Below are 84,823 nucleotides of genomic sequence, written 5' to 3' on the forward strand. Positions count from 1 at the left end.
CCTGAGCCGTCTACTCATCAGAGTAGGCGGTGAATGCGTACTGTGCCGGCTGATTTTGTGTGTTTCCTCTTACTGCTGCTTAGCGCAGCGGCAGTATCCAGACAGATCTATGCTTCCGTCTGCCCCCGTCTTCTCCCACGTCAGGCGTCCCTCCGCAATCCCCTAAAGAAATACGTCAGCCACCTTATCGTTTTGACAGACTTTGTTCATTTTTTTGAAAGCGAGTTTGGTTTTTATATTTCCAATATAGCGTGCCTTCTGTTTGCATATACGAATGCACTTGTGGCAGGTAATGCATTTCTTTTTGTTTATCTTTTTGGGGTTCTCTGTTGATATTGCGCCGGCTGGACATGATCTGGCGCATGCGCCGCATTCTGTACAGCGGTTGACATCTACTTTGGGACAGAGCGGTGCGCGGCTGTACTTTCTGTACGGAGTATTGCCGGGAACCTGAATGTTGAATTTCTCAAATGATTCTTCCTGTTTCAGGCGGCGGTTCAGCTGGATGCCATAATCGGCAATGACTTTCATATCGGCTTTGTTCGGACGTCCAAGGCCTGCAGAACGGACAATGGAATGCTCTGTAGGGAAGGCGGCGGCACCGATTACTTTGAACCCGCGCTTTTCAACTTCTGTTTTGAGCTCCAGAAGCGCATCCTCATATTCACGGCATCCATATGTAGCGACCAGAGCGGCAGGAGTGTTGTCTCCTTTCAGACCATCAAAGTATTCCAAAAATGTTTTCGGTACACGACCGCTGTATACAGGTATACCAAATAAAACAAAATCATCTTTTTTAAACTGAAGAGGTGCTCTTTTTTCTTTGTGGATTGTAAGGTCAAAGGAGACGGACTTTAAATCAATATTCCTTGCAACTTCCATGATGACCTTCCGTGTAGTGCCTGTCGGACTGAAATAGACAAGCTTTAACTCATTCATTTTCATAAACTAAGACTCCTTTATCGAAATAAGTATAGCCGCGGGCACCCCGTAATTCATGCCCTGCGGTCGGACATACAGCAAAGCTGCATGCTAAGGTATAGGAATAACTATATCATATAACAGAGGAAAATGCACGAATTCGAAACAAGAAATCATCAAAAAAAAGGAAGGAAAAAAGGAAATAAAAATACAATTCATTAGCAGTTGTAAATTTAAGATAAATGGGGTATAATACTTTTAAAGAAAAACCTGAGATGTTCGATAATCCTGCTATTTTGAACCTACATTACTTTAAACGGGATTCTTATATTTCTGTAATATGTCAAGCCTCCGATTAGCAGTGGAAGACAGAAAAGCAGATGCGGTTGCCCACCTAGCTGCGGCTAGGAGTCAAAATACAGGACCGGCATTTTGGGGAAACTTACTAAAGATAAAGACAGCTGTCAGCGTGCAGCTGTCTTTTTCTTTGCCAGATTTTCATATATGGAAAGACAATCGGTTATACTTAATATATAAGAAAAAAATACAGGGAACAGCTGCTGATAATACGCCTGCAGAGCTCCTGTGCTTGAATAAATTGCTTCTTTATGGTATGATTTGAAAAGTTTAGAAATAGGATAGGCAGGAGAGCAACAATGAAGGGGAAAGTGAAGACGATTACAGGAAAAATCAATAGGCTGGCTTCTATTTTGGGCTCACACCATACAGGGGCATATGCGGCACAGGCAGCATATTTTTTTGTACTGTCCCTGATTCCTATTATACTGCTGCTTCTTACAATGGTGCAGTTTACCCCGGTTACACGTCAGGATGTGATGGCAGCGGTGACCCAGGTTTTCCCAACGACTGTGGAAGGGCTAATTTCCTCCATTGTGGATCAGGTATATCAGCAATCCAGTACAATTATTCCGGTGACCATTATCGTAGCACTGTGGTCTGCTGGAAAGGGTGTACTTTCCATGACATCCGGGATGAATCTGATTTATGAAAATACAGAGACAAGAAATTATTTTTATCTGAGGCTTCGTGCGTCTTTTTATACAGTGATATTCATACTGGCGATTGTATTGTCCCTGTCACTTTCTGTGTTTGGCAACAGCATCAGTATGTTTGTATATAAGCATGCTCCGGTACTGACGACCATTATGGATTTTCTGATCCGTATCAGAACACTGCTGACGCTGGTTGTGCTGACTTTATTCTGGGATCTGGTTTATAAATACCTGCCTAACCGGACCAACCGATCCAAGACAACGATGAAGCAGCAGCTGCCGGGTGCTGTTTTTACTTCCTGCGGATGGCTGCTGATTTCCTTTATATTTTCTATTTATCTGGATATCTTCACCGGATTTTCCAGCATGTACGGCAGTCTTACAACAATCATTCTGATTATGCTGTGGCTGTACGTCTGCATGTATGTTATTCTGCTGGGTGGGGAACTGAACGCCCTGCTGGAAGGAATGGGCGGCAGAAGGGGGAAATAAGAAAATCCTTGACATTAAAAAACCTTATGTTACAATAATAAAGTAAATCCGATATATTTAAAATATCAGAATATAAAAAAAGCGATAACCGTGTATAGTAGAGAACCATTTTCTATCAGAGAGAGAAAATCACTGGCTGCAAGTTTTCTTTAGTTCAGATGGCAATCGAAATTCCCACGATAGCTGCGTTCTTGAAACAATAGTAGAGAATGCCGTATGTTGTACGTTACACAAAGCTAAGAGCCTGCAGGATCACTGTGGGAATTAGGGTGGTACCGCGAATGTTGAACTTCGTCCCTTTCCAGGGATGGAGTTTTTTTAATGAAAGGAGAAGTTTAAATGAAAGAGAGATTGGATCGAATCAAAGAGGAAGCGATTGCGCAGATTCAGGCGTCGGATGTTCCTGAGAAGCTGAATGATGCGCGCGTTAAATTCCTTGGAAAGAAGGGGGAGCTGACGGCTGTTCTGAAAGGTATGAAAGATGTGGCGCCTGAAGACAGACCGAAGGTGGGGCAGCTTGTGAATGAGACCAGAGCGGCAATTGAAGCGGTTCTGGAGGAATCCAAAATGAAGATGGAGCGTATTCTCAGAGAAGAGAAGCTGAAAGCAGAGGTCATTGATGTGACACTGCCATCTAAGAAAAATATGGTTGGACACAGGCACCCGAATACAATTGCCCTGGAAGAAGTGGAAAACATTTTCGTGGGTATGGGATATGAAGTTGTGGAAGGCCCGGAAGTAGAATATGACCTGTATAATTTCGAAAAGCTGAATATTCCTGCGGACCATCCGGCAAAAGATGAGCAGGATACCTTCTATATCAATAAGGACATCGTACTGCGTACCCAGACCTCACCGGTACAGGCGCGTGTGATGGAGCAGGGGAAGCTGCCGATCCGTATGATCGCACCGGGCAGAGTATTCCGGTCTGATGAAGTAGATGCTACACACTCCCCGTCCTTCCACCAGGTTGAAGGGCTTGTCATTGATAAAAATATTTCATTTGCCGATTTAAAAGGGACACTGGAAGTATTTGCAAAAGAGCTGTTCGGACCGGAGACAAAGACAAAATTCCGTCCGCACCATTTCCCATTCACAGAGCCGAGTGCCGAGGTGGATGTAAGCTGTTTCAAATGCGGCGGCAAGGGATGCCGTTTCTGTAAAGGGTCCGGCTGGATTGAGATTCTAGGCTGCGGTGCGGTACATCCACACGTCCTGGAAATGTGCGGCATTGATCCGGAGGAGTATTCCGGATTTGCATTCGGCATGGGACTGGAGCGTATTGCCCTGTTAAAATATGAAATCGACGATATGAGACTGCTGTATGAAAACGATATCCGCTTCCTGAAGCAGTTCTAGAACAGGACAGGGGAAAAATTGACTGGTACAGACGGCGGGTACGCGTAAAATGTACCCGATAATAAGAAGCAGAAAGTGAGGAAATAAGATTGAATACTTCATTATCATGGATTAAAGCGTATGTTCCTGATTTGGATGTAACTGCGCAGGAGTATACAGATGCAATGACATTGTCCGGAACAAAAGTAGAAGGGTACGAGGTGATGGATGCAGACCTGGATAAGATCGTGATTGCTCAGATTGACAAGATCGAAAGACATCCGGATGCAGATAAACTGATTGTATGCCAGGTGAATGTCGGAACCGAAACCGTACAGATTGTAACCGGTGCAAACAACGTTCACGAGGGAGACAAGGTTCCGGTTGTGCTGGACGGCGGACGCGTTGCCGGAGGACATGACGGTTCGAAGACTCCGGGAGGAGTTAAGATAAAAAAAGGAAAACTGCGCGGCGTGGAGAGCTGCGGAATGATGTGCTCCATCGAAGAGCTGGGATCCACAAAGGAAATGTATCCGAATGCACCCGAAGAAGGAATCTATATCCTGCCGGAGGATGCAGAGATCGGGGCCAGTGCAGTGGAGGCTCTGGGCCTCAATGATGTGGTTTTCGAGTATGAGGTGACATCAAACAGAGTGGACTGTTACAGCGTGATCGGGATTGCCAGAGAAGCGGCTGCCACATTCCGTAAGGAATTCCATCCGCCTGTTGTAAAAGAAACGGGCAATGCAGAGGATGTAAATGATTATGTACAGGTAAAAGTAGAAAACACAGACCTCTGTCCGCGTTACTGTGCAAGAGTTGTAAAAAATATTAAGATCGGCCCGTCCCCGGAATGGATGCAGAGAAGACTGGCTTCAGTCGGCATTCGCCCGATCAATAATCTGGTTGATATCACCAACTATGTGATGGAAGAATACGGACAGCCGATGCACGCCTATGACCTGGATACAATTGCTGGCCATCAGATTGTGGTAAAGACGGCCAGGGACGGTGATAAGTTCACAACACTGGACGGACAGGAAAGAACGATGGACAAAGATGTGCTGATGATCTGCGATGGCGAGAAAGAGATCGGTATCGCCGGCATCATGGGCGGAGAAAATTCCATGATTACAGACGATGTACAGACGATGCTGTTTGAGGCTGCCTGCTTTGATGGGGTAAATATCAGGAAATCCAGTAAAAGAGTCGGGCTTCGTACGGATGCATCCGGTAAGTTCGAAAAGGGGCTGGATCCAAACAATGCGAAAGCTGCGATCGACCGTGCCTGCCAGCTGGTAGAAGAAATGGGAGCCGGTGAAGTAGTCGGCGGAACCGTAGATGTATACGGCAAAGTAAAAGAACCGGTCAGAGTGCCGTTTGACGCTGCAAAGATCAACGCTGTTCTGGGAACAGAGATTCCGGAGGCAGAAATGCTTGGTTATTTTGAAAAAATAGGCCTGGAATACGATTCTGCTGCAAAAGAAGTGATTGCACCGACCTTCCGGCACGACTTATTCCGTCTGGCTGATCTGGCAGAAGAAGTTGCCAGATTTTACGGATATGACAACATTCCAACCACCCTGCCCAGCGGAGAATCGACGGCCGGTAAGATCTCCTTCAAGCTCAGGGTGGAAGAAGTGGCGAGAAATATCGCGGAATTCTGCGGTTTCAGCCAGGGAATGAGCTATTCTTTTGAAAGCCCGAAGGTATTTGATAAATTGTTGATTCCGGCAGAGTCAGCGCTTAGAAATACGGTTGAGATCATGAATCCGCTCGGGGAAGACTACAGCATCATGCGTACAACCTCTCTGAATGGAATGCTGAGCTCACTGGCAACAAACTATAACCGCAGAAATAAAGATGTACGTCTTTACGAACTGGGAAATATTTATCTTCCGAAACAGCTTCCGCTGACGGAACTGCCGGAGGAACGTATGCAGTTTACTCTGGGAATGTACGGAAATGGTGACTTTTTCAGCATGAAGGGCGTTGTGGAAGAGTTCTTTGAGAAAATTGGAATGAAGCAGAAAGAAACCTACGACCCGAATTCCGGAAAACCGTATCTGCATCCGGGACGTCAGGCAAATATCATCTATGCGGGTAAAACAGTTGGTTATCTTGGGGAGGTACATCCGGAGGTGGCCGATAATTATGGGATCGGAGAGCGCGCATATATTGCTGTAATTGATATGCCCGAGATTCTGGAGTATGCTACATTTGACAGAAAATACAACGGAATCGCTAAATATCCTGCGGTTACCCGTGATATCAGTATGGTGGTGCCGAAAAACATCCTGGCGGGACAGATCGAAGAAGTGATAGAAAAGAAAGGCGGTTCATACCTGGAGAGCTATGCGCTGTTTGACTTATATGAGGGAGCCCAGATTAAAGCGGGTTACAAATCAATCGCATATTCTATCGTATTCCGTGCAAAAGACAAGACACTGGAAGAGGCAGATGTGGCAGCGGCTATGAAGAAGATTCTGGAAGCGCTGGAAGATATGGGAATCGAACTGAGACAGTAGAGTGTGTTGAATTAATCATATGCCCGGTTGAGTGTCCTGACAAGCGGGAGACTCAACCGGGCGCAGTGAATTATGAAACACATTTTGCGCTTTCTATATATCATTAAGAAAGGCATATTACATGAAAAAGAAAAATCATGTTGCAGAGATTATTGTAGCAGTTGTAGTGGCGGTTATTCTGATCGTGGCAGTCTTTGCCAGGATCGTGGTGAAAACTTTATTTAACACGGCTGGTTCTTCCTCGAAAGAGTCGGCAGAGTGGGTTCTGACAGGGGGAAATATGTCTATCACACTTCCCACAGAGCCTTATGTAGGAATCGTCAGTGTGTACGGCACGATCGAACCGCAGACCAGGACAGGGACATTCGACCAGCCGCAGAGCTATCAGCACCTGGCTTTGATGGATTATATCGACGCCATGATGTATGACCCGAATAACAGTGGAATTCTGCTGGATGTGGATTCACCGGGCGGAACGACCTATGAAGGTGTGGAACTCTATGACAAGATTGTAGAGTACCGGGACGCGACGGGCCGGCCCGTATGGACATATATGAACCATTATGGTGCATCGGCCGCCTACTATATTGCTGCCCCGTCAGACCGGATTGGCGCGAATAAAAGTACCATGACAGGCTCCATTGGAGTGATCATGTCAGGGTATGATCTGTCCGGACTCTATGAGAAGCTGGGGATCAAGTACTACAGCGTAACCACCGGGGATAACAAGGATATGAGCAGCCCCAATGAAGAACAGCTGGAGATCTACCAGGACATTATAGCGGAAGAATATGACCGGTTTGTAGGCGCTGTGGCCGAAGGAAGGGGGATGCCGGACAAAGCAGTCAGAGAACTGGCGGACGGACGGCCCTATTCTGCACAGCAGGCAGTGGACAATGGGCTGATCGACGAGATCACCACATTTGAAGATCTGGCCGTGGAGATGCAGTATGAGGTTGGGAATACCACCTTTTATCAGCCGGATATCATAGAGCCCCCACTGGCATCTCTGTTCGGCAAAGCAGAAGAGATTCTGCCCAAGTCAGATATGCAGGTATTAAGCGAACTGACAGAAAAATACGGGAGCGGAGTTCTGATGTCCTGTGCAGGGCAGACAGTTCCCGATTAGCAGAAAGAAGGATTAAGGTTGAAAACAAGCGATTTTTATTATGAACTGCCGCAGGAGCTGATCGCCCAGGATCCGCTGGAGGACAGATCCGGCTCCAGGCTTCTCGTTCTGAATAAAGAAACCGGGGAGACTATGCACCGGCATTTCAGAGATATCATAGAATATCTGAACCCGGGGGACTGCCTGGTTATCAATGACACGAAAGTTATACCTGCCAGATTAATTGGTTCTAAAATAGGCACGGATGCTAAGATAGAAGTACTTCTGTTGAAGCGGAAAGAAAATGATGTGTGGGAGACCCTGGTGAAGCCGGGCAAAAAGGCGAAACCGGGGACCAGAATCAGTTTCGGGGACGGCATTCTCATCGGAGAAGTAATGGATGTAGTGGACGAGGGAAACCGCCTTATACATTTTGAATACGAAGGTATTTTTTGAGGAAATACTGGACCGGCTGGGACAGATGCCTCTTCCGCCGTATATTACTCATCAGCTCCAGGATAAGGACCGGTATAATACGGTATATGCGGTGCATGAGGGCTCCGCTGCTGCGCCTACCGCCGGTCTGCATTTTACCCCGCAGCTGCTGGAGGAGATTCAGCTAAAAGGCGTGGAGATCGCCCGGGTAACCCTGCATGTGGGGCTTGGGACGTTCCGGCCTGTAAAAGTGGAAGAAGTAACGGATCATCATATGCATTCCGAGTTCTATCTTATAGATGAGGACGCGGCGGAGAAGATTAACCGTGCAAAGGAACAGAAAAAACGCGTGATCTGCGTCGGGACGACCAGCTGCAGAACCATAGAATCTGCGGCGGGAGAAGACGGCAGGATGAAGGCCTGCAGCGGCTGGACGGAAATCTTTATCTATCCGGGGTACGAGTTTAAAGTGCTGGACGGACTGATTACGAATTTCCATCTGCCGGAATCTACGCTGATTATGCTGGTATCTGCCCTGGCGGGGCGGGACCATGTGCTGGAGGCTTATGAGGAGGCAGTGAGAGAACGGTACAGATTTTTTAGCTTTGGAGACGCAATGTACGTGGTATAAATGAAAAAATGCCGGTATAAGAAGAGTGACCTGGGGAGATTGACGGCGTTTCCCCAACAGAGCAATACGAGATTCTGTGTCAGGCTAATTAGTAAGGAGAGGATTATGTCAAATACAACTAAATATGCCCTGGAAACATCGTTAAAAAAGCTGCTTCTTCAAAAGCCAATGGACAAGATTACAATCAGCGACTTAACAAATGATTGTGGAATCAGCCGTATGGCGTTCTACTACCACTTTAAGGATATCTATGATTTGGTAGAATGGGTATGCCTGGAGGATGCAGCCAGGGCACTGCAGGGGAAGAAAACATATGATACATGGCAGGAGGGGCTGCAGCAGATATTTGAAGCGGTCATTGAGAACAAGCCCTTTATCATGAATGTGTACCGCACGCTCAGCCGCGAACAGATTGAGAATTATCTGTTCAAACTGACTCATGATCTGCTGATTGGTGTTGTGGAAGAAAAATCTGTCGGGATGGAAATCACAGAGGATGAAAAGGCGTTCATTGCAGATTTTTACAAATATGGGTTTGTGGGAATCATGCTGGACTGGATAAAAGATGGAATGAAGGAGGATTATGAGGATATCACAGATAAGCTTAAGACCACTTTGAAAGGGAATATTACTCATTCTATTTATAATTTTACAAAACAGGGGATTTGATAAATTTTTTATCAAATCCCCTGTTTTGTAAATTGCGGTAAAAAAACGGCAGAGTTATGATATAGCCGAAGCAAGAGATCATGTGAATTTATATATGTTGGAAAGGTGGTAACAGCGATGGCAAAAAAAGGAACGAAATTAGGCGTTGCTTCTGCAATTGCAGTTGGCGCAGGTGCAGCTGTATTATATGCAAAGAAAGCAAAAGAGAGTAAAGAGGAAGACGTTAAAGAAAAAACAACAGCATCCGTGGAAAATGAATACAGAAATACGGAGCGCGGTAAGCACGGGAAAAACAGCAAAGGAATCTATTACACAAATGGAAATTATGAAGCATTTGCACGTCCTGAAAAGCCGGAAGGCGTGGACGAAAAACATGCATACATTGTTGGAAGCGGCCTGGCATCTCTGGCAGCGGCATGTTTCTTAGTAAGGGACGGCCAGATGGAGGGTTCTCACATCCATATTCTGGAAGCTATGGATATAGCAGGAGGGGCCTGCGATGGTATTTACGACTCCACCCGCGGTTATATCATGCGCGGCGGGCGTGAGATGGAAAACCACTTTGAGTGTCTGTGGGATTTGTTCCGGAGTATCCCATCCATTGAAAGGCCGGATGCTTCCGTATTAGATGAGTTCTACTGGCTGAACAAACATGACCCGAACTATTCACTGTGCAGGGCAACCGTGAACAGGGGGGAGGATGCCCATACAGACGGGAAATTCAACCTGAGCCAGAAAGGCTGTATGGAAATTATGAAGCTCTTCATGACAAAAGATGAGGACCTGTATGACAAAACCATAGAGGATGTGTTTGACGAAGAAGTCTTTGATTCCACATTCTGGTTATACTGGAGAACGATGTTTGCTTTTGAAAACTGGCACAGTGCACTGGAAATGAAACTGTATTTTCAGAGATTTATCCATCATATTGCGGGACTCCCGGATTTCAGCGCGCTAAAATTCACAAAGTATAACCAGTATGAGTCTCTCATTCTTCCAATGCAAAGATATTTAGAGGCAGCAGGAGTAGACTTCCAGTTCAATACAGAAGTGACAAATGTAATTTTTGACTGCAAGGGCAGTAAAAAAACTGCAACAGCGATTGAGTGTAAAGTAAAAGGTGTGGAAAAGGGAATCCTGCTCACGGATAATGATCTTGTATTTGTAACGAATGGAAGCTGTACAGAAGGAACCATCTACGGAGACCAGGATCATGCACCTAATGGTGATGCAGAAGTCAGGACCAGCGGATGCTGGAGTCTCTGGAAGAATATCGCAAAACAGGATCCTGCATTTGGACGTCCGGAGAAGTTCTGTTCCGATATTCCCAAAACCAATTGGGAATCAGCTACGATTACAACGCAGGATGATAAAATCATTCCTTACATTACCAATATCTGTAAGCGTGACCCAAGAAGCGGTAAGGTCGTAACAGGCGGAATCGTCAGCTGCAGAGATTCTAAATGGCTGATGAGCTGGACAATTAACAGACAGGGACAGTTTAAAGGACAGGATCCGGAAAAGGTCTGCGTGTGGGTATATGGATTATTTACAGACGTACCCGGGGACTATGTGAAGAAACCTATGAAAGACTGCACCGGAAAAGAAATCACGGAAGAATGGCTGTTCCACATCGGCGTTCCGGTTGAGAAGATTTCGGAACTGGCAGAAAAGAGTGCGGTCTGCGTTCCTACGATGATGCCGTACATTACAGCATTTTTCATGCCAAGAACAAAGGGAGACCGCCCGGATGTTATTCCGGATGGCTGTGTGAACTTTGCTTTTCTCGGACAATTCGCCCAGACACCAAGGGACACAGTCTTTACAACAGAATACTCGGTAAGGACTGCAATGGAAGCTGTATATGGACTGCTCGGGGTGGACAGAGGCGTCCCGGAAGTATGGGGTAGCGTCTATGATGTACGTGAGCTTCTGGACAGCTCTGTTAAATTGATGGATGGAAAATCACCGCTTGAAATGAACCTTCCGGGGCCGCTGAATGTATTGAAAAAGCCTGTCATTGGTCTGGTGAAAGGAACGGTTGTGGAAAAGCTGCTGAGGGATCATAATGTGTTAAAAGAAGGGATGTAGTATTGAACTATTCGTGGCTCTTAGCAGAAAAATATGGAACAGTCTCCTGTGAATTACAGCAGGAGACTGTTTTTTTCTGGTATATCATTAACATCCGTCCGCTGTCTGAGGCATATGGCACCTGATCCATGATGATGTGCGCTGATTCCTTCCTCATAAAATATAATAATATTGATGAGAAAGCCGTAGGAGAAAGATTGTCTTTTCACAAACGCTATGGTAAAATTAGTTAAGATATAAGGCGTTTATTGTGCATCAGATGAATAACTTTTAAACAGAAGGATGGAAATTATGTTTTCGAAGAAAAAAATTTTGGTCGTGGAAGATAATGAATTAAACAGAGAGCTGCTTTGCCAGATCCTTTCCTCAGAATATAATGTTCTGGAGGCCGAGAACGGGCAGGCAGCTTTAGATATATTAAAGCAGTATGGAGAGGGGATTTCACTCATTCTTCTGGATATTGTTATGCCGGTTATGGACGGCTATACATTCCTCTCTGTGATGAAAGCGGAACCGGCATTTTCTTCCATTCCTGTTATTGTAGCAACGCAGAACGACGGCGAATCGGATGAGGTGGCTGCTCTGTCGCACGGCGCTGCGGATTTTGTGGCCAAGCCCTATAAACCTCAGATCATTCTCCACAGGGCGGCCAACATAATCAACCTGCGGGAGACGGCGGCTATGATCAATCTGATTCAGTATGACAGGCTGACCGGGCTGTACAGCAAAGAGTTTTTCTATCAGATGGTGAAGGATATTCTTTTGAGAAATCCGGATAGAGAGTATGACATTATCTGTTCAGATATTGAGAACTTTAAATTAATTAACGATGTGTTCGGTGTTCCGACGGGGGACCGTCTTCTTTGTGCTGTCGGTGATATGTACAGACAGAGAGCGGAGGGGAGAGGCATCTGCGGCCGCCTGAATTCAGACCGTTTTGCATGTCTTATTGAAAGATGCGGGGATTATACGGATGAGATGTTTATCGAAGCAAGTGAACAGGTAAACGAAGAGGCGAATATCAAGAATATTGCGATGAAATGGGGCGTTTATACGATTGTAGACAGTTCGATTTCTGTGGAGCAGATGTGTGACAGGGCGCTGCTGGCTGCATGCAGTATAAAGGGACAGTATGGAAAGTACTTTGCGGAATATGACGATATGCTGCGCAATATGATGCTGAAGAAGCAGGCGATTACAGACTGTATGGAGTCTGCGCTGGATCAGAAGCAGTTCCAGGTTTACTACCAGCCCAAGTACCGGATCTCGGACGAGAAGATGGCGGGAGCCGAGGCTCTGGTGAGGTGGAAACATCCCGAATGGGGGATGCAGTCTCCGGCAGAGTTCATCCCTCTGTTTGAAGAGAATGGATTTATTACGAAGCTGGATCAGTTTGTCTGGGATAAGGTGTGCAGCGACATGAAAGAATGGGATGCGAAGGGATTTCCCCAGATTGCAGTTTCTGTGAATGTTTCCCGGGCGGATATTTACAATGCGGATCTGGCCGGGATTCTGAAAGAAACCGTTAAAAAGTACGGCCTGCCGGCTGCCAGGCTGCATCTGGAGATTACGGAGAGCGCCTATACTGAGAATCCGAAACAGATTATAGATATGGTAAGCCTTCTTAGAGACATTGGCTTTGTAATTGAGATGGATGATTTTGGGAGCGGGTATTCCTCTTTGAATATGCTGAATGAGATGCCGATCGATATCCTGAAGCTGGACATGAAGTTTATCCGGAGTGAGACGGCAAAGCCGAACAGCCAGGGTATTCTGCAGTTTATTATTGATCTGGCACGCTGGATGCATCTGGACGTGGTTGCAGAAGGTGTTGAGACTGCGGAACAGCTGGAACGTCTCCGCCAGATTGGCTGCGACTATGTGCAGGGGTATTATTTTGCAAGGCCAATGCCCTGCGAAGAATTTAAAGCTCTTTTAGAAGAGTACAGCAGCACTGCAGGTAGTGGAAGGAAAGAGGAAAAGTATGACGGTACGAATAGATGAGCGGCAGACAGTGCAGTTTTTCTGCAGGGCCTGGTTTCAGGAACGAAATCTGGAAAAGACAGTTTCTTATCTGACAGATGATATAAAATTTGTCGGCACTGGACTTGGCGAAACTGCCAAGGGAAAAGAAATGATGACAAGGTATGTCAGTCAGGACATTTGTGAGATTCCAGAACCCTTTAACATGGATTTTTCAGTAATCTATGAGCAGCGCCTGGCTGAGGATATTTATACACAGGCTGTGGATCTGACACTGATCAATTCAATGTACATGTGGCACCTTCGTTTTTTCTTCACTTTAAAAAGTAGAGAGGGTAAGTGGCTGATCTGCTGTTTTCATGCGGCAGAACCGGGAAGCAGCCAGCAGGGCGGAGAACATTATCCGAAGACACTGGTTTTTGAAAATGTGATGAAGCAGCGGAATGAACTCCTGAACGAGTCAATTGCCGGCGGTATGATGGGAGGTTACATAGAATCTGGTTTCCCTTTTTACTTTATAAACCGCAGGATGCTGGATTATCTGGGCTATGAGAACGAAGCAGAATTCGTGGAAGATATCGAAGGTTTGATTACGAACTGTATGCATCCGGATGACCGAAAGAGAGTGGATGAGGAAGTAGAGCGGCAGTTACAATGTAAAGATGAGTATGTCGTGGAATACAGGATGAAGCGGAAAGACGGATTATACATATGGGTACACGATATGGGGCGGCGGATGGCAGACGAAAACGGCAGGCCTGCCATTACTTCTGTATGTATAGATATAACCACACAGAAAAAGGCACAGAATGAAGTGCTGCACATTTATAATAATGTGCCCGGTGCTGTATTTCGCTGCAGATTTGATGAATATTTTTCTATTATAGATGCAAACGATGGTTTTTTCGAATTTCTGGACTATACAAGAGAAGAGTTTGAAACAATGGGAAACAGGCTTTCCTCCGTGATATACCCGGAAGATCTGACTGTGATGAAAAAGAAGCTGGAAACTCAGCAGGCGGATGGAAATACCGTCAACAATGAGAACCGGCTTATATGTAAAAACGGAGAAGTAAAGTGGATATCCCTGAAAGCCCAGCTGCTTATGGAGGAAAACCGGGAACAGTATTTTTACTGTGTTTTTGTGGATATTACGGAGGAAAAGCTGCTGGAGAGCCGCATGCGGGATCTATATGAGAAAGAATTGGAGTATTTTGCCGAATTGTCTTCCTCAGGGGGGAGTACACAGGGAAGGTTTAATATCACAAGGAATCAGCTGGAAAATTACCTGACTGATCCGGAATCGGCAATATCACATGTTGGGGCAACATACCAGGAGAGCATTATTAATCTGGCGGCATCCGCTGTTGAAGCAGCAGACCGTGAGCAGATATTAAGTGTGCTTGACCGGGAAAAAGTTCTGGAAGATTATGCGGCGGGCAATGTAGATTACTGCTTTGAATATCTGCGCCGGCGCAGTGATAAAAGTCTGTTCTGGGCGCGCACCAATTTTCGCTCATTTTTGAATCCTGAGACTGGAGATGTCATTGTCTTCTTCTATACATTTGACATTACGGAACAAAAACTCAAAGAACAGCTGATTAATAAGATTGCAGCTCTGGATTATGAGGCGATTACAGAGATTGATATCCGAAACGATAAGTTCCGCGGAATTAACTTTGAAAGCGGCGGAAGAGGGCCTGACTGGCTGGAAAAGAATTTTGGCGAAGCGATTCGGGAGATTGCTGAGCGGTCTATGGACACTCCGGCTGCACAGGAATATCTGAGAAGGCTGGATTATGGATATATGCAGGAGCTGCTTGAACACCAGGAAGCCTATACATTCAGCCTGGAGATGCATGATGAGTGCGGCGATGTCAGGATGAAACGGTTTCAGGTTTTTTATATTAATAAGGAACTCGGGCGGGTATGCCTTGCCCGTACAGATGTGACCGATGTGGTACGCAAGGAACAGCAGCAGAAAGAGGAACTTGCGGCAGCGCTGGTGGCGGCAGAACAGGCAAATGCAGCCAAATCAGATTTTCTGTCCAGGATGAGCCATGAGATCCGGACGCCGATGAATGCAATCATCGGCATGAGCGCAATTGCTGCTCAGTCAATCGGAGACGATGAACAAGTGCAGGATTGTATATCAAAGATTGGTATTTCTTCCAGATTTTTATTGTCACTGATCAATGACATCCTGGATATGAGCAGAATTGAGAGCGGCAAGATGCTGCTGAAGAATGAAAAGATTCCTACCGAGGAATTTATCAATGGAATCAATTCCATCTGTTATGCCCAGGCGGCATCCAGGAATGTGGAATACGAATGCATCGTTGACCCGGTTCTGGATGATTTTTACATTGGAGACGCAATGAAACTTCAGCAGGTGCTGATCAATATATTGAGTAATGCCATTAAGTTCACCAGTGAAGGCGGCAGAGTCACCTTTTCTGTGGAACAGCGGCAGAGAACTAAGAATGATGTTTTAATGAGATTTATCGTAAATGATACGGGTGTGGGAATGAGCGAAGAGTTTATCCCTCACATATTTGAACCGTTTTCACAGGAATCAACCGGAACCACAGCGCTTTATGGTGGAACAGGGCTGGGTCTCGCAATTTCAAAGAATATAGTAGACATGATGGACGGCAGAATTACGGTGAGGTCTATTAAGGGAATTGGCACGGAGTTTATGGTAGATGTGAAGCTGGGAATCAGTGAGGAGGAGAAGCTGAGACATAATCAAAGAAAGCAGAATTATAATTTTTCTCATCTGAAAACGCTGGTGGTGGATGATGACGTGGCTGTCTGCGAGGGGGCTGTTGTGACACTCAAAGAGATGGGAATAAAAGCAGAGTGGGTAGACAGCGGACGGAAAGCTGTGGACAGAGTTGAGATGCTTTGGGCAACGGGCAGATATTATGATATGATCCTGATAGACTGGAAGATGCCGGGAATGGACGGGATCGAGACGGCACGTGAGATACGCCGCAGAGTGGGGCCGGAAGTGACCATTATAATCATGACTGCCTATGACTGGATTGCTATTGAGCACGAAGCCAAATTGGCCGGTGTCAATCTTCTGATGAGCAAACCAATGTTTAAGTCTTCCCTGGTTTCTGCGTTTACCAGGGCTCTGGGGAGGAAGGAAGAAGAGGCAAAGCAGGCGGAAGTCATTGATTATGATTTTACCGGCAGGCGTGTTTTACTGGTGGAAGACAATGCAATCAATACGGAAGTTGCAGTAATGCTGCTGGAAAGCCGCAATTTTACAGTCGATACGGCAGAGAATGGACTGCGTGCGCTGGAAAAGTTCAGCAAGTCAGAAGAAGGGGATTACGATGCGATCCTTATGGACATCCGTATGCCGCTGATGGACGGCCTGACCGCGGCTGCCAACATCAGGCATCTCAGTAACAGTGATGCCAGGAGTGTGCCGATTATTGCGATGACAGCCAATGCTTTTGACGATGATATTGAAAAGAGTAAAGTTGCAGGAATGAATGCCCATCTGGCAAAGCCGATTGAACCGAAACGGCTGTATCAGGTTTTATATGATTTTATTCTGGAGGGAGATAAGACACCGGATTCTCCAGATCGTGATCAGACAGCTATTTTACAGTAAGACGTACTAAGATCGGGAAAGGAGGTTGTGATGTTATGAGTGGATTCAAAGAGGTATTTGAGGCTTATGGCGGGGATTACGATACAACCATGGCGCGTTTTATCAATAATGAGAGAATGTACATGAAGTTTCTGGACAAGTTTTTTGAAGATGAAAGTATGAATAAATTAGGCTCTGCCCTGGGGGATAATGACCTGAAGGGTGCTTTTGAGGCGGCGCATACGCTAAAAGGTGTCGCAGGGAATATGGGGCTTACTCCGCTTTTTGATAAAGTGTGTGCAATCGTGGAGCCGCTGAGGAGCTGTGATGAACAGGCGGGTTATACTGATTTATATCAGGAGATTAAATGTGAATTTGTAAGGGCAGATGAGCTGCGGGCAGCTTTGAAAAGGGAGGAGCAGCTATGACGAGCGAGACTCCTCTTGCTTTAAGGCGGGAGGATATTATCAATGCCATACCTGGCGGTGTTGCGATCTATAAGGTATCAGATATATTCGAGACGGTTTATTTTTCGGACGGCGTACCTGCATTGTCGGGATATACGGTAGAAGAGTATCGTGAACTGATTGCAGGCGATGCAGCAGAACTGACCTACTGGGAAGACGCCGACATGGTTGTTTCAATGGCAAGACAGGTAATCAGGACTCATGAAGTGACAGAATTTGAATTCCGCAAACAACATCGGGAAGGGTACATTGTGTGGGTTCGCGTCCAGATGAAATGGTGCGGGGAGGAGGATGGCTGCCCTCTGCTGCTCTGTATATTTCATAATATTTCAGAACTGAAAGAGGCTCAGCTGGAGATGGAGCATCTTGTCAATTCCATTCCCGGAGGAATCGCAAGCTACAGGGTGGTAGGACAACATTTTATACCAACGTTTTATTCTGACGGCGTTATGGCCCTGTCAGGTCACTCAAGAGAAGAGTATAAAGACTTGATTCGGGACGATGCCCTGAATATTATATATGAGCAGGACCGGGAACGTGTGACGGCAGCAGCACAGGCTGCTCTGTTGAGCGGCGAGGTACTGGATGTATCTTATCGGATGCGGCATAAGGACGGCGGACTGATCTGGATCCATCTCAATGGCAGACGAATGGGGCCTCTCTCAGAGAGCACCAGGTTCTACGCGGTATTTACAGGAATGTCCTCGGAAACCCGTCTGTTTCAGAGCATTGCAAACGAAATGGCAGACAATATTTATATTATTGACAAGGATAATTATGACCTCTTATATGTGAATGAGCCGCAGAAGGGAAGTCCGTGCAACAGGGAAAGTGTCGGTAAAAAATGCTATGACGCGCTGTATGGCAAAGAAGGTCCCTGTGAATTCTGCTGTCTGAACAAATATGAGCCGGACGGACAGGAACACGAGATGAAGATCAGCGGGCTGGACCGCTATTTCAGTACCCGTTTCCGGGAGACCGACTGGAATGGCATTCCGGCATATGTAAAGTATGTCCGTGAGACTACGGAGGAAGTAAAAACACGCAGAGAAAAAGAACGTCTGGAACAGTATTTTCAGACGGTTGTAAAAAATCTGCCTGGTGGAATTGCAGTTGTGAAGTTTGGTGAGGACGGCAGTATGGTGCCGGAATTCATATCAGAAGGCTTTGCGGAACTGACGAGTATGTCCCTCGATGAGACCTGGGATCTGTACCGTACGGATGCTTTGGCCGGTGTACACGATGAAGACAGAGAGCGGATACATGCCAGTCTGACCGAATACATTCATAGTGGTGACAGCCAGTATGAAATTGTGTATCGCCTGAAACGGGGAGATGGCGGCTATGTCTGGGTGAAAAATACACTTTCTTTAATAGAAGCGGAGAGCGGTGAAAAAAAGTTCTATGCTGTTTATCATGATGTCAGCGGAGAAATTGCAGAGAAAGAGCAGCTTCGCCAGCAGTATAAAGAAATGATCCTTCAGCATTACCGGACACCGGATCCGAATGCACTGATTATCGGACACTGCAATATTACACAGAATAAGATTCTGGAGATTATTGACAATACAGATTCAGATCTGCTTCGCACATTCAGTACGGACAGGGAAAGTTTTTTCATTGGTGTTTCCAGCCTCATTGTTGACGGGACAGAACAGAACACATTCCTGGACATGTATTTAAACGAGCCGGCGCTTGCGGCCTTTCGCAGAAATGATACAGAGCAGATACTCAATTGTTATATAAAACTGCCCAAAGAGGAAAAGGGGCGTTATGTGCAGTTTAAAGTAATTCTGGTAGAAACTCCGGATACTGGTGATGTGACCGGCATTCTGACAGTGACAGATATTACGGAGCAGACGATTACAAACCGGATTCTGCATCAGCTCTCTGTGACCAGCTATGACTTTGTAATTGATCTGGATCTTGACAGCGACAATTATACGGTTCTGACAAATAATAAGAATTCTGACAGACTGCCGGAAACTTCCGGCAGCCATTCGGGCAGAATCAGAGAGATGTTAGACAAGATCATAGTTCCGAAAGACAGAGCGCAGTACGCAGAGTCTCTGGAGGCCGGGGAAATACGCAGGAGGCTGAAAGAAAAAGGTTCCTATACTTTTGCATATTCCCTTACGGATGAAAAAGGCGACATACGTACTAAGAATATGACAGTCTCTTCCATTGACCTGCGGCTTGGAAGAGTCTGTCTGGTCCGTACGGACATTACGGAATCCCTGCGTGAGCAGCAGGGGCTGCTCAATATGATCGCGTACACATTTGATCTGGCCTGCTTTATAAATATCAGCCTGGGAACACTGACGATGTATACCCGTGAGACCGTGCTGAAGAACCTTTCTCCATATTTTTTTGAGAGATATGATGATACGGTGGAAGGGTTCGCCGCTAATTACGGAACAGAGGAAGAGCGGGATGAGGCTGTCAGACAGTTCAGGGTGTCAACGATGCTGGAACGGCTGAAAGAAAAACCTTCCGGATATGATTTTGTGTTTCCTTACAACGGCAGTGCTAAGCTGCGGTATAAACAGATCAACGTTTTGTGGGGAGATGAAAACCACCGGACAATCTGTCTGGTTCGGGCGGATGTAACAGACATGCTTGCGGCGGAACGTCAGACGAAGCGATCACTTGAGAAAGCACTTGAACTTGCCGAGGAGGCGAACCGTGCCAAAAGCGAATTCCTGTCTGCCATGAGCCATGATATCCGTACGCCGATGAATGCGATTATGGGGATGACGGCACTGGCCTGTGCACATATCGATGACCAGGATAAAGTATCAGACTGTCTGAAAAAAATATCAATTTCTTCCAAACATTTATTGAGCCTGATCAATGATGTGCTGGATATGAGCAAGATCGAAAGATCCCAGATCACATTGGGAAGAATGAAAATTCTGCTGTCCAGGCTAATGCACGACCTTGCAGCCATTATCGAACCGCAGGCGAGAGCAGCGGGGATTCACTTTTATGTCCGTACAGACGATATCTGCAATGAGAAGTTTTACGGCGATGTACTGCGTCTTAATCAGATTTTTATTAATATTCTGAGCAATGCCATCAAGTTCACGCCGGAAGGCGGGACCGTGGATTTTATGGTAGAAGAGCTGCCCGCTGTCCGGTGTGAAGATCATGTACGATATCGTTTTACGATCCGGGATACGGGCGTAGGAATAAAGGCAGAATTTCTGGAACATATTTTTGAACCGTTTACCCGCAGCAGCAATACTTCACGCGTGGAAGGAACCGGACTGGGGCTCAGTATTACCAAGGGCCTGGTGGATCTGATGGGCGGCGTTATTACAGTTGAGAGCAAAGAACTTCAGGGGACTGTATTCCGGGTTGAACTGGAATGCGAACGGGCAGAGGATCTGGATGTCTGGGCAGAAGATATTGCCACTGGAGCCGGAGTCAAAGAAAAAGCCACATTACTTGAAGGCCGTTGTTTTTTGATTGCGGAAGATAATGTGATCAATGCTGAAATACTCTGTGAGCTTCTGGAGATGTACGGGGCGGAATCTTATGTGAAAACGGACGGCTTACAGACCGTTAAGGCGTTTTCGGATGCGGAGGCAGGTACTTACGATGCAATCCTCATGGATATTCAGATGCCGGAGATGAATGGATACGAGGCAACCCGAGTGATACGGAAACTGAGCAGGCCGGACGCTGCCGAAATACCGATAATAGCTATGACTGCCAACGCTTTTGCGGAAGACGTACAGGCTTCAATGGATGCAGGTATGACAGCTCATGTGGCAAAACCCATAGATGTACATGTGCTCCGGTCAACGCTTTGCAGAGTGCTGGGAATTGAAGAATAAATAAATGATCACCCTCATATGTTATTACATAGGGGGTGATTTTGTGATTTATGTTGTAAAACAGGGGGACACATTGTTCTCCATTTCTGCACAGACGGGGGTGCCTGTCTGGAAGATGGTATATGACAATCAGCTGGCCGGTGAGGACCAGCTTGTGATCGGGCAGGCGCTCCTTATATTGCAGCCGGAAGAATCTGCGAGTATGCGGGATGATATGCTTGTCACGGGATATGCATATCCTTTTGTGGAGCCGTACATTTTGGAGCAGGCTTTCCCGGCGTTGAATGAACTGTTGGTATTTTCTTATGGATTTACGTTTACCGGAGAACTCGTGCCGCCTCCCCAGGATGACCTGTGGATGATCGAGGCTGCTTGGGAGGCAGGAATTGAGCCGCTTCTGGTGCTGACGCCATTTTCAGAAGGGGCATTTAATAACCAGCTGGTGAAAGTACTTGTTGAAAATGAAGAAATCCAGCAAAGGGTCATCGATAATCTTCTGTATACCGTACAGGACAGGGGGTATTCGGGAGTTGATATTGATTTTGAATATATACTGCCGGAGAACCGGGTTGCCTATGCGGAGTTTGTGGGCAGAGTGCGGGAAGCTATGAATGCAGAAGGGTATAAGGTATCCGTCGCACTGGCCCCCAAAACCTCGGCCGACCAGCCGGGGCTTTTATACGAGGGCATGGATTACGCACTGCTGGGGGCGAATGCGGACAATGTTTTCCTGATGACGTATGAGTGGGGCTATACATACGGGCCGCCCATGGCAGTGGCACCTTTAAATAAGGTGCGGGAAGTAGTAGAGTATGCTCTGACAGAGATACCGAAGGAAAAGATTCTGATGGGAATACCAAATTATGCGTATGACTGGCCTCTGCCTTACGAGAGAGGGATTACAAAAGCGAGGCTGATCGGCAATGTGGAGGCCGTGCAAATTGCCTCGGAAAATGGGGTCTCTATAGAATTTGATGATCTTGCCCAAAGCCCGCATTTCAATTATACAAGAGACGGAATCGTTCATGAAGTCTGGTTTGAGGATGTAAGGAGCATAGAGGCAAAGCTGAATCTGGCGCGGGAATATGAACTGCTGGGGGTAGGGTACTGGAATCTGATGAGGCCGTTTCGGGCGAATTGGCTGCTGTTGGAAAAGTAGGAAAACAAGGTAAAGGCGTAATTAAAACTGTTAAATAGGAAGAAAATGAGGTATAATATAATGCAAATGCTGAATATGTTTATAGATTACTTAGTAAATATATCAATGGTTTGTAGCAGAAAAAGCATCAAAGAAGTGCGGCAAATGGCTGGTACAGATATGATTCCCGCTTTGCTTTGCCAGTCTATGATGACAGGGGCGAAGTTGAACGGTATAATGTGTTCCATGCATCTATGTTGATCCGCCATGCGAATGATGGGAAAATGTATCTGTATGATATTTTAGACATAAAAAAAGAAACGAGCAACCCGTTCAAATCGTAAGATTCTACTTGACAAAAAACCCATTTCTTAATTCTAAGTATAAAATACGCTTACTAGGTTGTCAAGAGAAAAAATTTGCAAGTTTCAGACGAAAATAGAATAAGTTTACATAGGCACTTGTCGGAAATGGCAGGTGTCTTTTTCTATACATTCAGGGAGTCAATAAAGGCTCTTTTTTCGTGTCGGAAAGGTGGTGGGGAGGTGGCATCCCGGATTCAGGGTATTACAGTTGAAATTGGCGGGGACACTACGAAACCGTCCACTGCTTTGTCAAAAGTGAATAAGGAAATCCGGGATACGCAGTCTCAGCTTAAGGATGTGAACAAGCTCCTGAAGCCGGATCCCGGCAATACGGATTTGATGGCGCAGAAACAGAAACTGCTGACGCAGGCCATTAGCGAGACGAAGGAAAAGCTGAATTCTTTGAAACTGGCAGGCCAGCAGGCAAATGATGCAATGGCGGGGGGAGATAAGTAACTTTGTCTTAGTTTCAGGAGATATTTCCCAACCATTTCATGAGCAGGAATGCTCTCCATTTTTAATATTCACTATTACTGTATAGCCTATATGGGGCTATACATACGGGCCGCCCATGGCAGTGGCACCTCTGAATAAGGTGCGCACATTCCTCGCATCTCTAACCGAACGTGCGGCACCCTTTTTCACCTCCAAATGTGTTCCGCAATATGCTCTAAATGTGTTTTTTGCCATTCATACATTGCAGCCAGCTTTTCCTTTGAAGATTTTTTCAGATTTCTCAGCGCTTCAATGCTGTCCAGCGCCTCGCCTGTGACTGTGAGCAGCTCATCAGAGAGACGCTTCTGGCTTAGGTATTCTTTGTTGGCATACTTTTCTTTTACAATCTTATAGCGATCTGAAGCTCTTGCCACGCTGTCTTCCCAGGAAAGATACAGCATGTCCATGGCAGACTGTCCTGTCTGCCATGTGACTTCCGGATTGTCCTGTGTTTTTTTGAGCAAAGCATACATGCTCTGTGCATTCTCGTCACATAAAAATCCATTTGTCCCATCTGTGATACCTTCAGCAGCACAGCTTCCTTTGATTAGTACGCTGGCAAGACTGCATGCTGCCGCTTCACGAACGACCAGCCCATTAGTATCATAACTGGATGGAAATAAGAACAGATCTCCCCTGCAGTACCATGCCCGCAGAATGTCTCTGTCATAGATGGCACCGGTAAAAATACACTCATCGCTAATTCCGATCTCCTTCGTGTAAGACTCCATTTCTTCTTTATCACTTCCTTTACCGATCATAATTAATCGGAATTGTTTGTGATCATTTTTTAGTTTTCGTAGAGCATCAAAAACGATTTTTAAGCCTTTATACCACATCATCCGTCCCACGAACAGATAAACAGGTACATTTTCAGGCAAATCGATTCCTTCCGTAGCCTTTCGCACGGCCTCTTTGGAAACCCGTCCTTTCGGTAAATCCACACCATTTGGCATGACGAGGTAATCTCCTTGATATCCCAACGAACGTAAATTTTCACCAGCACCTTCACTCACGGTCCACACTTCATCGCAGGCATTGATGTTATCCACAATCAGGTTGATCGCTTGCTTTTGCAAAAGCTTGGGCTGAATTGTTTTGGCGATGTCTATATCGAATTTGGTGTGGTAAGTAAATACAAGTGGCACATCCGCATGTCTGCGCAAAATACGTGCTAAAACTGTGGACATAAAGGGGCAGTGACTGTGAATCAGGTTGCAGTTCACATCCTTTAAATCGCTCATTGCACTCACTGAAAAGGGATATCCTGCTCTATAATTCAATAGTTCAGTCGTGTCAAAGCTTCGGTAACGAATGACTGGAAATGGAAAATTTTCATCGGCGGCATTGGGATGATATGGTACTGCTACATAGGCTTTTCCAAAGTTTTTTTGATAATATGTTGCGTAGTTTGTCACAGCATTAGCAACTCCGTCGATGAGAGGCGGGAACGAATCATTCATGAGGCATATTGTGTTTTCGATTGACATAGAAATCCCCCTTCTATAAAATCTTATCTTTGTCTGAATTGAATTTTGATATTATTATATCTTGTTTTTTATATGACGTAAAGTGAAACAGCAAACTCTTATACAGACAGGGGAAAACCAGCGGGCCCATTTGCTAAAACATAAGGTTTGGTTGAGCTTGCATCGGCGGCTGGAAGTTTTTGGTTGAAAAATCTTCAGGAGGGATATACAATAAGGTAAAGGCAGCCCGATAAAGAAGTTATTTCTGGAATTACGGTTGCCTTTTTGAATATTGAAACTATGTGTGGTAAATACTAATATGAAATCTTTGCGGTATAAATGTTCTGGAATTTTAGGGGAGAAAATGAAACAGCTTATAAAATGTTCTTTTAATGTTGCACTAAAAAACTGGTCAACGCTATTATTGTTTGATGTAGTTTATAAAACATTTAATTACTCAATCCTTTTTGGAATAACAGAGAGCTTGATGGGACTGATCTTGAATTCGGCCGGTGTATCCTATATTTCCACTGATAATCTGAAATTAGTTTTGCTAAATCCAATCGCGGTCATCGGGTGTATCTGTTTGATTTTGCTGACCGCTTTTACGGTATTTTTCGAGGTGGTGGCACTATATATCTATTGTGAATCAGGATGGCAGAGAAATCAGATTTCTATTATCAGGCTATTGAAGGAAACCTTGCGTCAATGCAAAAAGATGCTACATATACAGAATATCCTGTTGTTTTTAGGATTCATTATTACAACGATACTGGCATTTCTGCCATTTGCGCCGTATATGCTGCAGTGGCTGCGTATTCCAGAGTTTATCATGGACTTCATCAAGCAGGATTCAAAGTTGTTCTTTGCATATGTAATTGTTGTCCTGATTGCAAATCTTATTTGCTTTTTGTTTCTATTTTTTCTGCCATATACTTTGTTTGATGATTTCTCAATTAAAGAGGCCTGGAAAAAGGGGAATTGTCTCTTAAAGAAGAAAAAAACAGTGACAATTTTTCGCGTCTTAGGTTTGCTTATCTTATTTAGTTTTATTGTGGTGATCATTCTTAGTATTGCTGTGTTGGGATTAGTTGTCTTTACAAAGCTGAATGAAGCTCCGGCAGATGTTGTGAAGTCATTCACCCTTTATTTTAACAGGGGCGTGCCGGCAGCGATATTCCTGATGGGGGCGTTTGGGACTATTTTCTTCTTTTCGGCGTTGGTCTCGCTGTTCCATCAATACAAAGGAGATATCAGACCATGCGAGAAGGCGGTCACAGGCAGGAAACGATTCAGAGTTTTAAAGTATATTGTAATGGTGGTATGTGCTGCGATTGGGATACTCATGTTCAGCGAGAGCGAGCTGGGCGGAAGTCTGCTCAATCAGACGTATACCACTCCACAGATTGTTGCTCATCGCGCAGATGTTATATCCACACCTGAAAATACAATGGCTGCATTAAATCATGCGATTGCTAATGGAGTCGATATGGTTGAAATTGATGTGCAGCAGTTGAAAGATGGCAGCTTGATTTTGCTGCACGATGACAACTTCCTCCGTACGACTGGACACAAGAAAAAAGTATGGGAGGTAGAATATTCCGAAGTCGGGAAGTATGATGCAGGCAGCTGGTTTTCATCAGAATTCATCGGTGAACCTGTCCCCACGCTAGAGTCAATTTTGCAGCGGGCAAAGGAGAATATCCAGGTCATGATTGAACTGAAGTCGACAGGACATGAGGAAAATCTGGTAGGACAGGTAATTGAGTTAATTGAAAAGTATGAAATGATTGACCAATGCCATATCGGCTCGATGAATCTTGACATTTTGAGAGAAACAAAAGCCGTAAATCCTAAAATCAAAACAGTGTATATTACGCCGCTCATCTACTCTGGCAAATATGATATGGATTTTGTTGATGCATTTAGTGTGGAGACGACTGTTATGACAAGAGAGATGGTTGTTGCCATGCAGGGACAGGGGAAAAAGGTATATGGATGGACAGCTAACTCAGAAGATACAATCAAGAAAAATTTACTGTGCAGGGTTGATGGAATCGTAACAGACGTACCCATAATGGTAAAACATTATGAAATGATGACAAAGGAAAACCTGATATTGAATTTTGTGCTTGAGTTATTTTTTGAAAATCGTTACTTTTAGATAAGTGTCGATTTTTTGATCTTGCCCAAAGCCTGCATTTCAATTACACAAGGGACGGAATTAAATAAGAGGTATAAAGTGGGAGGTAGTGGGTGAAAGGCAGTATGTTTTTAAAAGCGTATTATTAAACATCCTAAAAAAATTACAAATTAGCTGTAAAAATTGCAAGCAATAAAAGAAAAGAAATCATACTATGAATTCAGAACAGATGGGAGGCATAGTGATGATTTCTTTTTCTAATAGTAAAGAAGGACTTGAAAAGATTTTCAAAAAAGTAGATGAAAATCAGGATCTGACAAAAGAAGATGCAGTAGAACTTCTCCGGACAGACAGTCACTCTTCAGCATTTTATGCGTTATTGGCAAAGGCAAATGAACTTTCCAGAAGAGAATATGGAAGAAGAGGGTATGTTTTTGCACAGATTGGCCTTAACAGTGCGCCATGTACCGGAAACTGTAAGTTCTGTTCTCTTGCAAAGGACAGTTTTGTAGTAGAAGAAAAGACGGAAAAGCCGCTGGAAGACATACTGGCAGAAGCCGCCAGGGCAGTGGAAGAGAAGGCTGACGCCCTGTTCCTTATGACGACGGCGGACTACAGCATTGAGAGATTCCTGGAAGTTTCCAGGGAAGTAAAAAAGCTTCTCACACCAGAGATGATGTTCATCGCCAACATCGGAGATTTTGACCTGGAAACGGCTAAGCTGCTCAAAGAAGCGGGATACACAGGTGTCTACCATATTGTGAGAATGAATGAAGGACAGGATACGGATCTTCCAAAGGAACAGAGGATTGCTACTCTGGATGCCATCAAGGCAGCCGGGCTGGAGCTGATCTATTGTGTAGAACCTATCGGGCCGGAGCATACATACGAACAGATCGCGGATGAAATGCTGCGTGCCAGAGAATACGGCGTAAACGTAATGGCCTGTATGAAACGGGTAGGCGTGCCGGGTACCCCTCTCTTTGATAAGGGGGAGATCACAGATCTGGAGCTAACCAAAATTGTCGCCGCTGCAAGGCTGGTGACCAGGCCAAAACAATCCATGAATGTCCATGAACCAAAACAGATGGCTCTGCTGGCCGGAGTAAATCAGCTGTATGCAGAGATCGGTGTCAATCCAAGGGACTTAAGCGTTGAGACCGGGACAAACCGGGGATGTTCCATACCGGAAGTCAGGGCAATGCTTGCACAGGCAGACTATGATATATGTGGATAATTAAATATTGATACAACAAATTATAGCAAAAAAGAAAGTGAGGAAACAAAATGAATCAGAAAGAAATTCTTATCAAAACACTGCATCACGAGGAGACAGAACAGGTGGCATGGGTGCCATTCGCAGGGGTGCATGCAGGCAGCCTTCTGGGCTATACTGCTACAGAAGTACTTCAGGACGGGGACAAGCTGTTTGAAGCGCTGATGGAAGTAAATAAACTTTATAAACCGGCAGGACAGCCAGTCATCTTTGACCTTCAGGTTGAGGCTGAATGTCTTGGATGTAAACTTGTATGGGCAGATGATGCTCCGCCGTCAGTTGCGAATCATCCAATGGAAGGCGAAGAAGAGCTGGAAACACCCTGTTACTGCACGATTCCGACAAAAGAATCCGGACGTATTCCTATGATTATGGATGTCATGAGACGCATGAAAGAGGCGGTCGGCGATACAACAGCATTATACGGCCTGATCTGCGGACCTTTTACACTGGCAACACATCTGCGCGGCAATGACATTTTCATGGATATGTACGACGATGAAGATGCAGTAATTGAGTTCCTGGAGTACTGCGATGCAATTGCTATGAAGATGGCTGAATATTATATTGAAGCAGGCATGGATGTGATCGCGGTGGTAGACCCGCTGATTTCCCAGATCTCTTCCGATCATTTTGAAATGTTCATGAGCGCACCGTTTAAGAAACTGTTTGACCACATCAGAGAGCTGGGCGCACTGTCTTCCTTCTTTGTATGCGGTGATGCAACAAGAAATATCGAGGTTATGTGCCAGACAGGCCCGGATTCCATCTCTATTGATGAGAACGTTGACCTGCTTGCAGCAAAAGCAATCACGGATAAGTATAATGTAGCACTTGGCGGAAATATCCCACTGACAACGATTATGCTGCACGGAACACAGCAGGATAACATGAAGTTTGTGATTGATCTTCTGGACAATATGCCGAACAAGAAGAACTTTATCCTTGCACCTGGCTGTGATATGCCATACGCTGTTCCTGTTGAGAACACCATCGGTGTAGTACAGGCAATTCACGAACCGGATTCCGTAAGAGAGATCCTGAAAAACTATGTGGCTGAGGACGAAGACATTGAAGTAGAACTGCCGGATTACGAGCATCTTGAGAAACCGCTCGTGGAAGTATTTACACTGGATTCAGCAACATGTGCGGCATGTACATACATGATGGGTGCTGCCAACGAAGCAAAAGAAACCTTCGGTGATGCAATTGATATGATCGAGTATAAGTTTACGATCAAGGAGAACATTGCCCGCTGTAAGAAAATGGGAGTTCCGAACCTTCCGTCAATGTATATCAACGGCGAACTGAAATTCCGTTCTCTTGTACCAGCAAAGGAAGAATTGGAGGCAGCGATCAAGGCTGTTATGAAATAATGAGTAAACTGTATTTAATTACCGGCTTCTTAGGAGCCGGTAAAACTACTTTTCTTAAAAATTTTATAAATGAACTGTCAGACTTCAGGCTTCATCTGATTATCAATGAGTTTGGAAAGGAAGGTGTCGACGGGGAGATTCTGAGAGAACTGGGGACTGTACTGGATGAGATCAACAATGGTTCTATCTTCTGTTCCTGCAGGCTGGACAAATTCGAGGAAGTGCTGGGCAAAGCTTTGTCCGGAAAGCCGGACATTATTATCGTAGAGGCCTCCGGCCTGTCCAATCCCATGAATGTCAGAAAGATCCTGAACCAGAAGGACAAGTTCTCTGATGTAGAATATATGGGAAGTATCTGTCTGATTGATGCAAGGCAGTTTTTGAAGGTATATGAGACTGCAGTTGTAATAAAGAAGCAGCTGGCCGTCAGCGATCTTGTGCTTATTAATAAAACCGATCTTGCATCCAAAGAACAGATTGAAGAAATAAAGGGGATCGTCAAGATGCACCGTCCGGGTGCCGGGGTCCATACGACTACTTATGGCAGGATCGAAAGCAGCTGGCTGAATCCCGCTGTGCCGGCAGACAGACAGCCGGAAGAACCGATCTTACAGAGCGCGGACATCACCCTGAAAAAATATCTGCTCCGTTTGAAACCGGGGCAGGCACCGGGAAAGCTTCAGAAATTCGTTGAAATGTTTCTGGATGATACTTACCGTGTAAAAGGATTTGTGGAGGCAGACGGAGAAATCTATCTGGTGGACTGCGTAGGCAGCATTTATAAAGCCGAGAAGTTTGAAGGAAAGCCGGAACATATCAATGATCTGGTGGTCTTATCCGGAAATGGCCTGCCCGTCAGAAAATCCCTGAGAAAAGCAATGGAGTGGTACCCGGAAATTGTAGAAGAAATAAAAAAATAAACAAAAAATGAGATATTAATACAAAGAGTTCCAAAAAAATTACTAAAAACATAATTGCAAATAAGGTAGAATAATAATCAAAGCAGACACGCTTAAAGAATGATGGAGGTATGTAAAATGTCAAAGATTCAGGAAATTTCAGAATTCCTTCAAAAAGGAAGGGCAAAAAATGTAAAGGCACTGGTACAGGAGGCTCTGGACGAGGGGCAGGATCCAAAAGAGATTTTAAATGAAGGTCTTTTATCAGGAATGATGATCATCGGTGCAAAGTTTAAAAACAACGAGGTATTCGTACCGGAAGTTCTGGTAGCAGCAAGAGCTATGAATGCAGGACTTACAGTTCTGGAGCCAAAACTGGTTGAAGTAGGAAATGAGCCGGTTGGTAAGGCAGTTATCGGTACAGTACAGGGTGACCTGCATGATATCGGAAAGAACCTTGTAGTAATGATGCTGAAAGGCGCAGGCTTTGAGATCCACGATATCGGCGTAGATGTTGAGCCGGCTGTATTTATTGACAAAGCAGAAGAAGTAGGCGCAGATGTAATCTGTATGTCAGCACTTCTTACAACAACAATGCCGAAGATGCAGGATTGTATCGATCAGCTGAACGAAAAAGGACTTCGCGACAAGTACATCGTTATGGTCGGCGGCGCTCCGGTTAATGACAGTTTTGCAGAGCAGATTGGTGCTGACTACTATACACCAGATGCAGCAACAGCAGCAGAAGTTGCAAAGAAAGCAGTTACAGAGAAATAAAGTGCCCTTTGGGAAATAAGTGCGGATGGTAACAACAAAGAGCATTTAGAGAAGGAAACCGGTGTGAATCCGGTGCAGGCTTACCCCTACTGTAAACGTGGACGAAGAATAAAAGCCATTGTCCGTCAGGATGAGAAGGCATTCCAAGGATGAAACGTGAGCCAGGATACTTACATATCCCTATGGACCTGTTTTGGGTGGGAAACAGGATTCCGTTTTAATTTTATATAGTGTGTCAGCATCGAACTCTTTTTACAAGGAGTTTTTCTTTTTATACAGGAAAAATAATTGAACAGGGTTATTGAAACTGCAGGGACGGGGATGGCTTTTCCGGCAGTTGAGAGAGGACAAGAAGATGAAAATAACGGAATTTAATATAGAAATATGCAGAGAGAATGTGTTCGCTCTGATAGACTGCTTCGAAGGCAGCGCGACATATGATGATGTGGCAGAAGAGTATGAGGCGATGCTTCCGGAGGCATATAAGAAAATAGAGCCGATTGCTCTGCTGGAGTTCGGGGATGTGGACGGATTTGATCTCAGCCGGTATGGGGAAGGGATTCATCAGGCACTGTACTGCGTTACTTCCGTAGGCGGACAGCTGAGCCGATGGTCTACACAACTGTTTGCAGAAGGAGATTATCTGGGCGGAATGCTGGCGGATGCCATTGCGGATGATTATCTTTTTCAGATGGATCATCAGCTTCAGCCTCAGATTATCGCAATGTGCAGAGCGAAAAAGTGCGGAGTGTCCCATCGGCTGGAGGCGCCGCAGGATATTCCGATGGAGGCCCAGAAGAAAGCTCTGGCAGTGACCGGCAGAGAAAACAGCGCGGGCATCCGTGTGCTGGACAGCTGTATGTATGATCCGGTCAAGACGACGTGCCAGGTCTACCTGACGGCAGATCATTCAGACATGTTCCGCATTCATCATAACTGCGCGAGCTGCCCGAATGTTAACTGCAGCCTCAGAAATGTTTCGGATTATACAATTATGCTTCATGATGGAGATGAACTCAGAGTTTTAAAAGGCAAAAAGGGACATTCTCTGATGGAGATACTTCAGGAGCAGGGTATATTCCTGCCGGCAGTCTGTGCAGGAAGAGGAACCTGCGGAAAGTGCGGTATTCAGGTTCTGGAGGGGGATATCGCTCCGTCAGAGCAGGATGGAAAATTCTTCAGCGGGGAGCAGCTGCAGGATGGATTCCGTCTGGCATGCAAGGCTTATCCTGAGGATGACTGTGTGATCTCAGTTGGGCTCCATAAAGAAGAGGAGTTCGCTGTTCTGGCGGATGATGAACAAACGGCAGGGAGAGCGGCAAGAAGCAGCGCAAAAGCGGGCGTGCGTTATGGAATTGCCGTGGATATCGGCACGACAACAATCGCGATGCAGTTGATCAATATGGAGACAAAGGAAGCCGAGGATGTTTTTACAACGATCAACCGACAGAGGGCATATGGTGCTGATGTAATCAGCAGAATAGAAGCTTCCAACGGAGGCAAAAAGGAAGCGCTGAGAAAGAGCATTCAGACAGATCTGCTTCAGGGAATCGGGAGTCTGACAGAGAACGGAAAAATAAAGATCGAAAAAATGGTAATCGGGGCCAATACAACCATGGTGCACCTTCTGATGGGCTACTCCTGTGAAACATTGGGCGTATTCCCTTTTACACCGGTCAATATTGATACGATATATACTAATTATGCAGAACTTTTCGGCCAGAATGACATGGCGTTTGAAATTGTGATTTTCCCCGGCATATCCACTTACGTGGGAGGAGATATTACGGCAGGATTGTATGCCCTGGATTTTGACAGGAGGGAGAAGGTATCCGTACTGATTGACCTTGGAACAAACGGCGAGATGGCAATTGGCAATAAGGACCGCATTCTGACGACATCGACGGCAGCCGGGCCCGCGTTTGAGGGCGGAAATATAACATTCGGGACAGGAAGCGTGCCGGGAGCAATCTGCAAGGTGGAGCTGAAGGACGGGCATGCGGTGACGGGAACGATCCAGGACGCCAAACCGGTCGGAATCTGCGGTACCGGGGTTATTGACGCCGTTTACGAACTGGTTAAGGCCGAGCTTGTGGACGAAACAGGTCTTATGGACGAGGATTATTTTGACGATGGTTTTCCGCTCGCAGAAAGCGGGGATGGGACAGAGATTGCTTTCTTTCAGAAAGATGTGAGGGAGATTCAGCTTGCCAAGTCTGCAGTGCGCGCTGGGCTTGAGACTCTGATCCTGAATTTCGGGGCATCTTATGATGATATTGATGCAATTTACATAGCAGGCGGTTTTGGCTATAAGATGGATATTGTAAAAGCAGTTGGAATCGGACTTCTGCCAGAAGAGTGTCAGGCAAAGATAGAAGCGGTTGGAAACAGCTGCCTGAAAGGAACCAGGACATATCTGCTCAGTGAGGATTCTGCAGAGCGTGTGAAATATATTCTGGACTGCTCATCAGAGGTACAGCTTTCCAATGACAAGCATTTTAATGAATTCTATATGGACTATATGTATTTTGAATAGGAGCGTTACTTTTTCTGGCCGTAAAGCATGAACATCCGCCCGATTGCTGCATATACTGAGCAGAGGAGGATGATGTTATGGTTGAAAAATTAAACGGAATGCCGGAAGCATTTGCAGAGATAAAAGGTTCGGATAAATACCCGGAAATCCATGGAATAGTTTATTTTTATGAAGTGTACGGAGGAACTATCGTAATGGCGGAAGTATACGGACTGCCGGACGAGGACGCGCCGGATATGAGTAAATTTTTCGGCTTCCACGTTCATGAAGGTAAGGAGTGTGCGGGGAATGCGGAAAATCCGTTTGCCGATGCCGGTATGCATTACAATCCGGAACATACAGAACATCCGGAACATGCGGGAGATATGCCGCCTCTGCTGTCTACACACGGTGCAGCCTGCAGTGCAGTCTATACCGGCAGATTTTACCCGGACGATGTCACGGGCAGAACAGTAATAATCCATATTAACCCGGATGATTTCAAGACCCAGCCATCCGGGAACAGCGGCGAGATGATAGCCTGCGGTGAGATCAAAGCGTGGATGGTTGAGCCGGAGGAGTAGGGGGCGGGGGGACGCCTGCCGCGGAACGGGACGGGGTGCAGACGGAAGCATATATCTGTTTGGAACACGTCCGCTGCGCTAAGCAGCAGTATGAGGAAACACACAAAATCAGCCGGCACCGTACGCATTCACTGCCCAATCTGATGATTGGGCAGTGAATGCGTACTGAAAAGTTGCTTCGGAAGCAACTTTTCGCCGGCTGATTTTATGTGTTTCCTCTTACTGCTGCTAAGCTCGCTTTATGCATTCCAAACAGATATATGCTTCCGTCTGTACCCCGTCCCTTACAGCCCGTCCGGCGTCCCCCCGCCATCCGTTCCGTCCCCGGCAAGCGTTCGCACAACACATTTATTTTTTCCGGATGCTTTTGCCTCGTACAGGCATTTATCGGCAAGAGCGTATGCGGTGTGAAAATTCAGGGACTGGCCTGCAGCCAGAATGGCTCCTATACTGCATGAGGTCTGTATGCCGTAATTTTGCATGATCTGCTGCAGTGCGCGCTGCAGAGCCGTGCATTTTCTTTTGAGGGCATCCTCTGTGTCGTGGTAATCTGTGATCAGTATCATGAATTCGTCTCCGCCGACCCGACCGATTAGATCCGAGGCACGGAATGACTTGAAGAGTAATTTCCCGGTTTCTTCCAGGAGACGGTCCCCGGCGGAATGGCCGATGGAATCATTGATTTTTTTGAAATCATCCAGGTCCAGGAAAAGAAGGGCACTGTATGACGGGCTGTTCTTTTCCAGATAATGCGCTATGGCATTTTCACAGGCTTTTTTATTGGGAATACCGGTCAGTGAATCCAGCATGCTCAGGCGTTTGTATCGACTGCGTGTATTATGGTCTTCTGCACGGAGCTTTAGGATTACATGAGCAACTGTCATGGAAAAGATAAAAGCAACGACAGAGTTGAAAATGTCGTTTTCGGCCATCAGCTTGTTTTTGACCTGCATTACTGATGAAACGTAGATGACTTCGACCAGAAACATGACTGTAAACATTTGACGAAAACGCAGTATGAACAGTGCGGGAAAGGCAATAAACAAAAGCGGCAGAAAAGAACTGGGGGCATCAGGATAGGGGAACACATCTATAGATATTACAAAAGCAAAAAGTACGACTTCGAAGGCAAGGCAGGCTCTGGTAATAACCTTTTTATCTCTGCGGCCGGTTTTGGCATAGGCCGTGGAGATTCCAAAAAACAGCAGTGCTGCAGGGAGAAAGAGGATATGCTGTAAAGTGATCGTCCAGCCTTTAATGATAAATGGAGTTATTATGTAGAATAAAACAAGGAGGATGGAATTGAGCAGACTGGAGAGCTGAAGCAGTACCAGATTTTTTTCTGCAATTTCATTTTCTGCACTTTTTAAATAAGTCTTTTTAATCTCCAGGTCTTTCCGGATATATTCATAGAAGTTAAAAAGCATATAATATCCCCCTCCTACATAAGATACTAAATTGTTATGTGTTATATTATACTGTGAAAAAGTTTTAAACACAACCGGAATATTAGCCATAATCAGCCAGATACGGCCGGGTTATTTTCATATTCCGCTGCTTATGTATTCTGGCTCAAGCCTAATTGCATCGTTCAAAAGTGTCCTGGCGGCTTTTTCACTTGACTATCCGGGGATTAGTACTTAAAATAACATCTGTGTATAAGGAATGGATCGGGGTCATAAGAGGGAAGAGGAGAAGAAGTATGGAAAACGGGAAAATGCGCATCCTGCTGTTTGCCGGGACATCAGAAGGCAGAATGCTGGCGGAATTTTTAGGGAATTTGTCTATAGTAAGCTTTGTCAGTACAGCTACAGAATACGGCACGGAATGCGTGGAGGAGATTCCAAATATCAGGATTATTACAGGCAGGATGGACGAAGAGGCAATCTGCGGATTCATCCGGAAGCACCAGATAGAGCTTGTCATAGATGCTACTCATCCCTTTGCCCGTCTGGTTACGGAGAACATAAAAAATGCCTGCAGCAGAAGTGAGGCCGGGTATATCCGTTGTCTGCGCGATGAGAGCAGTACCGGCGGCGCTCATTCATATGAGAATATGGTACTGGTGGATTCCGTAGCAGAGGCAGTGGAATATCTGAAAACACGGGAAGGCAGGATTTTCATTTCCACAGGAAGCAAAGAATTAAAGCTGTATACAGAAATAGAGAATTATAAAGAGCGGTGTTTTGCCAGGGTTCTGTCTACGAAAGAGTCCGTGGAAGAGAGTGTGGAGCTTGGGTTTAAGGGGGCTCACCTCATTGCCATGCAGGGGCCCTTTTCGAAGGAACTGAATATCGCCATGCTTAAGGATACGGATGCAGATTATTTTGTGACAAAAGAATCCGGCAAAGCTGGGGGATTTGAGGAAAAACTGGAGGCGGCAAAAGAGACAGGAGTAACGCTGGTAGTGATCGGAAGGCCTGCAGAGACGGGGCACAGCGTAGAAGAAACAAAAAAATATCTTCAGAATATTCTGAATACGGAGGGCAAAGGGGTCTGACCCCTTCTTAAAAAATTACACAAACTAGGAAAAAAAGTACAAACAGCAACATTGAAAATCGGATACAATGCTAAGTAGTGAAAATTGCATATTATGACAAATTATGATAAAATAAATAAGGTTATGAATGAGGTGTATGAATGAAAAACGGACTGATACATATCTACTGTGGAGATGGAAAAGGGAAGACGACCGCTGCAACAGGACTTGCAGTCAGGGCCGCAGGGAGTGGAATGAAAGTTCTGTTCGCGCGCTTTTTGAAGAATGAAGTTTCCGGTGAGCTGAAGATACTGGATGCGGTGGATGGGATTACAGTTCTTCATGTGGACAAAGCGTTTGGATTTTTTAATACGCTGTGTGATAGAGAAAAGGCGGAGGCAGAGGAGACTTATGCCCGGCTTTGGGATACAGTCTGTGACAAAGCGGTATCCGGGCACTTTGATTTGCTAGTGATCGATGAGTTTATGGCCGCCTATAATTATGGCCTCATTGAGCACAATAAGGCACTGGCCTTTTTGGAAAGTAAACCAGAGGAACTGGAGGTCGTCCTGACCGGACGGAATCCGGATGAGAAGCTTATTAAGCTTGCGGACTATGTTTCCGAGATCAAGAAGATCAAACATCCCTTTGACCGGGAGATCCGGGCAAGACGGGGAATCGAGTTTTAGGAGGAGATACCTCTGTATAAAAAATGACCCAAAGGGCAGCGTGCTCTTTAGGTATATAGTTCAGGTCTGGCATACAATTTAGAAGTAAGCTGTCCCGATGCAGTATCCGAATCTGCTGAGGGCGGCCTAAGGGGAAGCAGGTGTGAATCCTGCACAATACCCGTTGCTGTATAGGTGGAATGGTATCCATTATGTCACTGTGAGAGTTCTCATGGGAAGGCGGAATACCGTGCAGATGCCTTAGTCAGAAAACCCGCTTTTAAATGGATCTGAATGGTTACGGGAATATGACCGGGTGTTATGCTGCAGATCTCGTACGATTTTGTGGTATACCTGGGAGGTATTTCGAAACAACAATATCACAAAAAAGGAGAGAGAGACATGTCAAAAAAAGAAAAAATCTTACTCAAGGCAGCCATCGCATTCGCGCTGATGTTTGCCGTCACACCGGCTGTTAATGCAATGCATATCATGGAGGGTTACCTTCCGGTAAAATACTGCATTGCCTGGGGCGTAATCTGTGTCCCGTTTCTGGTTGCCGGCCTGATATCCCTGAAAAAAAGAGTGAAAGAAAATAGAAAATCGATCATGCTGATTGCTATGGCAGGGGCGTTTATTTTTGTAATATCATCCCTGAAAATACCGTCAGTGACAGGAAGCTGTTCCCATATGACCGGAACCGGACTGGGAGCAATCCTGTTCGGACCTGCGGCAGTCAGTGTGCTGGGAATTATCGTACTTTTATTTCAGGCGATTCTGCTCGCTCACGGCGGACTGACAACACTGGGAGCCAATACGTTCTCCATGGCGATTGCAGGACCGCTTCTGTCATTTGGAATATACCAGCTCTGTAAAAAAATGAATGTTAACCGTAAAATATCAGTATTCCTGGCCGCTTTTCTGGGAGATATCTTTACATACTGTGTGACCAGTATCCAGCTGGCACTTGCATACCCATCCGAGGCGGGCGGCGTAGCGGCATCCGCTGTCAAATTCCTGGGAGTATTTGCACCGACACAGCTGCCGCTGGCAGTCATCGAGGGTATTCTCACAGTCATCATCGTAATCGGACTGGAAGCTTATGCAAAACCGGAACTGAAAGCAATCGGATTTTTAAAGGAGGCAAAATAAGATGAGTAAAAATACGAAAACAGTTATCATTCTTCTGATCGTAGCTGTATTGATTGCAATTGTGCCCCTGTTCGCAAAAAAAGGCGCTGAGTTCGGCGGTTCAGATGATGCAGGGAGCGTCATGATCGAAGAAATACAGGGAGAATATACTCCATGGTTTACACCGGTGCTTGAGACTGCGCTAGGGGGAGAACTGCCGGGTGAAGTGGAAAGCCTGATCTTCTGTCTTCAGACAGGAATCGGAGTCGGTATTATCGCTTTTGTAATGGGACGATTCGTAGAAAGAAAAAAATGGCAGAACAAGACGGAATAAAGTTCTGGGAAGGAAGGCAGCATGATTGTAGTAGATAAGCTCTGTTATCGCTCCGGTTTAAGATATGTAAATGCAGGTGAAAAGTTTGCATTTTCCATGATAACTCTGCTGTTCTGCGTTATCAGCCGTTCACTGGTCATTGCCGGTATTGTTTTTGCAGTCAATGCATACCTTACCGTGAAAAAAGGACATATAGCGGCCAAACAGTATGTAAAGCTGCTGGCTGTGCCTTTTACATTCCTTATATTGAGTACACTGGCGATCATAGTCAATATCTCAAAAGTCCCACTGGATGCCTATGCAATTCCAGTGGGCAGCTTTTTTATCACGGGTAGTTTTCAGTCCCTGCTTTTCGGGATACAGCTGATTGCAACAGCCATGGCAAGCGTGACCTGCCTGTACTTTTTATCACTCAATACAACAATGACTGATATCCTGGGTGTTCTTACAAAACTGCACTGTCCGGAGATATTGACGGAACTTATGCTTTTGATTTACCGGTTCATTTTCGTGCTGATGGACACGGCATCCGCCATCATGGTGTCTCAGAAGTCAAGACTGGGCAACCGAGATTTCAGAACCTCGGTCAATTCCTTCGGAAAGATGGCGGCGGGCCTGCTGCTCCGCGCATTTAAGCGGTCCAATGCATTGTATGATGCTATGGAATCGAGGTGCTATGACGGTAAGATCAGAGTGCTCGAAGAAAATCATCCGGCCAGGAAAAAAGAAATTGCGGCAATCACAGTCTTTGAGCTGATCCTGCTTGTACTTACAATATGGAGGAGTTTCTTATGAATACAGAAGAACAGGATGTAATAATAGAGGCAAGAGATGTCCATTATGCATATGAGGAAGGTGGGCCACATTCCCTGAATGGTGTGAGCCTGAAAATAAAAAAAGGCAGAAAAGTAGCATTTATGGGCGCTAACGGCTGCGGAAAGTCCACCTTTTTTCTGTGCTGCAATGGGATATATAAGCCGGAGCAGGGGACGATTTTGTTCAAGGGCAAGCCGATCGATTACTCCAAAAAGGGGCTGCTGGATCTCAGAAGCCGGGTTGGCATCGTATTCCAGGATCCTGACAATCAGCTTTTTTCAGCAAGCGTGTACCAGGAGATCTCCTTCGGAATCCTGAATATGGGAGTGCCAAAAGAGAAAGCCAGGGAAGAAGTAGACCAGGTGATCGGCCATCTTGAGATCACCCCTTTCCGTGAACGTCCGGCCCATGCACTGAGCGGCGGACAGAAAAAGCAGGTCTCCATTGCCGATATACTGGTCATGCATCCTGAAGTTATTATATTGGACGAGCCGGCCGCGGCGCTGGACGCAAAACATACAAAGATAGTCAATCAGATTGTGGACGGGCTGGCTGAGGCGGGAATAACGATTCTAATGGCTACCCATGACATTGATTACGCACTGTCCTGGGCAGATGAAATTGTGCTTATGCAGGAGGGCAGGGTGCTGCGCCACGCTGATCCTGTGACGGTGTGTACAGACCAGGAGGCGCTGGCTATGACCAATCAGGAAGAGCCCGCCGTATTGAAGCTCTTTGAAAGGCTTCAGAAAAAAGGGATTCTGAAAGAGGGACTGAAGCCGCCCGTGAATATAAGCGAACTGGAACATTATATTGAAGCATCCTCCAATGCATAATGGCGGAGATACCCGATAGCAGCGGATCACAGGAAGGAGACACAACAGAAGATGGAGAATAAGACAGGAAAAAAGGCGATTCTGGTCGTCAGCTTTGGTACCAGTTATCTGGATACTCTGGAGAAAAACATAACGGCAATTGAGAATCAGATCGGGGAGTCATTCCCGGAATACAGAATCTACCGTGCATTTACCAGCAAGATGATTAAGAATAAGCTGCAGAAAAAGGAAAATATATTTGTGGCTAATGTAAAAGAGGCCATGGAACAGATGGCGGAGGACGGCATTGAGCAGGTGGTTGTACAGCCCACCCATATAATCAATGGGATAGAGAATGACCGGATGCTCCGAGACCTGATGGAGTACACGGACAGATTCCGCAGGATACGCGTAGGGAATCCGCTGCTCACAAGCGTAGATGATTATAAAAAATCCATTCACGCGATTATGGCGGAAGTTACTCTGGAGGAGGGCGAGGCTCTGGTCCTGATGGGACACGGCACAGACCACCATGCAAATTCAGCCTATCCGACTCTGGAATATACCTTCCACTCCCTGGGTTACAATCAGGTGCTTGTAGGTACAGTAGAGGGCTTCCCTGACCTGAGAAATGTCATGACAAAGCTGGAGATCTCCGGGATCCGAAAGGTAACGCTGATGCCGTTTATGGTGGTGGCCGGTGACCATGCAAAAAATGATATGGCGGGGGAAGACGATTCCTGGAAAGCGGATCTGGAAGTTGCCGGCTACGAAGTGAAGGCGCTGGTCCGTGGGCTGGGCGAGATGAAAGGAATCCGTAATATTTTTATAGAACATATCGAAGCAGCTATGTAACTGCCTGTAACAGTTCAGACAGGTCTGCGCATTTACTGCGCAGACCGTACGAAAACGTGATGGCCGCAGGCATCCAGCCCATCGCAAAGCGATTTTATTGGCTGGATGCGTAACAGTTCAGACTTGTCTGAACTGTTACAACTGCCTGATACAGTTATAAGCAGATGCAGGGAAAGGAGAGAGGGCATGGAAAAACAGCTGGAGAAGAGCAGGGCACAGGGCGGGACCGTATGGAAGAATCAAAAACAGCTGCGCTCGGGATATACTACCGGCAGCTGTGCGGCGGCAGCAGCAAAGGCCGCCGCATATATGCTTCTTTCCGATCAGGTGGTTACGCAGGTATCCCTGCTGACGCCGAAAGGCATTACACTGTATCTGGATATCGAGCAGATAGAAAAAGGTCCGGAACGGATCTGCTGTGCCGTTCAGAAGGACAGCGGGGACGATCCGGATATTACGGATGGAATCTATGTCTTTGCCGAGGTCAGAAAAACGGAGTGCAGCTCCCTTGTTCTGGATGGAGGAGAGGGAGTCGGCAGAGTTACGAAAAAAGGACTCCAGCAGGAGATCGGCGAGGCCGCAATCAACAGGGTCCCCAGGAAGATGATTCTGGAGGCGGTTGAGGAGCAGCGGGAACAGTTCGGGTACAGCGGGGGGCTGGAGATACTGATTTCCATTCCAGAGGGCAGAAAACTGGCCTCCAGGACCTTCAATCCCAGGCTGGGAATCGAAGGAGGTATCTCCGTACTCGGTACAAGCGGTATTGTAGAGCCGATGAGCGAAAAAGCACTTACGGATACCATTTATCTGGAAATGAAGGTACTGAAGGAAAACGGACACGACTGGTGCTATGTGGTACCCGGCAACTATGGGAGCGATTTTCTGACAGAGACCTTAAAATACGACGGTAGCCTGGCTGTAAAGTGCAGCAACTATATCGGGGAGACAATTGATGACGCGGTCAGCCTGGGAATGAAAGGCATTCTGCTGATTGGTCATGTGGGCAAACTGATCAAACTGGCGGCGGGGGTCATGAATACCCATTCCCGCCAGGCGGACTGCCGGATGGAAGTGCTTGCATCCCATGCGGCAATGGCAGGCGCCTCTGCCGCGGATGTAAAGAAAATTATGGGATGCATCACTACAACAGAGGCTCTGGATTTTCTAAAAGAAAGAAAGCTTCTGAGCCCTGTGATGGAGACTGTGATACAGCGGATCGAATATCATCTGAAGCAGCGCGCAGGAGATTCCCTGAAAATCGGGGCGGTTGTATTTTCCAAAGAGGATGGAATTCTCGGGAAAACAAAAGAAACACCAGAATTACTGGAACAGATCAGAAGGGAGAAGGTATGAACGAGGGAATATTTTATGCAGTAGGTGTGGGGCCGGGGGAACCGGAACTGATGACATATAAGGCAGTGAGCACAATCAAAGAGTGTGAGGTGCTGGCGATCGCAGTGTCCAGTCCCGAACTGAAGGAAGCGGTATATGAGGAGGCAGATGCCGTCTGCACAATGCCCTCATATCTGGAAAAATGCGTTGCTTATCAGATAGCTCTTCCCATGGTTCCGGAGATCGCACAAAAAGCAAAATTATTCCTTCCCATGCCTATGATGAAGGAAAAATCACAGCTGAAAGAGATTCATGACAAATGCGCGGACAAAACAGAGGAAGTCCTGCGCCAGGGCAAAAATGTGGCATTTATTACCCTGGGAGATCCCAGCGTATATTCCACCTGCCTTTATGTTCACAAACGTTTGAAAGAACGGGGATGCCGGACCGGTCTGGTGCCCGGAATCACTTCTTTCTGCGCGGCAGCGGCGAGAATGGATACAGGCCTCGTTGAAAACCGGGATGAATTACATATTATACCGGCATCCTATGGAATTGAAGAAAGCCTGGAGATGCCGGGAACGAAGGTTCTTATGAAGGCCGGGAAGAAGATGCCTTATGTGAAACAGGCAGTGAAAGAGAAAAAGCTTCAAGTCCAGATGGTTGAAAACTGCGGGATGCCGGGAGAAAAGATTTACCGTCAGGTGGAGGACATTCCGGATGAGGCGAGTTATTATTCACTTATGATATTAAAGGAGGAAAAGTAAATGATTGCATTTGTTGGGGCAGGAGCCGGGGCGGCAGATCTGATTACCGTGCGCGGACAGAAGTATCTGGAGGAAGCTGACATCATTGTATATGCGGGATCTCTTGTGAATCCTGCATTGCTGGATGTGAAGAAGGAAGGCTGTGAAGTATATAACAGCGCGCTGATGACACTGGAGGAAGTGCTGGATGTGATGATCCGGGGAGAGCGAAGCCAGAAGAAAGTCGTACGACTCCATACCGGAGATCCGTGTTTGTATGGCGCGATTAAAGAACAAATGGATGCATTAAAAAAAGAAGACATTGACTATGAGGTATGTCCGGGAGTCAGTTCATTCTGCGGGGCGGCGGCTGCACTTGAGGCCGAGTATACGCTTCCCGGCATCTCACAGTCCGTGGTAATAACAAGAATGGCGGGCAGAACACCGGTGCCGGAGAGAGAGTCCATCCGGAGTTTTGCCTCACATCATGCTACCATGGTTATATTCCTGAGCACAGGGATGCTTGCGGAGCTGGAAAAAGAACTGATAGCAGGCGGATATGAGAAGGATACACCGGCAGCGATTGTATATAAGGCTACGTGGCCGGAGCAGAAGGTCTGCCGCTGTACGGTGGAAACCCTGGCGAAGACCGCTGAGGGGGAGGGCATTACAAAGACGGCACTGATCGTAGTCGGGGATGTGCTGGACAGTGGCTATGACCGTTCTGAGCTGTATAATCCGGCTTTTACTACGGAGTTCCGAAAAGCAAGCAGAGAGGGGAATACAAATGAGTAAAGTATATGTTGTGGGGCTGGGGCCCGGGGCGGACCTGCAGATGACACTGGAAGCAAAGGCGGCGCTGGATACATGTCAGGTCATCGTGGGTTACACGGTATATGTGGATCTGGTTAAGAAGGAATACCCGGAGAAAACATATCTGACAACTCCCATGACCCAGGAAGTAAAACGCTGCCAGATGGCGCTGGAAGAAGCGGCGGGCGGCAAAGACGTAGCGATGGTGTGCAGTGGAGACGCCGGAATCTACGGCATGGCCGGGCTGATGTATGAGACGGGCGCAGAGTATCCTGACGTGGAGATCGAGATTGTGCCCGGGATTACTGCGGCAAATGGAGGAGCTGCCGTATTGGGAGCGCCTTTGATGCACGACTTTGCAGTGATCAGCCTCAGTGATCTCCTGACACCATGGGAGAAAATTGAGAAAAGGCTGAAGGCGGCTGCCATGGCGGACTTTGTAATCTGTCTGTATAACCCGTCCAGCCGAAAACGGAAGGACTATCTGCAGAAAGCATGTGATTACATGATGGAGTATAAAAGTCCGGACACGGTCTGCGGTACCGTGCGTAATATTGGCAGGGAAGAGGAAGCCTGCAGGATACTGACCCTTGGAGAACTGAGGGATACAGAGGTAGATATGTTTACCACTGTATTTATTGGAAATGAGCAGACGAAAGAACTAAATGGCAAGATGGTGACTCCCAGAGGATATCGGAATGTGTAGAGAAAAGCAAATTGTTTATCTGACCGGAATAGGGATGGGAAACAGAAGCTCCCTTACGGTGCAGGCGGAACAGGTTTTCAGGGAATGTGACTGTATCATCGGCGCACAGCGGATGACAGGTACGCTGGAGCCTTTTGGAAAGCCCGTTTTTAACTCCTACAAACCACAGGAAATCCATGATTTTCTAAAAGCTCATGGGGAATATAAAAGGCTTGCGGTAGCCCTTTCCGGAGATCCCGGATTCTACAGCGGCGCCAAAAAGCTGGAAGAGGAGCTTTCAGATTACCAGGTTTATACGATACCTGGGATTTCTTCCGCGGTGTACCTTGCTGCAAAGCTTGGCATCTCCTGGGAAGATGCGGCTCTTGTGAGCATACACGGGAGAAGACAGAATTTCATCCATGCCATTGCAAAACACGAGAAGACCTTTTTGCTGTTCGGCGGAGGCGAATGCGCCCGGGAGATCTGCGAAAAGATACACCGTTACGGACTGGATGAGACAGAGTTTTACATAGGAAGACATCTCTCCTACGAAGAGGAGGAGATCCTTCATAAAAAGGGAAAAGAGCTGGCACCGGAGGACCTTGAGGGGCTTGCCGCTGCTTATGTACTGAACCCGGGACCGGATAAGCGGGTCTGCCGGCATATTGAAGATGAAGAATATATCCGCGGTAAAGTACCCATGACAAAATCAGAGGTTCGTGCAGTCAGCCTGGCAAAACTTGCGCTGACAGAGGATGCCGTGCTCTACGATGTAGGGGCGGGAACTGGTTCTGTCAGCATAGAAGCAGCCTGCCAGTCGGGAAGCATCCAGGTGTACGCGATTGAAAAGAATCCGGAAGGCGCGAAACTCATCGGCCAGAATCAGAGGAAGTTCTGTTGTGACCAGGTACAGATTGTGGAGGGAACGGCACCGGAGGCATTGGAGAAACTGGAGCCGCCGACCCACGTATTTATCGGAGGCAGTTCCGGGAATCTGAAAGACATTCTGAGACTGGTGCTGGAGAAGAACCCGGATGTCCGGATTGTACTGAATGCCATTTCCCTGGAGACAGTAAAGGAAGCAATGGAAGCGCTTGAGGAGGGACTCCTTCCTGATGCGGAGATCCTGCAGCTGACCGCAGCCAAATCCAGAAAACTGGGAGCTTACCATATGATGACAGGACAGAATCCTGTATATATTATTTCTGCCGGAAAACAGCAGTACAGACAGAATGAGGCAGAGTAAAAAGGAGAAGAGCAGCTATGCAGATTCCAAGTTTTATGATAGCCGCCGCGTCAAGCGGAAGCGGTAAGACCGTGATTTCCTGCGGACTTATGTCAGCCCTAAAACAAAAAGGGATGAAAGTGGCCGCATGTAAATGCGGTCCGGATTATATCGACCCCATGTTCCACAGGGAGGTTCTGGGGATTGAGTCCGAGAATCTGGATCTATTTTTCTGTGAGCCGCAGGTTATGCGCTCACTGTTCCATGAACACGCAGAACAGGCCGGGATTACTGTCATAGAAGGGGTTATGGGATATTATGACGGGATGGCGCTGGACAGTGAAAAGGGCAGTTCCTATGATGTGGCCCGGACCCTGAAAGCACCGGTGATTCTCGTTGTTTCCTGCAAAGGTATGGCACTCTCCGTTCTTCCTGTTATTCTGGGAATTCTGGGATTTCGGAAGGACAGTAATATCAGCGGCATCCTGTTGAACCGTGTATCAGGGATGCTTTATCCCAAGATGAAACAGATGATTGAAACAGGACTGGCACAGGCAGGATATCCGATTCCCGTGATTGGTTATGTACCCGAGAATCCCGTGTTCGGTCTGGAGAGCAGGCATTTGGGCCTGGTGACCCCAAAGGAGATCGGGGAGATCAGAGAACGTCTGGACGAGGCGGGCAGAATTCTGTCTGAGACCGTGGAACTGGACAGGCTGCTTAGGATCGCTGCACAGTTTTCGGGCGGGATGCCGGAGGTATGGTACAGCGATAAGACGGCCTTTCAACCATCGGGCGAAAAAGCTGTCCGGGGGAAGAAAACAGAAGAAAAAGAACCGGTAATAGAAGAACTTCCTGTAAAAATCGCGGTTGCCAGAGATGAGGCCTTCTGCTTTTACTATAAGGACAACCTGGAATTTCTGGAAAAGGCGGGCTGTGAACTGGTTGAGTTCAGTCCCCTGAGAGACAGCGCTCTTCCGGATGACATCCAGGGCCTGATCCTGGGCGGGGGCTATCCGGAACTTTATACAGAACTGCTGGAAAACAATGCCCTCATGCGAGGTTCCGTGAAGAATGCACTTGCAGGCGGTCTGCCATGCCTTGCAGAGTGCGGCGGTTTTATGTATCTGCATGAAGAGATGGAGGATGACAAGGGGAATACCCGTAAGATGGCAGGTGTGATTTCTGGAAAAGCTTTTCGGGGGGATCGCCTGGTACGGTTTGGATACATTGAACTGGAGGCCATGAAAGACGGCGTTTACCTGGAAAGAGGAGAAAAGATAAAGGGACATGAGTTTCACTATTGGGACAGCACCGACAATGGAAAAGACTGCCTTGCTGTCAAAACCGACAAAAAAAGAAAGTGGGAATGCATTCATATGGAAGGCAGTCTGTTTGCAGGCTTTCCCCATATCCACTTTTATTCGAATCAGGCATTTGCCGGCCGTTTTGTAGAAGAATGTAAGAAGAGGAGACATTGAGAAATGACAGCAAAAACAAGCGATGAAATGACACTGGAAATGGTGAGAGCGCAGATTGAGCCGGCTGATGAAGCCAGCACAGAGGCGGCGCGAAAGCGGTGGATGTCTGTTGCAAAGCCTTTGTTCAGTCTGGGAAAGCTGGAGGATGCTGTGATCCGGATTGCCGGGATGAAAAGAAGCACCCAGTACGATCTGAAAAAAAGAGGTCTGGTTATCATGTGTGCGGACAATGGTGTTGTGGCAGAGGGCGTTACACAGACAGGACAGGAAGTCACAGCCATTGTGGCGGATAATTTTACCAAAAAGGCGGCAAGCGTTGCAATCATGAGTGAAGTCGCAGGGACAGACCTGTTTCCGGTAGATATCGGGATGGCGACAGACGTGCCTTCTGTCACAAGGGCGGACAGGAAAGTGGCTTACGGTACAAAGAATCTGGCACAGGAGCCGGCTATGAGCAGTGAGGAGGCATGGCAGGCCATACGGACAGGAATCCAGATAGTGGGTGAATTGAAGGAGCAGGGGTATGATATCCTTGCAACCGGAGAAATGGGGATCGGCAACACGACCACAAGCAGCGCCGTGGCGGCAGTGCTTCTGGAACGGCCGGTGGAAGAGGTGACCGGGAAAGGCGCCGGACTGACAAGCGAAGGCCTGGAAAGAAAAATCAGTGTGATCAAAGAAGCCATCCGCAAACACCAGCCGGACAAAGAAGATGCTCTGGATGTGCTGGCAAAGGTAGGAGGCCTGGATATTGCCGGACTTGCCGGCGTATACCTGGGTGGTGCACTGTACCATATTCCGGTTGTCATTGACGGCTTTATCTCGGCGGTTGCGGCTCTGTGTGCGGCAAGGCTTGTGCCGGCATCACTGGATTATATGATGCCCTCCCACGTATCCAAAGAACCTGCCGGGCAGATGCTCCTGGATGCACTCGGAGTGTCACCGTTTTTGACCTGTGACATGTGCCTGGGTGAGGGAAGCGGCGCCGTGGCGGTATTTCCACTTTTGGAGATGGGGCTGCAGGTATACCTGCAGATGAGCACATTTGAAGAAACAAAAATCGAAAAATACGAAGTACTGAAATGAGGAACCTTATGTATCTGTTGAAATCCTGCGCTATTGCATTTGCTATGTATTCTAAAATTCCCATGCCGCGGGTGGACTGGAATGAAAAAAATATGAAATACGCCATGTGCTTTTTCCCGGTGGTGGGGGCTGTGCTTGGTCTCCTGGAGGTGATCCTGGGCGGCCTGCTTCTGGACTTTGAGACGGGCACAATCCTGTTTGCGGCGGTCATGACGCTTCTGCCGGTCCTCGTGACCGGGGGAATCCATATGGACGGCTTTATGGATACCATGGATGCGCTCAGCTCCTATGGTGACCGGGAGAAGAAGCTGGCTATTCTGAAAGACTCCAATTCGGGGGCATTTGCTATTCTCGGCATGTGCTGTTACTTCATCTGGAATATGGCAGTATGGAGCGAAGTAACAAAAGAGATGCTGCCGGTTATCGCATGCGGATACGTGCTTTCACGTTCCATGAGCGGGTTCTCCATAGTGACATTTACAGCAGCGCGCAACAGCGGGCTTGCAAGGACTTTCCAGGACGGCGCCCAGAAAAAGACCGTGCGTGTTACAACGATCCTGTGTTTTATCGCGTCAGGCACTGTGATGCTGATACTGAATCCGGTGCTGGGGGCGGTGGCTCTGGCAGCTGCAGTACTTGTCTTTTTATACTATAAACATATTTGTAAAAAACAATTCGGGGGGATTACCGGAGACCTGGCAGGATACTTCCTGCAGCTCTGTGAACTGGCAATGCTGACCGGGATTGTTCTGGCAGGAGGGATTGTATGGAGATCGTAATGATCCGGCATTTCCGGACCCCGGGAAATGGCGAAAAGAGGTATATTGGAAGGACAGACGAACCTCTGGCAGAGATACCGGGGCTGGAATTGATCATCCGGGAAAGGCAGCATTCCTGCCAGGACGTGGAACAGGTAATCGCCAGTCCCATGAAAAGATGTATACAGACAGCAGCTCATATATTTCCGGGTAAGACACCCGTTCTCTGTGAAAAACTGAAGGAATGTGATTTTGGCCTTTTTGAAGGAAAAAACTATGATGAGCTGAAAGCAGATCCTGCATATCTGAAATGGCTGGATTCCCGGGGGACACTTCCTTTTCCCGAGGGAGAGGACCATGAGCTGTTTAAGAAGCGCTGCGTGGAGGGTTTTTGCGAGACTGTGGACAGACTGCTCACGGAAAATGTAAAAAAGGCGGCCATGGTGGTACACGGTGGTACGATTATGGCGGTGCTGTCTGGCATCGACGAACAGAACAGGGAATTCTATCACTGGCAGCCGGAAAATGGCGGCGGATACCGGGTAATTCTGGATGAAGAAGCGTGGCGCCGGGGCAGCAGAGTAAGCGGGGAGATTGAGAAGTTATGATGTCATTGATCGCCTGCGGGACAGGATTTATATTAGATTTTATATTCGGTGATCCGGTGTGGCTTTACCACCCGGTGAGACTGATCGGAGCCTTGATCACCTGGCTGGAAAAAAAAGCGCGCGCACTGTGCGGGAAAAATGAAAAAAAACTGCTCACAGCAGGAACCATCATCTGCGTTCTTGTGATCGCGGTGTCAGTCGCAGTACCCTGTATCCTTCTGTACTGTGCGGGCCGGATCCATCCGGCGCTGCGGTTTGTACTGGAAAGCTTCTGGTGTTATCAGCTTCTGGCAGCAAAGTCTTTAAAACAGGAGAGCCATAAGGTATACGATGAAATAAAAAGAGGAGATCTTCCCGGAGCACGAAAGGCGGTGTCCATGATCGTGGGAAGGGATACGGCTCAGCTGGATGAGGCGGGGGTAATCAGGGCCGCCGTAGAGACAGTAGCCGAGAATACTTCTGACGGAGTGACCGCTCCTCTGATCTTTATGATGATTGGCGGCGCCCCTCTCGGATTTTTCTATAAGGCCGTCAATACGATGGATTCCATGATCGGCTATAAAGATGAGAAATATCTGTACCTGGGCAGGACAGCGGCGAAACTGGATGATGTGCTGAACTATATTCCGGCAAGACTGTCGGCGTACCTGATGACCGCAGCCGCGTATCTGCTGCGAATGGATGGAAAGAATGCCTGGCGCATCTACCGGCGTGACAGGATGAACCATGCCAGCCCGAATTCCGCCCAGACGGAGGCGGTGTGTGCTGGCGCCCTTCAGGTGCAGCTGGCAGGTGATGCCTGCTATTTCGGAAAGCTATACAAGAAAAAATATATTGGGGATGATTTAAGGCCTGTGGAGGCAGAGGATATTGTGAGAGCGGGCAGCCTGCTCTACGGGACGGCGGTCCTCACATTTCTGCTGACGGGAGCAGTAAAGATTATAGTGCTCCTGTGCTTAATATAAAACCGGTGAGATAAGGAGGTTTCCATGGATTACGTACACGGCGGAGATATTTACACATACAGAGGAATGACAGACTTTTCCGCAAATATCAATCCTTTCGGGCCCAGCCCGGCGGTGAAAGAGGCGGCATGCCGGGCAATGGACTCGATCGGAGCCTATCCCGACAGCAGGTGCAGGGAGCTCAGGGAAGTTCTTGCAAAGCAGCTTGGGGCGGCTCAGGAGATGCTTGTATTTGGGAATGGGGCAGCGGACCTTATCTTTTCCATTGTATCCGCCGAACATCCGAAACAGGCCGTGCTGACGGCACCTTCCTTTGCGGAATACGGTCAGGCGCTCCAGGCGTCGGGATGTGAGGTCAGATATCATTATCTAAAGGAGGAGGAAAATTTCCGTATTGGAGAGGATTATCTGACTATGCTGACAGAGGATGTGGATATGATTTTTCTCTGTTCCCCGGACAATCCGACCGGAAATGTCATAGATCCCGGCCTGCTGGAGGCGATTGCAGAAAAATGTGAAAGACTGGGAATCCGGATGGTTCTGGATGAATGTTTCCATGAATTTCTGGAAAATCAGGAGATGGTTTTTGCACCGGAAAAAGTGGGGAAGTTTACAAAACTTTTCCTGCTCCGTGCATTTACAAAAATGCATGCCATGCCGGGCCTGCGGCTGGGATATGGAATCTGTTCAGATGAGGAACTGCTGGAAAAACTGGAACGGGTGAGACAGCCGTGGAGTGTATCGTCTCCGGCCCAGGCAGCGGGGCTTGCAGCTTTGAAGGAAATAGACAGAGTAGAACGAACGAGGGCGTTTGTCAGTGAGGAACGGAAAATGATGGAAAAAGATTTTGAAAGAATAGGAGTCAGGTATTTTCCGTCCTCAGCGAATTATATGCTTCTCAAAAGCAGTTATGACTTATTTGTGCTGCTGAAAGAGAAAAAGATACTGATCAGAGACTGCAGCAATTACGAAGGGCTGGAAAAGGGCTTTTACAGGGTGGCCGTGAAAGGCAGGGAGGAAAACCGCCTGCTGATCCGTGCTCTGGAAGAGATCTGCCGGCAGGAAAAAATACAGGAAGCAGAAAGGATGGGAGAACAGTGGCAAAGGTAATTATGATCCAGGGAACAATGTCTAATGCGGGAAAAAGTATACTGGTGGGAGGTCTCTGCAGAGTCTTTCGTCAGGACGGCTACAAAACGGCTCCTTTTAAATCTCAGAACATGGCGCTGAACTCCTACATAACAAAAGAAGGCCTTGAGATGGGCAGAGCCCAGGTTATGCAGGCGGAAGCTGCGGGGATTGAACCCTGTGTGGAGATGAACCCCATCCTTCTGAAACCGACCAATGACACGGGCTCTCAGGTGATAGTGAACGGAGAAGTAACGGGCGTGATGTCTGCGGCAGAGTACTACCGCCATAAAAGAGAATATATTCCGGCGATTCTGGATGCATATCACAAGCTGGAGGAAGAATATGATATCATTGTGATTGAAGGCGCCGGAAGCCCGGCAGAGATCAACCTGAAGGACGATGATATCGTAAATATGGGAATGGCAAGGCTTGTGGATGCTCCCGTTCTTCTCGTAGGCGATATTGACAGGGGCGGTGTGTTTGCACAGATCGTGGGAACTCTGGAGCTTCTGGACCAGGAGGAACGGGACCGGATCAAAGGCACCGTGATCAATAAATTCCGCGGAGACAAGGAGATTCTGCGTCCGGGCCTGGATATGCTGGAAGATAAGACAAAGGTACCGGTGCAGGGAGTGATCCCCTATTTTTACCTTGATATTGACGACGAGGACAGCCTGACAGAACGGTTCGATAAAAAGGGAACCGTGGGAGTTCTGGATATTGCAGTTATCCGTACTCCCCGTATTTCTAATTTTACGGATTTCATGGCACTGGAGTGCATGGAGGGCGTTTCCGTGAGGTATGTATCCACTGCAGGAGAATTCGGCAGTCCGGATGCAGTGATCGTGCCGGGCAGCAAGAATACCATTGAGGATCTGCTGTGGATGCGCCAGAATGGTCTGGAGGCAAAAGTTATCCGCCACGGGACATCGGGAAAGCTGGTATTTGGTATCTGCGGCGGCTATCAGATGCTCGGCGAAGAAATCCTGGACCCACATGGCATGGAGCACAAAGGAGCTGTGAAGGGGATGGGGCTGCTTCCCGTGAAGACTGTGTTCGAACCGCAGAAGACAAGAACCCGGGTCAGCGGACATTTCCAAAACCTGGGCGGTGCCCTGGAGGAACTGAACGGGGTGGAGATTGAAGGCTATGAAATCCATATGGGAACCACAAGTTTTACGGGGGATTATCAGCCGATCCTCACTCTGGAAGATGACGTACAGGGAAAAGCGGCAAAGCAAGACGGTGCGGCATTTGGCTGTGTCTGCGGCTGCTATGTGCATGGGGTCTTTGACCGCCCGGAAGCGGCAGGGGCGGTTGCGGCTGTACTGCTGAAGCAGAAAGGCCTGGACGCCGGTGCTGTAAAAGCGGTGGATCTGGCGGTGTACAAGGAAGAGCAGTATGATAAACTGGCAGACATTATCCGGGAAAATATGGATATGAAAGCGATTTATGAAATCTTGGAGAAAGGAAACCATATATCATGAGTTCAGTCATTCGGATAGGAAGCCGGGAGAGCCGGCTGGCCGTCATTCAGGCGGAAATAGTGAAAGAACTGATACAGAAGAATCATCCTGACATACAGGTCGAACTGGTTACGATGAAGACCACGGGGGATAAAATCCTGGATAAAAGCCTGGAGCTGATCGGCGGCAAGGGATTATTCGTCAAAGAGCTGGATAAAGCACTTTTGGAGGGCAGCATCGATATCTCCGTGCACAGCCTGAAGGATATGCCTATGGAGATCCCAAAAGAACTGCCTATTGCTGCGTACAGCAAAAGGGAAGATCCCAGGGATGCCCTGATCTGCAGGCCGGGCTGCTGTGAGATTCCCGTAGACGGTGTCATCGGGACTTCCAGCAGAAGGCGGTCACTGCAGCTGAAAAAACTGTATCCGGAGTGCACCTTCCGTCAAATACGGGGAAATGTCCAGACACGCCTTCGAAAGCTGGAGGAAGAGGGGTATGACGGAACGATCCTGGCAGCGGCCGGGCTGAGCCGCCTGAACATGGAACATGTGATCGGACGGATCTTCAGTACAGAAGAGATGATCCCCGCGGCGGGCCAGGGGATCCTGGCGGTCCAGGGCAGAAAAGGGGAAGACCATTTCTTCCTGGATTGTGTGGAGAACAAAAAGAGCAGGGCCGAGGCTCTGGCAGAGCGGGAGTTTGTGGCTGTACTGGACGGGGGCTGTACTTCTCCCGTAGCAGCGCACGCGGAAGTAAATGGAAACGAACTGAAGCTGACCGGTTTGTATTACCGCGAGGAGGATGATACTTACTGGACAGAGACAAGAATCGGAAATACGGCGGATGCCAGACAGCTCGGTGCTGCGCTGGCTGAAGAGATGAGACGGAGGGATTGAGATGGAAAAGAGCGGGAAGGTCTGGCTGGCTGGCGCTGGTCCGGGTGATGCAGGGCTTTTGACTGTAAAGACAAAGCAGCTGATGGAAGAGGCGGATGTGATCGTATATGATGCGCTGATCAGCGCAGAGATCCTGAGCCAGATACCGGACGAAAAGGAATTGATACATGTAGGAAAACGCTCCGGACATCATCTGGTTCCTCAGGAGGGCATCAATCAGATACTGCTTGAGGAGGCACAGAAAGGTAAAAAAGTGCTGAGGCTGAAAGGCGGAGACCCGTTTATATTCGGGCGCGGCGGTGAAGAACTGGAGCTTCTGAAAGAAAACGGGATTCCCTTTGAGGTGGTTCCGGGCGTGACCTCTGCGGCAGCAGTGCCTGCCTATGCGGGAATTCCGATTACACACAGAGACTATACTTCTTCCTTTCATGTCATTACGGGACATCCGCGAAAAGACGGAACCAGCAGAATCGATTATCCTTCTCTGGTAGGACTTGGAGGAACACTCGTATTTCTGATGGGAATTGCCTCTATGGAAACCATACTGAAAGGGCTTCGGGATGCAGGAATGGATGATAATACACCTGCGGCGGTATTGGAAAAAGGAACCCTCGCTGCACAGCGGCGGGTAATCTCTACCGTGTCGATGCTACCAGCAGCGGCAAAAGAAGCAGGAATCGGCACACCGGCCATTATTCTGGTGGGAGAGGTCTGCGGGCTGGCAGATACGTTCCACTGGGCGGAGGACCGGTGGCTTGGCGGACGTCAGATCCTCATAACAAGGCCAAAACAGAACAGCTCCAGACTGGCGGCAAAGCTGCGCGGACTGGGGGCACAGGTGATAGAACTTCCGTCCATTGTGACGGAAACGGTCTCTCCCAATCCGGTTCTGAAGGAGGCTCTGGAGAAGTTCGGAACCCGTGCCAAAGAAGAATGGCTTGTATTTACAAGTCCCATCGGTGCAGAAGTCTTTTTCGGACAGCTGGCGGAAATGAAAACAGATGTGCGGCACCTGTTTAAGAGACCTGCAGACATCCGGATTGCCGCCATTGGAAGCGCCACAGAAAAGGCACTCCAGGGTTACGGCCTGTTCCCGGATCTGGTGCCGGAGGTCTATTGTGCGGGCAGTCTGGGAAAAGCACTGGCAGAGGCGGCAGAACCGGGTAGTTTTGTGACGGTTGTCCGTGCTAAGGTTGGTTCAGAGGAACTGCTTCCGCCGTTAAAAGAGGCGGGGCTTGAGGTGGAAGACATAGCGCTTTATGAGACGCTTTATAAGACACACAGCCATATACGGGAGAAAATCACCGGCCTTTTTGAGGATGGAGAGATTGATGCGGTGACATTTACAAGCGCTTCCACGGTCCGTGGTTTTGTGAATGCCATGGAGCTTAAGGACTACAGTCATATACTGGCTGTCTGTATCGGAGAACAGACGGCGGCCGAGGCGGCAAAATACAACATGCAGATCCGGATCGCAGAAAAAGCCTCCATCGACAGCCTGACCGATCTGATCATTGAGGAATTGGGCAAAAAAGAATAATAAGAACAGAGCTGCAGTACGAAAGGAGGAAGTTCAGATGCTGAAATATACAGGTAAGCGGATATTAATTGGGATCCTTTCTCTTTTCGTGCTTGTGACTGCCGCGTTTTTCCTGACCCGTCTAATGCCGGGAAGTCCGTTTCAAAGCGGTAATGTGTCCGAGGATGTCCTGAAATCTATGGAAGAGGAATACGGGCTGGACAGGCCTATGACAGAGCAATACAGGTTGTATCTGGGCAATCTTTTAAAGGGTGATCTGGGTGTTTCGTTTAAGAAGCCGGGAGTGACCGTGGTGGAAGTGATCCGCCGCGCCTGGCCCATGACAGCGGCCCTTGGCGGGCTTGCGATACTGACGGCCGCGGTGTTCGGTACACTGCTTGGCATCTGGCAGGCATCCTCCGGCAAAAAGGCCGTGAGGGGCGGCATCTTTCTGGGTACTATACTGGGAACAGGGATCCCCAATTTCGTCATTGCCCTGCTCTTGATGTTTTTCTTTGGAGTGAAGCTGAAGCTCCTCCCCATTGCAGGCCTGGCAGGTCCGCAGAATTATATCCTGCCTGTGATCTCACTGGCAGTCTATCCGACGGCGGTCATCGCACGGCTGATGCAGAACACTTTCCGGGAGGAAATGCAGAAGGACTATGTCGTGCTGGCAAAGGCTAAGGGGCTGAAACCGGGCAGGACGGCCCTGACCCATATTCTGAAAAATGCCTGGATTCCGGTGCTGAATTACATCGGGCCTGCGGCGGCATTTCTGCTGACCGGAAGTTTTGTGGTTGAGAGCATATTTACCATACCGGGACTGGGACGGGAATTCGTGAATTCCATAGGAAACCGGGATTATACGCTGATCATGGGACTGACTGTATTTATGGGAATTGTAGTGATCGGTATCAATCTTCTAACGGATCTTATGTGTGCATGGCTGGATCCCCGTGTAAGGAGGGCCTGCCGATGAAAAAAGCGATTTACCAGAGAAGATCCCGCGGCGTCTGTCCCACGGATGTTTCTGCGGGAGGATACCAGCGGAAGAGAAATCCTTATGTGTTGACCGGCGGTATTCTGTTGGCAGTACTGATTCTGCTGGCCATCCTTGTGCCGGTATTGTCACCCTATTCATATGAAACACAGAATGTGGAGATTCAAAACGCCGGTTCCTCCCTGCAGCATCTGTTCGGGACGGACAAATTTGGCAGGGATATTTTCGTCAGAGTGTGGTACGGCACAAGAATCAGCCTCCTTGTGGGTGCTGGAAGCGCCCTGTTCTGCGGAGTGATCGGTATCCTGTATGGAAGTATTGCGGGATATGCGGGCCAGAAAACGGACATGCTGATGATGAGGCTTGCGGATGTGATTGATGCAATTCCCTCCCTTTTGTATGTCATTCTTATTATGCTTGTGCTGGGCGCGAATGTGGGCAGTATTTTGCTTGGCATCTGCATATCCGGCTGGATTGACCTGGCAAGGATCGTCCGGGGAGAGATCATGCGGCTGAAAGAGCGGGAGTTTTGTGTTGCGGCCAGGATGGCAGGAGCGGGCACTGTAAGAATCCTGAGAAAACATCTGCTTCCGAACGCGGCAGGACCGGTGATCGTAAACATCACCTTCCAGATACCAAAGGCGATCTTTACAGAGGCGTTCCTGAGCTTTGTGGGCGTAGGCATCGCCGCGCCAGTGGCGAGTCTGGGGACATTGATACAGGATGCGAGGAGCCAGATGCAGGTCTATCCGTCCCAGATGTTTTATCCCATCGTAGTGCTGTGTATTTTGATATTATCTGTAAATCTGATTGGGGCAGGGCTTGAGCGGGCGTCCCGTCTGGAAGAGGAAGGTTAATGGGAAAATGAATGTATTGAGTGTACAGGATTTAAGCGTACAATTTCATGACAGACATGCAAAAGGCGAGGCTGTGAGCGGACTTAGCCTTGAGATCGCCCCTGGAGAGATCGTGGGAATCGTGGGGGAGTCAGGCTCAGGGAAGAGTACTGCCATGCAGGCGGTCCTGGGACTGCTTCCCGAACGTGCGGAGGTGATGAGCGGGAAAATGCTTCTGAACGGAGACTCGATTGCGCCTCCCCCTTACAGAGACGGCAGGCCCCAGAAGCAGGAACAGAAGGCCTACGAGAAAAAGATGCAGCAAATCCGCGGCAGTCAGATTGCCATGGTGTTTCAGGATCCGCTGTCTTATCTGAACCCGACGGTAAAGATCGGCAGGCAGATCACGGAAGCGGTGCGTGTCCACAATAAAAACTGCAGCCGGGCACAGGCAAAGGTAAGAGCTGCGGAACTGCTGGATATGGCAGGGCTGCGGCGTCCAAAAGAGAGCCTGGACAAGTATCCTTTTGAAATGTCAGGCGGGATGCGCCAGCGCGCGGCAATCGCAATCGCACTGGCGTGTGAACCGAAGCTGCTGATTGCCGATGAGCCAACTACGGCGCTGGACGTGACGGTCCAGGGCCAGATCCTTAAGCTGCTGGCCAGGATTGCCGAGGAGACGGCGACGGCGATTCTGCTTGTGAGCCATGATCTTGGGGTAATCGCATCGGTCTGCCAGCGGGTTCTTGTCATGCAGAACGGAAAGATGGTAGAGGAAGGCACGGTGGAGGAGATTTTTTATGATCCCCGCCAGGAATATACACGGCTTCTGATCGAGCGGGCATCGGGCCTGTGTGCTCTGACAGAAAAAAAGGTATCAGGTGAGGCGCTTCTCACCCTTAAGAATGTAACAAAGAGTTACCACAGCGGAAGAAGAAACTTGGATCAGAAGAAATATGAAGCAGTGAGAGATGTCTCCTTTGAGTTATATAAGGGGGAGACATACGGGCTGGTCGGAGAGAGCGGATGCGGAAAAACGACAGTCGCCAAAATGATAACCGGAGTCCATGCTCCTTCCGGGGGCGCTGTGCTTTACCACGGAGAAGAGCTGGTGGGGATGCAGCGCCAGATTCAGATGGTATTCCAGGACCCCTATGCGTCGCTGAATCCGAGAATGACAATCCGGGAGACACTGGAAGAGCCTCTGATTCTGAATACATCGGATTCTCCGGAAATCCGAAAAGAAAAGGTGACGGAGATTATGAAAATGGCCGGACTTCCCCAGGAAGATGCCGGTAAATATCCACGGGCTTTTTCAGGGGGCCAGCGCCAGCGTATCGGGATTGCAAGGGCTTTGATGCTGAGGCCGGAGCTGATCGTATGTGACGAGCCGGTTTCTGCGCTGGATGTTTCGATCCAGGAGCAGATACTGGAGCTGCTGGAGCAGATTCAGAGGGAAACAAAAGTGTCCTACCTGTTTATTTCTCATGATTTAAATGTGGTAAAAAGAATCAGCCAGAGACTCGGGGTTATGTACGCCGGAAGCATTGTAGAATCCGGGGCTACAGAGTCCGTCTATGAAGATCCCTGGCATCCCTATACGAAAGCACTGCTGTCGGCAATACTGACACCGGATCCGCGGACGGCGAGAAGGCGGCGGAAAATGGCGGCCGGCGGAGAACAGGAAAAAGAGGTACAATACGATACGGGCTGCCCCTTTGTCTCCAGATGCGGATATGCCATGGAGTGCTGCCATGCAGACAGGCCAAAGACCTACTGTTTTGGTGACAGAAAGGTTGCCTGTTTCCTGTATTCTGAAGAATACACCGGCAGAAGAAGCAATGATTATAAGATGACATCACAGATTTAAGGAGAAAAGCATGAAAAAAATACTGAGTGTTCTATTGACCGTGTCCCTGATCGGCACATTTGTACTGGGCGGATGCGGCAGCAAGGGAAAAGAGGAGAAAACAAAAGAGAGTAAGGAGATCGTTGTGGCCACGAACAGCGAAACAGGGGGGCTTGATCCGGCGGGAATGATCGCTTTGACCTATCTTGCATATTCGGTTTCCGCACTGGACGAGCTGCTGACTTACAATGAAGACGGTGAGATCGAGTACCGGGCGGCTGAATCCTATGAAGTCAATGACGATTCCACGGTCTGGACCTTCCATCTGCGCAAAGAAGCTGCCTGGTCAGACGGAACTCCTGTAACAAGTGCGGATTTTCTAAACACGATGGTCAGGTCTCTGGATCCAAAAAGTGGCAATGGATATGCCAATTACCTGTTCCCTATTAAAAATGCGGAAGCTATTTACAATGGGGAAGCGGATGCGGACAGTCTGGGCGTGGAAACGCCGGATGACGATACGCTCATATTTACACTGGAAAAACCCTGTGTATATTTTCTGGATCTGCTGCGGCTTCCGGTCTACACACCGTCCTGTACAAAATATGCGGACTCTGTGGACAGCGGATGGGACAAGGATCCGGCAACCAGCGTATCCAATGGCCCGTTTCATTTAACTGAATATGTGGCAGAGCAATATTTTGTCCTGGAAAAGAATCCGGAATACTGGAATGCCGACCAGGTGAAACTGGACAAAATTACCTACCGTTTCTTTGATGACACGCAGTCTATGGCAAATGCGTATGAGACAGGTGAGGTAGATGTTGCTCCGTCTCTCCAGTCCTCTGTGATGGAACTGTACGAAGGAAAGGATGATCTGGTGATCACGGATACAATTGCTACCAGATATATCTATCCGAACCTGAATGTAGAACCGCTGGACGATGTGAGGGTGAGGAAGGCAATCAACCTTGCAATCAACCGGGAGGAGCTCTGCCAGATCGTGGGAGAGGATACAGAACCTACCGTGAATTTTATTGCAAAGTATATGAAGGATAAAACCACCGGTGAATATTTCGTGGACGGAGCAGAACCGCCCTTTGAGGAAAATCTGGAAGAAGCCAGGAAACTGCTTGCGGAAGCAGGATATCCAAATGGAGAGGGCTTCCCGAAGCTGACTTATAATTATCCTTCACTTGAAATGGACTCTGATACGGCTCAGGTTTTCAAGGAACAGCTGAAAAAGAACCTGAACATTGACATCGAACTCAATGCCCAGGAACTGCAGGTGAATTACACGGAACGCCGGGCAGGCAATTTTGACCTGTGCAGAATGAACTGGACTGCAGACTTTGCGGATCCTTATACGTACCTGTCCATGCTGCTTTCTAACGGAACCTATAACTGCAGCGGTGTTCAGAATGAAAAGTATGACAGTCTGGTAGCACAGTCTGATACGGAGACTGATCCGCAGAAGCGGGCGGAGTTGATGCATGAGGCAGAGAAGCTGGCAGTGGGGGAAGAGTTCTATATTATTCCGCTGTATTCCATGAAGAGCTGTAATTTGATCCGTCCGGAGATTACCCAAGTTACACAGAATCCTGCTACCGGTGCTTTGGAATACCGGTATGCGGATGTTGTTAAATAGTAAATATTCATAAGCAGGGATATTCAAAGGCAGGAATTACTGAGAAGCAGACAGACTTTTAGAGATAGGAAATGAACAGTAATGCAAGTAAAGCACGAAAGGAGCAGAGCGATGTTTTATGTAGTGACGGGGGGCAGCGGCAGCGGAAAATCGGCTTTTGCAGAGGATCTGATCTGCCGGAATCATGATGTCTCCGGGACAGGTCAGTCCGGGGACAGCCTGATCTATATTGCGACAATGGTTCCTTACGGGGAGGAGACAAAGAGAAAGATCCGGCGTCACCGTGAAATGCGTATGAATAAAGGCTTCTCCACAATAGAGTGCTATACGGGGCTGGATGCCCTGACAGAGAATGGCGGGCTGCCGAGTGCTGATGCGGCGGACTGTCCCGGAGAACTGGGTAAGCCCAGTGTTCTGCTGGAGTGCATGTCCAATCTGGTGGCAAACGAAATCTACGAACCGGGAGGAGCAGGAAATGACACGGCTGCGGTCGTACTCTCAGGAATAGAGAAACTGAGAAAGCAATGCCGCCATCTGGTCGTAGTGACCAATGAGATCTGTTCCGAATCCGCCGAGGATTCCAGCGAGATGATATTATATAAAAAAATGCTTGCAAAGATTAACCGGGGAATGTCTGCAAAAGCGGATGGAGTTGCAGAAGTTGTATATGGGATTCCTGCCTTTATAAAAGGGCAGATCCCGGAATATCTGAAACAGGAGGGAAAGGGAAATATCATGCAGAAAGAAGCAAAGGAGGGAGGCAGCGTGTCCTCCGCCTCCCTGAAAATGGTGATAGGCGGAGCTTATCAGGGAAAACGTAATTTTGCTGAAAAGACTTATGGAACCATACAGTGGGCCGACGGTGCCGACTGTCCGCTGGAAGCACTGTACACCTGCAGAGGTATTTTTCATTTCGAACAATACATAAAAAGAAGAATGCAAAGCGGGGACACTCTGGAAGGGCTGGCAGATTCCATTGCCAGGCGCAACCCGGAGCTTGTGATTGTTACGAGGGAGATTGGATATGGGCTGGTGCCCGTCGATGCATTCGAGAGAGATTACAGAGAGAAAACGGGGCGCATCTGCACAGAACTGGCAGCTTATGCATCCAGAGTGGACCGCGTCATATGTGGGATCGGGGTTTTGCTGAAAGGAGAAAGAGAATCATGAATTATATAAATCTGGAGAAAGTACTGCCCGGAGAAATAGAGGCAAGAAGTTTTGAAATCATTACAGAAGAGCTGGGTGGGACACCTTTGATTCCGGGAACGGAGCCGATCGTAAAACGCTGTATCCATACCAGCGCTGATTTTGATTATGCGCAGAATCTGGTCTTTTCAGAGGGCGTTGTGGAACGTGCACTGGAGGCCTTAAAAAATGGGGCATCTATCGTCACAGACACACAGATGGGAAAAGCAGGAATCAACAAGAAGAAACTGGCTAAATATGGAGGTAAGGTTTATTGTTTTATGGCCGATGAGGATATTGCCAGATCGGCAAAGGAAAACGGGACCACCCGTGCCACAGCGAGCATGGAGAAGGCAGCCGCTCTGGACGAAAAATTGATCTTTGCTATCGGAAATGCACCAACTGCGCTGGTGCAGCTTTATGAGATGGTTCAGGAGAAGAAGCTACGCCCGGAGCTGATCATTGCAGTGCCGGTCGGATTTGTGAATGTCGTACAGTCAAAAGAATTAATTCTGGAACTTAATGACACTCCGTCTATAGTAGCCAGGGGCAGAAAAGGCGGAAGTAACATCGCAGCATGCATTTGCAATGCTCTGTTGTATATGCTCGATTGATAAAGACTGAAGAAAGAGGGGGAAAAGATGGAGAAAGCGTATTTCCCAATGTTTGTAGATCTGTCGGAAAAGAAGATCGTCATTGTGGGCGGCGGAAAGATCGCGGCCAGGAGGGCAGAAACTCTTACCCTCTTTGCTTCGGACATAACGGTCATAGCTCCGGAATTCTCAGAGGCGATGGAAAAACTTGCGGCTAAGGAGAAGCTCCACTGTGAGCGCCGAACGTACAGACCCGGTGATATCAAGGAAGCGGATATGGTTCTGGCCGCCACCAATAATATAGAGCTCAATCACAGTATAGCCGGGGAATGCAGAGAACTTGAACGGTCCGGCGGCAGGAGAATACTGCTCAGTGTGGCAGACGACAGGAGCCTGTGCGATTTTTATTTCCCATCCGTCATTCAAAAGGATGAGATCGTAATAGGAATCAATTCCGGCGGAAGCGATCCTGGAAAGGTAAAACAGTTCCGGAAAGAGCTGGAGAAAAAAATGGGATTATAGAAAAAGGAGTACGTTATGAGAACCATGGAATTTACGATAGAAAATATAGGAGCATTCAGCATCGGGCAGACCCTGGAGGTGACGGAGGGAAAACTTCCGACATCCTACTTTTATACAATAGAACATGCTCTGGGGATGAGTGGTAACTTTAAAAATGCAGATCGGTTAAAAACAAGAAAAGGAACCGTCGTGGAGATAAAAGAAACTCCAAGGTTCCACGTAGCAGTACTGGAATTTGACGAGTAAACTTCAAAGGGGTCAGACCCCTTTGAAGACCCTTCTGAATTTAGTAAACTTTTTTATTGCTCATGCTTCTGCCTTCCATTTTTGAATGAGCTTTTCAACATCTTTTTAACGGGAGTTCTCGACAATGTGATAATCATTATAAACAGTCTTTTAGATCCTGTCTCTGCTGTGCTAATCCTTTTTCATCATGGGTATTGAGTGGTAACAGTAATTCTCTATTGTCTAGGCATGATGAAATAGCGGTGAAATAGCCATTATGAAATATAAAAAACAACTTGATTTTGAAAATGAAACGATGTATAATAATCTTTGTGATGCAGATATAGTTCATTGGTAGAACGCCAGCTTCCCAAGCTGGAGAGGCGGGTCCGATTCCCGTTATCTGCTTATTTTAATGCCCGTAGATACGGGGTTTTATGACATGTGGGGTATCAAGTAGGGTATCAGACGTATGTTGGAGTGTGCATGATCTCAAAATATTATGTTAATCGGTCAGCTGCTTTCACGGCTTTCCTCTAACTGCCGCTATGCTCGCTAAAAGCATTTCCAACAGGACAGGTTCTTTTCACAGTCCGTCCCGGCTCACGGTAAGCTAGGTTCATCCGCCGATAGGAAAGAACTCTTTCCCTGGTTGGATCCCAGAACGGGCCAGCGGATGGAATAGAATTGGTGTAACTTTCATATCCCCAGTAGATTCAAAAATAGTTTTTTACAGTATATTTAATATAATGAATCTCTTTCCGGCAAGCGACACTAAGTCCCTTCTTGCAGATGAACGATTACGCGCCGTCAGTCAACATCCGTTGCTCCGGTCAGGGATCCCCTCCGGGCAACAAGCCCTTTCCTACCGTCCGGAAGAGCCAGCATTTCGCAGCGGCATATACAGCCCCAGTACCTCCCCGTCATCCCTGTCATTAAGCGTCCCCCATCCGTTCCCGCAACTAAAGCGCGTGAACTAAATCCCTATTTCTCTAAACACAATCTTAATACAAAGCGATTTAATTTTATCACCGCCTAAACGCCCAAAAGATTATGATAGAGGTAAGAAAAGAGGGTGATGGTTATGTTGACAAATTTAATTTTAGGAATTATTGTAACAGCAGGAATGCTGTACGGCCTCTACCTGATGAGGGGCATTGATCATTTCCTGGACGAGGAAAAGAAGCTTCAGAAAAAAGACAGGAAGAAAGAATATGCAGTAATATTTGGCAAGAGCAGTGAAGAAGAAAAAATCGCTGCATGGTTCGAAAAAGCAGGAATACGGCCGATTTATCTGGAAAGTATTTATATTGATAAGAGCTGGAAACAGGTAAACTATCTGGCAGCGGTTTCAGGCTCCGATATCGATAACCTGTCGGTCTGCAATTTGTTCCGCAAGATGTATCCGGGTACGCAGATGTTCAGTATCTGTAACGAAAAGAGCAATCTGAAGCTTTACAGGCAGTCACACATCAATGTATTCACTGAGAAGGAAGAACTGCTGCAGCGGCTGGAGCTGCTGGCAATGGAAAATGAGGTTGGTGCGGCATGAAACTGTTTACAAAGCATCTGACTCAGACTCAGATGATCGTTCTGGGGTACTTTATTATTATTTTTTTAGGGGCCGGGCTTCTGATGCTGCCGATATCCACAAAGGCAGGAGTGAGCACCCCCTTCGTTGATGCGCTGTTCACTTCGACCTCGGCGTCATGTGTGACAGGACTGGTCATAGCGGATACATTCCGGTACTGGTCTACTTTCGGGCAATGTGTCATTCTCTGCATTATACAGATCGGCGGGCTGGGATTTATGACCATAGGCGTGTGTTTTGCGATTCTCCTGCGGAGGAAAATCGGCCTCTGGACAAGAGGGACGCTTCAGGAAAGCGTAAACATTATGCAGGTGGGCGGTATCGTCAGACTGGCAAAAAAGATTATCGTGGGAACTGCCATTTTCGAGGGCATGGGGGCGCTGATCCTGGCGCTGAGATTCAGCCGGGACATGAGCCTTGGAAAAGCGGTATATTTCGGAATCTTCCACTCCATATCCGCTTTCTGCAACGCCGGATTTGATCTGATGGGAGAGAGCGGAGCATATTCCTCTTTCACACAATATTATAATGACCCGACCGTGAACCTGGTTATAATGAGCCTGATTGTCATAGGCGGAATCGGGTTTTTTGTGTGGAATGATATTTCTGTGAACAAACTGAAGTTCCGGAAGTACCGGCTGCATACTAAAATTGTACTTATATCGACAGCAGTACTGATTTTCGGAGGAGCGGCGCTGCTCTTTTTCTTTGAGAAAAATAATACGATAGCCGGTATGCCTTTTGGGGACCAGGTGCTCTGCTCTCTGTTCGGCTCCGTAACGGCAAGAACGGCGGGATTCAATACAGTGGATACGGCTGCACTTACTGACAGCAGTAAAATTCTGACTTCCATCCTGATGTTTATAGGGGGAAGCCCCGGGTCCACAGCAGGAGGAATAAAGACAACGACTTTCGTGGTACTGTTGGTCTATGTACACGCAAATCTGCGCAAGGAGATGCACTGTAATGTGATGGGAAGACGGCTGGATGAGGATTCCATCAGGAAGGCCAGTGCCGTATTGTGTATCAATCTGTTTTCTGTGATTATGGCCGTGCTGATTATCGTAACCGTACAGCCGGCGGCAGTAACCGATGTGGCCTTTGAAGTCGTGTCGGCGATTGGAACCGTTGGAATGTCCACGGGTATCACAAGAGATATGGAGACCGTTTCTAAACTGGTGCTGATATTCCTGATGTATTGCGGAAGAATCGGAAGCATGACATTTGCCCTCTCCCTGAGAGGACACAAGACAGAGGCGCCGGTGAAGGTGCCTGCTGAAAAGATTATGATAGGATAAACAGAGGTGAATAATATGAAATCAGTTTTAATTATTGGGCTTGGCAGACTGGGGCACCATTTATGCATCAATATGTCACAGCTGGGCAATGAAGTGATGATAGTAGACCGGGATGAAGAATGTATGCAGGATCTTTTACCTTACGCCACGATGGCAAAAGTGGGCGACTGTACGAATGAGGATGTGTTAAGAAGCCTTGGTGTCGGGAATTTTGATATCTGCTTTGTGTGCATTGGTTCTAATTTCCAGAGCAGCCTGGAGATCACCAGCCTCATCAAAGAGATGGGCGCAACATACGTGGTGAGCAAGGCAAACAGGGACATCCATGCAAAATTTCTGCTGAGAAACGGCGCTGACGAAGTAATTTATCCGGACCGTGATATTGCCGAACGTCTGGCGGTGAAGCACAGCGCCAACCATGTATTCGACTATATTGAGCTGACCGAGGGATACTCTATTTTTGAGATTCCACCGGTAGAGGACTGGATTGGAAAGAGCATCCGCCAGCTGGCCATCCGTTCCAAATATCATGTCAGTATACTTGGTATCAAGAAGAACGGGCATCTGCAGCTGCTTCCACAGGCGGACCGCCTTCTGGAGAGAGAGGATCATCTGATGGTGGTTGGGCTGAAAAAGGACATCGACAGAATATTGGCAAACATAAGGTAAAGTGTTATGATAGTACAAAATCAGTAGAAGAGCAGTACGGGAGGCAGCCATGGACGGGATCGGAAAAACGATCAGGAAAATTGCAAAAAATAAAAAGCTCAACTATGCGCTGCGGACAATACTGATCGTATTGTCTGCCAGCCTGGTATGCCTGCTGCTCAATCAGTTCGGGGTGGAAAAGGAAAACGGGCTGATGGTTTTTATGGTGGCCGTACTTCTGATCAGTGTATTTACAAAAGGGTATGAATATGGCATTATTGGTGCTATTGTAAGCGTTATGATGTTCAATTATTTTTTTACAGTTCCCGTGCATACGTTTGCGATCATGAATCCGAACGATGTGGCTCTGATGGGATTTTTCCTCATTACAGCCTGTATATCCTCCAGTCTGACGGCACGCTTCCAGAAGCAGCTGGTGATTGCCCAGAGCAGTGAGGAGACGGCGCTGAGGCTCTATGAGATGTCTGAGAAGTTTATTAATGTGACAGGGAAAGACAATATTATTCAGCTGGGAATCCGCTATATCTATGAACATACGGGATATGAGAGCATCGTCGAACTGGAGGGGGAGACGATTGCCCCCGGCACAGGCAAAGAGTACACTTCCAAGGATTACCTGATGTTCCCGATTATCGGAATGGTCAGGCAGCTGGGGACGTTAAAGGTGTTCAACCACAACCTGGGGCTGGCGGCGGAAGCTGAGATGCTGGTGAAAACGGCGGCCAACCAGATTGGAATCGCTCTGGACCGGGAACTGATCTATGCCGAGCAGGAGCAGACCAAACTGGAGGTACAGAGGGAACATATGAAGAGCAGCATGCTGCGCAGCATTTCCCACGACTTTCGGACGCCTTTAACCGGGATTATGGGAGACTGCAGCCTCATGATTGAGAACCATTCTATGGATAAACACACCAGAGACGACCTGCTTCATGACATTACAGAACAGTCCATGTGGCTGATGAAGATGATGGAAAATGTTCTGAGCATGACGAAGATCGAGAGCGGGCAGCAGTTTATCGAAAAGCATCCGGAGGTTGTCGATGATATAGTCTACGAGGTGCAGAAGCATGTGATCGGCCTGAAAAACAGAAGAGATTTTAGGGTGTCCCTGCCCGATCAGGTGGTAGTAGCCGAGATGGACGGGAAGATGATCATGCAGGTCCTTGTAAATCTGCTGGACAACGCGGTGAAACATACTCAGGATGGCGGAAGCATTTCTTTGAATGTTTCCTACCGGGAAAACAGAGTTTATTTTGTCGTGAAAGATGACGGTGACGGAATAGAAGAGGATATGAAGGAAAAGATATTCAATGAATTCGTCTCCCTCTCGGATAAGAGTACGGACAGTAAGCGCGGGATCGGACTGGGCCTTGCGATCTGTAAAGAAGTGGTCGAAGCCCACGGCGGAAAGATATGGGCGGAAAACCGCAGGGAAGGCGGAGCCAGGTTTACATTCTGGCTGGAAGCAAGAATCGCAGAATAATAAACGGGTGATATAGATGAACGAGAAAAAGACCATTTTAATTGTTGAAGATGATAAATATATTGTAAACTTCATGAGTATGACATTAAAAGATGAGGGATACGGCTATTATGTGGCAAAATCCGTAAAGGAGGCCATCAGTCTTTTTTATGCGAACCGGCCGGATATGATCCTTCTGGATCTGGGGCTTCCGGACGGAGAAGGCCTGGAAGTGGTGAAGAATGTCAGAGAGCTGTCCAGTACCCCCATTATCGTCGTTTCAGCCAGGCAGGAAGAGCAGGAAAAGATTCAGGCTCTGGATGCGGGGGCAGACGATTATGTTACGAAACCCTTTTACATGGGAGAGCTGATGGCGCGAATCAGGGTTGCCATGCGCAAGAGGGAGAGGATGGCTCCGGAGAGTGCTCAGGAGATGTTCCGCCAGGATTATCTGACCGTAGACTATACGAAGAGGAGTGTTCTGGTTGACAATGAGGAGATACATCTCACCCCCATAGAGTACAAGATCCTGACGCTTCTCATTGCAAACCGCGGAAAAGTATTGACTCATAATTATATTTTAAAAGAAATATGGGGCTATGGAGAAGGCGTAGAGGCAGGAACACTCCGGGTGTTCATGGCGACACTGCGCAGAAAGATAGAGAAAAATCCCGCAGAGCCGCGGTTTATTGTAACAGAGGTGGGTGTAGGATACCGGTTTAAAGAATAGGGCGAATCTGCCCGTTTTCTCTGTTCAGCCGTTTCCTACACCCTAGTCTGAATTGCTTTTAAAATGTCCGGAATCTCTCTGGACTCCGAAAAAATCTGGTATTCCGGTTCACGGATATCTTCCAGGTAATGGGCATCCGAACTGCTTATGATATTGCATTGTAAGAAGTAAGGGTGCTCTTTTTGTATTCTGTGCAGGTTCTTCAGGTCATGGAACTCTGCGCAGGTAAAGGTACTGTCCGGCGGAACGAATCCCAGATTGGAGAGCACACTGGTGGATGTTTTATCCACATGGGCAGGATAAGCGATGCCGCCGTACGATGCGGCAAGCGAAAATGCATCGTCGAAGGCAATGTCCGTAGCATTGATAAGAAGATTCTCCACAGTACCCGTCACTTCGTCGTTCTCGTCCACGATCTGCTGTTTTCCGAATATGTCTTCTTTATTCTTTATGGGAAGCATATGCTCATACACATATTCGTCGAATGCAAGGGCATTTTCCAGTGCAGGGAAGAGACAGATGATGTGAACCTCCTCGGAGGTACACAGTTCCATACCGGGTATGACGATGACACCGTAATCTCTGCCATGGGCCATGGCCGCAGGACAGTTTCTGCAGCTGTTGTGGTCGGTGAGCGCTATGACATCCAGGCCTTTGATGGAAGCCATTCCCGCGATATTAGCAGGCGTCATGTCGTCATCTCCGCAGGGGGACAGGCAGGAATGGAGATGAAGATCATAATACAGCGGAATCATGAAAGTCCTGCTTCATAAACTTCCAGAGCCATATCAAAAACCGGAAGCTCTGTGGCCAGGATGGCAATCCCTTCGCTTTCTGCCTGCCTGAGAGTCCCCTCGTCCAGTGCAACGCCCTCTGCCAGAATGATGCAGGCAATATCTGTCAAAGCGGCAACAGCCAGAGTATTTTTATTCCCCATTACCGTTACCCAGACTCCGTTTTCAGGAGCCCTGCCCATGGCAATGCTGAGCAGATCGCAGCAGAATACTTTGGAAAGCTCGCGCTTGGGATCTCCTTTCACCAGCACTTTGCAGACGGGCAGATCTAATACAGCCTGTAGTTTCATAGTCTTATTCCTCCTCTTTTTTCTGATGTTCAGGAACTCCAAATGCAGCCAGTTCTGTCGTGAGCTTGTGAATGTACTCGTGAAGCAGCTTTGAACTGTCATCGTCTGAGCCGCAGGTCAGATTGGCTGTTTTGGAGAGAAAATCAATTTCTTTGGAAAGGCTGGAAATGTGTTCCCTCAGTACATAGATACAGTCATTGCTGGTTGCCGCGCCTCTTACAATATCTTCGGCAAGAGTCTGGCAGGTAGGCGCCCCGCAGGAGCCGCAGTCCAGGCCCGGAAACTTCTTTGTCAGTTCCTCCACGGTGCTCATCATCTCCAGGCTTTCCTTGAAGTTATTGCCCAGACGGAAAACCGGTTCATACTCCACATCATCATCCCAGTGTATGTTTTCCAGCTCGGGATGGGTGGAGAGATGGCTTTTGGAAACGGGCTGGTACCGCAGCAGACGTTTCGTCTTAGTGGTTGCCACATAGGCATTTTCCACGGTCAGGGTGCCGCCGACGCAGCCGCCGTTGCAGGCGCTCAGCTCGATAAACTTCAGACCGTGGATTTTCTCATCCTCGATCTCCTCAAGAACCCGTAAAATATTCACAATACCGTCGGCAGCCAGATAGCTGTCGATCAGAAGTCCGCCCACTTCACCGCCTGCATTGCCCCAGCCCAGTCCGATCCTGCCGGAATTAGAGAGTGGCTTCAGCTGTGCCTCATCCCGGCTCATATGCGGGAGAAGCAGCGGATAGACATCCTTGATGGCGACAACTTTATCAATATTGCTCTTGTCTATTCCCAGAGGCGCCTTTGAATAAGAAACTTTGGAAGGACACGGAGAGATGAAGATGATCCCGATATCCCTGGAGGGCAGCCCTGTCTTTTCCATGGCGCGTGCCCTGGCGATCTCAGCGGCAACCTCTACCGGGGGCTTGATCGGAAGCAGCTTGGAGAGCAGGGACGGAAACTTCACACGGATCAGCCTTACCACAGAGGGACAGGCTGAGCTGATGAACGGCCCTTCATTGGCGTGCTCCTTCATATACTCTCTGGAAGCTTCAGAGACAAGCTCCGCCGCTGCGCTGACCTCGTATACATCATCGAACCCCAGTTTCAACAGTGCATTCAGTACAATATCTACGTTGGTCAGATTGTTGTACTGTGCATAGAGTGACGGTGCAGGGAGTGCAACGGTATACTTATAATTATTCAGCACATTCAGCGAATCATATATGGGTATCTTAGCATGATGCGGGCAGTAACGGATACATCTGCCGCAGTCTATGCAGAACTTATCTATAATATGGGCTTTTCCATTATGTACACGGATGGCCTGGGTGGGGCAGTACTTGATACAGTTAATACACCCCTGGCAGAGATCTTCCTTCAGTCGGACAGACCGTATAAATTTGTCCATGACGGCTCCTTTCTGTGCAGTGATTCATAAATCCGCCGGTCAGGTTAAAGGAATACTTTCATGGTAACAGTAGTTCCTTTGCCGACCACAGATTCTATCTGAAAATCATCGGAATATTTTTTCATATTCGGCAGCCCCATACCGGCGCCGAAACCGAGAGAACGCACTTCCTCCGGGGCAGTGGAGTACCCCTCCTGCATCGCTTTTGAGATATCCGAGATACCCGGCCCCACGTCTGCGAGGACTATTTTAATCTCACTGTCTGAGATCGTAACAGTGATTTCCCCGCCGTTGGCATGGATTACCATATTGATCTCGCCTTCATACATGGCGATGGCAACTTTGCGGATCGCGGACGCATTCACTCCCAGCAGCTTCAGCTTATTTTTAATGGCGCTGCTGGCCTCCCCGGCACGGGTAAAATCATCTCCGGAGATTGTATATGTAAATGTCAACTGTTCATCCATTCAGGCACCTCCCCGGAGTCCGTGTTCGTAAAGGATTCCGCATGTTGTAAACATAAAATGTTTTGTGGCCAGAATAGCCATTCCCTTGTCTCGGGCCAGGGCAATGATATTCGCATCCGGCATTTTGCCGCGTACAAAAACGATGCAGACGATATCCAGCATCTCGGCCGTTCTGACGACCTGTGGATTACACAGTCCGGTGATTAGGACGGAACACTCTTCGGCATAAGCGAGGACATCGCTCATCATATCAGATGAAAAAACAAATTCCGCATCCATATCTAATAATTCTTTGCCGAACAGGATGTCGGCATCCAGCAATTTCTGCATTTCCCCTATTGTCATAAGACCTCCTATATTCTGAAAATAAAGTATTAACCTGAGAAAATATCAGGTAAAATCATGGATTTAGTATAGCATTTGTACCTGTAAAAAGCAATGTCCCCAATTGTAGTAATTCTATGAAAAATTTATTGACAGTATAATTACAAATAAAATATACGTCAAAAACATGAATAATAATGAGAATGATTATCGGTAATTATAAACAAAAACAAACGTAAATAATGCTGGAATTTTGTCATATATCATGGTATTATAAGATGGGTATAAACCCAAAGAAAAGAAATGGAGGTTAAGCGATGCTCGCGAAGAAACAAACCGTTCCGTTCTCAGGAACAAAGGAACAAGAAGAATCATTATTAAAAGTGATAACTGAGCTGAAAGATGAAAAAGGCGCCTTGATGCCGATTCTTCAGAAAGCCCAGGATATCTATGGATACCTTCCTATAGAGGTACAGACAATCATTTCTAACGAAACCGGGATCCCTCTGGAGAAGATTTACGGAGTTGTTACATTCTATTCCCAGTTTACATTAAGCCCGAAAGGAAAATATCAGATTTCCGTATGTCTCGGAACTGCCTGTTATGTAAAAGGCTCCGGGGATATTTACAATGCGCTTATGGAAAAACTTGGCATTGTAGGCGGAGAATGTACACCGGATGGTAAGTACTCACTGGATGCATGCCGTTGTGTCGGCGCCTGTGGACTGGCTCCGGTTATGATGGTCAATGATGAAGTATACGGCCGTCTGACAGTGGATGATATTGACGACATTTTAGCAAAATACGAATAAGCCTATGATGCCGGAAATATCTCTGAACATATTGGACGTCGCTGAAAATTCTGTACGTGCAGGAGCATCACTTATTGAAATAGGGGTTTCTGTGCAGACAGAGGAGGACACGCTCACCGTTGTAATCAAGGATGACGGATGCGGTATGTCTGCAGAACAGGTAGAAAAGGTGCAGGACCCATTTTACACGACTAGGACTACGAGAAGAGTAGGTTTGGGAGTGCCTTTTTTCAAACAAGCTGCAGAGAGTACAGGAGGGAGCTTCTCCATTATGTCGGAAATAGCTAAAGGAACAGTGGTAACAGCTGTTTTTAAATTATCACATATAGACAGAATGCCGCTCGGTGATATCAGTTCTACAATACATACACTGGTTGTTTTCAATGAACAGATCCGTTTTCTCTATACCTACAGGTATAATGACAGCGAATTTGTACTGGACACACGGGAGATCAGAGAGATTCTGGGGGAAGATATTTCTTTCTCAAGTCTGGAAGTTTCCGGATTTATCAAAGAATTTTTGGAGTCGAACAAGGCTGAGACCGACCAGGGAGCGGATATATAAAGAAATTAAACAAAGAATGGAGGCAATATATGAAATCTCTTGAAGAATTACGCGCAATCAGAGAAAAAATGCAGGGTAAAGTCGGCGTTCGTTCAGAGAGCGAAGATCAGATAAGAGTTGTTGTCGGCATGGCTACCTGCGGAATAGCAAGCGGCGCAAGACCGGTACTGACGGCTCTTTCAGATGCCGTTCAGGAGCAGGGACTTAACAATATCAATGTAACACAGACCGGATGTATTGGGCTTTGCCAGTACGAGCCGATTGTTGAAGTTATGGAACCAGGCAAGGAGAAAGTTACATATGTAAAGATGACTCCTGAGAAAGCATTAGAAGTTTTAAGAATGCATCTGCTGGACGGCCAGGTAGTGACGAAGTATACATTGGGTGCTGCACAGAAGATTGCTGAAAAATAATAAAGGAGGCTAATGATTATGTATCGTTCGCACGTTTTGGTTTGTGGTGGAACAGGCTGTACTTCCTCCGGAAGCCAGAGAATTATAGAAAAACTTGAGAAAGAGATCAAGGCTCAGGGCCTGGAAGATGAAGTCGGCGTTGTAAAAACCGGCTGCTTCGGACTGTGTGCACTGGGGCCGATTATGATAGTATATCCGGAAGGTTCCTTCTATTCTATGGTACAGGAAGAGGATATCCCGGAGATTGTATCCGAACATCTGTTAAAGGGAAGGATTGTTACCCGTCTTCTTTATGATGAGACAACAAAGACAGACAAGGTTCTTCCTCTGAATGAAACAAAATTCTACAAAAAGCAGAAGAGAGTTGCCCTTAGAAACTGTGGTGTTATCAATCCGGAAGATATTGAGGAATACATAGGCACAGGTGGTTATGAGGCCCTTGGCACTGTTCTGACGGAGAAGAAACCGGAAGATGTTATCCAGATTCTGCTGGACAGCGGTCTGAGAGGCCGTGGCGGCGCCGGATTCCCGACCGGCCTGAAATGGAAATTTGCGGCAGCAAACGCTGCAGACCAGAAGTATGTCTGCTGTAATGCTGACGAGGGTGACCCGGGCGCATTCATGGACCGTTCCGTACTGGAAGGTGATCCACATGTAGTACTGGAGGCTATGGCAATTGCAGGTTATGCAATCGGAGCTTCTCAAGGGTACATTTATGTCCGTGCAGAATATCCTATCGCAGTGAAACGACTGGAGATCGCGATCGGACAGGCAAGAGAATATGGCCTGTTAGGCAAGAATATTTTCGAAAGCGGTTTCGATTTTGATATTGAACTGAGACTTGGTGCAGGCGCCTTTGTCTGCGGCGAGGAGACGGCTCTCATGACTTCAATAGAAGGCAACAGAGGAGAGCCAAGACCTCGTCCGCCGTTCCCGGCACTGAAAGGTCTGTTCCAGAGACCGACAATATTGAACAATGTTGAGACTTATGCGAATATCCCACAGATTATCGTGAATGGACCAGAATGGTTTGCATCCATGGGTACTGAGAAGTCCAAGGGAACAAAAGTATTTGCTCTCGGCGGAAAGATTAACAACACCGGACTTGTGGAGATTCCGATGGGAACCACACTCCGCGAGATCGTTGAAGAAATCGGCGGCGGTGTACCGAACGGCAAGAAGTTCAAGGCTGCCCAGACAGGCGGACCATCCGGCGGATGTATCCCGGCTGAGCACTTTGATGTGCCGATCGACTATGACAACCTGATTGCGATCGGTTCCATGATGGGATCCGGCGGTCTGATCGTTATGGATGAAGACAACTGTATGGTAGATATCGCCAAGTTCTTCCTGGAATTCACCGTAGATGAATCCTGCGGAAAGTGTACACCATGCCGTGTCGGCACAAGACGTATGCTGGAGATTCTGGAGAAGATTACGAAGGGCCAGGCAACAATGGCCGATCTGGATAAGCTGGAAGAGCTGTGCTACCACCTGAAATCCAATTCTCTGTGTGCATTGGGACAGACGGCTCCGAACCCGGTACTTTCCACTCTTCATTATTTCAGAGACGAATACATCGCACATATCGTAGACAAAAAGTGTCCGGCAGGAGTATGTAAAGACCTGCTCCAGTACAAGATTGATGCTGACAAGTGTAAAGGGTGTACATTATGTGCAAGAACCTGTCCGTCAGATGCTATCATCGGCAGTGTAAAAGAACCACATATGATCAACCCTGAAAAATGTGTGAAGTGCGGCGCTTGTATGGAGAAATGCCGTTTCGGTGCGATTTACAAAGAGTAATGGAGGATAGAGACTATGGAAAACGTAAATATTAAAATCAATGGCATAGATGTCTGTGCACCGGCAGGCTCTACGGTTCTGGATGCAGCACATATTGCGGGGATCAAGATCCCGACCCTGTGCTTCCTGAAGGAAATCAATGAGATCGGTGCCTGCCGTATGTGTATCGTAGAAGTAAAAGGCGCAAGGAATCTGGTTGCAGCCTGCGTACATCCGATCAACGAGGGAATGGAGGTCCTGACCAACACTCCTGAACTGATTGCATCCAGAAAGCGTACGCTGGAACTGATTCTTTCCAATCATGATAAAAAATGTCTTTCCTGTGTCAGAAGCGGCAAGTGTGAGCTGCAGGAACTCTGCCAGGAACTGGGCGTGGAAGATGAGAACTATTTCGCAGGAGAATCACCGGAGTTTGAGCTGGATGACAGCGCACCGCATATGATCCGCGACAATAACAAATGTATCCTCTGCAGAAGATGTACGGCTGTCTGTGACAAAGTACAGTCTGTAGGAGTGATCGGACCGAACAACAGAGGATTTGCATCCACCATCGGTTCTCCGTTTGATATGGGCCTGGGCGACACAAGCTGTGTATCCTGCGGCCAGTGTATCACTGCATGTCCGACAGGTGCATTATATGAGAAAGACTTTATCGATGACGTTCTGGCTGCAATTGCAGACGAGAGCAAGCACGTGATCGTTCAGCCGGCTCCTTCCGTAAGAGCTGCCCTTGGAGAGGAATTCGGATATCCAATGGGAACAGACGTGGAAGGCAAGATGGCAGCAGCACTCAGAAGAATCGGATTTGACAAAGTATTCGATACAGACTTCAGTGCAGACCTTACAATCATGGAAGAGGCGCACGAGTTCCTCGGCCGTGTACAGAATGGCGGAGTGCTTCCGATGATGACCTCCTGTTCACCAGGGTGGATCAAATACTGTGAGCACTACTATCCGGACCAGCTGGAACACCTGTCAAGCTGTAAGTCACCGCAGCAGATGTTCGGTGCAATTGCAAAGACATACTATGCTGAGAAGATGGGGATTGACCCGAAGGACATCGTATGTGTCAGCGTAATGCCATGTACAGCGAAGAAGTTCGAGATTAACCGTGACGACCAGGATGCGGCAGGAGTACCTGACGTAGACATCTCAATCACAACAAGAGAACTGGCCCGTCTGATCCGCAAAGTCGGAATCAACTTCAGAAGCCTTCCGGACGAAGGATTCGATGATCCGTTAGGAGAATCCACCGGAGCCGGCGTTATCTTCGGAGCGACAGGAGGAGTTATGGAGGCAGCCCTTCGTACAGCAGTTGAGACACTGACAGGCGAAGAACTCGCAAGCCTGGAATTCAACGAAGTCCGCGGTACAGAAGGTATCAAAGAAGCAACATACAACGTGGCCGGAATGGATGTCAAAGTAGCAGTAGCATCCGGACTGTCCAACGCGAAGCAGATCATGGACAAAGTACGCGCAGGGGAAGCAGATTATCACTTTATAGAGATCATGTGCTGTCCTGGCGGATGTGTAAACGGAGGCGGACAGCCTCAGGTACACGCAGACGTGCGCAACTACGAGGATGTCAGAGCTATCCGTGCAAAAGCACTGTATGACAATGATAAGGCGAAGACACTCAGAAAGTCACATGATAACCCGTCTATCAAGAAACTTTATGATGAGTTCCTTGGAGAACCGGGAAGTGAAAAGGCTCATCATATACTGCATACAAGCTATGTAAAGAGAAGTATTAACTAAGGAGCGGGTTTGCGAGTGGATGGGGACGCTAAGTAAAAGGTGAGCCAGATCCCCCTGCGGGGCTGTGTATGCCAATTTTTGTATCCCACCCGCTTGCGGAGAATCCGTAAGAGAAAAAACAGGGAACATGGAGGGTTCTTGCCGCAGTTGGCCCGAATGCTGATGCATTCGCGCCGCCGGCGGCAACATAATTTGCCTGGTAAGGCAAATTATGCCCTCCATGTTCCCTGTTTTTTCTCTAACGGATTCTAGTGCGCGCTCTAAGGATACAAAAATTGGCATACACAGCCCCGCAGGGGGATCTGGCTCACCTTTTACTTAGCTGTGTGCATCCGGTCGGAAAGTACGCTCCCCCCGGAGGGGAGTTAAGGCCGGTAAGGCGGATGTTGGTGGGGGAGACCGTCCGAGAACTACAGTGCAAAAAAATGTTGCACAAATTTTCTGCGTGAACTTATAGCAGTAGTGTAGGAATGCGGAAGGTATTATTGATTTGATTGAATATTGCATTGAAAAAAATATCCCTGAATCTGAAACATTATATGACGAAGATATAGAGTATTAAAGCAAAGGTATAGACTTCCTTATCTTTGCTTTTTTCATACCTATATGACAGATATATGAGTTGTCAGTCGTACATTAACATGTTAAACTTTTAGACAAAGGGAGGACAAACTTATGGAATTTAATTTTGGTAATATGCCACAACTTAATATAAATCCGGCTGTTGATATAATGGATAAAATAAACCGGGAACAGCAGGAAGTAATGGATGCAATTAATGAAGCGGCAGATGAACGTAGAAGGAAATTTGATGAAACAAGAGAGGCAGCGATTGAAACTGCTGAGAACACCGCTGAGATGAAGCAGGATTTAAAGGAAGTAATTCACAATCAAAATAGTTATATTAAGATGTTGGAAAGACAGAATGATATCTTGAGGAATATGTTTGCTTCTGGTGAAGATGGTGTTGCTGTTCAAAAAGAAATAATGCAGATACTACAGCAACAGGGAAATGATAGTTTGTTTGCTGACAAAGGACTTGATGCAGGTATTAGTGCTGTGTTTATAGCGGTGCAGGTTTGGCTTAAATCAAGAGGTATTGATTTTTGAAAATAAACTTTCAAGAATGGGTGACAATGCTACCGGTTTGCCACCACGGGTGATATAAGACACGAAAATGTACGAATCGGTTATAATTGTACGATGAGAAAGAGGCAAAAACCTTCTGGGATTAAAAAGGATGATTGTATTGATGACAGGGGCATAAGCTCCTTTTATAAATGTGTGTTTTATTCAGTTTTCAATGACACATGGAAAGTAAGGGGCTAATTTTATGCACCAAAATTCAGTTTTCAGGCGGCCTTAGTTGGAACTGTGCCTATTATTAAGGTACTAATTTTAAAAGTGTTCAAGCTTATAAGAATAGTGTGTATTAGAGCATATTTTATTATTTGGAGGCTGTGGAAGGGGATATTAGATATATCTAGAGATAATCTATCTTTGAGGACAATAATTGCTTTAAGATGAACCACACGCGTATCCAGTTCGATCCACCGCCCCCCGTCAGGCACCTCCTCCATGAAAGGTTTTCCCAACCGTCTGGATGCACTCAGCCTGTTGAAGAAGGGACTTGTGCCGGCAGGCGGGAAACTTCCTTCCCCCTTTCTGCAGGCATAGAGTGCGCATAGTGTCACTTGATAAAAACCGCCGCCAGGGGGGAGGCTAAACGATGCTCACCGAAGCATCGTTTAAAAAGGCCTGAGCCGCGCAATTCATCAGAATTGCACGGTGAATGCCTTTGGTGCCTCCCCCCTGGCGGCGGTTTTTATCTAGTGACACTTAGCAAACGGACCGCCAGCAGAAAGGGGGGAGGAAGTTTCCCGCCTGCCGGCACAAGTCCCTTCTTCAACAGGCGGCCTCCCCCCCATCCGTTCATTCGCCAGCTCATTCACTGAAATTTATGGATATTTGGGGGGATCAGTGGTAAAATGGATTCAGAATGTTTTGAGATGAGAGGAGCTAAGTAAGCATGAGAGTCATTGATTTTAAGGATGCTAAATGCAGGCATTGTTACAAGTGTGTCCGCTATTGTATGGTGAAGGCTATTTCCGTCCAGAATGAGCAGGCACATATTTTGAAGGATCACTGTATTAACTGTGGAAGGTGTATGGAGATATGTCCGCAGAATGCGAAGACGTTTGCCAGTGATATGGACAGGGTTAAGGGATATTTGAGACAGGGCTTTAAGACGATTATTTCGATTGCGCCGTCTTATCTTGGGGTGTTGGAATTTGAACGGCCGGGACAGGTTGTGGATGCACTGCAGAGACTTGGGTTTGCGGAAGTGCGGGAGACGGCTGAAGGGGCGGCCATGGTGACGAATGAATATAAAAAAATTATTCGGGAAAAGAAGATGCCCAATATTATTACGACGTGCTGCCCGAGTGTAAATGATCTGGTTGAGAAGTATTATCCGGACTGCGTGGATCTGCTGGCACCGGTGGTTTCTCCCATGGTGGCGCACGGGCGTTACATAAAGAAGCTGTACGGGGATGATGTGAAGGTGGTATTTCTGGGCCCCTGTATTGCCAAGAAACAGGAAGCCATCGGAGATGACAGGGTATTTGGCGCGATCGATGCGATTCTTACGTTTGAGGAGCTGGCGATCTGGCTGGAAGAGGCGGGTATTGATATCTATGCCTGTGAGGATAAGCCCATGGGCAACCCGGATCCGAAAGTGAACCGTATGTATCCGATCAGCGGCGGTGTGATTCAGTCTGTCGTGGCCGAGGAGGATGCAGATATCTATCACAAGGTGTATGTGGACGGGCTGGCAAACTGCATGGAGATGCTGGAATGTCTGCAGCGGGGAGAGCTGGATCACTGCTTTATCGAGGCAAATGTCTGTGAAGGGGGCTGTGCTAAGGGCCCGGCGTCTGCAAGATGGAATACCTCATATGTAAAGGCAAAAGTAAAGATTGAAAACGAAGTATCCTATAAGGCGGCAAGAGATCTGCCTGATATGAACACACAGGAACTGGCAAAAGAGTTTGCGGACAATCATCTTGAGGACCGTATACCTACGGACCCGGAAATCAGGGATATTCTGAAGTCTACGGGGAAATATTCCGAGGAAGATGAACTGAACTGCGGAGCCTGTGGTTATCCGACCTGCAGGGACAAGGCAATCGCCGTCTATCAGAATAAGGCGGAACTGTCCATGTGTATGCCTTATGCACTGACACAGGCGGAGTCCATGTCCAATGTGGTGATGGATGTTACGCCGAATATGATCTTTATTATAGACAGCAGCATGAAGATCAGAGAATGTAATAAAAAGGCGCAGGATCTGCTCGGGGTGGGCAGGGACGAAGCCGTACAGCGTTATATTTTCGAATTCATGGAAGCAGAGGACATTGAGGAGACACTGCGGACAAGGGAACCCGTGATTCATAAGAAGATCCAGCTGGAGAACGGCAGAATGACGGCGGAGGAGACCATTGTATATATTGAAAATCTGGATTCCGTGCTTGTGACTTTCCAGGATGTGACCAGGGAGGAGAAGATCAAAGAGCAGCACTACAACCTGAAGGTCGAGACTGTGGAAATGGCGCAGAAGGTTATTGAAAAGCAGATGATGGTAGCGCAGGAGATCGCAGGGCTGCTTGGAGAGACGACAGCGGAGACGAAAGTCACTCTGACCAAGCTTCGGGATTCCATCCTCAACGAAGGGGAGGAGTAATATGAGTGTAAGTATAGACGTGGCATGGAAGAGCCTGAATAAGCACCATGAGGAGTTGTGCGGAGATAAAGTGGAGATATTAAAGACAGAGGATTCAGACATCGTGATTCTTGCGGATGGAATGGGAAGCGGCGTCAAGGCCAACATACTTGCGACGTTGACGTCTAAGATACTCGGTACGATGCTCTTCGAAGGCGCGGACATAGAATCCTGCGTGGAGACAATTGCCAAGACACTTCCGATCTGCCAGGTTCGGAAAGTGGCATATGCAACATTCAGCATCCTTCAGATCTTTCACAATGGTGATGCTTACCTGGTAGAGTTCGACAATCCGGCCTGCGTATTTATCAGGGATAAGAAAATCGTAAATTATCTATTTGAAGAGAGGCTGATCGAGGGTAAGAAGATTCATGAATACCGTTTCAAAGTTCAGCAGAATGACTGCTTTGTACTGATGAGCGACGGAGTGATCTATGCGGGTGCGGGAGAGATACTGAACCTGCAGGGGTGGACCTGGGAGAGCATGGCAGAATATACACTGCAGTGTACCAAAAAAACTATGTCAGCATCCAGGCTGGCGGCTCTGCTGAGCCAGGCATGTGATGACTTGTATGTGCAGAAGCCTGGAGACGATACCACGGTGGCCGTGGCAAGGGTGATTGAGCGCAGGGTGGTGAACATTTTCACAGGACCGCCGAAGAGCAAGGATGACGATGAGAAACTGATGCATGAATTTATGCACACAGAGGGTCGTAAAATCGTATCAGGCGGAACCAGCGCGAACATAGCGGCAAGAATATTAAGGAAAGACATTATTACCAAAGTGGATTACAACGACCCCGATGTACCCCCGATGGCAACTATAGAGGGGCTGGATCTGGTGACCGAAGGCGTGCTGACTCTGGGCAAGGCGCTGAAGTTACTGAAACGGTATGTAAAAGATGAATTTGACGTGGAATTTTTTGATGAGCTGGATGCCAATAACGGTGCGTCCAGGCTCGCTAAGATACTGATAGAAGAGTGCACCGAGCTGAATCTTTTTGTAGGGACTGCAGTAAACGAGGCACACCAGAACTCTGAATTGAGTTTTGACCTGAGCGTGCGAATGAACCTGACAGAGCAGCTGCAGGCCGTGGTTGAAAAAATGGGGAAAAAAGTAACAGTAAAATATTATTAGGAGGTTAGAACTCAGCAGGCGTATGATACGAATATGCCGCCGTAAACTGGGAAACAGCAATGGAACGCAGAAAAAGCAGGAAACATTTTAAAATAAGATACCTTATCATCGGAATTGTATTATTTGTCCTTTATGTTCTTCTCGGGGCGATCATATCTTATATCAGGCAGCCAAAGGTAGGCAAAGAATACAAAGAATCTTTTGATGCGGCCAACTGTTATTCGGACACTGTATCCGGCGACAGGGCATGTGTAATAGAAGACAATGCAGATGCGCTGGAAGAACGGCTGAAAATGATAGAGCAGGCGGAGGACCGAATCGTTCTCTCAACCTTTGATTTTCACGCGGATCAGAGCGGCAAAGATGTAATCGCCGCTTTGATTCAGGCAGCCAGGCGGGGAGTCGATGTAAAAGTCCTTGTGGACGGTTTCTCCGCATTGCAGCAGATGGACGGCAATGAATACTTTTACGCACTCTCTTCAGAAGAGAACGTGGAAGTCCGGATTTACAACCGGATTAATCTGCTGGCTCCATGGAAAAGCATGGGCCGTCTCCACGACAAATATCTGATCGTGGATGATTCTCTCTACATGCTGGGCGGCCGAAACACATACGACTATTTTTTAGGGGACAATGGATACAAAAATTACGATAGAGAAGTGCTTGTATACAGCGCCAGTCCCGGAGATGAAAGCTCCATCCATCAGCTGGAGTCTTATTTTGATTCCGTTTGGGATCTGGATGTATGCAAAAAGTTCAGCGACGGTTCCTGGCGGGTAAGTTCCAAGGAGACAGCCCGCGCCAAAGGTGAACTGGAAGCCCGATATCAGGAGATTCTAAAAGATAACCCTGCATTAAAAGAAACGCCCGATTATCAATCTATGACCTTTGAGACGAACAAGATCACTCTTCTGAGCAATCCAATCCATGTATATGCCAAGGAGCCCACCCTGTTCTACGCATTAACCCAGCTGATGAAAGACACCGATGAGGAAATCGCCATCCACACACCATATATCATCTGCAACGACTGGATGTATAAAGAATTCGAATCGGTCTGCGGAGCAAATGAGAACGTCCTTTTGATGACGAACTCCGTAGCTAATAACGGAAACCCCTTTGGAGCCTCGGACTACAGTAAAAATAAAGGGAAACTTCTAGACACCGGTCTTGAAATCCACGAATATGAAGGCGGAGTATCCTATCACGGAAAAAGCATCACAATAGGGGACGACCTGGCAATCGTGGGTTCCTTCAATATGGACATGAGAAGTGCATACCTGGATACAGAGCTGATGCTTGTAATCGACAGTAAAGAAGTCACAAAGCAGCTGAGACAATACATGAAAAGCTATGAGAACCAGTCCGTACAGGCAATGCCCGACGGGACATATAAAATACCTGAGGGAGTCACACGGCAGGAAATCAGTAAGAAAAAAGAAAGTAGAATAAAACTCCTGCTAAGTTTCAATTGGCTGCGATTTTTGATGTGATTTTTCGGGTGGGAGGGACGCCTGCCTGCGGCGGGGCTTCAGGGGCTGCGGGGGGAGAGTTTTGTGCTGCTTTTTGGAGCTGTCCGTTTGCTAACAAATCCTAAATAAAAACCATGCCGGATGGAAAGGCACCGGCGGCATTCACCCCGCAATTCTGATGAATTGCGCGGCTCAGGCCGC

At 47.5% G+C, this 84,823-nt stretch carries 69 protein-coding genes, 1 tRNA gene, 1 other RNA gene, 2 pseudogenes, 2 riboswitches and 1 other annotated feature; of the genes and pseudogenes, 65 read left to right on the plus strand and 8 right to left on the minus strand.

The annotated features are described in order from the left end of the window. Window positions 1–162: 162 nt before the first annotated feature. Window positions 163–945: an EFR1 family ferrodoxin gene (locus tag HMPREF0240_RS07425; RefSeq protein ID WP_009002831.1), complete on the minus strand. Its 783-nt coding sequence runs from the start codon at window positions 943–945 to the stop codon at window positions 163–165. A 240-nt stretch (window positions 946–1,185) separates the two neighbouring features. Here HMPREF0240_RS07425 and ssrS point away from each other — a divergent pair. From ssrS to HMPREF0240_RS07500, 14 genes and pseudogenes are all read left to right on the plus strand, one after another. Next, window positions 1,186–1,364, plus strand: a non-coding RNA gene (ssrS, locus tag HMPREF0240_RS23820) — 6S RNA. A gap of 213 nt (window positions 1,365–1,577) precedes the next feature. Further along, the gene (locus HMPREF0240_RS07435) at window positions 1,578–2,426 is read left to right on the plus strand and encodes a YihY/virulence factor BrkB family protein (protein ID WP_009002832.1); all 849 of its coding nucleotides are present in this window, start codon (window positions 1,578–1,580) and stop codon (window positions 2,424–2,426) included. 75 nt (window positions 2,427–2,501) lie between these two features. Then, window positions 2,502–2,728, plus strand: a binding site (T-box leader). A 37-nt stretch (window positions 2,729–2,765) separates the two neighbouring features. After that, a complete protein-coding gene (gene pheS, locus HMPREF0240_RS07440) occupies window positions 2,766–3,785 on the plus strand; it encodes a phenylalanine--tRNA ligase subunit alpha (RefSeq protein WP_009002833.1) in 1,020 nt (339 codons plus the stop codon). Between the two features lie 89 nt (window positions 3,786–3,874). After that, window positions 3,875–6,292, plus strand: coding sequence for a phenylalanine--tRNA ligase subunit beta (gene pheT, locus HMPREF0240_RS07445; RefSeq protein ID WP_009002834.1), 2,418 nt, complete (start codon window positions 3,875–3,877; stop codon window positions 6,290–6,292). Window positions 6,293–6,413: 121 nt separating this feature from the next. After that, window positions 6,414–7,421: a signal peptide peptidase SppA gene (gene sppA, locus HMPREF0240_RS07450; RefSeq protein ID WP_009002835.1), complete on the plus strand. Its 1,008-nt coding sequence runs from the start codon at window positions 6,414–6,416 to the stop codon at window positions 7,419–7,421. Between the two features lie 18 nt (window positions 7,422–7,439). Beyond that, window positions 7,440–8,466, plus strand: a pseudogene (queA, locus tag HMPREF0240_RS07455) (tRNA preQ1(34) S-adenosylmethionine ribosyltransferase-isomerase QueA). A gap of 105 nt (window positions 8,467–8,571) precedes the next feature. Then, window positions 8,572–9,135 (plus strand): TetR/AcrR family transcriptional regulator, encoded by a 564-nt coding sequence (locus tag HMPREF0240_RS07460; protein ID WP_009002836.1) that lies wholly within the window; start codon window positions 8,572–8,574, stop codon window positions 9,133–9,135. Between the two features lie 117 nt (window positions 9,136–9,252). Next, window positions 9,253–11,226, plus strand: coding sequence for an oleate hydratase (locus HMPREF0240_RS07465; protein WP_035312638.1), 1,974 nt, complete (start codon window positions 9,253–9,255; stop codon window positions 11,224–11,226). Window positions 11,227–11,517: 291 nt separating this feature from the next. Continuing rightward, window positions 11,518–13,230 (plus strand): EAL domain-containing response regulator, encoded by a 1,713-nt coding sequence (locus HMPREF0240_RS07470; RefSeq protein WP_050794500.1) that lies wholly within the window; start codon window positions 11,518–11,520, stop codon window positions 13,228–13,230. Continuing rightward, a complete protein-coding gene (locus HMPREF0240_RS07475; RefSeq protein WP_009002839.1) occupies window positions 13,211–16,840 on the plus strand; it encodes a response regulator in 3,630 nt (1,209 codons plus the stop codon). Before HMPREF0240_RS07470 ends, HMPREF0240_RS07475 begins: the two co-directional genes overlap by 20 nt. 35 nt (window positions 16,841–16,875) lie before the next feature. Then, window positions 16,876–17,247 (plus strand): Hpt domain-containing protein, encoded by a 372-nt coding sequence (locus HMPREF0240_RS07480; RefSeq protein WP_009002840.1) that lies wholly within the window; start codon window positions 16,876–16,878, stop codon window positions 17,245–17,247. Continuing rightward, window positions 17,244–21,128, plus strand: a complete 3,885-nt coding sequence (locus HMPREF0240_RS07485) for a PAS domain-containing protein (protein ID WP_009002841.1) — start codon at window positions 17,244–17,246, stop codon at window positions 21,126–21,128. The genes HMPREF0240_RS07480 and HMPREF0240_RS07485 overlap by 4 nt, the downstream gene beginning before the upstream one ends. 43 nt (window positions 21,129–21,171) lie before the next feature. Next, window positions 21,172–22,287, plus strand: a complete 1,116-nt coding sequence (locus HMPREF0240_RS07490; RefSeq protein ID WP_035312639.1) for a glycosyl hydrolase family 18 protein — start codon at window positions 21,172–21,174, stop codon at window positions 22,285–22,287. Window positions 22,288–22,811: 524 nt separating this feature from the next. Further along, window positions 22,812–23,081: pseudogene (locus HMPREF0240_RS07500) on the plus strand (hypothetical protein); the annotation flags it as partial. Window positions 23,082–23,272: 191 nt separating this feature from the next. Here the strand turns inward: HMPREF0240_RS07500 and HMPREF0240_RS07505 are convergent. After that, entirely contained in the window at window positions 23,273–24,616 is a 1,344-nt protein-coding gene (locus HMPREF0240_RS07505; protein ID WP_083806141.1) for a glycosyltransferase, read from the minus strand. 343 nt (window positions 24,617–24,959) lie between these two features. Here HMPREF0240_RS07505 and HMPREF0240_RS23350 point away from each other — a divergent pair, with 343 nt between their 5' ends. From HMPREF0240_RS23350 to HMPREF0240_RS07540, 7 genes are all read left to right on the plus strand, one after another. Next, window positions 24,960–26,759 carry a glycerophosphodiester phosphodiesterase family protein gene (locus tag HMPREF0240_RS23350; protein WP_009002846.1) on the plus strand — a complete coding sequence of 600 codons (1,800 nt, stop codon included), beginning with the start codon at window positions 24,960–24,962 and terminating at the stop codon, window positions 26,757–26,759. Window positions 26,760–26,952: 193 nt separating this feature from the next. Continuing rightward, on the plus strand, window positions 26,953–27,975 hold the full coding sequence (locus HMPREF0240_RS07515; protein WP_242833308.1) for a radical SAM protein: 1,023 nt from the start codon (window positions 26,953–26,955) through the stop codon (window positions 27,973–27,975). A gap of 50 nt (window positions 27,976–28,025) precedes the next feature. Next, window positions 28,026–29,390 (plus strand): uroporphyrinogen decarboxylase family protein, encoded by a 1,365-nt coding sequence (locus HMPREF0240_RS07520; protein ID WP_009002848.1) that lies wholly within the window; start codon window positions 28,026–28,028, stop codon window positions 29,388–29,390. After that, on the plus strand, window positions 29,390–30,310 hold the full coding sequence (locus HMPREF0240_RS07525) for a GTP-binding protein (protein WP_009002849.1): 921 nt from the start codon (window positions 29,390–29,392) through the stop codon (window positions 30,308–30,310). Before HMPREF0240_RS07520 ends, HMPREF0240_RS07525 begins: the two co-directional genes overlap by 1 nt. 117 nt (window positions 30,311–30,427) lie before the next feature. Continuing rightward, window positions 30,428–31,066 carry a corrinoid protein gene (locus HMPREF0240_RS07530; protein ID WP_009002850.1) on the plus strand — a complete coding sequence of 213 codons (639 nt, stop codon included), beginning with the start codon at window positions 30,428–30,430 and terminating at the stop codon, window positions 31,064–31,066. 8 nt (window positions 31,067–31,074) lie between these two features. Next, window positions 31,075–31,259, plus strand: a riboswitch (cobalamin riboswitch). A 162-nt stretch (window positions 31,260–31,421) separates the two neighbouring features. Continuing rightward, on the plus strand, window positions 31,422–33,602 hold the full coding sequence (locus HMPREF0240_RS07535; protein ID WP_050794502.1) for an ASKHA domain-containing protein: 2,181 nt from the start codon (window positions 31,422–31,424) through the stop codon (window positions 33,600–33,602). 77 nt (window positions 33,603–33,679) lie between these two features. Beyond that, window positions 33,680–34,165 (plus strand): superoxide dismutase family protein, encoded by a 486-nt coding sequence (locus HMPREF0240_RS07540; protein WP_009002852.1) that lies wholly within the window; start codon window positions 33,680–33,682, stop codon window positions 34,163–34,165. 284 nt (window positions 34,166–34,449) lie between these two features. On the opposite strand, the gene HMPREF0240_RS23355 is transcribed toward HMPREF0240_RS07540, so the two are convergent. Continuing rightward, window positions 34,450–35,592, minus strand: a complete 1,143-nt coding sequence (locus HMPREF0240_RS23355; RefSeq protein WP_050794503.1) for a GGDEF domain-containing protein — start codon at window positions 35,590–35,592, stop codon at window positions 34,450–34,452. A gap of 275 nt (window positions 35,593–35,867) precedes the next feature. On the opposite strand from HMPREF0240_RS23355, the gene cobK reads away from it, so the two are divergent. The 35 genes from cobK (at window position 35,868) to HMPREF0240_RS07720 (ending at window position 69,594) form a co-directional block, all read left to right on the plus strand. Beyond that, complete coding sequence (gene cobK / locus HMPREF0240_RS07550) at window positions 35,868–36,665, plus strand: precorrin-6A reductase (protein ID WP_009002854.1); 798 nt, start codon at window positions 35,868–35,870, stop codon at window positions 36,663–36,665. Window positions 36,666–36,805: 140 nt separating this feature from the next. After that, a complete protein-coding gene (locus HMPREF0240_RS07555; protein ID WP_009002855.1) occupies window positions 36,806–37,333 on the plus strand; it encodes a cob(I)yrinic acid a,c-diamide adenosyltransferase in 528 nt (175 codons plus the stop codon). A gap of 83 nt (window positions 37,334–37,416) precedes the next feature. After that, a riboswitch (cobalamin riboswitch) is annotated at window positions 37,417–37,609 on the plus strand. A 105-nt stretch (window positions 37,610–37,714) separates the two neighbouring features. Beyond that, window positions 37,715–38,464 carry an energy-coupling factor ABC transporter permease gene (locus tag HMPREF0240_RS07560; protein ID WP_009002856.1) on the plus strand — a complete coding sequence of 250 codons (750 nt, stop codon included), beginning with the start codon at window positions 37,715–37,717 and terminating at the stop codon, window positions 38,462–38,464. A gap of 1 nt (window position 38,465) precedes the next feature. Continuing rightward, a complete protein-coding gene (locus tag HMPREF0240_RS07565) occupies window positions 38,466–38,777 on the plus strand; it encodes a cobalt transport protein CbiN (RefSeq protein WP_009002857.1) in 312 nt (103 codons plus the stop codon). Between the two features lie 21 nt (window positions 38,778–38,798). After that, entirely contained in the window at window positions 38,799–39,572 is a 774-nt protein-coding gene (gene cbiQ / locus HMPREF0240_RS07570; protein ID WP_009002858.1) for a cobalt ECF transporter T component CbiQ, read from the plus strand. Next, entirely contained in the window at window positions 39,569–40,429 is an 861-nt protein-coding gene (locus tag HMPREF0240_RS07575) for an ATP-binding cassette domain-containing protein (protein ID WP_009002859.1), read from the plus strand. The genes cbiQ and HMPREF0240_RS07575 overlap by 4 nt, the downstream gene beginning before the upstream one ends. 51 nt (window positions 40,430–40,480) lie before the next feature. Next, window positions 40,481–41,263 (plus strand): sirohydrochlorin cobaltochelatase, encoded by a 783-nt coding sequence (locus tag HMPREF0240_RS07580; RefSeq protein WP_009002860.1) that lies wholly within the window; start codon window positions 40,481–40,483, stop codon window positions 41,261–41,263. A 186-nt stretch (window positions 41,264–41,449) separates the two neighbouring features. After that, the gene (gene cbiD, locus HMPREF0240_RS07585) at window positions 41,450–42,616 is read left to right on the plus strand and encodes a cobalt-precorrin-5B (C(1))-methyltransferase CbiD (protein WP_050794504.1); all 1,167 of its coding nucleotides are present in this window, start codon (window positions 41,450–41,452) and stop codon (window positions 42,614–42,616) included. After that, a complete protein-coding gene (gene cobI / locus HMPREF0240_RS07590; protein ID WP_009002862.1) occupies window positions 42,613–43,362 on the plus strand; it encodes a precorrin-2 C(20)-methyltransferase in 750 nt (249 codons plus the stop codon). The genes cbiD and cobI overlap by 4 nt, the downstream gene beginning before the upstream one ends. Then, on the plus strand, window positions 43,363–44,136 hold the full coding sequence (gene cobM, locus HMPREF0240_RS07595) for a precorrin-4 C(11)-methyltransferase (RefSeq protein ID WP_035312642.1): 774 nt from the start codon (window positions 43,363–43,365) through the stop codon (window positions 44,134–44,136). Beyond that, complete coding sequence (cobJ, locus tag HMPREF0240_RS07600) at window positions 44,129–44,860, plus strand: precorrin-3B C(17)-methyltransferase (protein WP_035312643.1); 732 nt, start codon at window positions 44,129–44,131, stop codon at window positions 44,858–44,860. Before cobM ends, cobJ begins: the two co-directional genes overlap by 8 nt. Beyond that, a complete protein-coding gene (locus tag HMPREF0240_RS07605) occupies window positions 44,853–46,088 on the plus strand; it encodes a bifunctional cobalt-precorrin-7 (C(5))-methyltransferase/cobalt-precorrin-6B (C(15))-methyltransferase (protein WP_009002863.1) in 1,236 nt (411 codons plus the stop codon). The genes cobJ and HMPREF0240_RS07605 overlap by 8 nt, the downstream gene beginning before the upstream one ends. A 17-nt stretch (window positions 46,089–46,105) precedes the next feature. Continuing rightward, window positions 46,106–47,548 carry a cobyrinate a,c-diamide synthase gene (locus tag HMPREF0240_RS07610; RefSeq protein ID WP_009002864.1) on the plus strand — a complete coding sequence of 481 codons (1,443 nt, stop codon included), beginning with the start codon at window positions 46,106–46,108 and terminating at the stop codon, window positions 47,546–47,548. Between the two features lie 27 nt (window positions 47,549–47,575). Then, the gene (gene cobT, locus HMPREF0240_RS07615; RefSeq protein WP_035312700.1) at window positions 47,576–48,634 is read left to right on the plus strand and encodes a nicotinate-nucleotide--dimethylbenzimidazole phosphoribosyltransferase; all 1,059 of its coding nucleotides are present in this window, start codon (window positions 47,576–47,578) and stop codon (window positions 48,632–48,634) included. An 8-nt stretch (window positions 48,635–48,642) separates the two neighbouring features. Beyond that, on the plus strand, window positions 48,643–49,413 hold the full coding sequence (gene cobS, locus HMPREF0240_RS07620; RefSeq protein ID WP_009002866.1) for an adenosylcobinamide-GDP ribazoletransferase: 771 nt from the start codon (window positions 48,643–48,645) through the stop codon (window positions 49,411–49,413). Beyond that, window positions 49,401–50,000 (plus strand): histidine phosphatase family protein, encoded by a 600-nt coding sequence (locus HMPREF0240_RS07625; RefSeq protein WP_009002867.1) that lies wholly within the window; start codon window positions 49,401–49,403, stop codon window positions 49,998–50,000. The genes cobS and HMPREF0240_RS07625 overlap by 13 nt, the downstream gene beginning before the upstream one ends. Continuing rightward, the gene (gene cbiB, locus HMPREF0240_RS07630; protein WP_009002868.1) at window positions 49,997–50,965 is read left to right on the plus strand and encodes an adenosylcobinamide-phosphate synthase CbiB; all 969 of its coding nucleotides are present in this window, start codon (window positions 49,997–49,999) and stop codon (window positions 50,963–50,965) included. The genes HMPREF0240_RS07625 and cbiB overlap by 4 nt, the downstream gene beginning before the upstream one ends. A 24-nt stretch (window positions 50,966–50,989) precedes the next feature. Further along, window positions 50,990–52,075, plus strand: coding sequence for a histidinol-phosphate transaminase (locus HMPREF0240_RS07635; protein ID WP_009002869.1), 1,086 nt, complete (start codon window positions 50,990–50,992; stop codon window positions 52,073–52,075). Continuing rightward, window positions 52,063–53,583 carry a cobyric acid synthase gene (locus HMPREF0240_RS07640; protein ID WP_009002870.1) on the plus strand — a complete coding sequence of 507 codons (1,521 nt, stop codon included), beginning with the start codon at window positions 52,063–52,065 and terminating at the stop codon, window positions 53,581–53,583. The genes HMPREF0240_RS07635 and HMPREF0240_RS07640 overlap by 13 nt, the downstream gene beginning before the upstream one ends. Continuing rightward, a complete protein-coding gene (gene hemC, locus HMPREF0240_RS07645) occupies window positions 53,580–54,461 on the plus strand; it encodes a hydroxymethylbilane synthase (protein ID WP_009002871.1) in 882 nt (293 codons plus the stop codon). The genes HMPREF0240_RS07640 and hemC overlap by 4 nt, the downstream gene beginning before the upstream one ends. Before the next feature lies 1 nt (window position 54,462). Continuing rightward, on the plus strand, window positions 54,463–56,001 hold the full coding sequence (gene cobA, locus HMPREF0240_RS07650; RefSeq protein ID WP_009002872.1) for a uroporphyrinogen-III C-methyltransferase: 1,539 nt from the start codon (window positions 54,463–54,465) through the stop codon (window positions 55,999–56,001). Window positions 56,002–56,038: 37 nt separating this feature from the next. Continuing rightward, a complete protein-coding gene (locus HMPREF0240_RS07655) occupies window positions 56,039–56,959 on the plus strand; it encodes an ABC transporter permease (RefSeq protein WP_009002873.1) in 921 nt (306 codons plus the stop codon). Then, on the plus strand, window positions 56,956–57,837 hold the full coding sequence (locus HMPREF0240_RS07660; protein ID WP_242833309.1) for an ABC transporter permease: 882 nt from the start codon (window positions 56,956–56,958) through the stop codon (window positions 57,835–57,837). The genes HMPREF0240_RS07655 and HMPREF0240_RS07660 overlap by 4 nt, the downstream gene beginning before the upstream one ends. A 7-nt stretch (window positions 57,838–57,844) precedes the next feature. Beyond that, window positions 57,845–59,686 (plus strand): ABC transporter ATP-binding protein, encoded by a 1,842-nt coding sequence (locus tag HMPREF0240_RS07665; protein ID WP_009002875.1) that lies wholly within the window; start codon window positions 57,845–57,847, stop codon window positions 59,684–59,686. Between the two features lie 10 nt (window positions 59,687–59,696). Further along, window positions 59,697–61,313: a peptide ABC transporter substrate-binding protein gene (locus tag HMPREF0240_RS07670; RefSeq protein ID WP_009002876.1), complete on the plus strand. Its 1,617-nt coding sequence runs from the start codon at window positions 59,697–59,699 to the stop codon at window positions 61,311–61,313. A gap of 111 nt (window positions 61,314–61,424) precedes the next feature. Beyond that, on the plus strand, window positions 61,425–62,483 hold the full coding sequence (locus HMPREF0240_RS25305) for a bifunctional adenosylcobinamide kinase/adenosylcobinamide-phosphate guanylyltransferase (RefSeq protein ID WP_009002877.1): 1,059 nt from the start codon (window positions 61,425–61,427) through the stop codon (window positions 62,481–62,483). Then, window positions 62,480–63,115: a precorrin-8X methylmutase gene (locus HMPREF0240_RS07680; protein ID WP_009002878.1), complete on the plus strand. Its 636-nt coding sequence runs from the start codon at window positions 62,480–62,482 to the stop codon at window positions 63,113–63,115. The genes HMPREF0240_RS25305 and HMPREF0240_RS07680 overlap by 4 nt, the downstream gene beginning before the upstream one ends. 27 nt (window positions 63,116–63,142) lie before the next feature. Next, the gene (locus tag HMPREF0240_RS07685) at window positions 63,143–63,616 is read left to right on the plus strand and encodes a bifunctional precorrin-2 dehydrogenase/sirohydrochlorin ferrochelatase (RefSeq protein WP_035312644.1); all 474 of its coding nucleotides are present in this window, start codon (window positions 63,143–63,145) and stop codon (window positions 63,614–63,616) included. Window positions 63,617–63,631: 15 nt separating this feature from the next. Continuing rightward, the gene (locus tag HMPREF0240_RS07690; protein WP_009002880.1) at window positions 63,632–63,862 is read left to right on the plus strand and encodes a hypothetical protein; all 231 of its coding nucleotides are present in this window, start codon (window positions 63,632–63,634) and stop codon (window positions 63,860–63,862) included. A gap of 316 nt (window positions 63,863–64,178) precedes the next feature. Then, window positions 64,179–64,249, plus strand: a tRNA-Gly gene (locus HMPREF0240_RS07695). Between the two features lie 676 nt (window positions 64,250–64,925). Then, on the plus strand, window positions 64,926–65,393 hold the full coding sequence (locus HMPREF0240_RS07700) for a hypothetical protein (protein ID WP_050794505.1): 468 nt from the start codon (window positions 64,926–64,928) through the stop codon (window positions 65,391–65,393). Beyond that, complete coding sequence (locus HMPREF0240_RS07705; RefSeq protein WP_009002882.1) at window positions 65,390–66,730, plus strand: TrkH family potassium uptake protein; 1,341 nt, start codon at window positions 65,390–65,392, stop codon at window positions 66,728–66,730. Before HMPREF0240_RS07700 ends, HMPREF0240_RS07705 begins: the two co-directional genes overlap by 4 nt. 15 nt (window positions 66,731–66,745) lie before the next feature. After that, window positions 66,746–67,399, plus strand: a complete 654-nt coding sequence (locus HMPREF0240_RS07710; RefSeq protein WP_009002883.1) for a TrkA family potassium uptake protein — start codon at window positions 66,746–66,748, stop codon at window positions 67,397–67,399. Between the two features lie 49 nt (window positions 67,400–67,448). Then, window positions 67,449–68,885 carry an ATP-binding protein gene (locus HMPREF0240_RS07715; protein ID WP_009002884.1) on the plus strand — a complete coding sequence of 479 codons (1,437 nt, stop codon included), beginning with the start codon at window positions 67,449–67,451 and terminating at the stop codon, window positions 68,883–68,885. A 16-nt stretch (window positions 68,886–68,901) separates the two neighbouring features. Further along, window positions 68,902–69,594 (plus strand): response regulator transcription factor, encoded by a 693-nt coding sequence (locus tag HMPREF0240_RS07720; RefSeq protein ID WP_009002885.1) that lies wholly within the window; start codon window positions 68,902–68,904, stop codon window positions 69,592–69,594. A 35-nt stretch (window positions 69,595–69,629) separates the two neighbouring features. On the opposite strand, the gene HMPREF0240_RS07725 is transcribed toward HMPREF0240_RS07720, so the two are convergent. Genes HMPREF0240_RS07725 through HMPREF0240_RS07745 form a run of 5 tightly spaced genes read right to left on the minus strand, consistent with a single transcriptional unit; the run spans window position 69,630 to window position 72,898 of the window. After that, entirely contained in the window at window positions 69,630–70,349 is a 720-nt protein-coding gene (locus HMPREF0240_RS07725; RefSeq protein WP_009002886.1) for a PHP domain-containing protein, read from the minus strand. Continuing rightward, window positions 70,346–70,678, minus strand: coding sequence for a hypothetical protein (locus HMPREF0240_RS07730; RefSeq protein WP_009002887.1), 333 nt, complete (start codon window positions 70,676–70,678; stop codon window positions 70,346–70,348). The genes HMPREF0240_RS07725 and HMPREF0240_RS07730 overlap by 4 nt, the downstream gene beginning before the upstream one ends. A 4-nt stretch (window positions 70,679–70,682) precedes the next feature. Then, on the minus strand, window positions 70,683–72,086 hold the full coding sequence (locus tag HMPREF0240_RS07735) for a [Fe-Fe] hydrogenase large subunit C-terminal domain-containing protein (RefSeq protein WP_009002888.1): 1,404 nt from the start codon (window positions 72,084–72,086) through the stop codon (window positions 70,683–70,685). A 44-nt stretch (window positions 72,087–72,130) separates the two neighbouring features. Next, window positions 72,131–72,553: an ATP-binding protein gene (locus tag HMPREF0240_RS07740; RefSeq protein WP_009002889.1), complete on the minus strand. Its 423-nt coding sequence runs from the start codon at window positions 72,551–72,553 to the stop codon at window positions 72,131–72,133. Then, window positions 72,554–72,898: a DRTGG domain-containing protein gene (locus HMPREF0240_RS07745; protein ID WP_009002890.1), complete on the minus strand. Its 345-nt coding sequence runs from the start codon at window positions 72,896–72,898 to the stop codon at window positions 72,554–72,556. A 296-nt stretch (window positions 72,899–73,194) separates the two neighbouring features. Here HMPREF0240_RS07745 and HMPREF0240_RS07750 point away from each other — a divergent pair, with 296 nt between their 5' ends. From HMPREF0240_RS07750 to HMPREF0240_RS07800, 9 genes are all read left to right on the plus strand, one after another. Continuing rightward, window positions 73,195–73,689: an NAD(P)H-dependent oxidoreductase subunit E gene (locus HMPREF0240_RS07750; protein ID WP_009002891.1), complete on the plus strand. Its 495-nt coding sequence runs from the start codon at window positions 73,195–73,197 to the stop codon at window positions 73,687–73,689. Window positions 73,690–73,693: 4 nt separating this feature from the next. Next, window positions 73,694–74,254 (plus strand): ATP-binding protein, encoded by a 561-nt coding sequence (locus HMPREF0240_RS07755; RefSeq protein ID WP_009002892.1) that lies wholly within the window; start codon window positions 73,694–73,696, stop codon window positions 74,252–74,254. Between the two features lie 29 nt (window positions 74,255–74,283). Then, window positions 74,284–74,667, plus strand: a complete 384-nt coding sequence (locus HMPREF0240_RS07760; RefSeq protein ID WP_009002893.1) for a (2Fe-2S) ferredoxin domain-containing protein — start codon at window positions 74,284–74,286, stop codon at window positions 74,665–74,667. Between the two features lie 18 nt (window positions 74,668–74,685). Next, window positions 74,686–76,473, plus strand: coding sequence for an NADH-quinone oxidoreductase subunit NuoF (gene nuoF, locus HMPREF0240_RS07765; RefSeq protein ID WP_035312645.1), 1,788 nt, complete (start codon window positions 74,686–74,688; stop codon window positions 76,471–76,473). A 15-nt stretch (window positions 76,474–76,488) separates the two neighbouring features. Then, window positions 76,489–78,231: an NADH-dependent [FeFe] hydrogenase, group A6 gene (locus tag HMPREF0240_RS07770; protein ID WP_009002895.1), complete on the plus strand. Its 1,743-nt coding sequence runs from the start codon at window positions 76,489–76,491 to the stop codon at window positions 78,229–78,231. A 675-nt stretch (window positions 78,232–78,906) separates the two neighbouring features. Beyond that, entirely contained in the window at window positions 78,907–79,341 is a 435-nt protein-coding gene (locus HMPREF0240_RS07780; protein ID WP_009002896.1) for a hypothetical protein, read from the plus strand. A 919-nt stretch (window positions 79,342–80,260) separates the two neighbouring features. After that, on the plus strand, window positions 80,261–81,973 hold the full coding sequence (locus HMPREF0240_RS07790; RefSeq protein WP_009002897.1) for a [Fe-Fe] hydrogenase large subunit C-terminal domain-containing protein: 1,713 nt from the start codon (window positions 80,261–80,263) through the stop codon (window positions 81,971–81,973). A 1-nt stretch (window position 81,974) separates the two neighbouring features. Further along, entirely contained in the window at window positions 81,975–83,150 is a 1,176-nt protein-coding gene (locus HMPREF0240_RS07795; protein WP_009002898.1) for a SpoIIE family protein phosphatase, read from the plus strand. Window positions 83,151–83,209: 59 nt separating this feature from the next. Further along, window positions 83,210–84,643, plus strand: coding sequence for a phospholipase D family protein (locus tag HMPREF0240_RS07800; protein ID WP_009002899.1), 1,434 nt, complete (start codon window positions 83,210–83,212; stop codon window positions 84,641–84,643). Window positions 84,644–84,823: the final 180 nt, after the last annotated feature.

Source organism: Clostridium sp. D5, from assembly GCF_000190355.1.
Taxonomy (GTDB): domain Bacteria; phylum Bacillota; class Clostridia; order Lachnospirales; family Lachnospiraceae; genus Faecalicatena; species Faecalicatena fissicatena_A.

Bases quoted from the DNA above. Each gene is read 5' to 3' on its own strand.
- HMPREF0240_RS25305 (WP_009002877.1), top strand. From the start codon at position 61,425: ATGTTTTATGTAGTGACGGGGGGCAGCGGCAGCGGAAAATCGGCTTTT.
- HMPREF0240_RS23355 (WP_050794503.1), bottom strand. From the start codon at position 35,592: ATGCTTTTTAACTTCTATGAATATATCCGGAAAGACCTGGAGATTAAA.
- HMPREF0240_RS07725 (WP_009002886.1), bottom strand. From the start codon at position 70,349: ATGATTCCGCTGTATTATGATCTTCATCTCCATTCCTGCCTGTCCCCC.
- cobJ (WP_035312643.1), top strand. From the start codon at position 44,129: ATGAGTAAAGTATATGTTGTGGGGCTGGGGCCCGGGGCGGACCTGCAG.
- HMPREF0240_RS07560 (WP_009002856.1), top strand. From the start codon at position 37,715: ATGTCAAAAAAAGAAAAAATCTTACTCAAGGCAGCCATCGCATTCGCG.
- nuoF (WP_035312645.1), top strand. From the start codon at position 74,686: ATGTATCGTTCGCACGTTTTGGTTTGTGGTGGAACAGGCTGTACTTCC.
- HMPREF0240_RS07685 (WP_035312644.1), top strand. From the start codon at position 63,143: ATGGAGAAAGCGTATTTCCCAATGTTTGTAGATCTGTCGGAAAAGAAG.
- cbiD (WP_050794504.1), top strand. From the start codon at position 41,450: ATGGAAAAACAGCTGGAGAAGAGCAGGGCACAGGGCGGGACCGTATGG.
- HMPREF0240_RS07660 (WP_242833309.1), top strand. From the start codon at position 56,956: ATGAAAAAAGCGATTTACCAGAGAAGATCCCGCGGCGTCTGTCCCACG.
- cobM (WP_035312642.1), top strand. From the start codon at position 43,363: ATGATTGCATTTGTTGGGGCAGGAGCCGGGGCGGCAGATCTGATTACC.
- HMPREF0240_RS07425 (WP_009002831.1), bottom strand. From the start codon at position 945: ATGAAAATGAATGAGTTAAAGCTTGTCTATTTCAGTCCGACAGGCACT.
- HMPREF0240_RS07480 (WP_009002840.1), top strand. From the start codon at position 16,876: ATGAGTGGATTCAAAGAGGTATTTGAGGCTTATGGCGGGGATTACGAT.
- HMPREF0240_RS07555 (WP_009002855.1), top strand. From the start codon at position 36,806: ATGAAAAACGGACTGATACATATCTACTGTGGAGATGGAAAAGGGAAG.
- HMPREF0240_RS07535 (WP_050794502.1), top strand. From the start codon at position 31,422: ATGAAAATAACGGAATTTAATATAGAAATATGCAGAGAGAATGTGTTC.
- HMPREF0240_RS07740 (WP_009002889.1), bottom strand. From the start codon at position 72,553: ATGGATGAACAGTTGACATTTACATATACAATCTCCGGAGATGATTTT.
- HMPREF0240_RS07670 (WP_009002876.1), top strand. From the start codon at position 59,697: ATGAAAAAAATACTGAGTGTTCTATTGACCGTGTCCCTGATCGGCACA.
- HMPREF0240_RS07745 (WP_009002890.1), bottom strand. From the start codon at position 72,898: ATGACAATAGGGGAAATGCAGAAATTGCTGGATGCCGACATCCTGTTC.
- sppA (WP_009002835.1), top strand. From the start codon at position 6,414: ATGAAAAAGAAAAATCATGTTGCAGAGATTATTGTAGCAGTTGTAGTG.
- HMPREF0240_RS07540 (WP_009002852.1), top strand. From the start codon at position 33,680: ATGGTTGAAAAATTAAACGGAATGCCGGAAGCATTTGCAGAGATAAAA.
- HMPREF0240_RS07680 (WP_009002878.1), top strand. From the start codon at position 62,480: ATGAATTATATAAATCTGGAGAAAGTACTGCCCGGAGAAATAGAGGCA.
- HMPREF0240_RS07780 (WP_009002896.1), top strand. From the start codon at position 78,907: ATGGAATTTAATTTTGGTAATATGCCACAACTTAATATAAATCCGGCT.
- HMPREF0240_RS07665 (WP_009002875.1), top strand. From the start codon at position 57,845: ATGAATGTATTGAGTGTACAGGATTTAAGCGTACAATTTCATGACAGA.
- HMPREF0240_RS07485 (WP_009002841.1), top strand. From the start codon at position 17,244: ATGACGAGCGAGACTCCTCTTGCTTTAAGGCGGGAGGATATTATCAAT.
- HMPREF0240_RS07635 (WP_009002869.1), top strand. From the start codon at position 50,990: ATGGATTACGTACACGGCGGAGATATTTACACATACAGAGGAATGACA.
- HMPREF0240_RS07750 (WP_009002891.1), top strand. From the start codon at position 73,195: ATGCTCGCGAAGAAACAAACCGTTCCGTTCTCAGGAACAAAGGAACAA.
- cobA (WP_009002872.1), top strand. From the start codon at position 54,463: ATGGAAAAGAGCGGGAAGGTCTGGCTGGCTGGCGCTGGTCCGGGTGAT.
- HMPREF0240_RS07705 (WP_009002882.1), top strand. From the start codon at position 65,390: ATGAAACTGTTTACAAAGCATCTGACTCAGACTCAGATGATCGTTCTG.
- HMPREF0240_RS07565 (WP_009002857.1), top strand. From the start codon at position 38,466: ATGAGTAAAAATACGAAAACAGTTATCATTCTTCTGATCGTAGCTGTA.
- HMPREF0240_RS07580 (WP_009002860.1), top strand. From the start codon at position 40,481: ATGGAGAATAAGACAGGAAAAAAGGCGATTCTGGTCGTCAGCTTTGGT.
- HMPREF0240_RS07575 (WP_009002859.1), top strand. From the start codon at position 39,569: ATGAATACAGAAGAACAGGATGTAATAATAGAGGCAAGAGATGTCCAT.
- HMPREF0240_RS07755 (WP_009002892.1), top strand. From the start codon at position 73,694: ATGATGCCGGAAATATCTCTGAACATATTGGACGTCGCTGAAAATTCT.
- hemC (WP_009002871.1), top strand. From the start codon at position 53,580: ATGAGTTCAGTCATTCGGATAGGAAGCCGGGAGAGCCGGCTGGCCGTC.
- cbiQ (WP_009002858.1), top strand. From the start codon at position 38,799: ATGATTGTAGTAGATAAGCTCTGTTATCGCTCCGGTTTAAGATATGTA.
- cobT (WP_035312700.1), top strand. From the start codon at position 47,576: ATGACACTGGAAATGGTGAGAGCGCAGATTGAGCCGGCTGATGAAGCC.
- HMPREF0240_RS07530 (WP_009002850.1), top strand. From the start codon at position 30,428: ATGTCAAAGATTCAGGAAATTTCAGAATTCCTTCAAAAAGGAAGGGCA.
- HMPREF0240_RS07770 (WP_009002895.1), top strand. From the start codon at position 76,489: ATGGAAAACGTAAATATTAAAATCAATGGCATAGATGTCTGTGCACCG.
- HMPREF0240_RS07800 (WP_009002899.1), top strand. From the start codon at position 83,210: ATGGAACGCAGAAAAAGCAGGAAACATTTTAAAATAAGATACCTTATC.
- HMPREF0240_RS07460 (WP_009002836.1), top strand. From the start codon at position 8,572: ATGTCAAATACAACTAAATATGCCCTGGAAACATCGTTAAAAAAGCTG.
- HMPREF0240_RS07505 (WP_083806141.1), bottom strand. From the start codon at position 24,616: ATGTCAATCGAAAACACAATATGCCTCATGAATGATTCGTTCCCGCCT.
- HMPREF0240_RS07655 (WP_009002873.1), top strand. From the start codon at position 56,039: ATGCTGAAATATACAGGTAAGCGGATATTAATTGGGATCCTTTCTCTT.
- HMPREF0240_RS07520 (WP_009002848.1), top strand. From the start codon at position 28,026: ATGAATCAGAAAGAAATTCTTATCAAAACACTGCATCACGAGGAGACA.
- HMPREF0240_RS07610 (WP_009002864.1), top strand. From the start codon at position 46,106: ATGCAGATTCCAAGTTTTATGATAGCCGCCGCGTCAAGCGGAAGCGGT.
- cobI (WP_009002862.1), top strand. From the start codon at position 42,613: ATGAACGAGGGAATATTTTATGCAGTAGGTGTGGGGCCGGGGGAACCG.
- pheS (WP_009002833.1), top strand. From the start codon at position 2,766: ATGAAAGAGAGATTGGATCGAATCAAAGAGGAAGCGATTGCGCAGATT.
- HMPREF0240_RS07730 (WP_009002887.1), bottom strand. From the start codon at position 70,678: ATGAAACTACAGGCTGTATTAGATCTGCCCGTCTGCAAAGTGCTGGTG.
- cobS (WP_009002866.1), top strand. From the start codon at position 48,643: ATGTATCTGTTGAAATCCTGCGCTATTGCATTTGCTATGTATTCTAAA.
- HMPREF0240_RS23350 (WP_009002846.1), top strand. From the start codon at position 24,960: ATGAAACAGCTTATAAAATGTTCTTTTAATGTTGCACTAAAAAACTGG.
- HMPREF0240_RS07760 (WP_009002893.1), top strand. From the start codon at position 74,284: ATGAAATCTCTTGAAGAATTACGCGCAATCAGAGAAAAAATGCAGGGT.
- HMPREF0240_RS07465 (WP_035312638.1), top strand. From the start codon at position 9,253: ATGGCAAAAAAAGGAACGAAATTAGGCGTTGCTTCTGCAATTGCAGTT.
- HMPREF0240_RS07475 (WP_009002839.1), top strand. From the start codon at position 13,211: ATGACGGTACGAATAGATGAGCGGCAGACAGTGCAGTTTTTCTGCAGG.
- HMPREF0240_RS07515 (WP_242833308.1), top strand. From the start codon at position 26,953: ATGAATTCAGAACAGATGGGAGGCATAGTGATGATTTCTTTTTCTAAT.
- HMPREF0240_RS07710 (WP_009002883.1), top strand. From the start codon at position 66,746: ATGAAATCAGTTTTAATTATTGGGCTTGGCAGACTGGGGCACCATTTA.
- HMPREF0240_RS07690 (WP_009002880.1), top strand. From the start codon at position 63,632: ATGAGAACCATGGAATTTACGATAGAAAATATAGGAGCATTCAGCATC.
- HMPREF0240_RS07470 (WP_050794500.1), top strand. From the start codon at position 11,518: ATGTTTTCGAAGAAAAAAATTTTGGTCGTGGAAGATAATGAATTAAAC.
- HMPREF0240_RS07795 (WP_009002898.1), top strand. From the start codon at position 81,975: ATGAGTGTAAGTATAGACGTGGCATGGAAGAGCCTGAATAAGCACCAT.
- HMPREF0240_RS07525 (WP_009002849.1), top strand. From the start codon at position 29,390: ATGAGTAAACTGTATTTAATTACCGGCTTCTTAGGAGCCGGTAAAACT.
- cobK (WP_009002854.1), top strand. From the start codon at position 35,868: ATGGAAAACGGGAAAATGCGCATCCTGCTGTTTGCCGGGACATCAGAA.
- HMPREF0240_RS07715 (WP_009002884.1), top strand. From the start codon at position 67,449: ATGGACGGGATCGGAAAAACGATCAGGAAAATTGCAAAAAATAAAAAG.
- HMPREF0240_RS07735 (WP_009002888.1), bottom strand. From the start codon at position 72,086: ATGGACAAATTTATACGGTCTGTCCGACTGAAGGAAGATCTCTGCCAG.
- cbiB (WP_009002868.1), top strand. From the start codon at position 49,997: ATGATGTCATTGATCGCCTGCGGGACAGGATTTATATTAGATTTTATA.
- HMPREF0240_RS07605 (WP_009002863.1), top strand. From the start codon at position 44,853: ATGTGTAGAGAAAAGCAAATTGTTTATCTGACCGGAATAGGGATGGGA.
- HMPREF0240_RS07435 (WP_009002832.1), top strand. From the start codon at position 1,578: ATGAAGGGGAAAGTGAAGACGATTACAGGAAAAATCAATAGGCTGGCT.
- HMPREF0240_RS07790 (WP_009002897.1), top strand. From the start codon at position 80,261: ATGAGAGTCATTGATTTTAAGGATGCTAAATGCAGGCATTGTTACAAG.
- HMPREF0240_RS07700 (WP_050794505.1), top strand. From the start codon at position 64,926: ATGTTGACAAATTTAATTTTAGGAATTATTGTAACAGCAGGAATGCTG.
- HMPREF0240_RS07625 (WP_009002867.1), top strand. From the start codon at position 49,401: ATGGAGATCGTAATGATCCGGCATTTCCGGACCCCGGGAAATGGCGAA.
- HMPREF0240_RS07720 (WP_009002885.1), top strand. From the start codon at position 68,902: ATGAACGAGAAAAAGACCATTTTAATTGTTGAAGATGATAAATATATT.